Genomic DNA, 114,893 nt, shown 5'->3' with positions numbered 1-114,893 from the left:
ACGTTCCCGGTGAAAGCTGGCGATGAATGCCTGGTAATTTTCGCTGACCGCTGTATCGATTTCTGGTGGCAGAACGGCGGGGTGCAGGAGCCTGTCGACGACCGGGTGCATGATTTATCGGATGCGTTCTGTATCGTCGGGCCGCAGTCGCAGGCGCAGAAAATCAGCGGCATCAGCACCAGCGCGGTTGAGTTACGTAGCGACGATGGCGGAACCAAACTGAGCCTTAATCCTTCAAGTGGGGCGATAGCCGGTACCGCACCGGGAGGTTTCAACCTCAACGGCCTGAAAATTCTGCCTGACGGCCGCCTGCAGCTGGTGGATGGATCAATCGTTGATAAGCATACGCATGGCGGCGTTGAAAGCGGCGGCAGCAATACAAAACCTCTGGGAGGGTAATTATGCGATACCGACGTGAGGACAACGACGGCGATTACACTTTTGGCAGCGGCGATGATACCTGGTTGATTAACTCACCGGAGGCCGTCGCGCAGGCTGTGAAAACGCGATTCGAATTGTGGTATGGGCAGTGGTTTCTCGACACCACAGAGGGGACACCGTGGATTCAGTCCGTACTCGGTAAGCAGAAGCCGGAAACCTACAACCTGGCGATCCGTAAGCGCATCCTCGAAACGCGGGGCGTTAAATCCATTCTCTCTTTCAATACGACAGTGAACACGACGACGCGCCGCGTCCAGTTCTTCGCTGAGATCGACACTATCTACGGAACAACGACAGTAACCAGCGAGGCATAAATGGCCCTCAATTTGGACACACTCGGCTTATCGGCAACGGTAACCGCTGAGGGGATCAGTGCGCCTGATTACCAGACGATACTCGATACCCTGACAAGCTATTTCCAGCAGATTTATGGCAGTGACGCTTATCTGGAGCCGGACAGCAAAGACGGCCAGATGGTAGCGCTGGTGGCGCTGGCTATTCACGATGCCAATAACACGGCCATTACTGTTTACAACTGCTTCTCACCTGCTACGGGTTACGGCGCAGCGCTGACCAGTAACGTGAAAATTAACGGTATCGCGCGCAAAGGGGCGACGAACTCAACCGTGGATCTGCTGCTCACCGGCACCGCAGGGACAACTATCACGAACGGTACCGTTAAAGACACTAATAACGTGATCTGGCGTCTTCCTGCCTCGGTGGTGATTGGCGTTGACGGTACGGTGACGGCCACTGCCACCTGCTCAAACAGCGGCGCGGTCGCAGCGCTGGCGGGGACAATTACTACCATCAACACGCCGACCCGAGGCTGGACATCGGTAACCAACCCGGCGGCGGCCACCGTAGGCGCGCCGGCAGAAACCGACGCAGAGCTGCGCATCAGGCAGTGGCAGAGCGTCGCGCTACCCTCTATCACGCCGTTTGAGGGCGTTGACGGTGCGATTGCTAACGTTGCTGGCGTGACACGTCACAAGCTCTACGAGAATGATACTGGCGCGACCGATAGTAACGGGCTGCCGCCACACTCTATCTCAGCCATCGTGGACGGCGGGGACGTGACCGACATTGCCCAGACTATCCGGGGTAATAAAGGGCAGGGAACGGCGACCTACGGGACGACCTCTGTCACGGTACCGGACACTTACGGCAATCCACACGTGATCAGTTTTTCGCGTTCGACTGATGTTCCGATTTACGGGCATATCACACTGAAAGCCTTTATGGGCTACACGTCGCAAATTGGCGTACAGATTCAGCAGGCCGTAGCGGATTACATCAACGGGCTGACGATCGGTGATTCAGTTCTGCTGAGCCGCATTTACTCCCCGGCGAACCTCGGCGTGGTGAGTGGTGGCAGTGCACGCTATTACGACATTCAGGAGCTGCTGATTGGCAAATCTGCCGGAACGGTAGCGGCGGCGAATATCAATATCGCCTACAACGAATCAGCGTCCTGTAAGCCGGAAAATATTGTTCTAACGGTGACGTCATGAGCAAGTACACAGATTTAATCACCAACTACCACGCCACCAGACCGAAATACTTTGATCACATTGACCTGAGCACCCGGCCGCTGATTGACATCACATCAGCCACCCGGGGGCTGGTTAGCGCGTTTGACATTGATACGGCGGTAGGCGTCCAGCTTGATACCCTCGGGCTCTGGATCGGACGTAGCCGTATAGTCAGCCAGCCTATTACGGGAGTTTATTTCAGCTGGGACACCGACGGGCTCGGATATGACCAGGGCGTCTGGCAAGGGCCGTATGATCCGGACTCAGGCTATACGTCGCTGAGCGATGACACCTACCGCATCATTCTGAAAGCAAAAATCGCTATCAACAACTGGGACGGCCGCAACGACTCTCTGCCGCCCATCCTTGACGCTGCGACTGCAGGCTCTGGCCTGAAGATGCAGATCGTCGACAACCAGGACATGACGATTTCGGTCTGGGTTTTCCCCGAGACTGATATTTCTGATGTGTCACTCGAACTGATCGCCGCTATCAAACAGGGCTATCTCACCGTTAAAGCTGCTGGCGTATGGGCCGGTGATGTTGAAACGCCTTCGGTAGAAACACCATCCGAGGGTTCAAAATTCTTTGGATTTGATATGGATAACGAATACATCGGCGGGCTCGATGTAGGAGCATGGGGGACTTTACTCTAATGGCAACAAATAATTTTAAAGCGTTCGCGCTTGATCCTAACGCTAACGTCATGTCCCAGGCTGACTGGGAAGCGCTTCCGGCGTTGCTGTCCGGGTTTACTGCTGGTAAAGCATCCAGCGCACAGGTAAACAAAGCAATTCGCCAGTCAACTACGATTGCCGCGCTGGTGGGGCAGTTTATTGCGAACTCTGGTGTGGACGCTCTGGATAATGCCGACGTTAACGGGCTGGTGACAAAATTCACGAATGCGCTTATCACAAACCTCGGTTTAGGGGAAGGCTCTGTTTTGCCAGTTGGCGTTCCAATTCCGTGGCCGTCAGCAACACCACCAACAGGGTGGCTCAAATGCAATGGGGCTGCGTTTACCGCCTCCCAGTACCCTAAGCTGGCTCAGACCTATCCTGCGCTCAGATTGCCTGATTTAAGAGGCGAATTTATTCGTGGCTGGGATGATGGGCGCGGGGCGGATACGGGGCGAAGTTTGCTTTCAGGTCAGAATGCAATGTCTTTCGATCACAGACACTGGCTTCCAACAACAAATGGTACCGGTGGAGATGGCGCGATGACAGCGGTCTTTATTGATGGAAATTCTGCAATGGCTTATTACCCAGATGGAACCAACGAATATAACCCCAATCCCTCTACAGGAACATTAATGCAAACATATACGGCCAAAGCTGCGTATGGTTCAGGAATGTTTGGTAGTGAAACGAGGCCGCGAAACGTTGCATTTAACTATATTGTGAGGGCTGCATAATGGCGCAGGCAAAATTAAACAAAGAACTTATCGCCACAGAGGCAGGCGATATTACCGTATTTAACTACGATGACGAGACGCGAGAATACCTTTCATCATCTGTTGAATATCTGGCCGTAGGTGTAGGTATTCCAGCTAGCTCATGCACTGACGCACCCGGCGAGAGCAAAGAGGGCTTTGCTATTTGCCGGACAGCCGATTTTACCGCCTGGGAATACGTCGCCGATCACCGTGGTGAAACGGTGTACAGCACTGAAACAGCCGAGCCGGTGATCGTTTCTTTGCCTGGAGACTATCCAGAAGGCACTACCACGCTGGAACCTGCTACGCCTTACGATACGTGGAACGGTAGCGAGTGGGTGACGGATACGGAAGCGCAGCACGCGGCGGACGTGAAAGCGGCTGAACAACAGAAAGCTGCACTCCTGCTTGAGGCCCAGACAACGATCAGTCTCTGGCAGACAGAACTACAGTTAGGCATTATCAGCGATGAAGATAAAGCCAGCCTGATCGCCTGGATGAAATATATCAAAGCACTGCAAGCCGTCGATATATCAACGGCTCCGGGCATTACCTGGCCTACACCTCCGGCGGAGTAGGCCACTCGATATCTGGTGCGCTGGTGGTATCGACCGCTTCCAGTGCATCCAGATAATCAAGCCAGGCGTTATATTGTTCTTTCTCTGCATCCTTCAGGCGGCCCATTGCTGCTTTACCGGGCCACTGCTTACTGTTCATAAACTCGTTAGCCTGAACGATCCTCTCTATTTTTTCTGCATCCGCAGCCGCTACAAGTTCCTCATGAGAGGGCTCTGGCTTGTCTGCCCATACGGGATATCCATCATCACCGGCTACGCGAAGTTTACCTTCCGGTGGCTCACCAGCAAATTCATAAAAAACAGAATCATCAACATCAATTCCATCCTTCGGCCAGCTTTCAGTCAGAATATAACTTTCTTGCAAGGAGTAAGGGTAAAAAGCATTTTCCGAGGGGCTATAAATAAAATTAGTCATAATTAATATCCTATCGCCAGAAAGCGCGAGCCAGCATTACTTCGCGTTGAGCTATTTCTCAAATAAACACTTTTTTTCGCATCAGAGACATTTTGTGCGTCAATAGCAATTGAAATCGGAACCGTTGAATCAGAAGAGCTTGACGCAACACCAGTCGCATAACACATAGCTGTCGGGAAAGGTATCGGATAAACAACTTCGAGTGAAGTACCAGCAGGAATAGCACCTATAGAACCAATTTGAACAATCATGCCATTCGGAAATGTGAATACCCCTGTTACGTTCCCACCTGAAAAAGTTTTCGTGAAAAAAGACATGTCGGGGATCTGGTTAGTGCCGTTGCCAACGTTCCTTTTCGAGGCCGTTCCTAAACCGAGGTTTTAGAGAATGAAAAATCATCCCTTGTCTGGCATTGTTCTGGCTTTTGTCGGGAGAGAAACACGTGCTTATTGGCTACGTGAGGGTGTCAACAAATGACCAGAACACCGCATTGCAAAGAAATGCACTCGATAGCGCAGGATGTAAGCTAATTTTTGAAGATAAGATGAGCGGGAAGACTTCCGAGAGGCCGGGACTAAAGAAGGTACTCAGGACGCTATCCGAAGGTGATACGCTCGTAGTCTGGAAACTGGATCGACTTGGACGCAGCATGCGGCATCTCGTCGTTCTGGTGGAGGAACTGAGGGAGAGGGGGATAAATTTCCGCAGCCTGACCGACAGTATAGACACGTCTACCCCGATGGGGAGATTCTTCTTTCATGTCATGGGCGCGCTAGCCGAAATGGAAAGGGAGCTGATCATTGAGCGTACCCGAGCTGGATTGGCAGCTGCGCGAGCAGAAGGACGGATCGGTGGCCGGAGACCAAAATTAACCGATGAGCAGTGGGCGCAGGCAGGAAGGTTAATTGCAGCAGGGGAATCGCGCCAGCGTGTGGCAATAATTTACGATGTCGGAGTATCGACACTGTATCGCAAATTCCCGGTAGGCAGTGGTTAGACACGATGCAGGCCGCCGGTGATTGTTGAGACTGGCAGCCTGCAAAATTTTACAGCCCAACCTGACGGACTGTCGGAAACTCAGACACAAGCCACATATCGGCCTTTTCAAATATCGCTATTTTCCTGCCTCGTTGCACGAATTTTTTCAGCTATCCATTCTTCCACTTCCGTTGATACCCATCTTACTGACCTACCTATCTTAATGGGTTTTGGGAATTTGCCCGCGTTCATCCAACTGTAAATGGATCCCTTTTTGAACCCAACAGCTTTACAAACTTCTTTCAGATCCATCAAGTATATGTTCAAGTTATGCTCTCCTCAGTGAATGATAAATGGACGTCTTCTTGGAAAAGCTAACATTGACACGAAAGGAAGCTGCTGAACTACTTGGTATATCTACGGCTACCGTAACTCAGTGGGTGCTTGAAGGCAGGCTCAAAGCCTACCGGGTCAGCGATAGGCCCAAGTCACCGTATCTGTTTACGAAAGAAGATTGCAAGGCCGCCTTGTTAGCAGTGGAAGTCGAGCCAACCAAGCTAAGGAACAAAGAGCGAGAGGTTGAAGCTGAGGTGGCGTTTACTCGACGACAGAAAGAAGTGAATAAAAAATTGCGTCGGATGCTTAACATGCCTGAAAAAGAATGAAAAAACCGGCACTGTGGCCGGTTTACTTTTTCTTGGAGAAGTTGAACAGTTGTACTAAAAGCAAACTAATGTGCATCAATGAAGTAGCAGCGAAACCAATTGACAGAGTCGGGAGAAAATTAATCGGTTGTTTGCTGGTAGCCATGAGAAAAAGCCCCATAAAGAAAACAATCCCTAACTCAGCAAAGGTAAGAGCGTACATGATGATGACAGTTGTCATGTATCCATAAGACTTTACCTTATGCATGTTTCTGCCACCGATACCTATTACAAACGTTAACGCAGCGATAAGAATTGCGATCGTTGTGCCTGCGTATGAAGCTATCGCCGCTCCAAGCGCGTCTCTATGTTCAGAGAACGAAACGCCAGGAAACAAGTATCTAAATGCAAAATAAGCTGCAATAACAGGAAAATATGGCAATGCAAAAAGAATTACACCTGGCATGACTTTGTGGTTCTGTGACATTGCCTCCTCCTTGTAATCCAATGATAGTTAAAGCTCACTATCAAATGCATCGTTATAGCTTTTCATTATAACAGACTTCATTCTTATAAAGCATGTTTCCATCTCTTCAGCGATATCTTCGTTTGTCGATTTATACAGATTAGCTGCCAGATGTCCTTTATTAGACAAGTAATATTCCGTAAGTAGATCGGCTGCTTGCTCTTTGCCTTTGATGAGTATATCGCTATGGCTGTCATCGGCGTTTTTAATGAGTTCCTTCGCCATGTCTCGAATGTTTCTTGCTCTTTTCGGCTTTAGCGTGATCTCAATACCGTCTAAAAGTTCTTCTTCAATAGTTTCAATGCCTGTTGCTCTAAGCAAAGGGCTGAACAGCTTAGACCCGCTTTCCACCCTAAGTGTGGTTCGACCGATGAACTGCATTTCTAAAGCATCATCTTTACTAACATCACGCATCAGAGGTTCAATACAAAGTTTGAAGCCCATCGGAATGTCTAATTTATTGGAAAGATAAATCTGCAGATCTCTGGTTCTAGGGCCGTGTTGAGATGATGCATAACCAATGATGTTGTCTTTCACTAAAAGAAAGGAAGGGAAAGCAAGGGTTTCATCATTACCCAAAGCATTCTTCATTTCATCGATAGAAAATGTTTTCTTATTTACCCGTTTTACAAAGGCAGAATCATATGTCTTTGTTAACAAGAAGCTTTTATCAACAATGTGATGGGCGAAAACGAAATAATCGTCAACTTCAAGGGCGTTACCTTTCTTTTCGACTACCTGTGAAGAAAGGGATTCAAAAAGGTTACATGGTGAGTTATCTTTTCCATTGCTATAATAAATAGCATAAAAACTCATTTTCATATCATTTTCCGTTATATAGATGGATTAACCATCATATGAGCCCATTTCTAATGGCAAATATGGATAATGATAAACTCTAAAAGAAAACTGGATAACCTGGAGTTTTATCAGGGTTTTCAGGGCTAGTCTTCCACCAGCCACATATCGGACTCTTCAAACATTTCCTCCAGCATGCGGTTCAGCTTTTCCCGATCGCTTTTGCTGGCATCACTATTCAAGCCGTTCGCCTGCATCGGCTTGACCTTCACTTCGGCAGCGGGGAAAATCTGGTGCACTCTCTTCGTCAGTTCTGCCAGGATAATCTCTCTGGCCCCTTCGAGCCCCTCTACATTGCGTTTGTCATAAACCAGTTCAACGAACATAAAAGCCTCCGGAAACCACTGTGGTTGTATACAGTATTTTTACTGTAAAAATAAACAGTGTCAAGGCGAGCGGAGCGCGAAAGGGGGAGGTTTTTTGTTACCCTTAGTTACAAATAGAAAAACCCCAGATCGTGAGATCTGGGGTTCTTTTAAAGTGCACGTGCATTTCACGTGCATTTTTTTGTCTTTTCTCGGTCTGCGCACTGTCTGGTCAGTGTCCGTAAGTGGCTGTTTTTATTGCCGCTGTCCGGTTGCAGTCCTATCAAAAGTGGTGGAGCTGGCGGGAGTTGAACCCGCGTCCGAAATTTCTACATCCTCGGTACTACATGCTTAGTTTGTCTTTACATTCGCACGCCAGCTGCGGACAGACACGCCACTAACGAACTAGCCTGATTAGTTTTAACGCTTCAACCCCAGGCAGGGCTTCCACGCGATCTCTTTTGGGTTTGACCTCTCTTTGATCCCCGTCTTAAGAGCGGAAGCTAGGGAGAGAGGGCTCAGAGCAGGTTATTAAGCTGCTAAAGCGTAGTTTTCGTCGTTTGCGACTATTTTTTTGCGGCTTTTAACGAGGCAAACCGCCCCTCGGCATGCACCTTGGGTTTCGCAAATCCCGTCGAATCCAGAATCAGCCCCAATAGTGTTGAACTGAGTATACCAGATTTCACTTCCTGGATACCAGCCCGGAACGCTAACTTATTGAATAGTACAATAAGTGTGCAGAATCAACGTCCTGCGTTTTTCATGATGCGCGCTTTATCAAGCTGCCACTCGCGCTCTTTCAGGTCAGTACGTTTGTCGTGCTGCTTTTTACCCTTCGCGACGCCAACCTTCACCTTGCACCAGGCGTTTTTCCAGTACAGTGACAGGGCGACCACGGTGAAACCTTCGCGGTTGATGCGTCCGTAGAGAGATTCCAGCTCACGCTTGTTTAGCAGCAGCTTACGGGTGCGCGTTGGGTCACACACGTAATGTGACGAGGCGACGTTCAGCGGCGTAAAGTTCGCACCGAACAGGAAAGCTTCGCCATCTTTCAGGATCACGTAGCTGTCGCCGATATTGGCTTTCCCGGCGCGCAGCGATTTTACTTCCCAGCCCTGCAACGCAAGGCCAGCTTCGAATTCTTCTTCAATGAAATACTCGTGGCGCGCACGCTTGTTGAGCGCAATGGTCGCCGAGCCTGGTTTATGTGCTTTTTTCTTCGTCATAAGTGTCGTAAAGCCGTCGGTAATCTGATTTCAAAAAGTCACCTCATTGCGTCCTGTGAGGTCTAACGCGCTATCTTAGCACGAGATGAGGCTTAGCGTTTTTTTAACAGGTGATAAATGTTATTATTTGTCCGTTGTGTGACCATGGAAAATGCTATGCCTCAGATTAGCCGTACTGCGCTTGTGCCTTACAGCGCGGAACAGATGTATCAGTTAGTGAACGATGTTCAGTCTTATCCAGAATTTATTCCGGGGTGTACCGGAAGCCGCGTTCTGGAGTCTGGCCCGACGCAGATGACCGCGGCGGTGGATGTCTCCAAAGCGGGGATCAGCAAGACGTTCACCACCCGCAATACGCTGACCAGCAATCAGAGTATTTTGATGCATCTGGTCGATGGTCCGTTTAAAACGCTGATGGGGGGCTGGAAGTTTACCCCACTGAGCGCGGACGCCTGCCGTATTGAGTTCCATCTGGACTTTGAGTTTACCAATAAGCTGATTGAGCTGGCGTTTGGCCGCATCTTTAAAGAGCTGGCCTCGAATATGGTTCAGGCGTTCACGACCCGCGCCAAAGAGGTTTACAGTGTCGCATAAGATCGCTGTGGAAGTGGTGTACGCGCTGCCAGAGAAACAGTATTTGCAGCGCGTGATGCTGGACGAGGGCGCGACCGTAGAAGCGGCTATCCGCGCGTCCGGCATCCTCGAGCTTCGCAGTGATATCGACCTGGCGAAAAATAAGGTCGGTATTTACAGCCGTCCGGTGAAGCTGGGTGACGTGCTGAAAGAGGGCGATCGGGTGGAGATTTATCGTCCGCTGATTGCCGACCCGAAAGAGCTGCGTCGCCAGCGTGCCGAGAAGGCGAGTAAGTAGTGCTTACAACCCCTCACCCTAACCCTCTCCCCAGAGGGGCGAGGGGATCAACAGAAAACAAAAAAGGTGCTCATTGAGCACCTTTTTGCATTTCTGACGCCTGATTATTTGGTCAGGGCAGGTTTGTTGTCGATGTTTGTCAACACACCGGCGCTGCTGAAAGTCAGCGTCAGGGTCTGCTGGGTCACATCTTCGTGGCCTGGCTGCTGACGGAATACATAGAACCAGGTGTTAGTGCCGAACGGATCGGACATCATCGGGGTTCCCAGTGCATAAGCGACCTGCTGTTGTGTCATCCCCACACGGATTTTGGACACATCGTTAGGGGTAAGGTAGTTCCCCTGGTTGATGTCAGGACGGTAAACCACTTTCTCCAGAGTGGAACAGCCTGCGGTCAACATCAGAAGAACCGCTGCGGCAGCGGTCAGCATTTTACAACGCATAGTGATTTGATTCCTTTTCGGGCCCGAGCAGAACGCGGCTCATATGTAATATGCCGATGATAATAGACCTTGCCCCACTTTGAAACCGGTCTGGCGGCGTTTTTGTTGTTCTCTATGACCCTGAGATCCCGAAAAAGTTTATGCCGCCAGCAGTTCTTTCGCGTTCGCGAGCGTATTACGCGTGACTTCACTACCGCCGAGCAGGCGTGCCAGCTCCTGCAGACGTGCACGTTTATCGAGCGGCATCATGTGCGTTTCCGTCATTTCGCCATCGGTTTCTTTGCTGACAATAAAGTGATGATGACCACAGCCCGCAACCTGCGGCAGGTGAGTGACGCACATCACCTGCGTTGATTCGCCTAACTGACGCAGCAGTTTGCCGACAACCGCCGCCGTTGGACCGCTGATCCCGACATCCACCTCATCGAAAATCAGCGCCGGGGTTTCCATTTTACGCGCGGTAATAACCTGAATCGCCAGCGCAATACGCGACAGCTCGCCGCCGGAGGCGACTTTGGAGATAGCCTGTAGCGGTTGGCCCGGGTTGGTGGTGACACGGAACTCAATACGATCCGCACCTTCCGCCGTCAGGTGATGCTCTTCAAAGCGAACATCAATGGTGAATACACCGTGCGGCATTGCCAGCGTATGCATGCTGTCGGTGATGTGCTGGCTGAGTTCCTGAGCGTAATGCTGACGGATTTCATGCAGCTTTTGCGCTGTGGCCAGCGCCTGTTCATGATGCAGGTTCACCGCCAGAGAAAGGGTTTCCTGCGAGTCAGCCTGATCGTCAAGCTGCTGCTGCTCTTCCAGCAGAGCCTGATAGTAGCCCGGGAGCTCTTCCGGCGTAACATGGTGCTTACGCGCCAGGGCAATCTGACGTGAGATGCGCTGTTCCAGTTCAAACAGACGGTTCGGGTCGAGATCCAGACGCTCACAGTAGTGGCGCAGTTCGTCACTGGCTTCTGAGATTTGAATCGCGGCCTCTTCCAGCATATCCAGTACGCCAGAGAGTTTGCTGTCCATGCCTGCCAGCTCGGTGATCAGCTGACGAACGCTATAGAGCTGGCTCTGCAGGTTCGCGTCTTCGCCATCAGCGAGCATATTGAGCGCATTCTGGCTGGTTGAGAGCAGGTGGCCACTGTTGGCGAGGCGCTTGTACTCCTCGTCGATTTGCTCAAACTCACCCGCCTGCGGATTGAATTCGTTCAGCTCCTTAAGCTGGTACGCCAGCAGCTCCGCACGCGCGGCGCGCTCCTGGCTTTGCTGCTGATGCTGAGCCAGCTCCCGGCAGCTCTGATGCCACAGACGGTAGTGTTCTGCCATGAGCTGAGTAAGCGCGTACTCACCCGCATAGCCATCAAGCAATGCTTTCTGCTGTTCTGGTTTGACTAACTGCTGATGCGCGTGCTGACCGTGGATCTGAATAAGCAGCTGGCCGAGTTCGCGAAGCTGAGAGAGGGGGACCGCCGTGCCGTTGATAAAACCACGGGAACGGCCGTCGCTGCTGATCACGCGGCGAAGTAAACACTCATGCCCATCTTCAAGCTGGTTCTGTTCGAGCCAGCGCTGGGCGGCAGGCGTGTCTTTCAGGGAGAAGCGGGCGCACAGGTCGGCGCGGTTTGCGCCCCTGCGCACCATGTCTCCCTCGGCGCGGCCGCCAAGGCACAAGCCGAGGGCATCAATGGCAATGGATTTACCCGCACCGGTTTCCCCGGTGATCGCCGTCATGCCGCTGTGGAAATCGATCTCAAGCTCACGAACTATGGCAAAGTTGCTGATGGTCAGTTGTGCCAGCATAATTGTTTTCCTGTATGAAAAACCATGACTGTGTTTTCATACAGTATAAACTGGTTTTTTATACAGTAAAGTCCTGGATGTAAAATCAGAACAATTTTTTTGACCAGCCGAGCTTCGAGCTTAATGTGTTGAAATAGCTGTAATCTTTCGGGTGAATCAGGTTCAGGTGGTAATCGCATCGGCGAATGAGGACATCTTCACCTTCCTGGATCGGCAGCGCAATCTGGCTGTCGCAGCTGATCTCCAGGTCGTTACGGCGGTGCGAGAAGCGCAGACGTATCGTGCTGTCACCGTTGATGACCAACGGGCGGGCGGAGAGCGTGTGCGGGAACATCGGCACCAGGGTAATGGCATCCAGCGAGGGCGTAAGAATGGGGCCACCCGCAGAAAGTGAGTAGGCGGTTGAGCCGGTTGGAGTGGAGATAATCAGCCCGTCAGAGCGCTGCGAGAAGGCAAAGATTTCGTCGATATAGACTTCGAACTCAATCATATGCGCCACTTTACCGGGGTGAAGTACGACCTCGTTAATCGCGGTGCTGATGCGCTTCTGGCAGTCCTGCTGGCACACCTGCGCTTCCAGTAAGAAGCGCTTTTCGCTGATATAGTGACCTTCCAGCACGTCAGCCAGTTGCTGTTGCGCGTTGTCCGGATCGAGATCGGTTAAAAAGCCGAGATTGCCTCGGTTGATGCCGATAACCTTGATGTCATAGCGCGCCAGCGTGCGTGCGGCACCGAGCATGTTTCCGTCACCGCCCACAACCACGGCGAGATCGGCCTGTTGACCAATCTCTGCCAGCGTGCCGGTTTTGACGCTCTTGAGCTGCAGCTCCTGCGCAATCTGCTGCTCGACCATCACTTCATAGCCTTTGCTACACAACCAGCGATACAACATTTCATGTGTCGTCAATGCGGTAGGGTGACGCGGATGCCCGACGATCCCAATACACCTGAAATGATTATTCATTTTCTGGAGGTCCTTGTGCCTGATGAATGATGACAATCTCTCTTGTTCCCTTGAATCCAGGAAACTGATCCCCATAATAAGCGAAGTTAGCGAGATGAATGCAGAAAAACGCGGAGAAATTCATGAGTAGTAAAGAACAGAAAACGCCTGAGGGGCAAGCCCCTGAAGAAATTATCACGGAACAGCACGATGAAGTTGAGGCAGTAGAGCCAGACGCATCTGCTGAGCAGGTGGACCCGCGCGATGAAAAAATTGCGAATCTGGAAGCCCAACTGGTAGAAGCACAGAATCGCGAACGCGAAAGTGTTCTGCGCATTAAGGCGGAAATGGAAAACCTGCGTCGTCGTACCGAGCAGGACGTTGAGAAGGCGCATAAATTCGCGCTGGAGAAATTCGTCAACGAACTGCTGCCGGTGATTGATAGCCTCGATCGCGCCCTGGAAGTGGCTGATAAAGCGAACCCGGACAATGCGGCGATGATCGAAGGTATCGAACTGACGCTGAAATCCATGCTCGACGTGGTGCGTAAGTTTGGCGTAGAAGTGATTGCCGATACCAACGTTCCGCTGGATCCAAACGTCCACCAGGCGATTGCGATGGTCGAATCTGAAGAGATTGAAGCCGGTAAAGTGCTGGGCGTGATGCAGAAAGGGTATACCCTGAACGGCCGTACCATTCGCGCTGCGATGGTGACCGTGGCGAAAGCGAAAGCGTAATTTGCTACCTGTAGTGCCGGGTGGCGGCGTTCGCCTTACCCGGCCTACATTTTATTCGGCAATACTTTCCCGAAGCGGCGTGACGGGCAGAACCTTCACCTGCTTAATCATATTGTCCTGCACGTCCAGGATATCAATATCGTACTGCTCAATGCGCACCCGCGTGCCTGCCGCCGGGATCTCCTCCAGCGCTTCCAGAATCATCCCGTTAATCGTACGCGCTTCATCTTCCGGCAAATGCCAGTTAAAGGCTTTATTGAGTTCGCGAATGTTCGCGCTCCCGTCAATCAGCACTGAACCGTCGTTTTGCGGGGTGACCTCTTCCGCGAGAGAAGGCGACATTGACGTAGTAAAGTCGCCGACTATCTCTTCCAGAATATCTTCGACCGTCACCAGTCCCTGAATGTCGCCGTATTCATTGACGACCAGGCCGACTTTTTTCTTGTTGCGCTGGAATTTAACCAGCTGCGTGCTGAGCGGCGTTCCTTCCGGCACATAGTAAATTTCGTCGGCGGCGCGCAGCATAACCTCTTTGGTGAACTCTTTTTTCTCGGTCATCAGACGATACGCTTCACGCACGCGCAGCATGCTGATGGCGTCATCCAGCGAGTCGCGATAGAGCACGATGCGCCCGTGCGGGGAGTGCGTCAGCTGGCGGACGATGGCTTTCCAGTCATCGTTGATGTCGATACCGACGATTTCGTTCCGCGGCACCATGATGTCGTTCACGCTCACTTTTTCCAGATCCAGCACCGACAGGAGCATGTCCTGATTGCGCCGGGAAATCTGCGTGCGGGATTCGTGCACGATGGTGCGCAGTTCCTCTTTGCTGAGCGCGCTGCTGATGGTGACATCGGCTTTGATGCCCACCATCCGCATCAGTACGCGCGTCACCATATTCAGCAACCAGACCAGCGGCATCATCAGGATTTGCAGCGGCGCCAGCAGGAAGCTGCTCGGGTAGGCGACTTTCTCCGGGTAAAGCGCGGCGATGGTCTTAGGCAGCACTTCAGCAAACACCAGTACCACAAACGTCAGCACGCCGGTGGCGATAGCGACCCCGGCGTTGCCGTACAGGCGCATACCGACGATGGTGCCCAGAGCAGAGGCAAGAATATTGACGAGGTTGTTACCGATGAGCACCAGGCTTATCAGTTGATCCGGCTTGCGGAGCAGTTTTTCAACGCGACGTGCGGCACGGTTACCCTGCTTGGCACGATGACGTAACCGGTAGCGGTTTAAGGTCATCATGCCGGTTTCCGAGCCGGAGAAATAGGCGGAGATGACCACCATGACGATCAGGATAACGATCAGCGTGGTGGTAGAGATGTGTTCCAGGGGGAACTCCTTTGTTTCTTAGCCAGCAAATTGCTGTATGAAGCGGCTGCCAAAATAGGCAAGGGTGAGAATGCCCGCCCCCGCGACGTTGAACCAGACCACGCGGCGACCGCGCCAGCCTTCATGATAATGGCCCCATAACAGGACAATATAGACAAACCACGCGATGATGGAGAGCACCGCTTTATCGATATTCTCCACGCTGAACAGGTTCTTCATGTAGAACAGGCCTGTGCAGAGCGTGAGCGTCAGCAGCACCACCCCGACCTGGGTGATGTGGAACATCTTACGCTCAATGACCATCAGCGGCGGCATTTCATGGTTAAACGCCAGCTTTTTGTTTTTCAACTGGTAGTCAATCCAGGCGAGCTGCATGGCGTAAAGCGCCGCGATGATTAACGTCGCGTAGGCAAACAGCGACAGGCCGATATGCACCAGCATCCCCGGCGTCGCTTCCAGATGCGTAATGAATTCATTGGGCATAAAGGTGGCTAAGGCCAGATTGATCAGCGCGAAGGTATAGACAATCGGTAGCAGCAGCCAGCCGCGATTTTTAGACGCCACGATGGTCATTACCGTACAGATCATCAAACTGACCAGCGAGCCGACGTTGAGGACGCTCAGGTTTTGCACGCTGCCGTCGCCGGGGATGATACGTGATTCCAGCGCAAACGCGTGGCTTATCAGTGCGATCACCGCGGAAAGAATAGCCATGCGCCGCCAGCCGCTGTTTTTTTGCAGCAGTCCGGGAACGATCAGCGCGAGGCTGACAGAGTAGGCAACAAGGGCGATCAGTGCGAAAACAGGCATATAGGCATCGACAGTTGTCTTAATAAGAAAGAGAAGCAGTATAACGTTACGTGACGCCTGCTCCAACCGTTGCATAACAACAAAGACGCCTTCATGTTATACTCCGGCAAAATTCTGTGTATGTGTCGCTCAATGCGGCCCAACGTTTCTACTCAGGCGAGAGACAATGTTTGATAATTTAACCGATCGTTTGTCGCGCACGCTGCGCAACATCAGCGGCCGCGGACGCCTTACTGAAGAGAACATCAAGGAAACGCTGCGCGAAGTGCGCATGGCGCTGCTGGAAGCAGACGTCGCGTTGCCGGTTGTTCGTGATTTTATCAACCGCGTTAAAGAGAAGGCGGTTGGTCATGAAGTTAACAAGAGCCTGACCCCGGGTCAGGAGTTCGTCAAAATCGTTCGTAACGAACTGGTTTCGGCGATGGGCGAAGAGAACCAGGTGCTTAACCTGGCGGCTCAGCCACCGGCCGTGGTGCTGATGGCGGGCCTGCAGGGGGCGGGTAAAACGACCAGCGTCGGTAAGTTGGGTAAATTCCTGCGTGAGAAGCACAAGAAGAAAGTGCTGGTGGTCTCTGCGGACGTCTATCGCCCGGCGGCGATCAAACAGCTGGAAACCCTGGCCGAGCAGGTTGGTGTGGATTTCTTCCCGTCAGACGTGGCCCAGAAGCCTGTCGACATCGTTAACGCCGCGCTGAAAGAGGCGAAGCTGAAATTCTACGACGTGCTGCTGGTGGATACCGCCGGTCGTCTGCACGTTGACGAAGCGATGATGGATGAGATCAAGCAGGTGCATGCCTCTATCAACCCGGTAGAGACCCTGTTTGTTGTCGACGCCATGACCGGTCAGGATGCGGCGAATACCGCGAAAGCGTTTAACGAAGCGCTGCCGTTAACCGGCGTGGTGCTGACCAAAGTGGACGGCGACGCCCGCGGCGGTGCGGCGCTCTCGATTCGCCACATCACCGGTAAGCCGATTAAATTCCTTGGCGTGGGCGAGAAAACCGAAGCGCTGGAGCCGTTCCACCCGGATCGTATTGCCTCCCGTATCCTCGGCATGGGCGACGTGCTGTCGCTGATTGAAGATATCGAGAGCAAGGTTGACCGTGCGCAGGCGGAAAAACTCGCCAGCAAGCTGAAAAAAGGCGACGGTTTCGATCTGACCGACTTCCTTGAGCAGTTGCGCCAGATGAAAAACATGGGCGGCATGGCCAGCCTGATGGGCAAACTGCCGGGCATGGGGCAGATCCCAGACAACGTGAAAGCGCAGATGGATGACAAAGTGCTGGTGCGTATGGAGGCGATCATCAACTCGATGACGTTGAAAGAACGCGCTAACCCGGACATCATCAAAGGTTCCCGTAAACGCCGTATCGCAGCCGGTTGCGGCATGCAGGTGCAGGACGTTAACCGCCTTCTGAAACAGTTCGACGACATGCAGCGCATGATGAAGAAAATGAAGAAAGGCGGCATGGCGAAGATGATGCGCGGGATGAAAGGCATGATGCCACCCGGCTTTCCTGGGCGATAATCGCTTTTGAGATTGCTTTTTGCCCGAAAATGAGTAAAATTTTCGGGCTTTTAATATGACACCCGGGCTCCGTTCCTCGATGGGGCCCGGTTGTTTTATTCACACAAGAGGATGTTATGGTAACTATTCGTTTAGCTCGTCACGGCGCTAAAAAGCGTCCGTTCTACCAGGTTGTTGTCACTGACAGCCGTAATGCACGCAACGGTCGCTTCATCGAGCGCGTTGGTTTCTTCAACCCACTGGCCGCTGGCGCAGAAGAAGAAACTCGTCTGGATCTGGATCGTATCGCTCACTGGGTTGGCCAGGGCGCTACTGTTTCCGATCGCGTTGCTACGCTGATCAAAGCAGCAAACAAAGCAGCTTAATCTGTCACGGTGGTCATGATGAGCAATAAAGCACCTGTTGAACCGATCGTATTGGGAAAAATGGGTTCTTGCTACGGTATCCGTGGTTGGCTCAGAGTGTTTTCCTCCACTGAAGACGCTGATAGCATTTTTGATTACCAGCCCTGGTTTATCCAGAAAGCCGGTAAGTGGGAAGAGGTCGAGCTGGAAAGCTGGCGTCACCACAATCAGGACATCATCATCAAGCTGAAAGGCATTGACGATCGTGATGCCGCGAATGCGCTGACTAATTGTGAAATTGTCGTGGATTCGTCGCAGTTGCCGCAGCTGGAAGAGGGCGACTACTACTGGAAAGACCTTATGGGTTGCCAGGTAGTCACTACCGAAGGCTACAGCCTGGGAAAAGTCATCGATATGATGGAAACCGGGTCAAATGACGTTCTCGTCATTAAGGCAAACCTGAAAGATGCATTTGGCATCAAGGAGCGGTTGGTCCCGTTCCTCGATGGACAGGTTATCAAGAAAGTCGATCTCACTACTCAAACCATTGAAGTAGATTGGGATCCTGGTTTTTAAATTCTCCGGATAAACGGTAAAAGACGGCGCTATGTGGATTGGCATAATTAGCCTGTTTCCTGAAATGTTCCGCGCGATTACCGATTACGGGGTAACTGGCCGGGCAGTAAAGAATGGCCTGCTGAGCATCCAGAGCTGGAGTCCTCGTGACTTCACGCATGACCGGCACCGTACCGTGGACGATCGTCCTTACGGCGGCGGACCGGGGATGTTGATGATGGTACAACCCTTGCGGGATGCCATTCACACAGCAAAAGCCGCGGCAGGTGAAGGCGCAAAGGTGATTTATCTGTCACCTCAGGGACGCAAGCTTGATCAAGCGGGCGTGAGCGAACTGGCGACGAATCAAAAGCTGATTCTGGTCTGTGGTCGCTACGAAGGGATAGATGAGCGCGTAATTCAAACCGAGATTGACGAAGAATGGTCTATCGGCGATTACGTTCTCAGCGGTGGTGAGTTACCAGCGATGACGCTGATTGACTCCGTTGCCCGGTTCATTCCGGGTGTACTGGGCCATGAAGCTTCGGCAACGGAAGATTCCTTTGCCGATGGGTTGCTGGACTGCCCACACTATACTCGTCCTGAAGTGTTAGAAGGGATGGAAGTCCCGGCGGTGTTACTGTCTGGAAACCATGCCGAGATACGTCGCTGGCGTTTGAAGCAGTCGCTGGGCCGAACCTGGCTTAGAAGACCTGAACTTCTGGAAAACCTGGCTCTGACTGAAGAGCAAGCAAAGTTGCTGGCCGAGTTCAAAACTGAACACGCGAACCAGCAGCATGAACATGATGGGAAGGCGTAATACGCTCCCGAATATCAGTTTACCCAGGATAAGAGATTAAATTATGAGCAACATTATTAAGCAACTTGAACAAGAGCAGATGAAGCAGGACGTACCTTCCTTCCGTCCAGGTGACACCGTGGAAGTGAAAGTATGGGTTGTTGAAGGTTCCAAAAAACGTCTGCAGGCATTCGAGGGCGTGGTTATCGCTATTCGTAACCGCGGTCTGCACTCTGCATTCACTGTTCGTAAAATTTCCAACGGCGAAGGCGTTGAGCGTGTCTTCCAGACTCACTCTCCGGTAGTTGACAGCATTGCTGTTAAACGTCGTGGTGCTGTACGTAAAGCTAAACTGTACTACCTGCGTGAGCGTACTGGTAAGTCTGCTCGTATTAAAGAGCGTCTGAACTAAGATTCGCTTAAGCGACATCCTGTTAGAAAGGGCTGGCCGAAAGGCCGGCCCTTTTTTTATCTCATCGCACCTCTCGCATTAACCCTTTTGTCATAAATCATTTACAATGCTTGCCTCTTGAATGGAGGGAAAGTGGGCAACGTACTGCATCAGCACACCTGGAAACGCGCAGCGGCCTTGACCGCGCTGTTTGCGATCCTGCTGATCGTGGTAGCGCCGCTTATCTCCGTCTCCTTGCAGAAAGATCCCATGAGTGCCATGCCGGGCATGCATCATGACATGAGCATGATGTCGATGGACGCGCATCATGGCGATACGCCGCATACGATGCCTGTCGACCATGCGGAAGCGTGCGGTTACTGCGTGCTGTTAGCGCATGTACCTGGCATGATGCTGGCGCTGATCGTCCTGCTCTGCGTGGTGCTGCAACGGCTTCGCCTTAAGCCGCCGCGTCAGGCGGTCAGCCACAGGCACTTTTTCCCCTGGCTTTACCCCGATACCCGCGCGCCGCCGCGGCAGTCTGCTTTCTCCCTTTAAAAAAATATCGATAACTTTTTGCCTTAAAAAGGAAAAGTATGACTACCTGCACACCGCGCGCGGCATGGGGAAACCTGCTGCGTCGCCTCCATTTCTACATTGGGCTGTTTGTTGGCCCGTTTATCTTCTTCGCTGCGTTAACCGGTACGCTGTACGTGGCGACCCCACAGCTGGAAAATGTCCTCTATCGGCACGCGCTCCACTCCGATTCCGCGGGCGAGCCGCAGCCGCTGGCGAACCAAATTGCCGTGGCGGAAAAAATCGTGGGTTCAGATTTGCGTTTGCACGCCGTTCGTCCGGGGCTGGTTGAAGGCGAAACCACCCGCGTGATGTTTGCTGACCCGACGCTGGGGCCATCGGAAAACCGGGCTATCTTTGTCGATCCGGTAAATCTGGCGGTGCTGGGGGATATGACGGTGTACGGCACCAGCGGGATTTTACCGCTGCGCCAGACCATTGATTATTTGCATACCTCTTTGATGCTGGGTGATATCGGGCGTCTCTATAGCGAACTGGCCGCGTCGTGGATGTGGGTTGCCGCGTTGGGCGGTATTGCCCTGTGGTTTTATACCCGACCGAAACGGCGGATTAACAACCGCTTCCAGAACCGTCGTCGTGTGCATGTGGTATTAGGCTGGATCCTGCTGGGCGGAATGCTGTTGTTCTCCGCAACCGGCCTGACGTGGTCGCAGTGGGCGGGCGGAAACGTCGATAAACTCCGGGCACAAATGAACTGGCTTACGCCTCAGGTGAACACCACGCTTTCAGGTGCGCCTGCCATGATGGACGAACACGCGGAGCATCGCGGTCACCATGCCGGAATGATGATGCCTGAAATGGCGATGGATCTGACGCAATTTGATGGCGTATTAAGCGCGGCGCGTAAAGCGGGGATTGATGCCAGCAAGCTTGAGATCCGCCCGGTGAAAACGGCGGACCGTGCCTGGACCGTGACGGAAATCGATCGCAGCTGGCCAACTCAGGTGGATGCGGTTGCGGTTGATCCCGGTACGATGCAGGTTCTGGACAGAACCCGTTTTGAGGATTTCCCGCTAATGGCAAAACTGACCCGCTGGGGCGTAGATTTCCATATGGGGATTTTATTCGGGCTGGTGAATCAGCTGCTGCTCGTTGCCTTCGGGCTTGCCCTGTGCGTGCTTATCATCTGGGGGTACCGGATGTGGTGGATGCGTCGCCCGGCACAATCGGCAGTCAATCCGGTACAAACGCTTTGTCAGTGCTGGCTGGCGCTGTCAGGATGGGGAAGAGGTGTTACGCTCATCATCAGCGTGCTACTGGGGCTGGCTTTGCCTGTGATGGGGGTGAGTCTGGCGCTGTTTATTCTGATCGACTGGCTACGCTGGCGAGCGGCAACAGGCGTGTCGCTCGCCGAATCATCCGCTAAATAACCCTATGGCGTGCTGATAACCACTGATACCCGGCGGTTTTCAGCGCGCCCTTGCGCGGTACTGTTGCTCGCAATCGGGTATTTTTTGCCTAATCCCCGGGTGGTGAGATTCTCGCGCGGGATATTCGCTCCCTTCGCCCATGCGTCGGCAACGGCATTGGCACGTTTTAACGACAGCGCTTCGTTGTAACTTTCTTCGCCGTAATTATCCGTATGACCATCCATTCGAGCGTGATTCAGGCCGGTTTTCGCCAGACGAGCGGCCATGGATTGGATCTGTGTTTCACTTTCGGAACGGAGTCTGGCGTCATTTTTATCAAACAGAATGGTATCCGATAATCCCAGGGACCAGTCGCCGTTCAGTTCGTTAAAACCGTAGGACTTCATCGCTGCAATTTGTTCTGGCGTGAATTTACCTTCAGGCGGCGACTGACAGCCTGCCAGAACCAGTGAGGCCAGGACTAACGGCGCGAAGTATCGTTTTAACATAGTATATCCTTTCTAACTTATTGTTTTTGTACGCTGGTTTTTGACCTGGTACATATTGCGGTCGGCTTTTTCCAGTAATGCTTCAACGGACGCATTTTCCCACGCCAGAGCAAAGCCAATGCTGAGTGACATTGATGCTTTTTGTCCGTTATGCAGATCAAACGGACGGATAAACTGCTGCGATAACGCAGCACAAATGTGTTGAACTTCAAGCTCAGAATGAACGCCGTACAGCACCATGGCAAATTCGTCACCGCCAAGGCGATAGGACTGATGGCGCTTATCGCCAAATTCCACCATCCTGCTGGCGACTTCAATCAGCACGCAGTCTCCTGCCGCGTGTCCCCAGGTGTCATTGATAAACTTAAAATTATCACCATCAAGGAAGAGCAGGGCCGAATTTATTCTCGCCGAAGGGTCGTTCATCAGTGCCGCAATGCTGTTACGAAACGCTGCGCGGTTAGCAAGGCCGGTGAGCGGATCGTGCATGGCGGTACGCAATAGTTGGGCATTTTTCGCCTGAAGCTTAAGCTGCCACTCCTCCATCTCATCCAGGAGGCTGTTGAAGTCTTCACCAAACTGGTGAAATTCTTCGATACGCCCATCTTTCACCCGTCGGGAGAAATTACGGTTTGTGCGGACGTCATGCACCACATCGGTGATGTTTTGCAGGGCCGTGACCATGCCGTGATGCAGAGAGTGGGTAATGGCGATCGCGACGACGGTGGCAAAAAGAATACAGCCGGTAAGAACGGCAAACGACATCCAGATGAAGTGGCTAATCAGGCTGTCACGCGCGGTAAGGCGAATTTCGCCGATCATCGAACCGTTATGCATGATTGGCTGTGCAATCGGTACAGGGAAAAGCCAGCGGCTGACCAGCGTCCCCAGCGTGTCGTTATTATCCTTCGGATTCCAGGACCAGTATGCAAAACGCTTTTTGTGTACGTTAATAACTTCTGCTACGGCAAACTGCCCCTGCTTACCCAGGGCTGCGAGGGTTTCGTTGGCGGCCAACGAATCGTTGAAAACCAGAGAGGCTTCAAGACTGTGGCTCATGGTGGCGCCGGTTAATTCGAGATTCTTTTGCGCGTATTGTTTTAACGTCACGACGGAAGCAAAACAGAGTAACAGCCATATAAGCGTCATCGTGATGATGACGCTTATCATGCTGTTTCGCCTCAGCGTTCTTTTAAACGTTGGACGTGGCGCCGAGGTGAAATCTTTATCCATGCTGCTTATTCCGTGCAAGCATTAATACATCGGGATTGACCCTGACACCACTGCGCGACAATGCATCCAGATTGACGGAAAACCGCACCTGGCCACGTTCGATTATCAGGCAAAAAGCACTGCCAATAACACATTCCGGATTTTGCTCTGAGATTAATAGCAATGCTCTGCCCTGATATTGACTTATTAATTCAAGTTGTTTTGCCGGCGGTTCAGACCCGAAATAAACAGCATCGCACGTCGCATCCAGGGCTTCCCGATCGTTACGGACAATAACGGGAGTGTAGGGTAACTCGGTATGCCCTTCATTGCCGCTGAGTGCGTGCGTGTAGTGAGAGGTGGCATAAATGCAAAGCCTGGGCTGCCCGGAAAGTGACGGCCATCGCGTATAGCTCACAATCCCCGAGACAATCGAACGTACCGATTTATCCGTCTCCGTGAGCGCGCCTGCCGTCGCCGGGCCCACCATAAGAAACAGCATTAACACCAGAGTGAGTCGGAACAAAGAGATCAAGTATGAATTTCTCACCAGAATCCGCCGTACCGCTCCGGAAATAGATGTCCTTAAGAGATGCGGGCAGAATACCATTGTTTGTCTGAGCCGTCATTATGTCAGAAATAGCCTTCGGCTGACCTAAGCTAAATCCTACAGTGGTTTATTTTCCAGGGGATAAACACAGACTTAATTAAGTCTGCTGGAACGCATACTTTCGTCCATTCCTTTTTGCCATGACGCACGGAGTTTCACAGCATTTTCAACGCTATCACAACTGGCTGGATAAGATTTGCCCGCTAATCCCCAGGCATGAATAAAACCTTCTTCGCACACTTTCTTCTGACCGTCAGCGTAGCCGCGGAGATATTCGCTACGATCAACATGAGAGTCATTAAAACTATCGGCCAGGGTCTGGTTATCTTTAACCACCAGGCCATTCATGGCGTCTTCTTTTCCGGCACTGAACCAGTCCGGACTCGTCCAGTGGGGCTGAAAAGTGTAAGGATTAATCTGGCAGCCCGATAAAAACAGCAACACCAGCACCAGAGCAATTGAGCGCATAGCGATTCTCCTTTTTTCTTCAGCATAGCCTGGCGGAAGAAAAGCGGAGTGTAATTTAAAGTTTACGTATTTAACGGCTGTTTTTTGCTAATAATTAGCTTATGTAAAGTAATATTTACGGATTTTGGATTGAAATCTTTACTTGTTGTGGTATCGTTGCTTCACCTCATCGAGGATAACAACTATCGCAAACGAGCATTACAGGATCGCCATCATGCAAAAAGACGCGCTGAACAACGTACATATCACTGACGAACAGGTTTTAATTACCCCGGATCAACTGAAAGCAGCATTCCCGCTGAGTGCAGCGCAGGAGGCTCAAATTGAGCACTCTCGCCAGACCATTTCTGACATTATCGCTGGTCGCGATCCGCGCCTGCTGGTGGTCTGTGGTCCTTGCTCTATTCACGATCCTGAAACCGCCATTGAGTACGCTCATCGATTTAAAGCATTAGCGGAGGAGGTCAGCGATAGCCTCTATCTGGTGATGCGCGTCTATTTTGAGAAGCCACGCACGACTGTTGGCTGGAAAGGGTTGATTAACGATCCGCACATGGATGGCTCGTTTGATGTGGAAGCAGGGCTGAAGATTGCGCGTCGCCTGCTGGTGGAGCTGGTTAGCATGGGGCTGCCGCTGGCAACCGAAGCGCTTGATCCGAATAGCCCGCAATACCTGGGCGATCTGTTCAGCTGGTCTGCGATTGGCGCGCGGACGACGGAATCGCAAACCCACCGCGAGATGGCGTCTGGTCTGTCGATGCCGGTTGGTTTTAAAAACGGTACCGATGGCAGTCTGGCGACGGCGATCAACGCTATGCGCGCCGCCGCAATGCCGCACCGTTTTGTGGGTATCAACCAGGCGGGCCAGGTGTGCCTCCTGCAAACTCAGGGTAACCCGGACGGTCATGTGATCCTGCGAGGCGGTAAAGCGCCAAACTACAGCCCGGCAGATGTGGCGCAGTGTGAAAAAGAGATGGAGCAGGCGGGACTGCGCCCGGCACTGATGGTAGATTGCAGTCATGGTAATTCGAATAAAGATTATCGTCGCCAGCCCGCGGTTGCCGAATCCGTGGTCGCACAGATCAAAGACGGCAACCGTTCGATTATCGGTCTGATGATTGAGAGCAACATTCATGAAGGTAATCAGTCATCTGAACAACCGCGCAGTGCGATGAAGCACGGCGTCTCCGTGACGGATGCCTGCATCAGCTGGGAAACCACCGATGCGCTGCTGCGTGAGATCCATAAAGATTTAAATGGCCAGCTGGCGACGCGTCTGGCTTAAGAGGTTAGCTATGGTTGCTGAATTGACCGCATTACGCGATCAAATTGATGAAGTGGACAAGGCGCTGCTGGATCTGCTGGCGCGCCGTATGGCACTGGTTGCTGAAGTCGGTGAAGTAAAAAGTAAATACGGCCTGCCGATTTACGTTCCGGAGCGGGAAGCCTCAATGCTGGCTTCCCGTCGTAAAGAGGCCCAGTCGCTGGGTGTTTCGCCGGATTTGATTGAAGATGTGCTGCGTCGCGTAATGCGCGAATCCTATTCCAGCGAAAACGACAAAGGCTTCAAAACCCTCTGTCCGTCCCTGCGTCCGGTGGTGATTGTCGGCGGCGGCGGGCAGATGGGGCGTCTGTTTGAAAAAATGCTGACGCTTTCTGGCTACCAGGTGCGCATTCTGGAGAAAGAGGACTGGGCCCAGGCGCCAGAACTGATGAAAGACGCGGGAATGGTTATCGTCAGCGTGCCGATCCACGTGACGGAGCAGATCATCGGAAAACTTCCGCCTTTACCGCAGGATTGCATCCTGGTGGACCTTGCTTCTGTCAAAAATGGTCCGCTGCAGGCAATGCTGGCCGCGCATACGGGTCCGGTACTGGGTCTGCACCCGATGTTTGGCCCGGACAGCGGCAGCTTGGCGAAGCAAGTGGTGGTTTACTGCGACGGGCGTCAGCCGGAAGCCTATCAGTGGTTCCTCGAACAGATTCAGGTATGGGGCGCACGACTGCACCGTATCAGCGCGGTTGAGCACGATCAGAACATGGCGTTTATTCAGGCACTGCGCCACTTTGCGACCTTTGCCTACGGTCTGCATCTGGCGGAAGAGAACGTGCAGCTTGAACAGCTGCTGGCGCTCTCATCACCGATCTATCGTCTGGAACTGGCGATGGTTGGACGTCTGTTTGCGCAGGATCCCCAGCTTTACGCCGACATTATTATGTCGTCCGAAAATAATCTGGCACTGATCAAACGTTACTATCAGCGCTTTGGCGAAGCCATTACGCTGCTGGAGCATGGCGACAAGCAGGCGTTTATCGACAGTTTCCGTAAAGTGGAGCATTGGTTCGGTGATTACGCCACGCGTTTCCAGAGCGAGAGCCGCACGCTGTTGCGCCAGGCAAATGACAGTCGCCAGTAATCCGATGATGTATATACTGAAAGCCAGCATTGCTGGCTTTTTTCATTTTGGGGAACTGTCATGGCTGAACCGCAGCTGCTGTTGAATTACACCGGGCACCTGCCTGAGTGTCCGACATGGAGCGCTGAAGAGCATGCGCTCTACTGGGCCGATATCCTGGAAGGCGAAATCCACCGATATCATCTGCCAACGGCAGAACACACCGTGCTCTCTTTCCATGAGGAAGTGGGCTGTTTTGCGTTGCGTGAACGCGGCGGGTTTATCGTGGCCATGCGCAATGGCATCTGGCTTGCCGATAAGCATGGCCTCCTGCAGCGTAAGGTGTGCGATAACCCCTCTAACCCACAGCTGGCGCGTTTTAATGACGGGGGAACCGACAGTATGGGGCGTTTCTATGCGGGGACGTTCTGGGGGCCGGGGGATTACAACGGCGCGTTGCTGATGCGTATCGACAACGATCTGACACCGAAAGTAATCCAGTGTGATATTCACGGGCATAACGGCTTAGCGTTTAGTCCGGATAAGCGGTGGATGTATACCTCCGATACGCCCAATGGGGTGATCTATCGCACTCCGGTTGATCAGCAGGGTGAACCCGGCAGACGTGAGATCTTTCGTCAATTTAAAGAGGGCGAAGGGATACCGGACGGCGCGGCAGTCGATGTGGAAGGCTGCTACTGGAGCGCACTGTTTGACGGCTGGCATATCGCGCGTTTTTCACCGCAAGGGGAGCAGCTGGAAGAGTATCGCTTGCCTGTACGTTGCCCGACGATGGTCTGCTTTGGCGGCGATGATATGAAAATGCTGTTCATTACGACCACGCGGGAAAATATGGATGCAGAAGAGGTGGCTGAGTATCCGCTCTCCGGCGCCATCTTCACCCTGCCCGTAAATGTGGCAGGGATGAAGAAAAGTCGCTTTATCGAACGTTAGCTTGGATCGACAGGCACGACGTTTTCGCTCGGATAGCAGCCCAGCACTTTCATGGAACGGGTTATCTCACCCAGTTCACGCAGGGCCTTCTGCATGGAGGCAGACTCCAGGTTGGCCTGGATATCGAGATAAAACATCTCTTCCCACGGGTTACCGTGAATCGGACGCGATTCCAGTTTGGTCATGATCAGGTTGTGGTTGCGCAGCACCAGCAGGGCTTCAACCAGTGCACCCGCCTGTTGTCCGGTCGCCATCAGCAGCGTGGTTTTCGCTGGAACCTGGTCTGACACATTGATGGACTTACGCGCCAGCACCACGAAACGGGTAATATTTTGCGTCTGGTTTGCCAGGTTGCGCTCCAGCACCTGTAAGCCATACAACGCGCCACCCGCCTCGCTACCGAGTGCAGCGACGGCTGGCGAGTTAGCCTGCGCCACTTTTTCCATTGCCGCGGAGGTGCTTTCGGTGTACTCGATTTTCCAGTTCGGATAGCGGTTCAGGAACTGGCTGCACTGCTGGAACGGCTGGGGATGACTGTAGACGGTTTCTATCTTGCTCAGATCGGTTGAGCCGGAGACCAGCACGCAGTGATCGATAGGGATCGTCAGCTCGCCAACCAGCGACAGGCTGGTGTGCTGCAGCAAATCGTAAACGTCGTTGATGGCACCCGAGCTGGTGTTTTCAATGGGCACGACGGCGTAATCCGCCTGGCCGGTCTCGACCTGGTTAAAGATATCGGCAAATTTTGCGCAGCCGCTCTCAATAAATTCTTCGAAATGGCGAGCGGCATACTGACGTGCGGCCAGGTGAGAGTAAGAGCCTTTCGGGCCGAGGAAGGCGATACGCGCAGAATGCGGGTTAGTTTTGTTCAGATGCTGCTGGAGCAGCGCTTGCTGAGTGAGAACGGAGTCTTCAATGATGAGCTGGAACAACCGGGTGATGTAATGGGCATCGAGGTGGTGCGCTTTGCCGAGCTGGATCAGACGTTCCAGCAGATCGCGTTCGCGGTCAATATCACGTACCGGACGATGGGAGTCCAGTTTGGCTTTCCCTACTTCAACGGCGAGCATGCGACGTTCGGCCAGCAGTGCCAGTAATTTCTCATCCAGCGCGCTGATTTTTACGCGCAGGTCCAGTAACGGGTTTTCCGGTGTCATAGTGTCGCCTGTCTCATTTTATCGTTATCAATAAAAAAGGCCCCCCGGTGTGGGAGGCCTTGTTGTTCGTCTTCGCATTCTTTATCACACGACGAAACGCCTCCCGGTCAGGGGAAGGTAAAAAAGAATGCGAAGAAGAACGGCGTAAGTTTCATAACATCATCCTGTGATTGATATCGTTAAAGTACCTGTACTGTTTTCACCCTGTCAATAAAAAACGCGCCCGAAGGCGCGTTGGCGGTACACTCAATTTAAAGGATTACTCTTCTTCAACTTCTTCCGCGAAGCTGGCGTCTTTCACCGAGGATGCGGCGCGACGGGCTTCACCTTTGTGTTGCACTTTATTGAGCTGCCGTTCCAGCTTGTTGATCAAATCGTTAATAGCCGTGTACATATCTTCATGTTTAGCGCTGGCGACCAGATGGCCGTTTGGAGTATTGATAGTTGCGTCAGCGATGAAACCCTGTGGCTCCTTAGACAGAATGATATGCGGGTTAATCAGGTGAGTTTGCCATTTATCCAGTTTGGCGAGACGGTCTGCGACGTGCTGGCGAATTGCCGGAGTAATTTCCATTTGTTTACTGGTAATGTTCATTGTCATAAATTTTACCTCTTGTCTTTCCGTCTTGGTGATTCCAGCATACCCGACCTAATGTCAAAATGTGTGATTTAGATCACGTTATTTTGTCGGTTTTTGTCAGGGAATCTTTTTTGTGAGGCAGGGCAGGAAGAGGTGAGATTTACCTTGTGGAAGGCAAAAATTGCGGTCATAGTTGACGGGATGAGTTGAGATAAAGCGCTTCAGCGAATATCAGAAATGGATACAAAAACGGCAGCCTTCGGGCTGCCGTTTTGCATTGAAGCACTATCAGGTGTTGCTGCTATTAGCGGCGATAATTTTCGCCACTTTTTCAGCCTGAGTGGTCATCTGCATCTGACGGTAAGCATTTTCCATCAGCTTCAGGCCGTCACGCGTTGCCTGAGTATCCGGGTAATCACGCAGCATACCTTCTACGCGGTTAACCACGGCAACCCATGCGCCACGGCGGGTATAGTATTCCGCAACCGAGTATTCATACTTCGCCAGGCGATCTTTCAGGAACACCAGACGTTTGGTCGCGTCGGTCACGTACTGACTGTTTGGATAGCCGCGCACCAGTTTGGAGAAGTCATTGAAGGCATCACGCGCATGCTGGGGATCACGATCGGAACGATCCACGCCGAAGAAGCCCTGCAGAGCACTGTCATCCAGCGCCATGTTGGTCAGACCGCGCATGTACATGACGTAATCGATGTTAGGATGAGTCGGATTCAGACGCATGAAACGATCGATAGTTGCCTGAGCCAGCGGCAGGTCGGCATTTTTGTAGTAGGCGTAGATAAGATCTAATTGTACCTGCTGCGAATACGGACCAAATGGATAGCGATTATCCAACGCTTCCAGTTGCGTTATCGCCTGTTTCCAGTTACCGTCCTGCAACTTTTGTTGTGCAGTCGCATAGATTTCATTCGGCGGATTGTCAGGGACCTGTTCATTCGAACCGGAGCAGCCCACCAAAGCCAGGCTCAACGTGGCCGCTGCCACCAGATATTTCATGCGCGTCATGACGTTTTGACTTTCCTCAAATGTTTGTCCGGGAGAAACTCTGTTCCTGCTCCCGATTAAGACCAGCTACAATAGCACACTATATTAAACGGCAAAGCCGTAAAACCCAACGTTAAACAAAGAAGCAGTTTATGGCACAACGAGTAGAACTCACCGCAACAGTCTCCGAAAATCAGCTCGGTCAACGCTTAGATCAGGCTTTGGCCGAATTGTTCCCTGATTATTCGCGTTCACGCATAAAAGAATGGATCCTTGACCAGCGCGTGCTGGTAAACGGCAAGATCTGGGACAAACCAAAAGAGAAAGTGTTTGGTGGGGAAGCTGTTGCCATCAATGCTGAAATCGAAGAGGAAATCCGCTTCGAGCCGCAGGATATCCCACTGGACATCGTCTATGAAGATGATGACATTCTGGTAATCAACAAGCCGCGCGACCTGGTTGTTCATCCGGGGGCGGGGAACCCTGACGGTACGGTACTTAATGCACTTCTCCATTACTATCCGCCGATTGCTGACGTCCCGCGCGCGGGTATCGTTCACCGTCTGGATAAAGACACCACCGGTCTGATGGTCGTGGCAAAGACCGTTCCTGCTCAGACCCGTCTGGTGGAATCACTGCAGCTGCGTGAAATTACCCGTGAATACGAAGCGGTAGCCATTGGCCACATGACCGCTGGCGGCACGGTAGAAGAACCGATTAGCCGTCACCCGACCAAACGCACTCATATGTCGGTGCACCCGATGGGGAAACCAGCGGTGACGCACTATCGCATTATGGAGCACTTCCGTATTCATACGCGCCTGCGCCTGCGCCTGGAAACCGGTCGTACGCACCAGATCCGTGTTCATATGGCCCACATTACCCATCCGCTGGTGGGGGATCAGGTATACGGCGGTCGTCCGCGTCCGCCAAAAGGCGCATCGGATGAGTTCATCAGCGTACTGCGCAAGTTCGATCGTCAGGCGCTTCACGCGACCATGCTGCGTCTCTATCATCCCATCACCGGTATTCAGATGGAGTGGCATGCGCCTCTCCCACAGGATATGGTGGAACTGATTGACGCCATGCGTGCTGATTTCGAAGAACATAAGGACCATGTGGACTGGTTATGACCAAACTGATTGTCCCGGAGTGGCCACTACCTGAAGGCGTGGCCGCCTGCAGCTCAACCCGTACTGGCGGAGTCAGCCAGGGCGCGTGGGAGTCGTTGAATCTCGGCGCACACTGTGGCGATAACCTGGAGCACGTAGAAGAGAACCGCAGGCGTCTGTTTGCTGCGGGGAATCTGCCTTCGAAACCGGTCTGGCTGGAACAGGTTCATGGTAAAGCGGTGCTGAAGCTGACGGGAGAACCTTACGCGTCTAAACGCGCAGACGCCTCTTACAGCAATACTCCGGGCACGGTTTGTGCCGTTATGACCGCCGATTGTCTGCCGGTTTTGTTCTGTAACCGGGCTGGTACTGAAGTGGCTGCCGCGCATGCAGGCTGGCGTGGATTGTGTGAGGGCGTGCTGGAAGAGACCGTCGCCTGCTTTAACGATGATTCCGCCAATATCATGGCCTGGCTGGGTCCGGCGATTGGCCCTCGTGCTTTTGAAGTGGGGCCGGAAGTTCGCGAAGCATTCATGGAAAAAGATCCGCAAGCCGCTGAGGCTTTTCAGCCTTCCGGTGAAAAATATCTGGCAGATATTTACCAGCTTGCCCGTCAGCGCCTGAATAGCGTCGGTGTCACGCAGATCTTCGGCGGAGATCGCTGTACTTTCACCGAAAAGGGTGATTTTTTCTCTTATCGCCGCGACAAGACTACGGGTCGTATGGCAAGTTTTATTTGGCTGATATAACCTAAAGAATCAAGACGATCCGGAACGTGCCGTTTTCTTTTCACATAATTCAGATCATTAACCTTGAATAATTGAGGGATGACCTCATTTAATCTCCAGTAGCAAATTTGACCTGTTTATGGGAGGAGTTATGCGTCTGGATCGTCTTACTAATAAATTCCAGCTTGCTCTTGCCGATGCCCAGTCGCTCGCGCTGGGGCACGACAACCAATTCATCGAACCTCTTCATTTAATGAGCGCCTTGCTGAATCAGGAAGGGGGATCGGTACGTCCTTTATTAACGTCTGCTGGCATTAATGCTGGCCAGTTACGCACCGCTATCGATCAGGCACTGAGCCGTTTACCGCAGGTAGAAGGTACCGGCGGTGATGTTCAGCCGTCTCAGGATCTGGTGCGCGTGCTGAACCTTTGCGACAAGCTGGCGCAAAAACGTGGGGACAACTTTATTTCGTCAGAGCTGTTTGTTCTGGCGGCGCTTGAATCACGCGGTACCTTAACCGACCTGCTGAAATCTGCCGGTGCAACCACCGCCAATGTGACTCAGGCGATTGAGAAAATGCGCGGAGGTGAAAGCGTGAACGATCAGGGAGCCGAAGACCAACGTCAGGCTTTGAAGAAATTTACGGTCGATCTGACCGAACGTGCTGAGCAGGGCAAACTTGACCCGGTCATCGGCCGTGACGAAGAGATCCGCCGTACGATTCAGGTATTGCAGCGTCGTACCAAGAACAACCCGGTTCTGATTGGTGAGCCCGGTGTGGGTAAAACCGCCATTGTTGAAGGGCTGGCGCAGCGTATCGTAAACGGTGAAGTGCCGGAAGGGCTGAAAGGTCGCCGCGTGCTGGCACTGGATATGGGGGCGCTGGTGGCCGGGGCGAAATACCGCGGTGAGTTTGAAGAGCGTCTGAAAGGTGTGCTTAACGACCTGGCTAAACAGGAAGGCAACGTCATTCTGTTTATTGACGAACTGCACACCATGGTGGGGGCCGGTAAGGCCGACGGCGCGATGGATGCCGGGAACATGCTGAAACCAGCCCTGGCACGTGGTGAACTGCATTGCGTTGGCGCCACGACGCTGGATGAGTACCGCCAGTACATTGAGAAAGATGCTGCTCTGGAACGTCGTTTCCAGAAAGTGTTTGTTGCCGAGCCAAGCGTTGAAGATACCATCGCGATTTTGCGTGGTCTGAAAGAACGTTATGAGCTGCATCACCATGTGCAAATCACCGACCCGGCGATTGTGGCGGCGGCGACGCTTTCGCACCGTTATATTGCTGACCGTCAGTTGCCGGATAAAGCGATCGACCTGATTGATGAAGCGGCGTCGAGCATTCGTATGCAGATTGACTCGAAACCGGAAGAGCTGGACAGGCTCGACCGTCGTATCATTCAGCTCAAGCTGGAACAGCAGGCGCTGAAGAAAGAGTCTGATGAAGCCAGTAAGAAACGCCTCGATATGCTCAACGAAGAACTGGACGACAAAGAGCGTCAGTATTCTGAGCTGGAAGAAGAGTGGAAAGCCGAGAAAGCTTCACTGTCTGGCACGCAGACCATTAAAGCGGAACTTGAGCAGGCGAAAATCGCCATCGAACAGGCTCGCCGTGTGGGCGATCTGGCGCGAATGTCCGAGTTGCAGTACGGCAAAATCCCTGAGCTGGAAAAACAGCTTGAGATCGCCACGCAGTCGGAAGGCAAAACCATGCGTCTGTTACGTAATAAAGTGACGGATGCAGAAATTGCGGAAGTGCTGGCTCGCTGGACCGGTATTCCGGTGGCGCGCATGATGGAAAGCGAACGCGATAAACTGCTGCGTATGGAGCAGGATCTGCATCAGCGCGTGATCGGTCAGGACGAGGCGGTTGAGGCCGTCTCCAATGCCATCCGCCGTAGCCGTGCGGGGCTGTCCGATCCTAATCGCCCGATTGGTTCGTTCCTGTTCCTGGGGCCGACCGGTGTCGGTAAGACCGAGCTGTGCAAAGCACTGGCTAACTTTATGTTCGATAGCGACGATGCGATGGTGCGCATCGACATGTCCGAGTTTATGGAAAAACACTCCGTCTCGCGTCTGGTCGGGGCACCTCCAGGATATGTCGGTTATGAAGAAGGTGGCTATCTGACAGAAGCGGTGCGTCGCCGTCCTTATTCCGTCATTCTGCTGGATGAGGTGGAAAAAGCGCACCCGGATGTGTTCAACATTCTGCTTCAGGTGCTGGATGATGGCCGTCTGACTGACGGGCAGGGGAGAACGGTCGACTTCCGTAATACGGTCGTCATTATGACATCGAACCTGGGTTCTGATTTGATTCAGGAACGTTTCGGTGAGCTGGACTACGGCCATATGAAGGATCTGGTGATGGGGGTTGTCAGCCATAGCTTCCGTCCAGAGTTCATCAACCGTATTGATGAAGTGGTGGTGTTCCATCCTCTGGGTGAGAAACACATTGCGTCGATTGCGCAGATCCAGCTGCAGCGTCTGTACAAACGTCTGGAAGAGCGTGGATATGAAATTCACATCTCTGACGATGCGCTGAAACTGCTGAGCGAGAACGGTTATGATCCAGTGTATGGTGCGCGTCCGTTGAAACGTGCTATCCAGCAGCAGATCGAAAACCCGCTGGCGCAGCAGATCCTGTCCGGGGAGCTGATTCCGGGCAAAGTTATCCGTCTGGAAGCCAACGACGATCGCATTGTGGCAGTGCAGTAAGTCACAAAACGCAAAAACGAGCCGCTTGCGGCTCGTTTTTGTTTAAAAACCAGGCGAGAATTGAGGTCTGGGAAGTGTTTTGCCTGGAAAGTGAGCAGTCAGTAAATAATTTTCACTTTATCCTTGCAGGTTCGGAATTACTCCCTATAATGCGCCTCCACTGACACGGAACAACGGCACACAAGCCGCCGGGCCAGCAGAGAAAAGCAAAATAAACGCTTGACTCTGAAAGAGGAAAGCGTAATATACGCCACCTCGCAACGGTGAGCGAAAGCCGCGTTGCACTGCTCTTTAACAATTTATCAGACAATCTGTGTGGGCACTCAAAGTGACATGGATTCTTAACGTCGCAAGACGAAAAATGAATACCAAGTCTCTGAGTGAACATACGTAATTCATTACGAAGTTTAATTCACGAGCATCAAACTTAAATTGAAGAGTTTGATCATGGCTCAGATTGAACGCTGGCGGCAGGCCTAACACATGCAAGTCGAACGGTAGCACAGAGAGCTTGCTCTCGGGTGACGAGTGGCGGACGGGTGAGTAATGTCTGGGAAACTGCCTGATGGAGGGGGATAACTACTGGAAACGGTAGCTAATACCGCATAACGTCGCAAGACCAAAGAGGGGGACCTTCGGGCCTCTTGCCATCAGATGTGCCCAGATGGGATTAGCTAGTAGGTGGGGTAACGGCTCACCTAGGCGACGATCCCTAGCTGGTCTGAGAGGATGACCAGCCACACTGGAACTGAGACACGGTCCAGACTCCTACGGGAGGCAGCAGTGGGGAATATTGCACAATGGGCGCAAGCCTGATGCAGCCATGCCGCGTGTATGAAGAAGGCCTTCGGGTTGTAAAGTACTTTCAGCGGGGAGGAAGGTGTTGTGGTTAATAACCGCAGCAATTGACGTTACCCGCAGAAGAAGCACCGGCTAACTCCGTGCCAGCAGCCGCGGTAATACGGAGGGTGCAAGCGTTAATCGGAATTACTGGGCGTAAAGCGCACGCAGGCGGTCTGTCAAGTCGGATGTGAAATCCCCGGGCTCAACCTGGGAACTGCATTCGAAACTGGCAGGCTAGAGTCTTGTAGAGGGGGGTAGAATTCCAGGTGTAGCGGTGAAATGCGTAGAGATCTGGAGGAATACCGGTGGCGAAGGCGGCCCCCTGGACAAAGACTGACGCTCAGGTGCGAAAGCGTGGGGAGCAAACAGGATTAGATACCCTGGTAGTCCACGCCGTAAACGATGTCGACTTGGAGGTTGTGCCCTTGAGGCGTGGCTTCCGGAGCTAACGCGTTAAGTCGACCGCCTGGGGAGTACGGCCGCAAGGTTAAAACTCAAATGAATTGACGGGGGCCCGCACAAGCGGTGGAGCATGTGGTTTAATTCGATGCAACGCGAAGAACCTTACCTACTCTTGACATCCAGAGAACTTTCCAGAGATGGATTGGTGCCTTCGGGAACTCTGAGACAGGTGCTGCATGGCTGTCGTCAGCTCGTGTTGTGAAATGTTGGGTTAAGTCCCGCAACGAGCGCAACCCTTATCCTTTGTTGCCAGCGGTCCGGCCGGGAACTCAAAGGAGACTGCCAGTGATAAACTGGAGGAAGGTGGGGATGACGTCAAGTCATCATGGCCCTTACGAGTAGGGCTACACACGTGCTACAATGGCGCATACAAAGAGAAGCGACCTCGCGAGAGCAAGCGGACCTCATAAAGTGCGTCGTAGTCCGGATTGGAGTCTGCAACTCGACTCCATGAAGTCGGAATCGCTAGTAATCGTAGATCAGAATGCTACGGTGAATACGTTCCCGGGCCTTGTACACACCGCCCGTCACACCATGGGAGTGGGTTGCAAAAGAAGTAGGTAGCTTAACCTTCGGGAGGGCGCTTACCACTTTGTGATTCATGACTGGGGTGAAGTCGTAACAAGGTAACCGTAGGGGAACCTGCGGTTGGATCACCTCCTTACCTTAAAGAACCTGCCTTTGTAGTGCTCACACAGATTGTCTGATGAAAAGTAAATAGCAAGGCGTCTTGCGATTGAGACTTCAGTGTCCCCTTCGTCTAGAGGCCCAGGACACCGCCCTTTCACGGCGGTAACAGGGGTTCGAATCCCCTAGGGGACGCCACTTGCTGGTTCGTGAGTGAAAGTCACCTGCCGTCATATCTCAAAACTGACTTGCGAGTCATGTTTGAGATATTTGCTCTTTAAAAATCTGGATCAAGCTGAAAATTGAAACGACACACATGTTATGTGTGTTCGAGTCTCTCAAATTTTCGCAAACCGATGATGAATCGAAAGAAACATCTTCGGGTTGTGAGGTTAAGCGACTAAGCGTACACGGTGGATGCCCTGGCAGTCAGAGGCGATGAAGGACGTGCTAATCTGCGAAAAGCGCCGGCGAGGTGATATGAACCTTTGACCCGGCGATGTCCGAATGGGGAAACCCAGTGTGTTCCGACACACTATCGTTAACTGAATACATAGGTTAACGAGGCGAACCGGGGGAACTGAAACATCTAAGTACCCCGAGGAAAAGAAATCAACCGAGATTCCCCCAGTAGCGGCGAGCGAACGGGGAGCAGCCCGGAGTCTGAATCAGCTTGTGTGTTAGTGGAACGGTCTGGAAAGTCCGACGGTACAGGGTGATAGTCCCGTACACGAAAATGCACAGGTTGTGAACTCGAAGAGTAGGGCGGGACACGTGGTATCCTGTCTGAATATGGGGGGACCATCCTCCAAGGCTAAATACTCCTGACTGACCGATAGTGAACCAGTACCGTGAGGGAAAGGCGAAAAGAACCCCGGCGAGGGGAGTGAAAAAGAACCTGAAACCGTGTACGTACAAGCAGTGGGAGCCTCTTTATGGGGTGACTGCGTACCTTTTGTATAATGGGTCAGCGACTTATATTCTGTAGCAAGGTTAACCGTATAGGGGAGCCGAAGGGAAACCGAGTCTTAACTGGGCGTTAAGTTGCAGGGTATAGACCCGAAACCCGGTGATCTAGCCATGGGCAGGTTGAAGGTTGGGTAACACTAACTGGAGGACCGAACCGACTAATGTTGAAAAATTAGCGGATGACCTGTGGCTGGGGGTGAAAGGCCAATCAAACCGGGAGATAGCTGGTTCTCCCCGAAAGCTATTTAGGTAGCGCCTCGTGAACTCATCTTCGGGGGTAGAGCACTGTTTCGGCTAGGGGGCCATCCCGGCTTACCAACCCGATGCAAACTACGAATACCGAAGAATGTTATCACGGGAGACACACGGCGGGTGCTAACGTCCGTCGTGAAGAGGGAAACAACCCAGACCGCCAGCTAAGGTCCCAAAGTCATGGTTAAGTGGGAAACGATGTGGGAAGGCACAGACAGCCAGGATGTTGGCTTAGAAGCAGCCATCATTTAAAGAAAGCGTAATAGCTCACTGGTCGAGTCGGCCTGCGCGGAAGATGTAACGGGGCTAAACCATGCACCGAAGCTGCGGCAGCGACACTATGTGTTGTTGGGTAGGGGAGCGTTCTGTAAGCCGTTGAAGGTGGCCTGTGAGGGTTGCTGGAGGTATCAGAAGTGCGAATGCTGACATAAGTAACGATAAAGCGGGTGAAAAGCCCGCTCGCCGGAAGACCAAGGGTTCCTGTCCAACGTTAATCGGGGCAGGGTGAGTCGACCCCTAAGGCGAGGCCGAAAGGCGTAGTCGATGGGAAACAGGTTAATATTCCTGTACTTGGTGTTACTGCGAAGGGGGGACGGAGAAGGCTATGTTAGCCGGGCGACGGTTGTCCCGGTTTAAGCATGTAGGCGGAGGTTCCAGGTAAATCCGGTACCTTTTAACGCTGAGGTGTGATGACGAGGCACTACGGTGCTGAAGTAACAAATGCCCTGCTTCCAGGAAAAGCCTCTAAGCATCAGGTAACATCAAATCGTACCCCAAACCGACACAGGTGGTCAGGTAGAGAATACCAAGGCGCTTGAGAGAACTCGGGTGAAGGAACTAGGCAAAATGGTGCCGTAACTTCGGGAGAAGGCACGCTGATATGTAGGTGAAGCCCCTGCGGGTGGAGCTGAAATCAGTCGAAGATACCAGCTGGCTGCAACTGTTTATTAAAAACACAGCACTGTGCAAACACGAAAGTGGACGTATACGGTGTGACGCCTGCCCGGTGCCGGAAGGTTAATTGATGGGGTTAGCGGTAACGCGAAGCTCTTGATCGAAGCCCCGGTAAACGGCGGCCGTAACTATAACGGTCCTAAGGTAGCGAAATTCCTTGTCGGGTAAGTTCCGACCTGCACGAATGGCGTAATGATGGCCAGGCTGTCTCCACCCGAGACTCAGTGAAATTGAACTCGCTGTGAAGATGCAGTGTACCCGCGGCAAGACGGAAAGACCCCGTGAACCTTTACTATAGCTTGACACTGAACACTGGTCCTTGATGTGTAGGATAGGTGGGAGGCTTTGAAGCGTGGACGCCAGTCTGCGTGGAGCCAACCTTGAAATACCACCCTTTAATGGCTGGTGTTCTAACGTAGACCCGTGATCCGGGTTGCGGACAGTGTCTGGTGGGTAGTTTGACTGGGGCGGTCTCCTCCCAAAGAGTAACGGAGGAGCACGAAGGTTAGCTAATCCTGGTCGGACATCAGGAGGTTAGTGCAATGGCATAAGCTAGCTTGACTGCGAGAGTGACGGCTCGAGCAGGTGCGAAAGCAGGTCATAGTGATCCGGTGGTTCTGAATGGAAGGGCCATCGCTCAACGGATAAAAGGTACTCCGGGGATAACAGGCTGATACCGCCCAAGAGTTCATATCGACGGCGGTGTTTGGCACCTCGATGTCGGCTCATCACATCCTGGGGCTGAAGTAGGTCCCAAGGGTATGGCTGTTCGCCATTTAAAGTGGTACGCGAGCTGGGTTTAGAACGTCGTGAGACAGTTCGGTCCCTATCTGCCGTGGGCGCTGGAGAATTGAGGGGGGCTGCTCCTAGTACGAGAGGACCGGAGTGGACGCATCACTGGTGTTCGGGTTGTCATGCCAATGGCACTGCCCGGTAGCTAAATGCGGAAGAGATAAGTGCTGAAAGCATCTAAGCACGAAACTTGCCCCGAGATGAGTTCTCCCTGAGACTATAAGTCTCCTGAAGGAACGTTGAAGACGACGACGTTGATAGGTCGGGTGTGTAAGCGCAGCGATGCGTTGAGCTAACCGATACTAATGAACCGTGAGGCTTAACCTTACAACGCCGAAGCTGTTTTGGCGTGAGAGAGACGATTTTCAGCCTGATACAGATAACAGAATTTGCCTGGCGGCTTTAGCGCGGTGGTCCCACCTGACCCCATGCCGAACTCAGAAGTGAAACGCCGTAGCGCCGATGGTAGTGTGGGGTCTCCCCATGTGAGAGTAGGGAACTGCCAGGCATCAAACAAGAAGAACCCCGTACCGTAAGGTGCGGGGTTTTTTGCTTTTGGTTTTTCTCCCCTGGCCTTTCTCTTAATCTCTTACCCTGCTAATGGAATGTGTGATCCCTGTCTCAATGTTATTTATAACAAAATTATAACATTTTATTTACGAGGTAATTGAGTCTCCTGGCTCAATACACCGCTGTTTATGGCAGGAGCATAATCACAATGACAGAAAGTATTACATCAAACGGGACGCTGGCTAACAGTGATACCCGAAGAAGGGTATGGGCAATCGTCAGCGCCTCTTCCGGGAATCTGGTTGAATGGTTTGACTTCTACGTCTACTCATTCTGTTCACTCTACTTCGCACATATCTTCTTCCCGTCCGGCAACACCACAACACAGCTACTACAAACGGCAGGGGTATTTGCCGCCGGATTCTTAATGCGACCCATTGGGGGCTGGCTGTTTGGGCGTATTGCGGATCGTCGCGGGCGCAAGGCCTCCATGCTGATCTCGGTTTGTATGATGTGCTTTGGATCTCTGGTGATCGCCTGCTTACCAGGGTATGAATCGATCGGGACATGGGCGCCTGCGCTGCTTTTGCTGGCTCGCTTATTCCAGGGACTATCGGTGGGCGGTGAATACGGTACCAGTGCGACCTACATGAGTGAAGTTGCCCTGGAAGGCCGCAAAGGTTTTTACGCCTCATTCCAGTACGTTACGCTCATTGGTGGTCAATTGCTGGCGATTCTTGTGGTGGTGATCCTGCAGCAGATCCTGACAGACGAACAACTTCACACATGGGGATGGCGAATTCCTTTCGCACTGGGCGCAGCACTGGCGATTGTCGCACTTTGGTTACGCCGTCAGTTAGATGAAACCTCGCAGAAAGAGGTCAGGACGCTAAAGGAGGCGGGAACATTCAAAGGATTATGGCGAAACCGCAAAGCTTTCCTGATGGTGCTGGGCTTCACTGCGGGCGGCTCTCTCAGTTTTTACACTTTCACCACCTATATGCAAAAGTATCTGGTGAACACCACCGGAATGCACGCAAACGTCGCCAGCGTTGTTATGACAGTGGCACTTTTTGTCTTTATGCTCATACAACCGATTATCGGTGCGCTTTCCGATAAGATTGGTCGCCGTACGTCAATGCTGATCTTTGGTGGGCTGTCGGCGCTGTGTACTGTCCCTATTTTGACAGCCCTTCAGCATGTCTCCTCGCCATATGCCGCATTTGCACTGGTGATGCTGGCGATGGTGATTGTCAGTTTCTACACCTCGATCAGCGGAATACTGAAAGCCGAAATGTTCCCGGCACAGGTACGAGCGCTAGGGGTAGGGCTCTCATATGCGGTAGCCAATGCGCTGTTTGGCGGTTCGGCGGAGTACGTTGCGTTGTCGCTTAAATCATGGGGAAGTGAAACGACATTCTTCTGGTACGTGACGGTAATGGGGGCGCTAGCCTTTATTGTCTCCCTGATGCTGCATCGCAAAGGGAAGGGCATTCGTCTTTAATAATGCGCCATCTGCCAGACGGCATAACCGGTGGTTGCACCGGCGACGTCCCAGGCGAAATCTTTCCAGCTCCAGCCGCTCCCCGCGGGGCGGCTATCCCACAGTTCTTTTGATGCTCCAAGGCTTACTGAGAACATCAATCCTATCGCTGCGCTCCGGTCCCGGCTGTATCCCTGATGCTGTGCATATTCGTTACTGGCTGCAGACAGCATTGCGGAGGCGAGGAAGTGCTGAGCCTTATCCTGTCCGGACCAGCTATCGTTGGCCATATGGCTGCAGCCACTCAGAAAGAGGACGCTCAGTAGCAGAGAAGTACGCATCAACGGGCTCCATAAAAAAGCCCTGCGGGTGACAGGGCTCTGACATTACAGAATACGGCTGATAAGTCGGTCGATACGGATACGACGTAAACGGCGGATCAACTTACGGACTTTCACCGGATAATCGGCAATGCTCTGTAGTTCGCGGTAATGGTTAACCACCGTAGTATGCGTGCGAATCAACTCCAGCTCACGTTCACGCTGGGCGGCTAACTCATGCTGCGGGTCATGGATGAGAATGGCGTTTTCCAGATCCAGTCTCCAGGCGCGTGGGTTAAGGTTGTTACCGGTCAGCAGCATCCACTCATCGTCGACCCACATTCCTTTCAGGTGGTAACTGTTGTCTTCATCTTTCCACAGACGCACAACCAGCTGGTCAGTGTTGACGTAATACTGTAAACGGCTCAGGAAACGACGCAGGTTAATCTCATAAAGATAAGGCAGCGCACCGATGATTTTGAACGGCTGGTCTTCAGGGATGAAAAAGTCGTTTGCTGTTTTATCGCCGACGATAATTTCCACTTTTTTACCGTCGCGCAGTAGCTGAATGATATTTCGCACCAGCACGGCAGGAAGGTTGAAGTATGGCGTACAGATGGTGAGTTTCTGCTCTGCACATGGCATCAAATGGAAGATCGTTTTGTTCAGCAGGCTTGATTTGCCGAGCCCTACCAGCGGGGTAACAGATAACTCTTCGTTGTTCGCATCGCCCTGGAAATGGTAGACCGCATCGCGCAACTCCTGGCGGAAAGCGCGAACATCATTTTTGATCTCCGGGCTTTTAGGACGCTCAGGATCGTCAAGGCGATTAACACCACGACCGTGTACCAGGTTTTTATCAACCCAGTTGAACATGATATCGGCCATCTGTGGATTACGAATCAGGTGGTAGCGGTCGTAGCGATATTTATCGAGCTGATGAAGGTAGACATCATTCAGGCTTGCGCCGCTGTACAGGACGCTGTCATCAATGATGAACCCTTTAAAATGAAGGACACCGAGTGCTTCACGGGTATTAACGGGGACGCCATAAACAGGGACATCGACGCCAGGATTTTCCTGCGCCGTGCGGCAATACCAGTCTGCATTAGTATTGGAAGCGGCTGCGCCGATACGGCCACGCTGAGCGCGATGCCAGTCAACCAGTACGCGAATATCCAGTTCCGGACGCTGACGTTTAGCTTCATAGAGTGCGTTGAGGATCGCACGACCGCCTTCATCTTGTTCAAGATACAGGGCCACAATGCAAATGCGTCGCGTGGCGCTGGCAATCTTTTCCAGAAGCGTTTCCCGAAAATGAGCGGGAGCATAAAAGAACTCTACATCATCAACTGACTGAGAAATCTTCGGTAGTTGAGCAAGGTGTTGTTGATGTTTATTACGCTTAAATTTTGACAACATCACAGTGCGTTTCTTCTCTGTTCATTGAAGGGTTGTCTGTACCATGCAAACAACATAAGCGGACAATGATACCACCAGTCCCGTCCAAAGTGGGTAACATTTCCAGTAGGTTACTCGTGTTTGTCTGCTGATGTCAGGATGAGGGACAAGGCAACAATACCTTCCTCCAGCTGAATATCAACGTCAAATCCGAGTTTTCGCGCCAGGGTCACCATACCGCGATTGTTTGGCATAGTAATGCCATTCAGGCGCAACAATCCGTGATCTCGCGTATAACTGATGAGTTTTTCCAGCAGTCGTCTACCCAGCCCCAGGCCTTTAAGATCGGAGCGCACCAGCACGGCAAACTCCGCATCGACATTATCCGGGTCAGAAATGGCTCGCGTGACGCCGAGGATCTCATCATCATGACCTGCACGACGCACTGCAACAAACGCCATTTCTCGATCGTAGTCGATCTGGGTCATATTGGCTAAATCATCGTGGGTAAATTCGTTGATTTCGCTAAAATAGCGGTAGTAGAGATCTTCTTTCGTAACCTGAGAGATAAAGGCCCGCAGCTGGGGTTCATCTTCCGGCAGAATTGGGCGGAACAGGACGCGTTCCCCGTTTTTCATCTCTACCCACTCCTCCAGATGCAGAGGATATGGACGGATTGCCAGGCGGCTCTCTCTGTCCCCTTCGAAGGACGCGATATCCAGCGTCACGTCCAGCGCCGTAAACTCATTGCCGGAAGCGAGTAGCGGATGGATATCCAGCCGCTGGATCTCGGCACAATCCACGATCAGATTAGACACCTGCACCAGGAATTGACTTAACCCGGCAATATCGAGCGGACGCAAGGCACTGCGGCCACGGATCTTTTTGCTTTTAATCGCCTGAATGATCAGATAGCGCGCGAGGTTCATGTTCAGCGGCGGTAAAGCAACGACAGCCTGTTCCTCCGGGTGCCACTCCACGCCACCTTCTCCCAGCATAATAAGCGGGCCGAAGACGGGATCGTGCTCTACCACGACTCGTAGTTCCTGAGCGCCTGCGCGGTTAGCCATGCTTTGTACCAGCAGTCCGTGGATCCGGGCCTGCGGCCAGGCCATCTTAACGCGATCAAAAATGGCATCGGCTGCCTGCTGTACCTCCGTTGCCGTACGCAGATACAGCATGACACCCTGAACATCTGATTTATGCGGTATATCGGGAGAGCGCAGCTTAAGAGCGACAGGATAGCCAATCTGCTCCGCAATATGTACTGCCTCGGCGCTGTCGCTGGCGATCCAGGTTGGCAGGGTTTGCATCCCGTAGCTGCCCAGAATGGGCTGCACTTCATGCGTATCAAGCGATGTCGCGCCCTCTTCAATAGCCTGCTGCAAGAGTCGATGAACGTCGACGGTATTCGCCGTCAGGTTACCAGGTAGCGCCGGGGTTTCGCGTAGCTGCTTCTGATTGCGGCGATATTCCACCATATGCATAAATGCGGTGATAGTCCCTTCCGGCGTACGGTAGGTTGGCAGACCGGCTTCGCTGAACAGACGTCGTGCCTCCTGAGATGAAAACTCACCGCACCAGTTTGTCAGCAGAGTGACATATTTGCCGCGCGGATGGTTGCGTACAGCTTCAATTAACGCGCGCGCACTTTCACTGCCCGGCGCGACTGCGCTGGGGGAGTGGATAATCATCAATGCATCGAAGTCCTGACTATCCAGCAAAATTGAGATAGCCCGAATATAGCGATCGCTGCTGGCGTCATCGCGCAAATCAAGCGGATTGCCGGGCATCACGCTTGTCGGAAGCGCCTCTCTGAGGCGTTGAAGCGTCTCTTCACCCAGCGTTGCCAGCTTTCCGTTGCGCAGCCACAGTTCATCCAGCGCAAGCGCAGCAGGGGCCGCACCATTGCTGACAATCATTAACTTCTCGCCACGCAGTGGGCGCATGTGGCTGAGTGTCTCAACGGCGGAAAAAAGCTCGTGCGTATCCTGCACCCGCAGTAACCCCGCGCGCTGGATGGCGGCATCCCAGGCGGGATCCATGCCGGAATGAGACTGCAGGAGACGCTGGGCAGCAGGACTGCGACCACTTTTGATAACCAGGATCGGCTTATTGCGCGAAGCACTTCGTGAAGCCGATACAAAACGACGGGCGTCGCTCAGATGCTCAAGATAAAGGAGTATCGCGCTGGTTTTGCTGTCACGAGCCAGGAAATCCAGAAGCTCATCAACGTCGATATCCAGGCTGTCGCCCAGGGCAATGAAGTAGGAGAAACCCATTTCGCGCTGTTGCGCCCAGTCGAGGATTGTGTTCGATACTGCAGCCGACTGCGAGATAAACGCCAGTTTGCCTTTGCGGATCGGTACCGGGGAGAAACTGGCATTCAACCCCTGCCAGGGGGCGAGCAGGCCCAGGCTATTCGGGCCAAGGATACGCATCTGGTAGCGGCTGGCGTAGGCGAGCAGTTCGGGTTGCTGTTCAGGTGGAGACGAGAGAATAATGCAGGTTTTACACCCTTTCTTGCCAAGTGCTTCCAGCAGTTCCAGATTGCGTTTCGCATTCGTACACAGCACGGCGAGGTCCGGCACAAAAGGCAGGCTCTGCACATCTGGCCATGCCAGCACCCCCTGAACGGCCTTATAAGCCGGCGTGACGGGCATGACGGGGCCATTAAATCCTCCCGCGAGCAGGTTGCGCATCATCAGATAGCCTGCCCGATCCGGTTTCATGGATGCGCCGATAACGGCAATGGATTTAGGACGTAATAGCGCTTCTAACCCTCGCTGGCTCATGCAAGTCTCCCGTGATTGCAAGCGACCTGATGATTTTAAACGCTTTCTGACGCTGTTGCTGTGATGCTGCCCTTATGAATGGTTTTTCCCGCCAGATAGCGTTCCCGGAAACAAGAGAAATGGTTGCCCAGGGCGCCGGCTGCTGCGGTATCCCCGGCTAAATCCAGCAGCGCGATGGCCACCTCGGCGGTGCAATATTGTCCGTCAGCATGCGCTTCACGCAGGCGATAAGCCGAGACGCGGGAAAGATCGACAGAAATGACCGGCAGCGCGTCAAGGTAAGGGCTTTTGCGAAACATTTTCCGCGCTTCGGTCCATGTGCCGTCCAGCATAATAAACAGCGGTGGCTTACCGGATGGTGGCGCCGAAAGCACCTGACGATTGTCGCCTGCGTAAGAGGCCGGGAAAACGACCATCGGCTGATAGTCCGGGTTTGTCACCAGATCGAGCAGGGCCTGTGGCGGCTCGGTGCGGGACCATTGAAACGCGGCAGTATCCGGCAGAATATCGGCAATCAGCCGCCCTGTATTACTGGGTTTCATCGGCTCGGTATCAAACATGACCAGACAAAAACGGCTTTTAGCCGTACTGGGTGCCAGCGTTTCGCACAGGCAAACTTTAAGCGGAAGCAGGCAGCGCTGGCAGCGACGAATGCGATTGCCACGGGCAAGAAAAGGACGAGTGGCGCGCGCAAGGCGTTCGGCGCGTAACTGGAGGACAGCGTTATCGGTCATGGGCGAAGTGAAGGAAAAACGCCATTTTCGCAGAGGCGGGAGCGGGGCACAAGATGTGCCCCGTGAAAGTTACAGTGATTCGTTTAACCAGCTGTCAAACGGCGCTTTCGGTACTGCGCCATTGAGCATGTCGACGACTTCACCGTTTTTAAAGATCATAATGGTCGGGATGCTGCGAATGCGGAAACGTGCGCTAAGCTCGCGTTCCGCCTCGGTATTCACCTTAACAAAACGCATCTTACCGCTGCGCTCTTCGGCCACGTCTTCAAAGATTGGCGCGAAGCTTCGGCATGGACCGCACCACGGTGCCCAGAAATCGACCACCACCGGGAGATCGTCCTTGAGGAGTTTGTCCAGCGTAGCACCCGTCGCGTTAATGACATCGCCATCAAACAGTTCGTGGCCACAACGTCCGCATTTCGCACCATCGTCAATCCGATCGTCCGGAATGCGATTAAGAGCCTGACAGTTGGCACATACGGTATTCATAACTAACCTCTGATAGAGCCGTGGGACAGCGGCAGAACGCCGATAATGTTTCTAATATGTTACATATTATCAATGAGCCTGTTTGAAACAACAATGCGTTTTATTCAATGAGAACAATAGTCACAGGCTTTTGTACGAAATTATGGCTATGCGCTGGCACATCGGGTAATCTGCGCGCTTCGCGCAGCGCTGGTGGAGAAAAGCATGAACGACGAAATGAAAAACAAAAGCGGCAAGGTCAAAGTGATGTATGTCCGCAGTGATGATGACTCTGATAAACGCACCCAAAATCCGCGTACCGGAAAAGGTGGCGGGCGTCCGGCGTCTTCTCGTGCAGACGGTGGCCGTCGCCCCGCCCGCGATGACAGAAACACCCGCGGTGATGACCGCAAACGTGACGATCGCAAACGCGATGACCGTCCGCGTTCCGACCGCCCACGCAGTGACCGTCCACGCGACGATCGTCCGCGTGATGACTTCTCGCGTGACAACGCCTCCCCGTGGCGCACCGTTTCTCGCGCCCCGGGCGATGAGACGCCAGAGAAAGCCGATCACGGCGGTATCAGCGGTAAAAGCTTTATCGACCCGGAAGTGCTGCGCCGTCAGCGCGCGGAAGAGACCCGCGTGTATGGCGAGAACGCCTGCCAGGCGCTGTTCCAGAGCCGTCCTGAGTGTATCGTCCGCGCCTGGTTTATCCAGAGCGTGACCCCGCGCTTTAAAGAAGCACTGCGCTGGATGGCCGCGAACCGTAAAGCCTACCACGTGGTGGATGATGCCGAGCTGACCAAAGCGTCCGGTACCGAGCACCACGGCGGCGTCTGCTTCCTGATCAAAAAACGTAACGGCACCACCGTGCAGCAGTGGGTCAGCCAGGCGGATGCCGATGACTGCGTGCTGGCCCTGGAAGATGTAGGCAACCCGCACAACCTGGGCGCGATGATGCGCAGCTGCGCACACTTTGGCGTGAAGGGTGTGCTGTTACATGATGCCGCACTGCTGGAATCCGGTGCCGCGATCCGCACTGCAGAAGGCGGAGCGGAGCATGTGCAGCCGATCACCGGCGACAGCGTGCTGGACGCCCTTGAGCAGTTCCGTAAAGCGGGTTATTCCATCGTGACCACGTCGAGCCATGCTGGTACGCCGCTGTTTAAAGCGACGCTGCCGCGTAAAATGGTGCTGGTATTAGGTCAGGAACGTGACGGTCTGTCTGACGCGGCGCTTTCCAGTGCTGATCTGAGCGTCTCTATCGACGGGACAGGTAATGTAGAAAGTCTGAACGTATCCGTTGCGACCGGCGTACTGCTGGCGGAATGGTGGCGTCAGAATAAGGCATAAGCCTCTCAATGTGCCGGGTCTGGCCCGGCACATTCAAACCCTACTCGCTCTCTGCCGGTAACACTGGCATCCAGTCAATTGGCGTTTCGCCACGTTTTTCCAGCCATTCATTCGCCAGAACAAAGTGATTACTGCCGAAGAAACCGCGATGTGCCGACAGCGGAGACGGGTGCGGCGCTTTTAAAACGTGATGGCGCTGACGGTCGATAATCGCCCCTTTCTTCTGCGCGTGAGAACCCCACAGTAAAAACACCACGCCTTCACGATGTTCGTTGATCAGGCTAATAACCTTATCGGTAAAGGTTTCCCAGCCCAGGCTGGCGTGAGAATGTGCCTGACCCGCCCGTACAGTGAGTACCGTATTTAACAGCAGCACACCCTGATGCGCCCAGCTTTCCAGGTAACCGTGGGTGGGGCGGGTAAAGCCAGGAACGGTTCCCTCAAGCTCTTTATACATATTGAGCAGAGAAGGGGGAATAGCCACGCCCGGACGGACGGAGAACGCCAGCCCGTGTGCCTGACCCGGGCCGTGATACGGATCCTGGCCAAGAATGACCACCTTCACATCGCTCAGCTCAGTGTAACGAAAGGCGTTGAACACATCTTTCTGCGGCGGATAAATCGTCTGCCCGGACTGACGTTCAGCTGCAACGGTGCTGAGTGTATTGATAAAATAGGGTTGTTGTTTTTCTTCTGCCAGCACATCGTGCCATGTCAACGGTGTGGTCATCTCGCTCTCCTGCGAATCTCATTCTGTGTCTAGCTTACCTGTTAAACGCCAGTGAGCAAAATGACGCGCTGAAACGTGCGCTAAGTAACTAAATTTATTTTGAAAAGATACACAGCCAGTTGAATTGGTAAGGTGCTGAAATTGATCTAAAACAATAAATTCAAACCACACTCTTTATGTGGTTGGTGTTTTTGTTGATTTAAATCAATAAATCGCCGGGGTGCGAGTGATATATATACACACAAGAAACAATGGTTTTACCAATTGGCCGTGTGAGGCCGACATCAGTTAATGTAGCCTAAGGGAGGCAACACATGATTACAGGTATCCAGATTACTAAAGCTGCAAATGACGATCTGCTCAATTCTTTCTGGCTGCTGGACAGCGAGAAAAACGAAGCACGCTGCGTGGTGGCAAAAGCCGGTTTTACTGAAGATGAGATCGTGCCAGTGAGCAAACTGGGCGAAATCGAATATCGTGAAATCCCAATGGAAGTGAAGCCGGAAGTGCGCGTGGAAGGCGGTCAGCACCTGAACGTTAACGTTCTGCGTCGCGAAACGCTGATGGATGCCGTTGAGCACCCTGAAAAGTACCCACAGCTGACTATTCGCGTGTCTGGCTATGCGGTTCGTTTTAACTCACTGACCCCAGAGCAGCAGCGCGACGTTATCGCGCGTACCTTTACTGAAAGCCTGTAAGGTTCCAGTTTCGGGGGTGAATAAAAAAGCCGGGGAAATCCCCGGCTTTTTCTTACTCTTCAGTTTTCGTATCCTGCGCGGCTGCGCTTGGCTTACGACGCTTACCAATGTTTTTGGTATCGCGGTGGCGTTGCTTAACGCGCGGCTTCTCTTTTTCTTTCTCTTTTCTCTCAGCGCGTTTTGCGAGTGCTTTCTTGGACGGTTTGCCCGTCATTTTTTCACTCGGCGCGCGGGTAGTTGGGCGCAGGCCGTCAATGACGCGAGATTTCAGCGGCTCATCAACATAGCGACCAATTTTTTGCAGCAGCAGGTGATCGTGCGCTTCAACCAGTGAAATCGCAGTACCTTTACGTCCGGCGCGACCGGTACGGCCAATGCGGTGCAGATAGGTATCACCACTGCGCGGCATATCGAAGTTGATCACGTGGCTCACGTCCGGAATGTCGATCCCACGCGCGGCAACGTCTGTCGCCACCAGCACGTTCACGCGGCCATCGGTCAGGCGTTTGATGCCTTCGGTACGCTTAACCTGCGCCATCTCACCTTCGAGGTAGCAGTTATTAATGCCCGCATTACGCAGCATTTCTGCCAGCTCGTGCACGCGCTCGCGTTTACGCACAAAGACGATGGTACGCAGAGCATCTTCCTGCTTCAGCAGGTGCTTCAGTAATTCGACCTTGTGCTCAAGGTTGTCCGCACGGTAATACCACTGATGGATCTTCTTGCGCTCACGCGTAGAGGGCGTCGCAGAGACTTCAACCGGATCTTCCAGCAGACGCTCGGCGAAATCTTTAATCGCGTCCCCTTCAAGGGTGGCAGAGAACAGCATCGTCTGGTTACGCCAGCGCGTCTCGCCCGCAATGTGTTCGATATCCTGTGCGAAGCCCATGTCCAGCATGCGGTCGGCTTCATCCAGAATCAGCGTTTCTACCGCGCGGCAGTCGAAGTTCTCTTCTTTAATGTACTGCAGCAAACGGCCCGTCGTCGCAACAACGATATCCTGGTTTTCGCTGAACACTTCGGCGTGGTTCATATACGCCACGCCGCCGGTAATAGTGGCGATATCCAGATGGGTGTTAGCCGCCAGCTCACGCGCGTGATCGGCAACCTGCATGGCCAGCTCGCGCGTAGGCGTCAGGATCAAAATACGCGGTGGGCCTGATTTTTTTCGTGGAAAGTCGAGCAGGTGCTGCAACACAGGCAGCAAATAGGCTGCTGTCTTCCCCGTGCCGGTTGGCGCAGAACCGAGCACATCGCGGCCCTCAAGCGCAGGCGGAATGGCCGCTGCCTGAATGGCGGTCGGGCGTGTAAAGCCTTTGCTCTCAAGTGCATTGAGCAGGCTTTCATCGAGTTCAAGTTCGGAAAAAGTCGTTACAGTCATGTTCTACCTCTGTGTGGGGCGCTGATTATAGACGTTACGGCTGTAATCTTCATCTGTTTGTATGGATATCGCTTTGCGGTGCCTTCGCTTTCCCCTATGCTACTCCAGTTTCACTTAGAAGGTTGCCCTGACATGTCTCAACTCAAAGCGCAGTTGCGCCGCGATGGTTTTACGTTTAAACAATTTTTTGTCGCCCACGATCGCTGTGCCATGAAAGTCGGCACCGACGGTATTTTACTGGGAGCATGGGCCCCTGTCGTAGGTGTTAAACGTATTCTTGATATCGGTACCGGCAGCGGGCTGGTGGCGTTGATGCTGGCCCAGCGTACGGAAGAGCATGTCACGATTGATGCCGTTGAGCTCGATGCGCAGGCTGCAGAGCAGGCGAGTGAAAATGCGGCCGAATCCCCCTGGGCAGACCGGATTCGCGTTCAATGTGCGGATGTGCTGGTCTGGGCGCCTGAACAAACTGCGCGTTACGATCTTATCGTCAGCAACCCTCCTTACTACGCGCCCGGTGTCGAGTGTGGTACCCCTGAACGTGAACAGGCGCGTTATACCAGTTCACTCGATCATAAAGCACTGCTTACCAGCGCGGCTGAACTCATCTCTGAAGAGGGCTTTTTTTGCGTAGTGTTGCCAGAAAGCACGGGTAATACATTTATTGGTCTGGCGCAGGAGATTGGCTGGACATTACGTTTGCGAACTGACATTTCTGATACGGAAGGACGACTGCCGCACCGTGTGCTGCTGGCGCTCTCGCCAAAAGAAGGTGAATGCTTTAATGACCGTATGGTGATTCGAGGGCCAGACCAGCGTTATTCCGAAGATTACACTGCTCTGACCCAGGCATTTTATCTGTTTATGTGAACCTGCGGAGCCAGTATCGACGGGCCGGATTCAGCAAGCTGCTCCGGGTAGTCCAGGGTGTAGTGCAAGCCGCGGCTCTCTTTACGCATCATGGCACAGCGAACAATCAGCTCGGCAACCTGCACCAGATTGCGCAGCTCCAGCAGATTATTTGATACGCGGAAATTGGCATAATATTCATCAATTTCCTGCTGCAGCATAGTAATGCGGCGCAACGCACGTTCCAGACGTTTTGTGGTGCGCACAATCCCCACGTAGTCCCACATAAACAGCCGTAGCTCATGCCAGTTGTGCTGGATCACGACCAGCTCGTCCGGGTTATCCACGCGGCTTTCATCCCAGGCAGGTAAGTGCTCGGTCTCGCGGGCGTAAGGCATGCGTTTCGTGATGTCTTCCGCCGCTGACCAGCCGTACACCAGACACTCAAGCAGCGAGTTCGACGCCATACGGTTCGCGCCGTGAAGGCCGGTATAACTCACCTCGCCGATAGCATACAGACCTTCTACGTCGGTGCGCCCGTGATCGTCAACCATCACGCCCCCGCAGGTATAGTGGGCCGCAGGCACAATGGGCACCGGATCGCGGGTCAAATCAATCCCCAGGTTCAGCAGCTTTTCGTAAATCATCGGGAAATGCTGGCGAATGAATGCGGCTGGCTTATGGCTGATATCGAGATACATGCAGTCCACGCCCAGACGTTTCATTTCATGGTCGATGGCGCGGGCAACGATATCGCGAGGGGCCAGCTCGCCACGCGCGTCAAAGTCCGGCATAAAGCGGGTACCGTCAGGGCGTTTCAGATAAGCGCCTTCACCGCGCAGAGCTTCCGTCAGCAGGAAGTTGCGCGCCTGAGGGTGGAACAGGGCTGTTGGGTGAAACTGATTAAATTCGAGATTCGCCACGCGGCAGCCTGCGCGCCAGGCCATGGCGATACCGTCTCCGGAAGCGATGTCCGGGTTAGTGGTGTACTGATACACCTTTGAGGCGCCGCCCGTCGCCAGTACAACGGCCTTCGCCTGACAGGTTTCAACCTTCTCTTTATTACGGTTCCAGACCCATGCACCCACCACGCGACGCGGACCAGGCAGGCCAATCTTGTCTGAAATAATCAGGTCAACGGCATTACTGCGCTCAAGAACCCGAATATTAGGATGGTTAAGCGCTTTACCCACCAGCGTGGTCTCCACCTCTTTACCGGTGGCATCCGCTGCGTGCAGGATGCGGCGGTGGCTATGGCCGCCTTCGCGCGTCAGGTGGTAGCTCTCTTCACCGTTAGGCTGAATCTGGGTATCAAATAATACGCCCTGATCGATGAGCCACTGAACGCAATGGCGGGCATTGCTGGCAACGAACTCTGCGGCGTGCGCATCCACGATCCCGGCGCCGGCAATCAACGTATCTTCTACGTGCGACGCTATGCTGTCGGTCTCGTCAAACACGGCGGCAATGCCGCCCTGGGCATAAAATGTGGAACCTTCACTTATCGGTCCTTTACTCAGAACGATAACGTTTTGATGCTCGGCCAGGCGTAGCGCCAGAGAGAGACCGGCAGCGCCGCTACCGATGATCAGGACATCACAATGGAGTTCAGATGTTGTGTTCATGATTGTTGTTTAATTTACTAAACAGTGTTGGGTCAGAATAGCACCTGAGTGCGATTTATCGCACGTTTTTTTTAGAGGTTGTTGCAATGGCTAAACGCGTAAGACGGAGTAAATAGCGGGTAAAGGAATGAAATTATTTTGCGAAGCAGATCGTTAGCGTCAGATTTTGTGGTGAAATAAAGACTGGGTTGCGTTACTCTTCTCGCGGGAAAAAGATGTTTCTTGTCAGAAAGTGGTGCGTATCGTGAACAGACTTATAATGAGAGAAAATGAACAGTCTGCGGCGCGATGAACAAAAACAAAGGCGTTACGGAACTTATTGACGATCGGACACTCTAACTCGGTGCTTGCTCAAAGTGCGGTGTTTTTAGAGTGGCGTTTCGATAACGCGTGGAATTTAGGTTTGGGGAGACATTACCTCGGATGAGCGAGCAGTTAACGGACCAGGTCCTGGTTGAACGGGTCCAGAAGGGAGATCAGAAAGCCTTTAACTTACTGGTGGTGCGCTACCAGCATAAGGTGGCGAGTCTGGTTTCCCGCTATGTACCGTCAGGTGATGTGCCTGATGTGGTGCAAGAGTCTTTTATTAAGGCCTATCGCGCGCTGGATTCTTTCCGGGGAGATAGTGCTTTTTATACCTGGCTGTACCGTATTGCTGTCAATACGGCAAAGAATTATCTGGTTGCTCAGGGTCGTCGTCCGCCGTCCAGTGATGTAGACGCTATCGACGCCGAAAACTTCGAAAGTGGCGGTGCGCTGAAAGAAATTTCGAACCCTGAGAACTTAATGTTGTCAGAAGAACTGAGACAAATTGTTTTTCGCACGATCGAGTCGCTCCCGGAAGATTTACGCATGGCAATTACGTTACGGGAGCTTGATGGTCTGAGCTATGAAGAGATAGCCGCTATCATGGATTGTCCGGTCGGCACGGTGCGTTCACGAATCTTCCGTGCGCGAGAAGCTATTGATAATAAAGTTCAACCGCTTATCAGGCGTTGACGATAGCGGGATACTGGAAAAGGTATTAGGCATGCAGAAAGAAAAACTTTCCGCTTTAATGGATGGTGAGACGCTGGATAGTGAGCTGCTCAACGAGCTGTCTCATTCTCCCGAAATGCAAGAGACCTGGGAGAGTTACCATCTCATCCGTGACACGCTGCGCGGCGATACCGGCGAGGTTCTCCATTTCGATATCTCTGCCCGCGTGATGGCGGCCATTGAGAATGAGCCTGTTCATCAGACCACTCCGCTGATTCCTGAAGCTCAACCTGCACCTCACCAGTGGCAGAAAATGCCGTTCTGGCAAAAGGTGCGTCCGTGGGCCAGCCAGCTCACCCAAATGGGGGTTGCTGCATGCGTATCGCTTGCAGTTATCGTTGGCGTCCAGCACTATAATACTCAGTCTGAAACTAATCAGCAGCCAGAAGCGCCAGTGTTTAACACACTGCCGATGATGGGCAAAGCGAGCCCGGTTAGCCTGGGCGTACCGGCTGATGCTTCCGCCAGCGGCGGTCAGCAACAGCAGGTGCAGGAGCAGCGCCGTCGCATTAATGCGATGTTGCAGGATTACGAGTTGCAGCGTCGTTTGCACTCTGAACAGCTTCAGTTTGAGCAGGCCCAAACCCAGCAAGCTGCTGTGCAGGTGCCCGGAAACCAAACTTTAGGAACGCAATCGCAGTAATGAAGCAACTTTGGTTCGCCATGTCTCTGATGGCGGGTAGCCTGTTCTTCTCTGCCAACGCCTCGGCTGATGTTTCATCCGGGGCGTTGTTGCAGCAAATGAATCTGGCCAGCCAGTCACTCAATTACGAGTTGGCATTTATCAGCATTAATAAGCAGGGCGTCGAGTCGTTACGCTATCGTCATGCCCGTCTTGATAATCAGCCACTCGCCCAGCTTTTACAGATGGATGGTCCGCGTCGGGAGGTTGTCCAGCGAGGCAACGAAATCAGCTATTTCGAGCCCGGCCTGGAGCCTTTCACGCTCAATGGCGACTATATCGTTGATTCTCTGCCGTCACTCATCTATACCGACTTCAAGCGGCTGGTCCCTTACTACGATTTTATTTCGGTAGGGCGTACGCGCATCGCAGACAGACTGTGTGAAGTGATCCGCGTGGTTGCTCGCGATGGCACGCGCTACAGCTATATCGTCTGGATTGATGCGGAAACCAAGCTGCCGATGCGTGTGGACCTGCTTGACCGCGATGGTGAAACGCTTGAACAGTTCCGCGTGATCTCCTTCAGCGTGAACAATCAGGTTGGCAACAGCATGCAGAATCTGGCCAAAGCCAGCCTGCCGCCGCTGCTTTCTGTTCCGGCAGGGGATTCCGTTAACTTCAACTGGGTTCCTTCCTGGATCCCGCAAGGCTTTAGCGAAGTGTCCAGCAGCCGTCGTCAGTTGCCAACTATTGACACGCCTGTTGAGTCGCGCCTCTATTCCGACGGTTTGTTCAGTTTCTCGGTGAACATCAACCGCGCAACGGCAAACAGCTCTGAGCAAATGCTACGTACCGGACGTCGCACGGTGAGCACCACGGTACGTGATAACGCAGAGATCACGATTGTGGGTGAATTACCTCCGCAGACGGCGAAGCGCATTTCAGACAGCATTAAATTCAGGGCCGCGCAATGATTAAAGAGTGGGCAACCGTCGTCTCGTGGCAAAATGGCGTTGCGCGAGTCAGTTGCGATGTCAAAGCCTCATGCAATAGCTGCGCATCCCGTGCCGGGTGCGGCAGCCGCGTGCTGAATAAGCTCGGGCCGCAAACGTCGCATACTATCTCTGTGCCAAGTGAACAGCCGCTGGTGACGGGGCAGAAGGTTGAACTGGGGATTGCGGAAGGCAGTCTGCTCGGTTCCGCTATGCTGGTCTATCTCTCTCCGTTGGTCGGGTTATTTATCATGGGCGGCCTTTTCCAGACCCTGTTTGGTACCGATGTGGCCGCCATGTGCGGTGCCGCGTTGGGGGGTATCGGGGGATTCTGGCTTGCTAAAGGTCTCTCACCGAAGCTTGCCGCGCGCGAAGAGTGGCAGCCTGTCATTCTCAGCGTTGGGTTGGCACCAGACCAGCTTCATGTCGAGACGCTCTCTTCTGAGGCCCGATGATCCATCGGGCTTTATCAATTTTTACGCCCTAATACAGAAAACGCCCTTTCTTCACGCTATACCTGTCTCTAAGTGCATTTCCAGGTAGCGAGGATGTAGTGTAGAATGCTGCGTTTTCGCACTGAAAAACGTCAGGCTAAGAACAGCGGCCTCCAGGAATTCGTAAGGCATAATTATTTAACTATATGAAGAACATACGTAACTTTTCGATCATTGCTCACATTGACCACGGTAAGTCGACGCTGTCTGACCGTATTATCCAGATTTGCGGTGGCCTGTCTGATCGTGAAATGGAAGCCCAGGTTCTGGACTCCATGGACCTGGAACGCGAACGCGGTATCACCATTAAGGCGCAAAGCGTTACGCTGGATTACAAAGCGGCTGATGGTGAAACCTATCAACTGAACTTTATCGACACCCCAGGCCACGTTGACTTCTCCTATGAAGTATCACGCTCGCTGGCGGCCTGTGAAGGTGCGCTGCTGGTCGTCGATGCCGGGCAGGGTGTTGAAGCCCAGACCCTGGCAAACTGCTATACCGCGATGGAAATGGATCTCGAGGTTGTGCCGGTTCTGAATAAAATCGACCTGCCAGCTGCCGATCCTGAACGCGTCGCGGAAGAGATTGAAGATATTGTCGGCATTGACGCGACGGATGCCGTGCGCTGCTCCGCGAAAACCGGTGTGGGCGTGACCGATGTGCTGGAACGCCTGGTGCGTGACATCCCGGCCCCGGAAGGTGACCCGGATGGCCCACTGCAGGCGCTGATCATCGACTCCTGGTTCGATAACTACCTTGGTGTTGTCTCTCTGGTGCGTATTAAAAACGGCACCATGCGTAAAGGCGACAAAATCAAGGTGATGAGTACCGGACAGGTCTACAACGCCGACCGTCTGGGTATCTTTACGCCAAAACAGGTTGACCGTACCGAGCTGAAATGCGGCGAGGTAGGCTGGCTGGTTTGTGCCATTAAAGACATCCTCGGCGCGCCAGTGGGCGATACCCTGACCGGTGCGCGTAACCCGGCAGATAAAGCGCTGCCAGGCTTTAAAAAGGTGAAACCGCAGGTTTACGCGGGTCTGTTCCCGGTCAGCTCAGATGACTATGAAAACTTCCGTGATGCGCTCGGTAAATTGAGCCTGAACGATGCTTCCCTGTTCTACGAGCCAGAAAGCTCAACGGCGCTGGGCTTCGGTTTCCGCTGTGGCTTCCTCGGCCTGCTGCACATGGAGATCATTCAGGAGCGTCTGGAACGTGAATACGATCTGGATCTGATCACCACCGCACCGACCGTTGTGTATGAGGTAGAAACCACCTCGAAAGAAGTGATTTACGTCGATAGCCCGTCCAAGCTGCCGCCGCTGAACAATATCCACGAACTGCGTGAGCCGATTGCAGAGTGTCACATGCTGCTGCCACAGGAGTTCCTGGGCAACGTCATTACACTGTGTATTGAGAAGCGTGGCGTGCAGACCAACATGGTCTACCACGGTAACCAGGTGGCGCTGACCTATGAAATCCCGATGGCGGAAGTGGTACTCGACTTCTTCGACCGCCTGAAGTCTACCTCCCGTGGCTATGCGTCCCTGGATTACAACTTCAAGCGTTTCCAGGCCTCCAACATGGTGCGTGTGGACGTGCTGATCAACGGTGAGCGTGTGGATGCGCTGGCCCTGATCACCCACAACGACAATGCGCCGTACCGTGGTCGCGAGCTGGTTGAGAAAATGAAAGATCTGATCCCGCGTCAGCAGTTCGACATCGCGATTCAGGCGGCCATTGGTAACCACATTATCGCGCGTTCTACGGTGAAACAGCTGCGTAAAAACGTTCTGGCGAAGTGCTACGGCGGTGACGTCAGTCGTAAGAAAAAGCTGCTGCAGAAGCAGAAAGAAGGTAAGAAGCGTATGAAGCAGGTCGGTAACGTTGAGCTGCCACAGGAAGCATTCCTTGCCATTCTTCATGTTGGTAAAGACGGCAAATAACCTTTAAGGAGTTGGCATGGCGAACATGTTTGCCCTGATCCTGGTCATTGCTACCCTGGTGACAGGTCTGCTGTGGTGTCTGGATAAGTTTATCTTCGCCCCAAAACGCCGTGAGCGTCAGGCTGCCGCACAGGCAGCCACTGGCGATCAGCTGGATGCGAAAACCCTGAAAAAAGTCGGCCCGAAACCGGGCTGGCTGGAAACGGGCGCCTCGGTATTCCCGGTGCTGGCCATTGTGCTGGTGGTGCGATCGTTTATTTACGAGCCGTTCCAGATCCCATCCGGTTCAATGATGCCAACGCTGCTGATTGGTGATTTTATTCTGGTAGAGAAGTTTGCCTACGGCATTAAAGATCCTATCTACCAGAAAACGCTGATCGAAACCGGTCATCCGAAGCGTGGCGACATCGTGGTGTTCAAATACCCGGAAGATCCGCGTCTGGACTACATCAAGCGTGCGGTTGGCCTGCCGGGTGATAAAGTGACCTACGATCCGGTCGCCAAGGAAGTTACCGTTCAGCCTGGCTGCAGTTCTGGCACCGCGTGTGAAAACGCACTGCCCATCACCTACTCAAACGTTGAGCCGAGTGATTTTGTGCAGACCTTTGCCCGTCGTAACGGCGGTGAAGCGACCAGCGGGTTCTTCCAGGTGCCAAAAGGCGAAACCAAAGAGAACGGTATTCGTCTGGTCGAGCGCAAAGAGACGCTGGGTGATGTGACTCACCGTATCCTCACGGTGCCAATCGCGCAGGATCAGGTGGGTATGTATTATCAGCAGCCGGGTCAGCAGCTGGCGAGCTGGATTGTACCGCCGGGACATTACTTCATGATGGGGGATAACCGCGATAATTCTGCGGACAGCCGTTACTGGGGATTTGTGCCTGAGGCGAATCTGGTCGGTAAAGCCACCGCAATCTGGATGAGTTTTGAGAAACAGGAAGGCGAATGGCCGACCGGTGTACGCCTGAATCGCATTGGCGGAATCCATTAATTCTCAATAAATGAACGCGTAGCCGCTTTAATTAGCGGCTACGTGAATTATTTCCTCGATAAATCTCTTTGAACTAACGACATCCCCTGTCGTTGTGTATAGAATATTCCCCCGAAGTTTAAGGTTGGCCCTGCAAGGGTGCCACGGCACACGAAACCGCGTTGGTTTTCTCAGGTCGGTTTCGTGTGCTGCATTTTTGACGCATTCATTTATTGGTATCGCATGAACCCCATCGTAATTAATCGGCTTCAACGGAAGCTGGGCTACACTTTTCATCATCAGGAGTTGTTGCAACAGGCATTAACCCACCGCAGTGCCAGCAGCAAGCATAATGAGCGTCTTGAGTTTTTAGGCGACTCAATTTTAAGTTTCGTGATTGCGAATGCGCTTTATCATCGTTTCCCGCGTGTTGACGAGGGGGATATGAGCCGCATGCGTGCCACGCTGGTTCGGGGGAATACCCTTGCGGAAATCGCGCGCGAATTTGAACTGGGCGAATGTCTGCGTCTTGGGCCGGGTGAACTGAAAAGCGGCGGCTTCCGTCGTGAATCTATTCTTGCCGATACGGTCGAAGCATTAATTGGTGGTGTGTTCCTGGACAGCGATATCCAGACCGTAGAAAAGCTGATCCTCAACTGGTATCAGAGCCGTCTGGACGAAATCAGCCCGGGCGATAAACAAAAAGATCCGAAAACGCGTCTGCAGGAATATTTGCAGGGCCGTCATCTGCCGCTGCCATCTTATCTGGTGGTGCAGGTACGTGGTGAAGCGCACGATCAGGAATTTACCATCCATTGCCAGGTCAGTGGCCTGAGTGAACCGGTGGTGGGCACAGGTTCAAGCCGTCGTAAGGCTGAACAGGCTGCCGCCGAACAGGCGTTAAAAATGCTGGAGCTGGAATGAGCGAAGAAAAAACGTATTGCGGATTTATTGCCATCGTCGGACGTCCGAACGTCGGCAAATCCACCCTGCTGAATAATCTGCTTGGGCAGAAGATTTCTATTACCTCGCGTAAGGCGCAGACCACGCGTCACCGCATTGTCGGCATCCATACTGAAGGCGCGTATCAGGCGATCTACGTCGATACTCCGGGCCTGCACATGGAAGAGAAGCGTGCCATTAACCGTCTGATGAACAAAGCGGCGAGCAGCTCGATTGGTGATGTAGAACTGGTCATTTTCGTTGTGGAAGGCACCCGCTGGACACCGGACGACGAAATGGTGCTGAACAAGCTACGTGACGGCAAAACGCCGGTCATCCTCGCGGTCAATAAAGTTGACAACGTGCAGGAAAAGGCTGACCTGCTGCCGCATCTTCAGTGGCTGGGCAGCCAGATGAACTTCCTCGATATCGTTCCGCTGTCTGCAGAGACTGGCCTGAACGTCGATACCATCGCGGGCATCGTGCGTAAGCATCTTCCGGAAGCGATTCATCACTTCCCGGAAGACTACATCACCGATCGTTCTCAGCGCTTTATGGCGTCTGAAATCATCCGTGAAAAGCTGATGCGTTTCCTGGGCGCGGAACTGCCGTACTCTGTGACGGTGGAGATCGAGCGTTTCCAGACCAACGAGCGCGGCGGCTACGACATTAACGGCCTGATCCTCGTTGAGCGTGAGGGGCAGAAGAAGATGGTGATCGGCAACAAAGGTGCCAAGATCAAAACCATCGGTATTGAAGCCCGTAAAGACATGATGGAGATGTTTGAAGCGCCGGTTCACCTGGAGCTGTGGGTGAAAGTGAAATCTGGCTGGGCCGATGATGAGCGTGCTCTGCGCAGCCTCGGTTACGGCGAAGACCAGTAACCTAAGACGACGAGTATGATGGAAGGATGGCAGCGCGCCTTCGTCCTGCATAGTCGTCCCTGGAGCGAAACCAGCCTGATGCTGGACGTCTTCACGGAAGAGTCCGGTCGCGTGCGCCTTGTTGCGAAAGGCGCACGTTCCAAACGTTCTAATCTGAAAGGTGCACTACAGCCTTTCACGCCGCTGCTGGTCCGCTTTGGTGGGCGAGGGGAAGTGAAAACCCTGCGCAGCGCTGAAGCCGTCTCCCTGGCGCTTCCTCTTTCTGGTATCACCCTGTACAGCGGTCTGTATGTCAATGAACTCATCTCGCGGGTTCTTGAACATGAGACTCGCTTCTCTGAACTTTTCTTTGATTATCTGCACTGTATCCAGGCCCTCGCAGGGGCAACCGGCACGCCTGAACCTGCCTTGCGACGTTTTGAACTGGCGCTGCTGGGGCATCTGGGATACGGCGTCGATTTTCTGCATTGTGCGGGAAGCGGAGACGAAGTCGAAGACGCGATGACCTACCGCTATCGGGAAGAAAAAGGGTTTATCGCCAGTATCGTGATTGATAACAGTACCTTTACCGGGCGCCAGCTTCGGGCGCTTTATGCGCGCGAGTTTCCCGATCAGGACACCCTGCGCGCAGCAAAACGCTTTACCCGGATCGCCCTCAAGCCGTATCTTGGCGGCAAGCCCTTAAAGAGCCGCGAATTATTCAGGCAGTTTATGCCGAAACGTTAACGTTGCCCTCTCCCGGAGAAGGAAGGGAAATGAACCAAAATACCGAGGATTGTCATGGCTGAATTACTGTTAGGCGTCAATATTGATCACATTGCCACGCTGCGTAACGCACGCGGCACGGCTTATCCCGATCCGGTTCAGGCGGCATTTATCGCCGAACAGGCTGGCGCCGACGGCATTACCGTTCACCTGCGTGAAGACCGCCGCCACATCACCGACCGCGACGTGCGTATTCTGCGTCAGACGCTGGATACGCGCATGAATCTGGAGATGGCGGTCACGGAAGAGATGCTGGCCATTGCCTGCGAGACTCAACCCCATTTCTGCTGCCTGGTGCCGGAAAAGCGTCAGGAAGTGACCACCGAAGGCGGTCTGGATGTGGCTGGGCAGATCGATAAAATGCGCGATGCCTGCAAACGTCTGGCGGATGCCGGTATCCTGGTTTCCCTGTTTATCGATGCCGACTTCGCGCAGATCAAAGCCGCAGCGGACGTTGGCGCGCCGTATATCGAAATTCACACTGGCTGCTATGCCGATGCCAAAAACGATGCTGAGCAAGCCAAAGAGCTGGAGCGTATTGCCAAAGCGGCCACCTACGCGGCGAGCCTGGGGCTGAAGGTTAACGCCGGACACGGCCTGACCTACCATAACGTTAAGGCTATCGCTGCCCTGCCGGAGATGCATGAGCTGAATATCGGTCATGCGATTATTGGTCGTGCGGTGATGAGCGGCCTGAAAGAGGCGGTCTCAGAAATGAAACGCCTGATGCTGGAAGCGCGTCAGTAATGGCCATTCTGGGCTTAGGCACTGATATCGTTGAGATAGCCCGCATAGAAGCGGTGATCGCCCGTAGCGGCGAGCGCCTGGCAAGACGCGTGCTCAGCGATAACGAATGGGCCATCTGGGAAGCGCATCAGCAGCCGGTGCGCTTTCTGGCAAAACGTTTTGCGGTAAAAGAGGCGGCAGCCAAAGCGTTCGGTACGGGCATTCGTAACGGCCTGGCGTTTAATCAGTTTGAAGTATTTAACGACGAACTGGGAAAGCCGCGCCTGCGGTTATGGGGCGAGGCGCAAAAGCTTGCGGAGAAACTGGGCGTGAATCACATGCATGTGACGCTCGCGGACGAACGTCACTACGCCTGCGCAACGGTGATTATTGAAAGCTAGAGTTTGTCCGCGTGGTGCAGCAGGACAAACCTATCCCACAGCTGCTCTTCACTCTCAACGTGTGCCGGATCCTTCAGGATGGTATTCAGGATCGGGCACACTTTCTGACAGGTCGGCGTTTCATAGTGGCCGACGCATTCGGTGCAGCGGTCGCTGTTAATCTCATAAATGCTGTCGCCCATCGAAATCGCCTGGTTCGGGCATTCCGGTTCGCACATATCGCAATTGATGCATTTTTTGGTAATTAACAGCGCCATCAGGAAATTCTCAGAAACATCACAAACAGGGCGGGCATTATACGCTCATTCCTTACTCAGACCAGTTTTTTTACCAGCTCTTCACTATGGCGAATGCGCTCTGGCGCCCGCTCTAAATCCTGCTGCACCAGCGCCATAAACAGCAGGTCCGTCAGCATCATTTGCGCACTGGTTGACGAGATCGCCGCGCTGCGCGTGGCCTGCTCTTCGGCAATGGTATACAGACAGCGCGTGGCCCGCTGTTGCAGGGCATTCGGGGTGAACCCGGTGATGGCGAGGATTTTGCCGCCGACGCGCAGCACTTCGTCCGTTGCCATGTTAATCTCGCGGCGCTCACCGGAATAGGAGATGGCCAGCAGCAGATCTTCAGGATCCATCGCCTGCACGGTCGCCAGCAGGGCGTGCATATCCTGCTCGACAATCGCGTTAAAACCGATTTTGGTCAGCTTCCAGCCAAAATTACGCGCCACCAGGCCGGATGCGCCAATACCGGTTAAAATAATACGCCGCGCCGCTCGCAGCATCGCCACGCTTTCCAGTAACTTCTCTTCGGTATTTACGTCGAGAGTGGCATGCATGGCCGCGACGTTCTCTTTAATCAGCTTTTCCCCGACCACACGCATTGGATCATCCCCGCGGATCTGGTTATGCACCGGCATAGATTGCGGGTTGGGATTACTCACCAGCGCTTCGCTAATTGCCAGCTTAAGGGCAGGGAAGCCTTTAAAACCGATCTTCTGGGCAAATTTCACCACGCTTGACTGACTTACCCCGGCTTCGCTTGCCAGCTGTTGCGAGCTGAGATGACGGGCGCGGTCAGGCTGAGAAAGCAGAAAGTCCGCCAGTTTTTTGTCGCTTTGAGCAAAGCCGGCGTAGCGCTGGCGAATGCGAATTAAACAGTTCATAAGTACTCCCGGCGGAAATGTGATTGTCTACGCAAATACGAATTTTGCTCGCCTGAATGAATTTTATATTCCATTATAGTGTTATTATTATGAATTAAAAATTCTTGAGGTACAAAAAATGAATCTTGGCTCACTTGTTTCTGAAACGCGTAACCCGCAAACCATGGATCTGGATGCGCTCTCTACTCTGGAGCTGGTTAACCGCTTTAATCAACAGGATACGCTGGTCGCGCAGGCAGTGAAAGAGACATTACCTGAGGTAGCGAAAGCGGTCGATGCGGCGGCGGAAGCCCTCAAAGCAGGTGGCCGCATTATCTACATGGGTGCCGGTACCAGCGGCCGTCTCGGCGTGCTGGACGCCTCCGAATGTCCGCCAACGTTTGGCGTGCCGCATGGGCTGGTGGTCGGGCTGATTGCGGGGGGGCCTGGTGCGCTGCTGAAAGCCGTTGAAGGGGCGGAAGATAACAAACAGCTGGGTGAGGATGACCTGAAGGCACTTACTCTGACGGCGAACGATCTGGTCGTCGGGCTGGCGGCATCCGGGCGCACGCCGTACGTCATTGGCGGTCTGGAATACGCCAACCAGACCGGCTGCACGACGGTCGCCATCTCCTGTAACCCCGGCTCTCCAATCGCTCAGGTGGCCGCCATCGCCATCTCCCCGGTTGTCGGGCCAGAAGCGCTCACCGGCTCCACGCGCCTGAAATCCGGTACCGCGCAAAAGCTGGTGCTCAATATGATCTCCACCGGTGCGATGGTGAAGTTCGGCAAGGTGTATCAGAACCTGATGGTGGATATGCAGGCCACTAACGTCAAGCTGGTGGACAGAGCCTGCCGTATGGTGATGGAGGCGACAGGCGCAAGCCGTGAAGAGGCAGAAGCGGTCCTCCAACAGACCGATCACGATGTTAAACCCGCCATATTGATGATCTTAAGTGGGCTGGATGCGGCGGCCGCGCGAGCCAGACTCGATGCGCATAATGGCTTCTTACGGGCGGCATTAGAAAACTAACAGAGGCGTGTATGGACAAAACAGCAGCGCTCGCCAGCGATATCCTGCGAGGGATCGGCGGAGAAGAGAATATTCAGCGTCTGGAAAACTGCATGACGCGCGTGCGCGTCGAAGTGCATAACGACGACCAGCTGGATGTGCCGGGCCTGAAGAAGCTTTCCGGTGTCAGCGGTTACGTGAAGCAGGGGCAGCAACACCAGCTGATCGTCGGGCCGGGGAAAGCGGCGCAGGTGGTTGATGCCATGCGCGCGCTGATGGGCGGCGGCGCGAGTGTGACGCTCGACGATGCTGCGCGCACCAAAGCGCAGGCGAAGGCGAAATACAAAGCCCCCATGAGCGACGCGCTACGACAGCTGGCAAATGTCTTTATCCCGCTGATCCCGGCGTTTATTGCTTCCGGCTTGATCACCGGGATTATCAATATTCTCAAGCGTCCGGATATCGTCGGGGACTTTGCCACCCAGTATCCGAACCTGTTGGGTATTCTGGGGATCTTCGGCAGCGCGGTGTTTGCCATTATGAACATTCTGGTCGGGGTGAATACCGCCAAAGTGTTTGGCGGTTCGCTGGCGATGGGGGGCGTGATGGCGGGCATTCTCTCCAGCCCGCAGCTGGCGCAAATTACGCTGTTTGGCGAGGCGCTCCAGCCTGGTCGCGGCGGGGTGATTGCCGTGCTGCTGGTGGTTATCCTGATGTGCTGGATTGAGAAAAGACTTCGCGCGGTATTGCCCGGCTCGATTGAACTCATCCTCAACCCCCTGCTGACCACGTTAATTACCGGTAGTGTGGCGATTGTGGTTCTTCAGCCATTAGGGGGATGGATCTCTGATGCCATCGCTCATGGCGCGTCTCTGGCCATTGACCGCGGCGGTTTGTTAGTGGGGGCAGTGCTGTCAGGCACCTTCCTGCCGCTGGTGCTGACCGGTCTGCATCAGGGACTGGTGCCGATCCACGTCGAACTGGTGCAGGCGCACGGTTACAACGCGCTGTTGCCTATACTCTCAATGGCGGGGGTGGGGCAGGTCGGTGCGGCGATTGCCGTACTGCTGAAAACCCGCAACGCACGCCTGAAAAAAGTGATTAAAGGCGCGCTTCCGGTTGGATTGCTCGGCATTGGCGAACCGCTGATTTTTGGCGTCACGTTGCCGCTGGGTAAACCGTTCCTGGCTGCCTGTCTGGGCGGCGCGGTCGGCGGGGCGCTCATCAGCTACTGGAAAGTTGCTACCGTCATTACGTTTGGTCTCTCCGGTTTGCCGCTGGCGTTAACTATCGTGACCGGAAAAGTGATGCTCTATCTGTTAGGCTATTCTGTAGCGGTGATCGCCGGGTTCCTGTTTACCTGGCTGTTAGGATTCAACGACCCAGAGGAGTAAGGTTTGGCAAATCACGAGCGTCGCGTTGTCTTTTTCGATCTGGATGGAACGCTGCATCAGCAGGATATGTTTGGTACGTTTATGCGCTACCTGCTGCGGCGCCAGCCTCTGAATGCGCTGCTCGTCTTACCGCTGTTACCGGCGATCGGCATCGCGCTGCTGGTGAAAGGCCGGGCGGCGCGCTGGCCGATGAGCCTGCTGCTCTGGGGATGTACGTTTGGCCACAGCGAAGCGCGGCTAAAACAGCTAGAAAAGGAGTTTGCGCACTGGTTTCGCGGTCATGTCGCCGCGTTCCCGGTTGTACAGGCGCGCCTCACCAGTTACCTCGACGCCAACGATGCCGACATCTGGTTGATCACGGGCTCCCCGCAGACGCTGGTTGAACAGGTTTATTTTGATACGCCCTGGCTGCCGCGTGTGAATCTTATCGCCACACAAATTGCCCGTGGTTACGGCGGCTGGGTACTGAGTATGCGCTGCCTGGGGCATGAAAAAGTGGTGCAGCTGGAGAAACGCATCGGCACGCCGCTGCGTCTCTACAGCGGCTACAGCGACAGCAAACAGGACAACCCGCTGCTCTATTTTTGCCAGCATCGCTGGCGCGTCACGCCCGCAGGCGAACTTCAGCAACTCGAATAGTCTTATCTATAGCGGGTGTGTATAATGCCGCCCGCTTTTAGACTGGAGTATCAACCGTTGTGCAACCCTGAACGCGATCATGAATACTGGATGCGCCATGCGCTTACGCTTGCCCAGCGCGCCTGGGACGAGGGAGAAGTGCCCGTGGGTGCCGTGCTTGTCCACAATAACCAGGTGATAGGGGAAGGGTGGAACCGCCCGATTGGCCGTCACGATCCGACTGCGCACGCTGAAATCATGGCCCTTCGTCAGGGCGGAATGGTGCTGCAAAACTATCGTCTGCTTGATACCACGCTGTATGTCACGCTTGAGCCGTGCGTGATGTGTTCTGGGGCGATGGTGCACAGCCGGATTGGTACGCTGGTCTTTGGTGCGCGGGATGAAAAAACCGGTGCGGCCGGTTCTCTGCTGGACGTGCTGGGTCATCCAGGGATGAATCACCAGGTGAAAACTATCGGTGGGGTACTTGCACCAGCGTGTTCGGCGCTATTAAGCGATTTCTTTCGAATGCGCCGTCAGCAGAAAAAGCAACAAAAGGCAGAATTGAAGTTGTCGGACGATTAAGCTCGTCCGGCGCCACAACCGGATAACTCTCAGCCAGCTGTCTTGCCTCTGTCGCCTCTTTTTCTTTCTCGAGCAGATAGCCGACCAGGCTAATCTGATACTTACGGATATTTTCCACGTAGGCGTAGGCTTCATGTCCGCGCGCGTAGCCGTAAGTCAGCTTGTTATACCACGGCTTCTGGCTTAGCAGCGGCAGACGTTGCTTTACGTCTGACCAGCTGTCCGGGTTACCTTTCGTTTTCGCGGTCAGCGCCCGCGCGTCAAGCATATGCGCGTAGCCCATATTGTAGGCTGCCAGCGCAAACCAAATCCGTTCCTCTTCCGGCACCGTTTCCGGCACTTTGGCCATCATATCCTGCAGATAGCGAGCCCCGCCGCTGATGCTCTGTTCCGCATCGGTACGGTCATTCACGCCCAGGCTCAGCGCGGTATTTTTGGTTAACATCATTAAGCCACGCACGCCGGTCGGTGAGGTGGCCTGGGTGTCCCAGTGGGACTCCTGATACGAAATAGCCGCCAGCAGTTTCCAGTCAATCTCCTGGGCGTATTTTTCGAATAATGGCTGCAGGTCTGGCAGGACGCTATCTACCGCGCGCAGGAAGCTGCGGGTGTCAACATAGTCAAAGTCATCACCGTGGCCGAGATATTTTTCCTCCAGGCGCGCCAGCGTGCCGTCTTCATTGATGGTGTTATAGAAATCGAGCATGGCCGCAGAAAGAGTCTGATCGTCATCGAGCTGGCTAAACCAGGTCACCGGCTGCTCGTCGGTAACGTCGAGCGCTACGGCAATTTCAGGATGCACGCGCTGGAACAGACTGATCGCAACCGAATCGGCAATGGTGTAGGGCAGTTTCTGATCTTTTACCTGCTCCAGCAGCTCCGTTGTGCCCAGTTTCGGATCAACCTTCCAGCTCAGGTCGGGGTATTTCTTCTCTTTCAGCTCACGCAGATCCTCGATCACCACATGGCCGGGCGCAATGGTCAGCTGTTGATCGTTAATGGAGGCCAGCGTGCGTGGCCGCAGACTCCCGACGCGATAGACCAGCTGTTGCGAAACGGAGTAATAGGTCGGGCCCGGTTGATAGTTTTTGCTACGCTCACTGTTATAGACCAGACCGGCTGCCAGTATGTCGGCATCGTTGTTATCAAGGTCGTCGAACAGCTGGTTGATATTCTGGCGAACGGTAATTTTAAGCTTCACGCCAAGATAATCGGCGAACTGCTGCGCCAGTTCATAATCAAGGCCAATAATTTTGCCGTTAATGTCGCTGTAAATCAGCGGAGAGTTGAGCGTACTGACGCGCAGCTCCCCCCGCTCCTGAATGGCGGCGATACGGTTTTCGGCTTTACCGAACCAGGGGATGGAAGGCCAAAGGGCCACTGCCAGCAGCAACGTAACAATGCCGATGAGCAGATAATTAATCTTTAATTTTTTCAATTAGTTAATTCTCTGCGACGCCGGTTGCCTCAGTATGCTGTAGCCATGTTTGATAATCAGGTTTGCCATTGAATGAGCGGCATTTTGCGTAAACTTGCGCCACTTGGCAACCAATTAGAGAGACAGGTCACATCTATTGCTAAATGTCTCCGCCAATTTTATTTCCACGCAAACGGTTTCGTCGGCGCTCAGGATTCTCTATAATGACGCCCGTTTTCCCCCTTGCGCACACTGAAAGCGCCCCGGCGCTTCGAAGACGAGAGACTTATGATGGAAATTCTGCGTGGTTCGCCTGCACTGTCTGCCTTCCGTATTAACAAACTGCTGGCACGTTTTCAGGCGGCCGACCTTCCGGTAAGCAATATTTACGCTGAGTATGTCCATTTTGCTGACCTGAATGCCCCCCTGAATGCAGAGGAGCGCGTACAGCTGGAACGCCTGCTCAAGTATGGCCCAAATCTGAGTAGCCATACGCCAACCGGCAAACTGATCCTTGCGACGCCGCGTCCGGGCACCATCTCCCCCTGGTCTTCTAAAGCCACCGACATTGCCCACAACTGCGGCCTGAGCCAGATTAACCGTCTGGAGCGCGGCGTGGCCTACTACGTTGACGCCTCGACCCTGAGCGACGCGCAGTGGCAGGCGGTTGCCGCCGAGCTGCATGACCGCATGATGGAAAGCGTGTTTGCTTCTCTTGATGACGCACAGAAGCTCTTCTCCCACCATCAGCCTGCGCCGGTACAAAGCGTAGACCTGCTGGGGCAGGGCCGTCAGGCGCTGATTGACGCTAACCTGCGTCTCGGCCTGGCGCTGGCAGAAGACGAAATCGACTACCTGCAGGATGCGTTTGTTAAGCTGAACCGCAACCCGAACGACATCGAGCTCTACATGTTCGCGCAGGCCAACTCCGAGCACTGCCGCCATAAAATTTTCAACGCCGACTGGATTATTGACGGCGAACAGCAGCCTAAATCGCTGTTCAAAATGATCAAAAACACCATGGAGCAAACCCCCGACCACGTGCTGTCTGCCTATAAAGACAATGCCGCGGTGATGGAAGGCTCCGAGGTTGGGCGCTATTTTGCCGACCACGCTACCGGTCGTTACGACTTCCATCAGGAGCCTGCGCATATCCTGATGAAAGTGGAAACCCACAACCACCCGACGGCAATTTCCCCGTGGCCGGGTGCGGCCACCGGTTCAGGCGGTGAAATCCGTGATGAAGGTGCAACGGGACGTGGTGCGAAACCAAAAGCGGGTCTGGTTGGTTTCTCCGTCTCCAACCTGCGCATCCCTGGCTTTGAGCAGCCATGGGAAGAGGATTTCGGCAAGCCAGAGCGCATTGTGACCGCGCTGGATATCATGACCGACGGTCCACTGGGCGGCGCGGCATTCAACAACGAATTTGGCCGTCCGGCACTGAACGGCTACTTCCGTACCTATGAAGAGAAAGTGGACAGTCACAACGGCGAAGAGCTGCGTGGCTATCACAAACCGATCATGCTGGCGGGTGGGATCGGCAATATCCGTGCCGATCACGTCCAGAAAGGCGAGATCGTGGTTGGCGCGAAGCTGATCGTGCTGGGCGGCCCGGCGATGAACATCGGCCTGGGCGGCGGCGCGGCATCCTCCATGACCTCCGGTCAGTCAGATGCGGATCTCGACTTTGCTTCCGTTCAGCGCGACAACCCCGAAATGGAGCGTCGCTGCCAGGAAGTCATCGACCGCTGCTGGCAGCTGGGCGACGCGAACCCGATTCTCTTTATCCATGACGTGGGCGCGGGCGGTCTGTCTAACGCCATGCCGGAGCTGGTGAGCGATGGCGGTCGCGGTGGCCGCTTCAACCTGCGCGATATCCTGAGCGATGAGCCAGGCATGAGCCCGCTGGAAATCTGGTGTAACGAATCCCAGGAACGTTATGTTCTGGCGGTTGCAGCGGATCAACTGCCGCTGTTTGACGAGCTGTGCCGCCGCGAGCGCGCGCCGTATGCCGTCATCGGCGAAGCGACCAAAGAGAAGCACCTGACCCTGAGCGACACCCATTTCGACAACCAGCCGATCGATCTGCCGCTGGACGTTCTGCTCGGTAAAACGCCGAAGATGACCCGCGACGTGCAAACGCGTAAAGCAGCGGGCAAAGCGCTGGATCGCCAGGGCATCACCGTTGCAGAAGCGGTCAACCGCGTGCTGCACCTGCCGGCGGTGGCAGAGAAAACCTTCCTGGTCACCATTGGCGACCGTACCGTAACCGGTATGGTCTCGCGCGATCAGATGGTCGGCCCGTGGCAGATCCCGGTCGCGAACTGTGCCGTAACCACCGCGAGTCTCGACAGCTACTACGGTGAAGCGATGGCCCTGGGCGAACGCACGCCTGTGGCGCTGCTGGACTTCGCCGCGTCCGCCCGCCTGGCTGTGGGTGAAGCGCTGACCAACATTGCCGCGACGCAGATTGGCGATATCAAACGTATCAAGCTCTCCGCTAACTGGATGGCCGCTGCCGGTCACCCTGGCGAGGATGCGGGCCTGTATGAAGCCGTGAAAGCGGTGGGCGAAGAGCTGTGTCCTGCGCTTGGGCTGACCATTCCGGTGGGCAAAGACTCCATGTCGATGAAAACCCGCTGGCAGGAAGGCAACGAGCAGCGCGAGATCACTTCTCCGCTGTCGCTGATCATCTCCGCCTTTGCGCGCGTGGAAGACGTACGTCACACCGTGACGCCGCAGCTTGCGACCGAAGACAACGCCCTGTTGCTGATTGACCTGGGTAAAGGTCACAACGCGCTGGGTGCCACGGCGCTGGCGCAGGTTTATCGTCAGCTGGGTGATACACCGGCCGATGTGCGTGACGTGGCCCAGTTAAAAGGCTTCTACGATGCAATTCAGGCGCTGGTCGCGCAGCGTAAGCTGCTGGCCTACCACGACCGCTCCGACGGCGGACTGCTGGTCACGCTGGCAGAGATGGCCTTCACCGGCCACTGTGGTGTGGAGGCGAATATTGCCTCTCTGGGTGAAGACCGCCTGGCAGCGCTGTTCAATGAAGAGCTGGGCGCGGTGATTCAGGTGCGTGCGGCAGACCGCGATGCGGTTGAAGCCATTCTTGCGCAGCACGGTCTGGCAGACTGCGTACATTATCTGGGTAAAGCCGTACAGGGCGACCGCTTTGTCATTGAAGCTGACGGTCATGCCGTCTTCAGCGAAAGCCGCACCACGCTGCGTATGTGGTGGGCGGAAACGACCTGGCAGATGCAGCGCCTGCGTGATAACCCGGAATGTGCCGATCAGGAGCATAACGCGAAGGCTAACGACAGCGATCCAGGCCTGAACGTGAAGCTCTCCTTCGACATCAACGAAGACATCGCCGCGCCGTACATTGCGACGGGTGCACGTCCGAAGGTGGCCGTGCTGCGCGAGCAGGGCGTTAACTCCCACGTTGAAATGGCGGCTGCCTTCCACCGTGCGGGCTTTGACGCCATCGACGTTCACATGAGCGATCTGCTGGCCGGGCGTACCGGTCTGGAAGATTTCCAGGCGCTGGTGGCCTGCGGTGGTTTCTCATACGGTGACGTACTGGGCGCCGGTGAAGGCTGGGCGAAGTCCATTCTGTTTAACAGCCGCGTGCGCGACGAGTTCGAAACCTTCTTCCACCGTCCGCAAACGCTGGCGCTGGGCGTGTGTAACGGTTGCCAGATGATGTCCAACCTGCGCGAGCTTATCCCGGGCAGCGAAGCCTGGCCGCGCTTTGAGCGTAACCAGTCTGACCGCTTTGAAGCGCGCTTCAGCCTGGTGGAAGTGACACAAAGCCCATCTCTGCTGCTGCAGGGCATGGTCGGATCACAGATGCCAATCGCCGTGTCCCACGGTGAAGGTCAGGTAGAAGTGCGTGATGCAGCACATCTGGCTCAGCTTGAAAGCAAAGGTCTGGTGGCGCTGCGCTTTGTCGATAACTTCGGCAAGGTCACCGAAACCTATCCGGCTAACCCGAACGGCTCGGTCAACGGTATTACGGCAGTCACCAGCGAAAGTGGTCGTGCAACCATTATGATGCCGCACCCGGAGCGCGTGTTCCGTACCGTGAGCAACTCCTGGCACCCGGAAAACTGGGGCGAGGACAGCCCGTGGATGCGTATCTTCCGCAATGCGCGTAAACAGTTGGGTTAAGATGTAAAGCAGGTACCTTCCAGGCCCGGTAAGCGTAGCGCACCGGGCTTTTTTATGTGTGTCGCAAAATTGCGACAAAGACGGTTTGCGACTGTCTCCAAAAGGAGACATTTAACTCATTGATTTATATATGGCAGAACAGGTTCCTGTTAAGGTGTTGCTTAATAGCGACACTTAGCCTGGAAATCATTCAAACGATAATGAACAGGTGAAGTTGGTAAAATGTTTATATATCAATGTGTTAATGTTTTGTTTTGCATTCTGGCACGGGTGTTGCATAATATTAACCAGTGGCTCATTCACCTTCTTATGTCAGCCCCTTCGGGACGTGCTACATAAACTTCGAATGACGCACAAAAAGGTGCCTGCCGTCCAACTACTGATCATAGCGATGCTTTATCAGGCCAGGGCGAAACGTCGAGTTAGGCACCGCCTTATTCCATAACAAAGCCGGGTTTTTACCCGGCTTTGTTGTATCTGAAGGGCAGACTCAGTTACGCTCTGCGTAAACCCCCATGAAGAGAGTAATGCGTTGAAACGCTGGCCCGTTTTTCCCCGCTCCCTGCGACAGCTCGTGATGATGGCCTTCCTGCTAATCCTGCTGCCATTGCTGATCCTCGCCTGGCAGGCGTGGCAAAGCCTTAACGCGCTGAGCGCTCAGGCCGCACTGACTAACCGCACCACGCTTATCGACGCCAGACGCAGTGAAGCGATGACCAACGCCGCGCTGGAGATGGAGCGTAGCTATCGCCAGTACTGCGTGCTTGACGATCGGACGCTGGAAAAGGTTTACCAGAGTCAACGCAAGCGCTACAGCGAGATGCTGGACGCGCATGCGGGCGTGTTGCCCGACGACAAGCTGTATCAGGCATTGCGTCAGGATCTGAACGATCTTGCGCAGCTGCAATGCCACAATAGCGGGCCGGATGCCGCCGCCGCCGCGCGTCTTGAAGCGTTTGCTGCCGCCAACACCGAGATGGTGCAGTCAACCCGCACGGTCATTTTCTCTCGCGGTCAGCAGCTGCAGCAGGAGATAGCCGAACGCGGGCAGTTCTTCGGCTGGCAGGCACTGGTGCTCTTCCTGGTGAGTCTCGGGCTGGTTCTGCTCTTTACCCGTATGATCATCGGCCCGGTGAAGGGCATTCAGCGTATGATCAACCGTCTTGGAGAGGGGAAATCGCTCGGGGATTCGGTTTCCTTTAAAGGCCCGCGCGAGCTGCGCTCCGTTGGTCAGCGTATTATCTGGCTGTCTGAGCGTCTGGCGTGGCTGGAATCCCAGCGTCATCAGTTCCTGCGCCATATTTCCCATGAACTGAAAACGCCGCTCGCCAGCATGCGTGAAGGAACGGAGCTGCTGGCAGACGAGGTGGCAGGGCCGCTAACGCCAGAACAGAAAGAAATTGTTGAGATTCTGGATGCCAGCAGCCGCAACCTGCAAAAGCTGATTGAACAGCTGCTGGATTACAACCGCAAGCTGGCTGACGGGGCGGTCGTTCTTGAAGAGGTCGAGATTGCGCCGCTGGTGGATATGGTGATCTCCGCCCATAGCTTGCCAGCAAGAGCTAAAATGATGCATACCGGGGTGGAGTTGAGTGCGCCTGCCTGTCTCGCTGAACCGATGCTTTTAATGAGCGTTCTGGATAATCTTTACTCCAATGCGGTGCACTATGGTACTGAATCCGGTAACATTTATATCCGAAGTTATACGATGGGTTCCCGGGTGTTTATTGACGTCGCTAACACCGGCACCCCGATCCCTGATGACGAAAAAACCATGATCTTCGAACCCTTTTTCCAGGGGAGTCATCAGCGGAAGGGTGCGGTAAAAGGAAGTGGTCTGGGCTTAAGCATCGCCCGGGACTGCATACGACGCATGCAGGGTGAGCTAAACATTGCCACGGACGAACGTGCGGATGTTTGCTTCCGTATTGAACTGCCCCTGAGCCGGAAAAACCAATAAAATGAATCTAAGTCTGGTGAGTATGTCACACGTCTTTTTCCGCGCCGTACGTGCGGTGTTTTCCAGCAACACATTTCGCCTGGGTTTACCTTGTTTATTTCTGGCAGGGTGCGTTTCCCATGCGCCACAAAGTGCGATAAGCGGTAAACAAGAAGATAAATGGCCGGATAACCAGCTGGCGGATTTCCTCTCTACCCGCTGTGACGACATCTGGAATTTGTCAGGGCATGATGTCGAAAATAATCCGCTGTTCTGGCTGCGCGGAATAGATTGTGCCCAGCGTCTTGCGCCGGTGGACGCCCGTTCGAAAGCGGCGATGCTGGATGACGACACCTGGCAGGACGCTTTCAAGCGGGGAATTCTACTGGCCGATGCGAAAATCACCCCCGTCGAACGCCGGGCTAATGTGACCCGGCTGGATACCTTTACGATCGCGCTCCCGGTACAGGTACGACCGGTATACCAGCTCTGGCGGGATGGTCAGACCTTACAGCTTCAGCTGTCTGAAGAGCGTTCTCGCTACAGCAAGCTCCAGCAGTCCACCGACAGCGAACTTGATACGCTGCGTCAACAGCAACAGCATTTACGCACTCAGCTGGATACCACGACGCGCAAGCTGGAAAACCTGACCGATATCGAAAGACAGCTCTCGTCGCGCAAATATCAGCCTGGTAGCGCATCCGCAGCACCGGACAGCGACACGCAGAAACAAGAGGATGTGAAGCATGACGAGCCGTAAACCTGCCCATCTCTTACTGGTGGATGACGATCCCGGGCTGTTAAAGCTGCTGGGGATGCGTCTGGTGAGTGAAGGCTACAGCGTAGTGACTGCGGAAAGCGGACAGGAAGGGCTGAAAGTCCTTAGCCGCGAGAAAATTGATCTGGTCATCAGCGATCTGCGGATGGACGAAATGGACGGCCTGCAGCTGTTCGCGGAGATCCAGAAGCAGCAGCCGGGCATGCCGGTGATTATCCTGACGGCACACGGGTCAATTCCGGATGCCGTCGCCGCAACCCAGCAGGGCGTATTCAGCTTCCTCACCAAGCCGGTAGATAAAGACGCACTCTACAAAGCCATCGACAGCGCGCTGGAGCACGCGGCACCCTCTGGCGACGACGCGTGGCGTGAATCCATTGTAACCCGCAGCCCGATCATGCTACGTCTGCTTGAGCAGGCGCGGATGGTCGCCCAGTCCGACGTCAGCGTGCTGATTAACGGCCAGAGCGGAACCGGGAAAGAGATCCTGGCGCAGGCGATCCACAACGCCAGCCCGCGCAGCAAAAATGCCTTTATTGCCATTAACTGCGGCGCGCTTCCGGAACAATTGCTTGAGTCCGAACTGTTTGGTCATGCCCGTGGCGCCTTCACCGGCGCGGTAAGCAGCCGGGAAGGGCTGTTCCAGGCCGCGGAAGGTGGCACGCTGTTCCTCGACGAGATTGGTGACATGCCTGCGCCGCTACAGGTCAAACTGCTGCGCGTGCTTCAGGAGCGTAAAGTGCGCCCGCTGGGCAGCAACCGCGATATTGATATTAACGTACGAATTATTTCCGCCACCCACCGCGACTTACCAAAAGTGATGGCGCGCAACGAGTTTCGTGAAGACCTCTACTACCGTCTGAACGTGGTGAATCTCAAAATCCCGGCACTGGCGGAGCGTGCTGAAGATATTCCGCTGCTGGCGAATCACCTGTTGCGTCAGGCGGCCGATCGCCATAAACCGTTTGTCCGCGCGTTTTCCACCGATGCGATGAAACGGCTGATGGCGGCCAGCTGGCCGGGTAACGTTCGCCAGCTGGTAAACGTGATTGAGCAGTGTGTGGCGTTGACGTCATCGCCCGTTATCAGCGATGCGCTGGTGGAGCAGGCGCTGGAAGGGGAAAACACGGCCTTGCCGACGTTCGCCGAAGCGCGTAACCAGTTCGAGCTGAACTATCTGCGCAAGCTGCTGCAGATCACCAAAGGCAACGTGACCCACGCAGCGCGAATGGCCGGACGCAACCGCACCGAGTTTTACAAGCTGCTCTCACGCCACGAGCTGGAAGCAAACGATTTTAAAGAGTAATGCCGTATGGTACTGTGAGCAATCGATTACGAGGCAGCTTACAGGCAAGCGTTTAAGGACCCACCATGAAAAAGATTGATGCGATTATTAAACCTTTCAAACTGGATGATGTGCGTGAAGCGCTGGCGGAAGTCGGCATCACCGGGATGACCGTGACGGAAGTGAAAGGTTTTGGTCGTCAGAAAGGCCACACCGAGCTTTATCGTGGCGCAGAGTACATGGTCGATTTTCTGCCGAAAGTGAAAATTGAAATCGTGGTCAGCGATGACATCGTCGATACCTGCGTGGATACCATCATCCGCACGGCGCAGACGGGCAAAATTGGCGACGGTAAAATCTTCGTCTTTGACGTGGCGCGCGTGATCCGTATCCGTACCGGCGAAGAAGACGACGCCGCGATTTAACGATGCCAACGGTTTTGTAGGCCGGGTAAGGCGTAGCCGCCACCCGGCGAAAAAAAAGCCCCTCGTTCGAGGGGCTTTTTGCATTACAGCACTTTATGCGGGCCGAAACATTCGTAATGAATGTTGTCTTTATTCACACCCAGCGCCACCAGCTGCTTCGCGGCATATTGCATAAACGCCACCGGTCCGCAGACGTAGAACTGCATATCCGGCGCGCTGAACGCCCCTTCATGCTGGCTTAAATTCATCAACCCTTCGCTGTCAAAACGTGCGGCTGCGCGGTCTGCTTCCGTTGGCAGGCGATACCAGGTATGCGCAGTGAAGCGGGGCAGCGTCGCGCCCAGCGTTTTCACTTCGTCCGCAAAGGCATGCACATCGCCGTTCTCTGCGGCATGGAACCAGTTGACCTGTGCGCTGTGGTTTGCTTTCGCCAGCGTATCCAGCATCGCCAGCATTGGCGTTTGGCCGACACCAGCCGAGATCAGCGTTACCGGGGTAGTAGCGTCTACCGCCATGAAGAAGTCACCCGCCGGTGCGGCCAGGTGAACGACGTCACCCACGCTGGCTTCGTTATGCAGCCAGCTGGAAACCTGGCCGCCGTCCTCGCGTTTCACCGCAATACGATAGCCTTTGCCGTCGGGTTTGCGGGTCAGGGAATACTGGCGGATCTCCTGATGCGGAAAACCTTCAGGCTTCAGCCACACGCCGAGATATTGGCCTGGCTGATAATCCGCTACCGGCTGACCATCCACCGGTTCAAATTCAAAACTGGTGATCAATGCGCTGCGCGGTGTTTTCTCAACGATGCGGAAGGCGCGCGTGCCTTCCCAGCCGCCGTTCTTGCTGGCGTTTTCACTGTAGATCTGCGCTTCACGGTTGATGAAGACGTTTGCCAGCACGCCGTAGGCTTTACCCCAGGCGTCAAGTACCTCCTGGCCCGGGCTGAACATTTCGTCCAGCGTTGCCAGCAGGTGGCCGCCGACAATATTGTACTGCTCGGGTTTGATCTGGAAGCTGGTGTGCTTCTGCGCGATTTTTTCCACCGCAGGCAGTAATGCCGCCAGGTTTTCAATGTTGCTGGCGTAGGCCGCGATGGCGTTGAACAGGGCTTCACGCTGATCGCCATTACGCTGGTTACTCATGTTGAAAATCTCTTTCAACTCTGGGTTATGCGTGAACATGCGATCGTAAAAATGAGCGGTGAGTTTAGGACCGGTTTCCACCAGCAGGGGGATGGTGGCTTTAACGGTAGCGATGGTTTGAGCGTCGAGCATGAGCGCGTCCTTTTGATGTAACTTTAATGATGTATTTTAAATGCATCTTATAAAAAATACCCCTGCGTTGTAAATGGTTCTTTGCAAGATGAAAAATATGCATCACAAACCTGAAAAGAAATCCGTTGAAACAGGGGAGCGCTTTATTCCTCAAACCCTTGCGTGGCGTGAAGGAAAACGTTTGCGTAAAATGGTTTGTCAAGACCTGTTATCACAGAACTATTCAGTTATACTGTTGCCCGTCGTCCAACAGGACTGCCTTTTCAGGCCAAAATTTACTTGTTAGCTGAGTCAGGAGATGCGGATGTTAAAGCGTGAAATGAACATTGCCGATTATGATGCCGAACTGTGGCAGGCTATGGAGCAGGAAAAAGTACGTCAGGAAGAGCACATCGAACTGATCGCCTCCGAAAACTACACCAGCCCGCGCGTCATGCAGGCACAGGGTTCTCAGCTGACCAACAAATACGCTGAAGGTTATCCAGGCAAGCGCTACTACGGCGGTTGCGAGTACGTTGATATCGTTGAGCAGCTGGCAATCGACCGTGCGAAAGAACTCTTTGGCGCTGACTACGCGAACGTGCAGCCGCACTCCGGCTCTCAGGCTAACTTCGCCGTTTACACCGCGCTGCTGCAGCCGGGCGATACGGTGCTGGGTATGAACCTGGCGCAGGGCGGCCACCTGACTCACGGCTCCCCGGTGAACTTCTCCGGCAAACTGTACAACATCATCCCTTACGGTATCGATGAGTCCGGTAAAATTGACTACGAAGACATGGCGAAGCAGGCTAAAGAGCATAAACCGAAGATGATCATCGGTGGCTTCTCTGCTTACTCCGGTATCGTTGACTGGGCAAAAATGCGTGAAATCGCAGACAGCATCGGTGCTTACCTGTTCGTCGACATGGCGCACGTAGCGGGTCTGATTGCCGCTGGCGTTTACCCGAACCCGGTTCCGCACGCTCACGTTGTGACCACCACTACCCATAAAACCCTGGCGGGTCCACGCGGTGGCCTGATCCTGGCGAAAGGCGGTGACGAAGAGCTGTACAAAAAACTGAACTCTGCCGTGTTCCCAAGCGCGCAGGGCGGCCCGCTGATGCACGTTATCGCGGCAAAAGCGGTAGCGCTGAAAGAAGCGATGGAGCCAGAGTTCAAGGTTTATCAGCAGCAGGTTGCTAAGAACGCCAAAGCGATGGTGGAAGTGTTCCTGAACCGTGGCTACAAAGTGGTTTCTGGCGGTACTGAAAACCACCTGTTCCTGCTGGATCTGGTTGATAAGAACCTGACCGGTAAAGAAGCTGACGCTGCCCTGGGCCGCGCTAACATCACCGTGAACAAAAACAGCGTGCCAAACGATCCGAAGAGCCCGTTCGTGACTTCCGGTATCCGTATCGGTTCTCCGGCTGTAACGCGTCGCGGCTTTAAAGAAGCGGAAGTGAAAGAGCTGGCTGGCTGGATGTGTGACGTTCTGGACAACATCAATGACGAAGCGGTTATCGAGCGCGTCAAAGGTAAAGTTCTGGATATCTGCGCACGCTTCCCGGTATACGCATAATTCCTCTGCTCAGCAGAACGTTAAAAGGCCGCGCGTGCGGCCTTTTTTTATGGCTTAACGGCGGTCAAGGGATATTGCGCCTGGACCAACAATCGCCAGCAATATAAATGCGCCCGCAATACTGACATTCTTGTAGAAATTAATCATATTCGGTACGACCGCGTCACCGGTCATATTCCAGTAATGGTGACCAATCACCGCCGTGCCCAGCGTGTAGAACACAAACAGCACGGCAAGAGGGCGGGTGAAAAAGCCCAGTACGATCAGGATGGCGGCTGGCACCTCCATCACCACCGCAATAATGGCCGCCAGCATGGGCATCGGTGTCCCCAGCGAGGTCATATATTGTACGGTGCCGCTAAACCCCGTCAGTTTCGGATAACCAAAGATAATAAACAGGACGACAAGCGCGATACGGGCAATCAACAACAACAGATGGCGTGACTGACCAAAATCGAGATAACGTAGTGAGTTCATGGCAGAAAACCTCTGCAAGTGGAGTAATTTAAACGTAATACACATTTTCATTCCCTGCCATAAGCCTGACGACTGCACGATATGTTAATTTTTCGTTAATTTATAGCAGGCTATCTACTTGCTTAATTTTTCTATTCTCGCCAGACTATGGCCTCCATTTCGGGAGGGATTCATGGTCTTGCATTCCACGCGCTGGCTGGCGCTCAGCTATTTCACCTATTTCTTTAGCTACGGTATTTTTCTGCCATTCTGGAGCGTCTGGCTCAAGGGAATCGGCCTGACTCCAGAGACCATCGGCGTTCTGCTGGGGGCCGGACTGGTGGCGCGTTTTCTTGGCAGCCTGCTGATTGCCCCGCGCGTCAGCGATCCCTCTCTGCTGATCAAGGCTGTACGCATTCTCGCGCTGCTCACCCTGGTCTTTGTCGCCTGCTTCTGGGTAAGCCATCAGTTTGCCTGGCTGATGGTGGTGATGGTCGGCTTTAACCTGTTCTTCTCTCCGCTGGTTCCTCTGACGGATGCGCTGGCGAACACCTGGCAAAAGCAGATCACCATGGACTATGGCCGCGTGCGCCTGTGGGGCTCTATTGCTTTTGTTATCGGTTCCGCGCTGGTGGGGAAACTGGTCAGCCTTTACGACTACCGTGCGATTCTGGCTCTGCTGAGCATCGGGATAGCGTCGATGCTGCTGGGAATGCTGTTACGTCCATCCGTGATGCCGCAGGGAGAAAATCGCCAACAGGAGAGCGCGGGCTGGCCAGCCTGGCGGAGCCTGGTCGCACAGAGCTGGCGCTTTCTGGCGTGTGTCTGTCTGCTTCAGGGGGCGCATGCGGCGTACTATGGCTTCAGCGCTATCTACTGGCAGGGGGCGGGCTACTCTGCCTCTGCGGTTGGTTATCTCTGGTCGCTGGGCGTGGTGGCCGAAGTCATTATTTTCGCCCTGAGCAAAAAGCTGTTCCGCCGTTTTGGCGCGCGCGATCTGCTGCTGCTTTCGGCGATTTGCGGCGTGGCACGCTGGGGTATTATGGGCTGGACGACGGATCTGCCATGGCTGATCTTGGCGCAAATTCTGCACTGCGGCACCTTCACCGTATGTCACCTGGCGGCGATGCGCTATATCGCTGCGCGTGAGGGCGGGGATGTGATTCGTCTGCAGTCGGTCTATTCCGCGGTAGCAATGGGCGGCAGTATTGCGGTGATGACGGTCTTTGCCGGTTTCCTGTATCAACACCTCGGGCACGGCGTCTTCTGGGTAATGGCGCTGGTGGCGCTACCGGCGATGTTTGTTCGACCAAAAGTGGCCGCACGCGCGTAACTACGACTCCAGCATCGCGCGAATATGCTCTTGCTGCTGCGCATTCAGTGATTCAACCGCGTGGATCAACGGCGGCGAGAACAGCGGCAGGGCAACAGGATAGGGGGTGACCACCAGCGCGGCTTCGCGCGGCGCGCCCTCTTTCTGAAAAGCCTGCAACGTCAGATAGCGAATATTGAGCGGCAGCAGCGTCAACTCGCGCAGCTGCTGTTCAATCAGCTCCTCACAGGATTTATCTTCCCCGGTCAACAGCACCACCTGCTTTTCATGGAGATCGGACTCCTGCATCAGCCAGGCGCCGAAAATCACCGCGACCAGGCTCATCTCTTCATCGGAAAAACGCAGGCCAAACTCCGCTTCCAGCTCAAACAACGCCTCTTTCGTGGTGCGTAACAGCCGGGGATAGAGACGATGGATCTCCTCTGGCAGGCTGTTGTCGATGCCAATTTCAAACAGGGAACGGTCCAGCGCCTGAGACAGATGGATATACAGCTGATCGGTCAGTCCTTGCTCGTCGCTGAAGTTCATCCCGGTCTGCGAGCGAAAACGGGCCACCATGCGCACGATGGCGCGACGCAAACGCTCATCCTGCTGGTGCTTATCCAGCACCGGATCGGGCGTGCGGAGCATCATAAACAGCAGCGCCAGAAACAACTGCTCATCCACATGCGCGCCCTGAGGAACGCGCCGCTTCCAGTGACGGACGATCTCCTGCGCCGTAAAATACTCTCCCCGCGACTGCGTCCAGCTGCGCTGGGCATGGGAAAATTGTGGCGTATTCCCCAGGTGGTGCTGGATAAGGCAATACTGTAAGTAGAGCTGTAAGAACTGGATGTCGCGACACTCAAACTGCCGCTGCAGCTTGCGCGAGCAGAAGTTGATTAACGCCCGCAGGTTAGCATCGTCGTAAAGTGGCCGCGCGATGCCGTGTTGTTTAAGCGCGGTTTTTAACGCTGGCGTAAACTGGTGCGAGACAAACTGCGGGCAAAGGCGGAGCGCCCTGCGCAGCCAGTGCAGCAGGCATAAACGCTGGTTCAGGGCAGTGCCTTCAATCCGGTAGCTGCCGTCGTGGTGCGTGACGATATCCAGCCGGTGATAGCGCTGGATTTCATCGCGCGTCTCGGCTATATCTTGCCGTGCCAGGACGTCGTCCACGCCGTTGGCTGCGATTATGCTCTGTGCGGTGACGGCAGCATCGGGCAGGTAAAGCATTAAAAGCACCTGGCAACGGCGCTGCGAACTGGAAAGCACAGATGGAATTTCAAGCGTCGTCATCATCTGTCGGGTATCCAGTGTGAATGTTTGATAAGAATAGCTAAAGGATGGGGGCTGAAAAGCGCACCGGCAGGCCTTTCACTCAGGATTGCTGGAGAACATCACAGAATTTTTGACGTGAGGAATTGATGCAGACAGTTAAACACAGTGCGATGGCGTTATTTTTGGCGGTTATCTCCTTCACCACCAGCGCGCACCCTCACAGTTTTATCAGCCTGAAAACCGAACTGGTCACCGACGGCACGCAGTTAAGTGGCCTGAAGATGCGCTGGACGATGGATGAAATCACCTCGGCTGACCTGCTTTATGATGCGGGAAATGCGAAGCCCGGCGATGAAATCTGGAAAAAGCTGGCGGCGGAAGTGATGGCTAACGTGCTGGGTCAGCACTACTTCACCGAGTTCTGGCATAACGGCCAGAAGGTGAAGTTTCTTAACCGACCCACGGAGTATGGTATGTCACGCGACGGGCATCAGGCGGTGCTGACGTTCGTCCTTCCGCTGGCGCACCCGCAGCCGCTGGCAGGGCAAAAATATACTTTTTCCACTTTTGACCCAACCTACTACGTCGACATGCACTACGCCGACGAGAGCGATGTACAGCTTCCGGCCTCGTTGCAGAAAACCTGCAAAATGGCGGTTCACACCCCGAATCCCAGCGAAGAGACGCTGAACTTTGCCGTCTCTCTTGATAAAGAAGATGCGCCACCGGAGGACATGGAGTTGGGTAAACAGTTCGCGCAGGAGGTGACGTTACAATGTCAGTGATCGCTTCTCCGTCCCGCAAATCTCGCCGCTGGCTTCATCTTTGGCCGCTGGCGCTTTTTATACTGTTAGCTATTGGCGGTTCGCTCTGGCTGTGGCAGGCCTGGCCGCAGGTGATGATGAAAAGCATCATCTGGCAGCGCGAGGTGAACCAGCAGATGAGTGGTTTACTGAAAGCGGTGGCGGAGAACCCAAAGAAAGCGGGCGGTTCCCTGCTGGCGTTCAGCTTTATCTACGGGGTGCTGCATGCGCTGGGGCCTGGGCATGGCAAAATCGTTATCACCACCTGGCTTGCGACCCATCCGTCAAAGCTGAAATCGAGCATGGGTCTTACGCTGGCCTCCTCGCTGCTTCAGGGGGGCGTGGCGATTGGGCTGGTTGTCGTAGTGCTTTCACTTCTTCAGCTTCCAGCCCGGCAGCTGCACATGAGTAGCTTCTGGCTGGAAAAGGGGAGCTATGCGCTGGTGGGCGTGCTGGGGCTGATCCTCTGCTGGCGAGCGCTGAAAAAACTGCGCGCGCTGCTGCAAAAACCGCAATTCAGGACTTTTACGCCGCATCACGTTCACGATGAAAACTGTGGCTGCGGACATCAGCATCTGCCGACGCAGGAACAGCTACAGAACGGTGATGACTGGCGTGCGCGGCTGATGATTGTGCTCTCGATGGGGATGCGCCCGTGCTCGGGGGCAATCATGGTGTTGTTGTTCAGCAAGGTGATTGGCGTGTTTGGCTGGGGAATGCTTTCTGCGCTGGCGATGGCGGCTGGAACGTCACTGACGATTTCTTCGCTGGCGTTGCTGGTGCACAGCTTCCGCCAGCTGGCGGTTAAACTCAGCGGCAATAAAACGCCGGTGCTGTGGCGACAGGTCGGATGGACAACGCTCGCGCTGGCGGGCGGGGTGATTCTGCTGGTGGCGGCGGTGACGATGTGGATGAGCGCGGTGCCGGTGGGAAGGGGATTGCGGCCTTTCTGACGTACCTGAGGGATTTTGTAGGCCCGGTAAGCGTAGCGCCACCGGGCATAATACGCTCGATTAACGCTTCAGCGCGTCGCTCAGTTCATCACGCATGTTTGCCAGCATGGCTTTAACGACACGTGGGTTACCGGCAACGATGTTGCCGGTAGACATATAGTTATGGCCGCCGGTGAAATCACACACTATGGCACCTGCTTCACGTGCGATCAGCTCGCCCGCGGCAAAATCCCATGGCTTCAGAGACAGCTCGAAGTATCCGTCAACGCGGCCGGTCGCCACGTAAGCCAGATCCAGCGCAGCAGAACCGGTGCGACGGAAGTCCGCGCATTCGGTGAACAGTTTGCCCAGGATATTCATGTAGGTGGTTGCGTGCTGTTTCGCCTTGAACGGGAAACCGGTCGCCAGGATGGTGCCGTCCAGATCGCGAGCGTTGCTGCAGCGCAGACGGTAGCCATTCAGCTGTGCGCCCTGACCGCGGGTAGCGGTGAACAGTTCGTTACGCATTGGATCGTAGACAACAGCGACTTCAGTACGGCCTTTGATGCGTACGGCGATAGACACAGAGAAGTGTGGCAGGCGTTTGACGAAGTTGGTGGTGCCATCCAGTGGATCGATAACCCATTGAACATCCTGATCGGTACCTTCATGTTCACCGCTTTCTTCGGTGATGATGGTGTGCTGCGGGTAAGATTTGCGGATCGTTTCGATAATAATCGCTTCTGCGGCTTTATCGACATTCGTCACGAAATCATTGCTGCCTTTCTGGCTGGTTTCTACGGAGTCTGGCGTTTCGTAGTGTTTGGCAATTACATTACCCGCCTTGCGCGCTGCGCGCACGGCGATGGTCAGCATCGGATGCATCGGTCTCTCTCACTGGATGTTAAAGAACAGGAAAATCGGCGCAGAGTATAGCAGCGGGATCGGATTATGTCTCTCGTTTATGATAATATGCCCGAATATTCTTCAGACGCTGAATTCAGACACTAAAAATTATGCTGCAAAACATTCGAATCGTGCTGGTCGAAACATCGCACACCGGCAACATGGGCTCCGTTGCCCGCGCTATGAAAACCATGGGCTTAACGAACCTGTGGCTGGTTAACCCGCTGGTGAAACCAGACTCACAGGCCATCGCCCTGGCCGCCGGAGCCAGCGACGTGATTGGCAACGCGCAGATCGTCGATACCCTCGACGAAGCGCTGGCAGGCTGCAGCCTGGTAGTCGGCACCAGCGCTCGCTCCCGCACATTGCCGTGGCCGATGCTGGACCCGCGCGAATGCGGTCTGAAGAGTGTCTCTGAGGCAGAACAGGCGCCGGTTGCGCTGGTGTTTGGCCGTGAGCGTGTTGGCCTGACCAACGACGAACTGCAGAAATGCCACTACCATGTGGCGATTGCCGCCAACCCGGAATACAGCTCGCTGAACCTGGCGATGGCAGTGCAGGTGATCGCCTACGAAGTGCGTATGGCGTGGCTGGCGACGCAGGAGAAAGAGGTAGAGCCTAAAGAAGAGACGGCCTACCCGCTGGTGGATGACCTGGAGCGTTTCTATGGTCACCTGGAGCAGACGCTGCTTTCGACCGGCTTTATTCGTGAAGGCCATCCAGGCCAGGTGATGAACAAGCTGCGCCGTCTGTTCACCCGCGCCCGCCCGGAAAGCCAGGAGCTAAACATCCTGCGCGGCATTCTGGCGTCGATTGAGCAGAAGAATAAAGAGTAGTGTCGTCTGTTCGCCGGGTGGCGCTTCGCTTACCCGACCTACAAAACCCGTAGCCCGTGCAAGCGCAGCGCCGCCGGGCAAAAGGATACGGCACAGAAGGTTAAATACCTGACTAAAACAGTCAAGTAAATAGTTGACCATTTTAGTCAGGAATGTCAGACTTGGCCCTGCTATGCAATACCCCCATTTTACAATAAAAAACCCCGGGCAGGGGCGAGTTTGAGGTTAAGTAAGACATGAGACTGACATCTAAAGGGCGTTATGCCGTGACCGCGATGCTGGACGTTGCGCTCAACTCCGAAGCGGGCCCGGTTCCGTTGGCTGATATTTCTGAACGACAAGGGATCTCCCTCTCCTATCTGGAACAGCTGTTCTCCAGACTGCGTAAAAATGGACTGGTTTCCAGCGTTCGTGGCCCGGGCGGCGGTTATCTGCTGGGTAAAGACGCGGGCAGTATTGCAGTGGGTGAAGTGATTAGCGCAGTTGACGAATCCGTCGACGCGACCCGTTGCCAGGGTAAAGGCGGCTGCCAGGGCGGCGATAAGTGCCTGACCCACGCGCTGTGGCGCGATCTGAGCGACCGTCTGACCGGCTTCCTGAACAACATCACCCTCGGTGAGCTGGTGAATAACCAGGAAGTTCTGGATGTATCAGGCCGTCAGCACAGCCATGATTCCCAACGCAGCACCCGCGCGCAGGACGCCATCGACGTCAAACTGCGCGCGTAATAAAACGATAAGTATTTCAGAATCAGGCCGGGGCACCGCGCCCCGCGTACTCGGTCGTACATCCAGCCGGTTGCCTGATTCCTTGCATTGAAGCGATGTACGGAGTTTATAGAGCAATGAAATTACCGATTTATCTCGATTACTCCGCAACCACGCCGGTGGACCCGCGTGTTGCCGAGAAAATGATGCAGTGTCTGACCCTGGACGGAAACTTTGGTAACCCAGCTTCCCGTTCACACCGTTTTGGCTGGCATGCTGAAGAGGCGGTTGATATCGCCCGTAATCAGATTGCTGACCTGGTGGGTGCCGACCCGCGTGAGATTGTTTTCACCTCCGGTGCGACCGAATCCGACAACCTGGCGATCAAAGGTGCAGCCAACTTTTATCAGAAAAAAGGCAAGCACATTATCACCAGCAAAACCGAACACAAAGCCGTGCTGGACACCTGCCGTCAGCTGGAGCGTGAAGGGTACGAAGTGACTTACCTGGCGCCGCAGAGCAACGGTATCATCGACCTGAAAGAGCTCGAAGCAGCGATGCGTGATGACACCATTCTGGTCTCCATCATGCACGTCAACAACGAAATCGGCGTCGTTCAGGACATCGCCACCATCGGCGAAATGTGCCGTGCGCGCGGTATTATCTACCACGTAGATGCGACCCAGAGCGTGGGTAAACTGCCTATCGACCTGAGCCAGCTGAAAGTGGACCTGATGTCCTTCTCCGGCCACAAAATCTATGGCCCGAAAGGGATCGGCGCGCTGTACGTTCGTCGTAAGCCACGTATCCGCATCGAAGCACAGATGCACGGCGGCGGTCACGAACGCGGCATGCGTTCCGGTACGCTGCCTGTTCACCAGATCGTGGGCATGGGCGAAGCATACCGCATTGCGAAAGAAGAGATGGAAACCGAGATGGCACGCCTGCGCACGCTGCGTAACCGTCTGTGGGACGGCGTGAAGGATATGGAAGAAGTGTATCTGAACGGCGATCTCGAGCAGGGCGCGCCAAACATCCTCAACGTCAGCTTCAACTATGTTGAAGGCGAGTCGCTGATCATGGCCCTCAAAGACCTGGCCGTTTCTTCCGGTTCTGCCTGTACGTCTGCAAGCCTGGAGCCATCCTACGTGCTGCGCGCGCTGGGTATGACTGACGAGCTGGCACACAGCTCTATCCGTTTCTCTTTAGGTCGTTTCACTACCGAAGAAGAGATTGACTACACCATCAAGCTGGTTCGTAACTCCATCGGCCGTCTGCGTGACCTTTCTCCACTGTGGGAAATGTTTAAGCAGGGCGTGGATCTGAACAGCATTGAATGGTCACATCACTAATCGGTACATAAGGAGAATTCAATCATGGCATACAGCGAAAAAGTCATCGATCATTACGAAAACCCGCGCAACGTTGGCTCTTTTGACAACAGCGACGAATCTGTTGGTAGCGGCATGGTGGGTGCACCGGCGTGTGGCGACGTGATGAAGTTGCAGATTAAAGTCAACAATGAAGGTATCATTGAAGACGCGCGTTTCAAGACCTACGGCTGCGGTTCTGCCATTGCGTCCAGCTCCCTGGTCACCGAATGGGTGAAGGGCAAGTCTCTGGACGAAGCACAGGCAATCAAGAACACGGATATTGCTGAAGAACTCGAACTGCCACCGGTGAAAATTCACTGTTCTATTCTGGCAGAAGACGCGATCAAAGCCGCCATTGCGGATTACAAAAGCAAACGTGAAGCAAAATAATTGAGGTTTGAGTATGTCGATTACCCTTAGCGACAGCGCTGCCGCGCGAGTAAGCTCTTTTCTGGCGAACCGTGGTAAAGGCTTTGGCCTGCGACTGGGCGTACGTACCTCCGGCTGTTCTGGTATGGCTTACGTACTGGAGTTTGTTGACGAGCCGGCGTCTGATGACACCGTGTTTGAAGACAAGGGCGTGAAGGTGGTGGTCGATGGCAAAAGCCTGCAATTCCTCAACGGCACTCAGCTGGACTTCGTCAAAGAAGGCCTGAACGAAGGGTTCAAATTCACGAACCCGAACGTCAAAGACGAGTGTGGTTGCGGCGAAAGCTTCCACGTTTAACCGCGCGTCATCCGAAACCCCACCGTGGCTTTGCTGCGCGTGGGGTTTGTTCTAACAGGCTACCCCTGAGATTGTTATGGATTACTTCACTCTCTTCGGACTACCCGCTCAATACCCGATCGATCTTCAGGCGCTGACGGTCCGTTTTCAGGATTTGCAGCGTCAGTACCATCCGGATAAATTCGCCAGCGGGACGCAGGCCGAGCAGTTGGCTGCAGTTTCGCACTCTGCCACCATTAATCAGGCCTGGCAGACGCTGCGTCATCCGCTGGCGCGTGCTGAATATCTGCTCTCGCTCCACGGTTTTGATCTGGCGAGCGAACAGCATACCGTTCGCGATACGGCGTTTCTGATGGAACAGCTGGAGCTGCGCGAAGAGCTGGATGAGATTGAACAGGCCAAAGACGAAGCGCGGCTGGAAAGCTTTATCACGCGCGTGAAGGGTATGTTTGATACCCGCCATCAGCAGATGGTGGAGCAACTGAACAACGAGACCTGGGACGTGGCGGCAGACACTGTGCGCAAACTCCGTTTTCTCGATAAACTGCGAAGCAGTGCTGAACAACTCGAAGAAAAGCTGCTCGATTTTTAATTTCGGAAGCAATTATGGCCTTATTACAAATTAGTGAGCCTGGCTTAAGTGCCGCACCGCACCAGCGTCGTCTGGCGGTGGGTATTGACCTGGGCACCACCAATTCTCTCGTGGCGACCGTGCGTAGCGGCCAGGCGGAAACGCTGGCTGACGAGCAGGGCCGCCATCTGCTGCCTTCCGTGGTCCACTACCAGCAGCAGGGTCACGCGGTAGGCTACGACGCGCGCGCCAACGCCGCGCGCGATCCGGCCAACACCATCAGCTCGGTTAAGCGCATGATGGGCCGTTCGCTGGCCGATATTCAGACCCGTTACCCGCATCTGCCGTATCAGCTTCAGGCCAGTGAAAACGGCCTGCCGATGATCGCGACCGAGGCTGGTCTGCTGAACCCGATCCGTGTTTCTTCGGACATCCTGAAGGCGCTGGCAGCGCGCGCTACGGCGACGCTCGGCGGCGATCTCGACGGCGTGGTGATTACCGTTCCGGCCTATTTTGACGATGCACAGCGTCAGGGCACCAAGGACGCCGCCCGTCTGGCGGGCCTGCACGTATTACGCCTGCTGAACGAACCGACGGCGGCGGCCATTGCCTACGGCCTCGACTCCGGTCAGGAAGGGGTGATTGCCGTTTACGACCTCGGCGGCGGTACCTTTGATATCTCCATCCTGCGCTTAAGCCGTGGCGTATTTGAAGTGCTGGCGACCGGCGGGGATTCCGCGCTGGGCGGCGATGACTTCGACCATCTGCTGGCGGATTACATTCGTGAGCAGGCGGGGATTGCCGATCGCAGCGATGCGCGCGTCCAGCGTGAACTGCTGGATGCCGCCATTGACGCCAAAATTGCCCTCAGCGATGCGCAGACGGTTACCGTGAACGTGGCGGGCTGGCAGGGGGAAATCTCCCGTGACCAGTTTAACGATCTGATCGCACCTTTGGTGAAACGCACGCTGCTGGCCTGCCGTCGCGCATTGAAAGATGCGGGCGTTGAGGCTGACGAGGTGCTGGAAGTGGTCATGGTCGGCGGTTCTACCCGTGTGCCGCTGGTGCGCGAACGTGTAGGTGAGTTCTTTGGCCGCACGCCGCTGACCGCCATCGATCCGGACAAAGTGGTTGCCGTGGGCGCGGCCATTCAGGCCGATATTCTGGTCGGCAACAAGCCGGACAGTGAAATGCTGCTGCTGGACGTTATCCCGCTGTCCCTTGGTTTAGAAACCATGGGTGGCCTGGTGGAGAAAGTCATCCCGCGTAACACCACCATTCCGGTGGCGCGCGCGCAGGAGTTCACCACCTTTAAAGACGGCCAGACTGCGATGTCCATCCACGTCATGCAGGGCGAACGCGAACTGGTGCAGGACTGCCGCTCTCTGGCGCGCTTTGCACTGCGCGGTATCCCGGCGTTGCCAGCGGGCGGGGCGCATATTCGCGTTACCTTCCAGGTTGATGCGGACGGCCTGCTGAGCGTCACGGCGATGGAAAAATCCACCGGCGTGGAATCGTCCATCCAGGTGAAGCCGTCCTACGGCCTGACCGATGGCGAGATCGCCTCCATGATTCAGGACTCAATGAGCTACGCCGAGCAGGATGTGAAGGCGCGTATGCTGGCGGAACAGAAAGTGGAAGCCGCACGCGTGCTGGAAAGCCTGACCGGGGCACTCAATGCCGATGCCGCGCTGTTAAGCGCCGCTGAGCGTCAGGTGATTGACGAGGCTGCCGCGCACTTAAGCGTCGTCGCCATGGGCAATGATGCTGACGCAATAGAAGAAGCCATTAAAAACGTTGATAAACAAACCCAGGACTTCGCCGCTCGCCGCATGGACAAATCCGTCCGCGTCGCGCTGAAAGGCCAGTCCGTGGACGAGGTTTAATATGCCAAAGATTGTTATTTTGCCTCATGCGGACCTTTGTCCGGATGGCGCTGTTCTGGAAGCGAAGACCGGCGAAACCATTCTCGATGTTGCCCTGCGCGCAGGTATCGAAGTGGAACACGCCTGTGAAAAATCCTGTGCCTGCACTACCTGTCACTGCATCGTGCGTGAAGGTTTTGACTCGCTCGCCGAAAGCACCGAAGACGAAGACGACATGCTGGATAAAGCATGGGGTCTGGAGCCAGACAGCCGCTTAAGCTGCCAGGCCGCGGTGACCGACGAAGATCTGGTCGTGGAATTCCCACGCTACACCATCAACCACGCACGCGAGCATTAATATGGGACTGAAGTGGACAGACAGCCGTGAGATCGGCGAAGCGCTCTACGACGCGAACCCGGATCTCGATCCGAAAACCGTACGATTCACCGACATGCACCAGTGGATCTGCGATTTAGACGATTTCGACGACGATCCAAACGCATCCAATGAAAAAATTCTGGAGGCGATTCTGTTAGTCTGGTTAGATGAAGCAGAGTAAATCACTTAACGGGCTGCCTTCAGGCGGCCCGTTTGCTAATAAGGATAAATAAAATGACCGAAGCGATGAAGATTACGCTCTCTACGCAGCCTGCCGACGCGCGCTGGGGCGAGAAAGCCAGCTACAGCATCAATAACGACGGTATTACCCTGCACCTGACGGGCAACGATGATTTGGGCCTGATCCAGCGCGCCGCGCGCAAAATCGACGGTCTGGGGATCAAACATGTCTCGCTGGAAGGCGAAGGCTGGGACACCGACCGCAGCTGGGCATTCTGGGCGGGGTACAAAGGTCCGAAAGGCACCCGCAAAATTGAGTGGGCAAACCTCGACGAAGCAGGTCAGAAAGAGCTGGAAAGCCGCCTGCAGATCATCGACTGGGTGCGCGACACCATCAACGCCCCGGCGGAAGAGTTAGGTCCTGAGCAGCTGGCGCAGCGCGCCGTTGACCTGCTGTGCGGCGTGGCGGGCGACAAAATGTCCTACCGTATTACCAAAGGTGAAGACCTGCGCGAGCAGAACTATATGGGTATCCACACCGTAGGCCGTGGCTCTGAGCGACCTCCGGTCCTGCTGGCGCTGGATTACAACCCAACCGGCGATAAAGAAGCGCCTGTCTTTGCCTGCCTGGTCGGCAAAGGCATTACTTTTGACACCGGCGGCTACAGCCTGAAGCAGAGCGCGTTCATGGACTCCATGAAGTCCGACATGGGCGGCGCGGCAACCATTACTGGTGCGCTGGCGTTCGCGATTACCCGCGGCCTGAACAAGCGCGTGAAGCTTTACCTGTGCTGTGCCGACAACATGGTCAGCGGCAATGCCTTCAAGCTGGGCGACATCATTCGCTACCGCAACGGCAAAAATGTTGAAGTGATGAACACCGATGCCGAAGGCCGCCTGGTGCTGGCTGATGGCCTGATTGACGCCTCTGCGCAGAAACCTGAACTGATTATCGACATGGCGACCCTGACCGGTGCGGCGAAAACCGCCCTGGGGAACGACTACCATGCGCTGTTCAGCTTCGATGACAAGCTGGCCGCACGCCTGCTGGCAAGCGCTGCTGCGGAAAACGAGCCATTCTGGCGTCTGCCGCTGGCCGAGTTCCACCGCAGCCAGCTGCCGTCCAACTTTGCCGAGCTGAATAACACCGCAAGCGCGGCGTATCCGGCAGGGGCAAGTACCGCAGCAGGCTTCCTGTCTCACTTCGTTGAGAACTATCACGAAGGCTGGCTGCACATCGACTGCTCCGCAACCTACCGTAAAGCAGCGGTAGAACAGTGGTCCGCGGGTGCGACCGGTCTGGGCGTGCGTACCGTGGCGAACCTGCTGACGGCTGAGTAACCTTTTTTGCCGGGTGGCGCTACGCTTACCCGGCCTACAAAACCCGTAGGCCCGTGCAAGCGTAGCGCCGCCGGGCAATTGTGAAGTAGCCAAACTATGTCCGAAACCAAAAACGAATTAGAAACTCTGCTGGAACAGGCGGCCACCGAGCCCGCTCACCGTCCGGCATTTTTCCGCACGTTGCTGGAATCTACCGTCTGGGTGCCAGGCACCGCGGCGGAAGGTGAGCAGGTTGTGGAAGACAGCGCGCTGGATCTGCTGCACTGGGAGAAAGACGACGGCTCTTCAGTGATCCCGTTCTTTACCTCACTGGAAGCGCTGCAGGAAGCCGTGGAAGATGAACAGGCATTCGTGGTGATGCCGGTGCGTACGCTGTTTGAAATGACGTTGGGCCAGACCCTGTTCCTCAACGCCAAACTGCCAACCGGGAAAGAGTTCACCCCGCGTGAAATCAGTCACCTGATGGGTGAAGAGGGCAATCCGCTCAGCACTCAGGAAGTGCTGGAAGGGGGGGAAACGCTGCTGCTCTCCGAAGTGGCCGAGCCGCCCGCGCAGATGATTGATTCCCTGACCACGCTCTTCAAAACGCTCAAGCCCGTCAGGCGCGCATTCCTCTGCTCCATTAAAGAGAATGCCGACGAGCAACCGGTGCTGCTGATCGGTATTGAAGCAGATGGCGATATCGACGACATCATTCAGGCGGCGGGAAGCGTGGCGACCGACACGCTGCCGGGCGACGAGCCGATTGATATCTGCCAGGTGACGAAAGGTGAGAAGGGCATCAGCCATTTTATTACCGAGCACATCACGCCGTTTTATGAGCGTCGCTGGGGCGGGTTCCTGCGCGATCTCAAAACCAACCGCATTATCTGATGACGCGGGGTGAACTTCACCCCGTTGCTTCCAGCAGCAGTAAATCCATCAGCAGCACCAGATTCGACTCAAATGACGTCACGCCTGCTGCTTCAGCAGCGAAATGTACCGCTTCGTCATAGAGGGCAAAGTGTACGTCCGCCATCCCCGCCAGCGTATTGGCCGAGGCGCGGGTAAACGCGACGACGGTCATCCCGACGTTTTTGGCAATTCGCGCTTTATCCAGCACCTGCTCCGTTTCGCCGCTGCGTGAAACGGCAATGAACACCTGATAGCGGGCGGCGTTGCTGAGAAAAATGTTCCGGCTGTCCCCCGGCCCGGAGATAAATGCCGTTTTGCCCAACACCTGCAATTTCTTGGTCAGGTACTCGGCAAACAGATAGGAAAACCCGGCACCGTAGAGAAAAAAGCTCTCTTTCTGGCGCAGCAGGTTGGCAAACTGCTGGCGTTTGTCCTGGGTGACCCACTGAAAAGTTTGCTGATAGTTGGCGATGAATTGGTTAAAAAGGGCAGGCAGCTCAGGGAGCGATTGCCCCTGCACGGCGATATGCGGCGTGTCAGAAAGCAGCTGCTTGCAGTGCCAGATAAACTCGCTAAAACCGCTGAACCCCAGCTTCTGACACAGCCGCATAATGGTGGCGGTAGAAACAAATGTCGCCTGCGCCAGCTCGCGCACCGTGATATTGCCCACCAGCAGCGGATGCTCCGTGAGGTGGGCGAGGACGCGATACTCCGCGCGGGTCAGTGACGCCCCGCGCGTTAACAGCGTGGCCAGGCGGTTATCCATTATTTTGCCGGTTCAACCGGCAGATCGTCTCGCGCACCCCATTCGCTCCAGGCGCCGTCGTAAAGAGTGACGTCGTTAACCCCGAGGGTGGCAAGTGCCAGAATCACCACGCAGGCCGTTACGCCGGAACCGCAGCTGGCAATGATCGGACGATGTAAATCCACACCCGCACGGTCAAAAATGGCGCGCAGTTCATCGGTGGTTTTCAGCTCCCCTTCAAAAACCAGATCGCCCCACGGCACGTTCAGCGCGCCCGGAATATGTCCACGCTTCAGACCCGGACGCGGTTCATCCGCTTCGGCATTAAAGCGAGGAGCAGGACGGGCATCGACAATTTGCGCCGTCTTCTCGTGGCTAACGACCAGTACGTCAGTCAGACGTTTGACGACGTGTGCGTCAAACGTGGCATCGAAATCGCCTTCCGGCAGCGTGACATCACCCTGCTGAAGCGGCAGGTCATCACGCTTCCAGCCCGCCAGACCGCCTGCCAGAATTGACACTTTCTCTACGCCAAACTGTTTTAACATCCACCACGCACGCGGTGCGGAAAAGAGGTTGCCCTCATCGTAAACAACCAGATGCTTGTCGCGGCTCACGCCCAGCTCGCGCATCGCCACGGAAAAGGCTTCCGGGCGCGGCAGCATGTGCGGCAGGGGAGAGTTGTGATCGGAGAGGGCTTCAATATCAAAAAACACCGCATCAGGCAGATGGCCGGCACGGTATTCAGCGAGCATATCACGAAGATGTTCCTGCCCGGCTGGGGCCATCCGCGCGTCAATAATCTGGACTTCCGGGTCGTCGCCGTGCTCAATCAGCCAGTCGGCGGCGACAAAATATGAGGTGGACATGGGATGCCTCCATTCTTTTCCGTAAAAAAGGATTGTCGGTGTTTTTTATGACACCGACAAGCAAACCACGTTCAACTCGCGAGCAAGCCCCTATTTTTTCACCGTTTCGCCATTCTGCCAGGCCTTTTGCAGTGCGGGCCAGTAGTCGCGGTTGGCTTCGATCATCTCATCCAGAATAGCTTTCGCGTGCGCCATGGTCGGCACGGTGCGGTTCAGGGTGAAGGCCTGCAGGGCTTTCTCATAACTGCCTTCGATGGTCGCCTCCACCAGCAGCTGTTCGGATGCCAGCTGCTGTTGCAGCAGGGTCTGATGGAACAGCGGCACCCGACCGATGCGCATAGGCTCTGGTCCTTCGGAGGTGATATAGGCGGGCACTTCCACCATCGCATCGTATGGCAGGTTGGTAATCGCCCCGCGGTTTTCCACCATCACCAGATGGCGGCTGCGCAGGTTAAAGGCCAGCGAGCAGGCCACGTCGACGATAAACTCGCCGTGGACGCCCACGTGGAAGGCATCCGGCAGGATCCCGGTGCGCTTGTACTCTTGCGCAGCAGCAAAGAGTTTTTTCTCACGCCCGTCCATCACTTCGTTAGCGCGGGTATAGTCCGGGTTCTGATGCTCCACAATCTGGTTTGGCATCAGGTAATACTGCAGATACGGGTTCGGCAGGTACTCCGGGAAGTTATCCATGACGGGCTTGATGTTGCGCCAGGTCTTCACCCAGGAGGGATCGGAATGTTGCGGATCGGTTTTGGCGGCGTCTTCCGTCAACAGGCCAAACTTCGCGATATGTTTGCGCAGTTCGGGCAGCTTGTCTTCGCCGTCCACCAGCACGCGGGTAAACCAGCCGAAGTGGTTCAGGCCGAAATAGTCCACCTCCAGCTTGTGGCGATCCACGCCCAGAATGGCACCCATATTGCGCATTGCAGCGACGGGCATATCGCAGATGTTCAGCACCCGCGCGTTCGGGCGCAGGCGGCGCACGCCTTCCGCCACGATCGCTGCCGGGTTGGAGTAGTTCACGATCCAGGCTTTTTCATGCGCGTAGCGATCCACCCGATCGATAAGCTCGACCATCGGCAGGATCGTGCGCAGTCCGTACGCCAGCCCGCCGGGACCGCAAGTCTCCTGGCCGACCACGCCGTGCCGCAGCGGGATCTTCTCATCCTGCTCGCGCATTTTATACTGACCGACCCGCATCTGGGCGAAGACGAAATGTGCGCCGCTGAACGCCACTTCCGGGTCAGTGGTGACGGTGAATTTGATGCTTTCACTGTGGTCACGAATCACTTTCTCAACCACCGGCGCGATGGTGTTCTGACGCGCCTCGTCGATGTCATAGAGGCGGATTTCGGCCAGCGGGAAGTCATGCAGACGTACCATCAGGCTTTTCACAATACCCGGCGTGTAGGTGCTGCCGCCACCGGCAATCGACAGAATAAAGGGGGGTGTAAACATCTTTAGCTCCTTTCAGAGAAACGTCTCAACGGCTTCTCGCATTTTTTTGACATGCAGCCCGTAGACCACCTGAACGTTGTTACCTTGTTTGATGACCCCTTTCGCGCCGGTCGCTTTCAGGCGCGGCTCGTCGATGATGTCGACGTCCTTCACCGTGACGCGTAAGCGGGTATAGCAGTTATCCACAACCTCAATATTCTCCCTGCCGCCGAGGCCCACTACGATGGACTCACCCAGCCCGTCGTTATTGCCCCTCGCCTGGTACTCCTGCTTGCTGTAGAGACGTGTCTCCTGATCCTCATCCTCACGGCCTGGGGTCTTCATGTTGAAGCGCAGAATAAGGAAGCGGAACACCGTGAAGTAGAGGGAAAACATGATCAGCCCTACCAGGATGTACATTGGCCAGTTGGATTTCTCCGTGCCGAGCGGCAGGTTGTAGAGAATGAAATCAATGATCCCGTTGGCACCGATGGCGTGAACACCAAATAGCGAGAACAGCATCATGCCGATGCCGGTCAGCACCGCGTGAACCACGAACAGCAGCGGCGCGACGAACAGGAAGGAGAACTCAATCGGCTCGGTGACGCCGACCAGCAGCGAGGTCAGCGCCGCCGGGATCAAAATGGCTTTCGCAACAGCTTTGCGTTCCGGTTTTGCGGTCATATACATCGCCAGCGCGGCGGCGGGCAGGCCGAACATTTTGCTGATGCCGCGCGCGTCCCACACCACGGTGCTGCTGAGCTGCTTCACCTCCGGACAGGCCATTTCGGCGAAGTAGATATTGCGCGCGCCCTGATAGGTTGCGCCGCATACCTCCTGCGTCCCCCCGAGTTCGGTATAGAGGAACGGGGTATAAACCAGATGATGCAGGCCAGTCGGTACCAGAATGCGCTCAAGGAAACCGTAAATGGCTACGCCGAACGGGCCTGAGCCTTTAATGGCCAGCGCCAGCGCGCTAATCCCGTGCTGAGCGTACGGCCAGATTTCGCTCATTACCACGCCGAGCAGCATGGAGACGGGCAGCATCACAATCGCGACAAAGCAGTGGCCGGAGTAAATCGCCATCGCACCGTTAAACTGTACGCCGGAATATTTGTTGTAAAGGTAGCCGGAGAGCGCCCCGGTCAGGATCCCGGCGAAAACACCCATCTCCAGCACCTGAACGCCCAGCACCATGCTTTGACCCGCGGCTTTCATCTGCCCGGCAGGCGCCAGCTCACCCTGAAGCTGTAACGTTACGTTCATGGCGTTGATAAACACCACGAAGGTCACCAGACCAATCAGCGCCGCGTAGCCTTTATCGCGCGTTGCCAGCCCAATCGGGATCCCGACGGCAAACACCAGCGCCAGGTTGACCAGCACTGACACGGCGGATTTGGCGATCAGCTGGCCGATACTCTGAATGAGCGGATGGCCAAGAAACGGCAGGTACTCGGCCAGGTTGCCGTTACCCAATACGTTACCAAAGGCGATAAACAGACCGACGATCGGTAAGATAAGTACGGGGCCGTACAATGATTTTCCGAAATTTTGTAGGGCGTTCACGGCTCGTTTCATGGCTTTCTCTCTTATTGAACCGCGCACTCGGGGTGCGTCATGGTCATAAAACTAGCAGGCTCCTGATGCTTTTATCCAGCTATCTTATTGTTTTAAAAACAAATGACGTGAAAGGTAACATGTGACGTTATGCTCTGTGATCGCGGTTCCACCTCCACGCCGCCGGACATGGCGATTCTGCGAGGCGCTTTCCAGATTCTAAAATTGGACTTTTTGTATTAACGAAACTTGCGGATAATACTTATCCGGACGACGACCAACAGGCCCCCTCAGGCCAGGGACAAAGGATGAAACCGTTTCGCTTAGCCGCGATCTCTCTCGCGCTGCTTACCACATTTACGCTTGTCGGCTGTGACAACAGCGACGATAAATCTCAGACTGCGGCTCCCGCAGCATCTACCACATCAACCCCGAAAGCGGCTGAAAAGCCTGATGCAGAAAAATTGGCAAAACTGGCGGCACAGAGCCAGGGCAAAGCATTAACCCTACTGGATGCCTCTGAAGTACAGCTGGACGGCGCCGCCACGCTGGTGTTGACCTTCTCTGTTCCGTTGAATCCCGACCAGGATTTCGCGAAAACAGTGCATGTCGTGGATAAGAAAAGTGGCAAGGTTGACGGAGCGTGGGAACTTGCGCCTAACCTGAAAGAGCTTCGCCTGCGTCATCTGGAGCCCAACCGTAATCTGGTTGTCACCGTCGAACGTGGTTTACAGGCGCTGAACAAAGCAACGTTCGACATTGATTATGAAAAAGCGATCACCACCCGGGATGTCGAACCGACGGTCGGTTTTGCCAGCCGCGGATCGCTGCTGCCGGGCAAAGTGGTGGAAGGGCTGCCGGTGATGGCGCTCAACGTCAACAATGTGGACGTCAATTTCTACCGCGTGAAGCCGGAATCGCTGGCTTCCTTTGTCAGTCAGTGGGAGTACCGTAACTCCCTGACCAACTGGGAATCCGACAACCTGCTGAAGATGGCGGAACTGGTTTATACCGGTCGCTTTGATCTCAATCCGGCGCGCAATACCCGTGAAAAACTGCTCCTGCCGCTCAAGGATATCAAGCCGCTCCAGCAGTCTGGCGTCTATATCGCGGTCATGAACCAGGCCGGACACTACAACTACAGCAATGCCGCAACCCTCTTTACCCTGAGCGATGTCGGGTTATCCGCTCACCGTTACCACAACCGCCTGGACATCTTTACCCAGAGTCTGGAAAACGGTGCGGCGCAGTCCGGTGTCACCGTCACGCTGCTGAATGACAAAGGGCAGACCCTTGCCGAGGCGAAAAGCGATGCGGACGGTCATGCGACGCTTGAAACCGACAAAGAGGCCGCGCTGATTCTGGCGAGCAAAGATGGCCAGACCACGCTGCTTGATCTCAAACTTCCGGCGCTCGATCTGGCGGAGTTTGATATCGCCGGTAATCCGGGCTACAGCAAGCAGTTCTTTATGTTTGGTCCGCGCGATCTCTATCGCCCGGGTGAAACCGTGATCCTCAACGGCTTACTGCGCGACAGCGACGGAAAGCCGCTCCCCGACCAGCCTGTGAAGCTTGACGTGTTGCGTCCGGATGGACAGGTGGCGCGCACGATGGTCGTTAAGCCAGAAAACGGGCTCTATCGTTTTAACTATCCGCTGGATAGCGGTGCGCAGACCGGCATGTGGCATATCCGCGCGAACACAGGTGATAACCAGCAGCGTCTGTGGGATTTCCACGTGGAAGATTTCATGCCTGAGCGTATGGCGCTGAATCTGACAGGTCAAAAAGCACCGGTTTCCCCGCAGGATGACGTGGACTTTAACGTAGTAGGCTATTACCTGTACGGTGCGCCGGCTAATGGGAATTCACTGCAGGGCCAGCTTTTCCTCCGCCCACTGCGTGAGGCCGTGCCTGCACTGCCAGGCTTCCAGTTTGGGGACATCGCTGAGGAAAACCTGAGCCGCAGTCTGGATGAAGTGCAGCTTACGCTGGACGAACAGGGGCGCGGGCAGGTTACGACTGAAAGCCAGTGGAAAGAAGTGCATTCGCCGCTACAGCTGATCCTGCAGGCCAGCCTGCTGGAGTCGGGCGGTCGCCCGGTGACGCGTCGCGCTGAGCAGGCCATCTGGCCGGCGGCTGAACTGCCGGGTATCCGTCCTCAGTTCGCCAGCAAGGCCGTATACGACTACCGCACGGATACCACCGTCAACCAACCCATTGTTGACGAAAACGGTAATGCCAGCTTTGACATCGTTTATGCCGATGCCAGCGGGGCGAAAAAAGCGGTATCCGGCTTACAGGTGCGCCTGATCCGCGAGCGCCGCGACTACTTCTGGAACTGGTCTGAGAGCGAAGGCTGGCAGTCTCAGTTCGATCAAAAAGATCTGGTTGAAGGTGAACAGGAGCTTAGCCTCAAGGCCGATGAAACCGGCAAGGTCACTTTCCCGGTGGAGTGGGGCTCATACCGTCTGGAGGTGAAAGCGCCTGATGAGATGGTCAGTAGCGTGCGTTTCTGGGCAGGATACAGCTGGCAGGATAACAGCGATGGCACGGGGGCAGCACGCCCTGACCGCGTGACGCTGAAGCTGGATAAACCCGCTTATCAGCCAGGCGATACCATCCAGCTGCATATCGCTGCACCCGCCGCAGGCAAGGGTTATGCCATGATCGAATCCAGCGAAGGGCCGCTGTGGTGGAAAGAGATCGACGTACCGGCAAACGGGCTCGATCTCTCGATTCCGGTAGATAAAGCCTGGAAACGTCACGATCTCTATCTCAGCACACTGGTGGTGCGCCCTGGGGATAAATCGAAATCCGCCACGCCGAAACGCGCGGTTGGTCTGCTGCATCTGCCGATGGGAGACGAAAATCGTCGCCTGAACATTGCGCTCGATAACCCGCAGAAAATGCGGCCAAATCAGACGCTCTCGGTGAAGGTGAAAGCCAGCGTGAAAGAGGGTGCGGTTCCACAGAAAGTGAACGTGCTGGTTTCGGCAGTGGACAGCGGCGTGCTGAACATTACCGATTACGTTACGCCAGATCCGTGGCAGGCGTTCTTCGGCCAGAAGCGCTACGGCGCGGATATCTACGATATCTACGGCCAGGTCATTGAAGGACAGGGCCGCATGGCGGCGCTGCGCTTCGGCGGTGATGGCGATGAACTGAAGCGCGGCGGCAAACCGCCGGTGAACCACGTCACCATTGTTGCCCAGCAGGCTCAGCCGGTTACGCTGGATGCTAACGGGGAAGGTACCGTTACGCTGCCGATTGGAGACTTCAACGGCGAGCTGCGCCTGATGGCACAGGCCTGGACGGAAGATGATTTTGGCAGCAGTGAAAGCAAGGTTGTGGTGGCCGCACCGGTCATTACCGAGCTGAACACCCCGCGTTTCCTGGCGAGTGGAGATACCTCGCGCCTGACGCTGGATCTGACCAACCTGACCGACCAGCCGCAAACGCTGAACGTTGCCCTGACTGCGACAGGCAAACTGTCCCTGGAGGGCGCGCCGCCGCAGCCGGTTCAGCTGCCGCCGGGCGCGCGTAGCACCCTGTTTATTCCAGTACGTGCGCTGGAAGGCTATGGCGACGGTGAGGTGACGGCACAGGTTACCGGCCTGCAGCTTCCGGGAGAAACCTTCGCAGCGCAGCAGAAAAGCTGGAAAATCGGCGTACGTCCGGCATTCCCGGCACAGACCGTCAATACCGGAGCGATGCTGAACCCGGGTGAATCCTGGACCGCACCGGCGCAGCATAGTAGCGGTTTCTCTCCAGCCACTCTGCAGGGGCAACTCCTGCTGAGCGGTAAACCACCGCTCAACCTGGCGCGCTATATTCGTGAACTGCAGGCGTATCCGTATGGCTGTCTGGAACAAACCACGAGTGGCCTGTTCCCGTCGCTCTACACCAACGCGGCGCAGCTCACCGCGCTTGGTATTAAGGGCGACACGGATGACAAGCGCCGTGCTGCCATTGATATTGGGATCTCGCGTCTGCTGCAGATGCAGCGCGAGGAGGGCGGTTTTGCGTTGTGGGATAAAAACGGCCCGGAAGAGTACTGGTTAACCGCCTATGTCACTGACTTCCTGGTGCGTGCAGGCGAGCAAGGCTACAGCGTGCCTGCCGAAGCCGTGAATAACGCCAATAGCCGCCTGCTGCGCTACCTGCAGGATCCGGGCATGATGTCCATTCGCTACAGCGACGACACCCAGGCCAGCAAATTTGCCGTACAGGCTTATGCCGCTCTGGTGCTGGCGCGCCAGCAAAAAGCACCGCTGGGTGCGCTGCGCGAAATCTGGGATCGTCACGCTCAGGCTGCTTCCGGGCTGCCGCTGATGCAGCTGGGTATGGCGCTCAAACTGATGGGCGATGCCCCACGCAGCCAGCAGGCACTGGACCTGGCGCTCAAAACGCCGCGTAACGACAGCAAAAACTGGATGGCCGATTACGGTAGTCAGTTGCGCGATAACGCGTTGATGCTCTCCCTGCTGGAAGAGTACAAGCTGCTGCCGGATGCGCAAAATACGTTGCTGAATGCGCTGTCTGAACAGGCTTTCAGCCAGCGCTGGCTGTCTACTCAGGAGAGTAATGCCCTCTTCCTGGCCGGACGTTCGCTGCAAACTCTGTCAGGTGCATGGCAGGCGAAAACCTCGCTGTCTGATACCGCCTCAGGCGGTGATACATCGCTGGTACAAAACGTCAACGGCGACCAGTTTGGTGCGCTGCAGGTGACCAATACCGGCACTTCGCCACTGTGGGTTCGCCTGGACAGCACGGGTTATCCGGAATATGCGCCTCAGCCGAGCTCGAACGTGCTGCAGGTTGAACGTCATATCCTGGCAACCGACGGCAGCAGTAAATCGCTCTCATCTCTGAAGAGTGGTGAACTGGTACTGGTGTGGCTTGAGGTGAAAGCCAGCCAGAACGTGCCGGATGCGCTGGTGGTGGATCTTCTCCCGGCGGGTCTGGAGCTGGAAAACCAGAACCTGGCGAGCAGCAGCGCCAGCCTGCAGGACAGCGGCAGCGAGGTGCAAAACCTGCTGAGCCAGATGCAGCAGGCGGATATTCAGCATATGGAGTTCCGCGACGACCGCTTTGTGGCCGCTGTGCCGGTCAACGAAGGTCAGCCGGTCACGCTGGTTTACCTGGCGCGCGCCGTCACACCGGGAACTTACCAGGTGCCGGTCCCGATGGTGGAGTCTATGTACGTTCCGCAGTGGCGGGCAACGGGTGCGGCCAGCGGCCCGCTGATTGTTGTTCCGTAATATGCTGAAAGCACGTCTGATACGCTCCCGCTGGCTCTGGCTGGCGGGAGCGCTTCTCATTTTATGGGGGCTGGTTTTCGCCGCCGACCGCCTGTGGCCGTTACCTCTGAAAGAGGTTAACCCCGCCCGGGTGGTGGTGGATGAGAACGGCACGCCGCTGTGGCGTTTTGCTGACGCGGAGGGCATCTGGCGCTATCCGGTGACCATTGAAGAGGTCTCTCCCCGTTATCTTGAGGCGCTAATCCAGTATGAAGATCGCTGGTTCTGGGATCATCCCGGCGTAAACCCACTCTCTGTCATGCGCGCCGCCTGGCAGGATCTCACCTCCGGGAGAGTGGTCTCGGGGGGAAGCACGCTTACCATGCAGGTGGCGCGCCTGCTGGATCCGCATCCGCGCACCTTCGGTGGAAAGATCCGTCAGCTCTGGCGGGCGATGCAGCTGGAGTGGCATCTCTCCAAACGCGATATTCTTACGCTGTATCTCAACCGTGCCCCGTTTGGCGGCACGCTGCAGGGTGTAGGGGCAGCAAGCTGGACCTATCTGGGGAAACCACCTTCGCAGCTTAGCTACTCCGATGCAGCGCTGCTGGCCGTACTACCGCAGGCTCCGAGTCGTCTGCGCCCGGACCGGTGGCCGGAGCGGGCCGAAGCGGCACGCAATAAGGTGCTCGACCGCATGATGACCCAGGGCGTCTGGTCAGAAAAACAGGTAAAAGAGTCCCGTGAAGAGCCGGTATGGCTGGCTCCCCGTCAGATGCCGCAGCTGGCGCCGCTTTTTGCTCGCATGATGCTCGGCAAAAGCCGCGACACAAAAATTGTCACCACGCTGGATGCCGGACTACAACGACAGCTGGAAGAGCTGGCGATGAACTGGAAATCCCGCCTGCCGGCACGCAGCTCGCTGGCGATGATCGTCGTGGATCATACGGATATGAAAGTGCGCGGCTGGGTCGGTTCGGTGGATATTAACGACGACAGTCGATTTAGCCATGTTGATATGGTCAATGCGATCCGATCGCCGGGATCGGTGCTGAAACCCTTTATTTACGGTATGGCGCTGGATGATGGCCTGATCCATCCCGCCTCATTGCTTCAGGACGTTCCTCGAAAAACCGGTGATTATCGCCCCGGAAATTTCGACAGCGGCTTCCACGGGCCGGTCAGCATGAGTGAAGCGCTGGTACGCTCCCTCAACCTGCCGGCGGTGCAGGTGCTGGAAGCCTACGGGCCAAAGCGTTTTGCCGGAATGCTGAGCAATGCCGGGCTGCCGCTGATCCTGCCTGCGGGGGCACAACCGAATTTGTCGCTGATTTTGGGAGGTGCAGGCGCGCGGCTGGCCGATATCGCCGCTGCCTATAGCGCCTTTGCCCGACACGGCAAGGCGGGAAGGCTGCGCTTCCAGCCTGGCGACGCGCTTGTTGAGCGCCCGCTGTTATCGGCAGGTTCAGCGTGGATTATTCGCCGTATTCTCGCCAACGAGGCGCAGCCGCTGCCGGACAGTGCGCTACCGCAAATTGCGCCGCTGGCGTGGAAAACCGGCACCAGCTACGGCTACCGTGATGCCTGGGCAATAGGTCTGAACGCCCGTTACGTCATTGGCATCTGGACCGGGCGACCGGACGGTACGCCCGTGGCCGGGCAGTTTGGTTTTGCCAGCGCGGTGCCGCTCCTGAATCAGGTAAATAACCTGCTTCAGTCTCGCTCGACGGTAGACGAAGCCCGCCTGCCGCGCGATCCGCGTCCGGAGAGCGTCGGGCAGGGTGTGATCTGCTGGCCTGGCGGTCAGTCGCTGCCGGAAGGCAGTGAAAACTGTCGGCGTCGCCTTTCCACATGGTTGCTGGAAGGAAGTGAGCCGCCTACGCTGCTTTTACCGGAACAGGAAGGTATTCGCGGCATTCGTTTCCCGGTCTGGCTTGATAAAACGGGTAAGCGCGTTTCAGCAGATTGCCCGGATGCCACGGAGAAAATCCTCGATGTCTGGCCGCTGCCGCTGGAGTCGTGGCTGCCAGCAGCAGAAAAAAGGGCGGCGCGTCTTCCTGCGAAATCAACAGTCTGTCCGCCTCTGGATAATAACAATGCGGCACCGCTTATGATTTCGGGAATCAGAGAGGGAGCTGTGATTAAGCGACTCCCGGGTGAAGGAAATGTGACGCTTTCTGTCAGTACGACAGGTGGAGAAGGTGAGCGCTGGTGGTTTTTAAACGGAGAACCGTTAAAAGGACGGAATTATAATTATTCATTACAATTATATTTGCCGGGTAATTATCAGTTATTTGTGATGGATGAGGCAGGACAAACGGCGACGGTAAATTTCGAGCTGGGCCGTTAAGTTTTACCCCTAAAGCGTTAGCTTGATAATTATCAACATTCGTTCCTGAAAAAAAACGAGAATGCGTTTTTATTTGAAGGAACGAGCAATGAAAAAAATAAAAATCAGGGAGAGGGTTTTATTCCCGAGATATCCCGACGTCATTTTATTCAGGCAGGATCGGCGCTCGCCGCCCTTCCGCTTGTTGTGACAACCCGCAACGTACAGGCGCAGGACGCCGCGGCAACACGTGCGGCGCCGGAAGAAAAAGTGGTGCAAACCTGCAGCACGTTTGACTGCGGGGGGAAGTGTGATATTCGAGCTCATATCAGCGAAGGCGTTGTCACCCGAATTTCCACGCGCCCGGATAATGCATTGGATCCGCAGATGCCGGTTATGCGTGCCTGTGTTCGTGGCAGAGCGTATCGGAAATTTGTTTATCATCCCGATCGGCTTAAATATCCAATGAAGCGTACAGGTAAACGTGGCGAAGGAAAATTCGAACGTATTACCTGGGATGAAGCCACGACGCTTATTGCGAATCAATTAAAAACGATTACGCAAAAATACGGTGCGGCTTCACGCTATGTTCACGTGGGTACCGCAGTTTCTGGCGGAACGTTTTCCGGCGATAAAATGGTTCGTCGTCTGCTCAACTTAACCGGCGGCTACCTCGAAAGCTATCACTCGGTCAGTATGGGCAACACGGCGGCAGCCACGCCGTATACCTATGGCACCGCTGCCAGCGGCAGTTCTCTGGACACGCTGCTTGATACGAAACTGGTCATCCTCTGGGGGCATAACCCGACGGAGACGATTTTTGGTCACAGCAACTACTTCTTCCAGAAGATGAAGCAAAACGGCACCCGCTTTATCGTTGTCGATCCGCGCTATTCAGACCCGGTTTCCTCCCTTGCCGATCGGTGGATCCCGCTGCTTCCTGCCACTGATAATGCCCTGATGGATGCCATGATGTACGTGATCGTCACAGAGAACTTGCACGATCGCGACTTCATTCAGCGCTATACCCTGGGCTTTGACGAAGCATCAATGCCGGAAGGCGTTCCGGCCAATGAATCCCTGATGGCTTACCTGAGCGGGGCAAAAGACGGCGTGGCGAAAACCCCTGAGTGGGCCGAGAAAATTACCCATGTGCCTGCGCAGACTATCCGTCAGCTGGCTCGCGACTACGCAAATACTAAACCTGCTGCACTGATCCAGGGTTGGGGGCCGCAGCGTCACAACTGCGGCGAGCGCACCGCGCGCGGCTCAACGTTACTGGCGACGCTAACGGGTAACGTCGGCGTAAAAGGCGGCTGGGCGGCAGGCTATGGCGGCTGCGCTAACCGCAAATTTGCCGTTGGGCCCGAAATGCCGGATAACCCGGTAAAAGCCAAAATATCGGTGATGAACTGGGTGCAGGCCGCCGACGATGCTTCTCAGGTGACGGCGGATGTTGGTTTGAAAGAAGCTGACAAGCTGGACAGCAATATCCGCATCCTGTTCTCGCTGGCCGGCAATTACCTGGCTAACCAGAACCCAGATCTCCATCAGGCAACCCGCGTGCTGGAAGACGAGTCGAAAATCGAATTTATTGTTGCAAGCGATCTGTTTATGACGCCGAGCGCCAGATACGCCGATCTTCTTCTGCCGGAAACCAGCTTTATGGAGCGCTGGAATATTGGCGAAACCTGGGGGACCGCGAGCTATCTGATCCTGTCGGAAAAGCTGATTGAGCCTGAGTTTGAGCGCCGTTCAGATTACGACTGGCTGCGTGAGGTTGCCGCTAAGCTCGGCATTGAACCCGCGTTCAGCGAGGGCCGTGACGAAAAAGCGTGGATTGAGCACATCTGGGAGCAGACGCGGCTGGCGATGCCGGAGGAAAATCTGCCGGACTTCACGACGCTACAGAAAACGCGTCAGCATCTTTTCAAAAGCGCGCCGTACGTTGCCTTTGAAGACAACATTCGCGATCCGCAAAATCATCCGTTCCCGACGCCGTCCGGGAAGATTGAGATCTTCTCGAAGCGTCTGTACGACATGCATCACCCGGAAATTCCGGCGCTATCGCACTACGTTCCCGCTCATGAAGGCCCGGAAGATGAACTGGCGAAAACTTTCCCGCTTCAGCTGATTACCTGGAAAGGGAAAAACCGTGCCAACTCAACCCAATATGCTAACCCGTGGTTAATTGAAGCCCAGCAGCAAAAGCTGTGGATTAACCCGCAGGATGCGCAAAAGCGCGGCATTGCACAGGGCGATACCGTGCGCATCCATAACGCGCGCGGCATTTGTGAAATCCCGGCCGAGGTGACGCCGCGCATCATTCCAGGCGTCGTTGCCATGCAGGCTGGTGCCTGGTGGCAGCCGGACGAGCAGGGTATTGATAAAGGTGGTTGCGCGAACGTCCTCAGTTCAGCCCGTATTACCGCGCTTGCGAAAGGGAATTCTCATCAAACCATGCTGGTGGAGGTAGCGAAAGCATGAGTCAGTTTAAACACTACGCGCCGGTGAGCGATAAACAGCTGGGTTTTTATATCGACTCCTCCCGCTGTTCGGGCTGCAAGGCCTGTCAGGTGGCGTGCAAAGATAAAAATAACCTTGAGGTTGGACGTCGTTTCCGCCGCGTTTATGAAGTCAACGGCGGAAATTTCATTCCAACCGGGCAGGGGGGCGTCAGCAATAACGTTTTTGCTTACACGCTCTCTATTTCTTGTAACCACTGTGCGGACCCGGTCTGCACCAAAAACTGCCCGACTACCGCGATGCACAAGCGTCCGGGCGACGGCATCGTGCGCGTCGATACGGACAAGTGCGTTGGCTGCGGCTACTGCGCATGGTCATGTCCTTACGGCGCGCCGCAGCTCAATGAGCAGACCGGACAGATGTCGAAATGCGATTTTTGCGTGGATCTCCAGGCAAAGGGGGAGCAGCCAGTCTGTGTGGCAACCTGTCCACTCGAAGCGATCAAATTCGGACCCATTGATGAACTTCGGGAGAAATACGGCGCGGTCTGCGATGTGAAAGGTTTGCCTGATTCTTCCATCACACAACCGAACCTGGTAGTCAAAGCGCATCAGGGTGCAGAGAAAGAGGGGAAGCGTCATGCATGAGTTACCATTGCTGATATTTACGCTGTTCCTGCAGGGATCGGTAGGCGTGACCCTCTGGCTGGCGTTTGGCGAGGCGCGTGCATCGCAATCTCGTCTGCTGCTGCCCGCTGCCGGGGCGTTTGTCCTGGCCAGTCTGGGGCTTCTCTCCTCGGCGCTGCACATGGGCTATCCGCTCAACGCCCTTAACGCGCTGCGCCACGTTTCCAGCTCCTGGCTGAGCCGTGAGATCGTCTTTGCCAGCCTTTACCTTGCGGCACTGGGCCTTGCGACGCTGCTGATGTTTGCCAAAAAACCAGGCTGGAAGCTGCTGTTGGTTGTGGCCGGTGTTGTCGGGCTGGTGGATGTGTTCTGCATGGCGCAGATCTACATGCATACGTCGGTGGTGACCTGGCAGCACATTAACACTCTGGTGCTGTTCATCGGCTCGGTGGGGATCATAGGTTCTGCCTGCATGGCCGTTGGGCTGCGCTGCCAAACTTCCGTGCGTGCGGCGGTTGTCATTGTCGCGCTGCTGGTGCTTGTGCGTCTGGTCATGCAGCCCGTCTGGCTGGCAGACATTGCGACCATGGATAACACCGTGGTGACGTTCCCTCACGCACCGTTGCAGATGCTGGAGCAACTGCGCACGGTACATCTGCTGAGCTGGTGCGTTTCGGTTGCAGGTATGCTGTGCTTTGCCGCGGGCGGTCTGAAAGCGGCGCGAGGCCCAATGCTGCTGGGCAGTGCGCTGTTGATCGTGGGTGAGCTTATGCTGCGCTTCGTTTTCTTCAGTATTGGCTGATGGGCGAATTGTCATTATCCCCGGCGATAGAGGTGACGCATGCGTGCGTGCGTCGCCGTTTTCGCCATGCTGCCTGCAGTGCCTGCGCGGACGTTTGTCCCGCGCAGGTTTTTTCTTTTACTGAAATGGGCATCTCGGTTGATGAACAGCGCTGTATAGGCTGCGGTGATTGCCTGTTCGTCTGTCCCACCGAGGCCATTACCGACATCACGCCGCGAAAACGCTTTCTGCGTGGCGATACCCTCGTTGGGCCTTTTACTGAACATGCCCCAGGGGTGAATGAGCTGCTGCTATGGCACGCGCAACACGGTGTGCGTTTTATCAGTATTGAAGCGGAACACTACCCGGCCTGGTTACTGGCGCTTGCCCGGCTTAATCTTGTGCTTCGTCGACGGGGTGAAGCGGTATGGGCTTTTAAGCCTGACCCGATCAACGAGGTGAATATTGCCCGCCGTGCGCTTATGTATGTTCCGCGGGAGGATGTGCGCCGCTGTAACGTCGTGCCGGGCCAGCGTCAGCTGCGCAGGGCATTCGCAGAATTTAGCGAGTCAGATATCGTTCTCGACATCGGAAAATGTAGGTTGTGTGGGGCATGCTGGCGAAGCTGCACTGAAAACGCAATTCGTTTTGAGAATGCCACGCTGGTGGTGGAAACCGGACGCTGTACCGGGTGTGGGGGGTGCGAAGCGGTGTGTCAGCATGGCGCGATAAGCATAACGCAGACAGAACAGAGCGCGAAAAGCAGCGTGACGCCTGCCTGTGAGGCTGTTTGCCTGACGTGTCATCGTCATTTCTGGTCATTCAGGATGGATGAAAAGCACTGCCCCCTCTGTTCACGCCATCACTTCGCTATGCGCGATTCGGCCTGTTGCTAATCTTCGTCTCATTTTAAAAAAATGTTATGCAGAACCATAGGCAATGGCGCTATTGCTCATTATAATCCGCGCCACACCATACTCAGGTATGCAAAACAACAGAACATTGACAGAGGTTATCATGGCTATTGAACGTACTTTTTCCATCATCAAACCAAACGCGGTGGCAAAAAACGTTATTGGCAGCATCTTCGCTCGCTTTGAATCAGCAGGGTTCAAAATTGTTGGCACCAAAATGCTGCACCTGACCGTTGAGCAGGCTCGCGGTTTCTACGCTGAGCACGAAGGCCGTCCATTCTTTGACGGTCTGGTTGAGTTCATGACCTCCGGTCCTATCGTGGTATCCGTGCTGGAAGGCGAGAACGCAGTACAGCGCCATCGCGATCTGCTGGGTGCAACCAACCCGGACAACGCGCTGGCCGGTACCCTGCGCGCTGACTACGCGGACAGCTTCACCGAGAACGGCACCCACGGTTCTGACTCCGTTGAATCTGCTGCACGCGAAATCGCCTTCTTCTTCGCAGAAGGCGAAGTGTGTCCACGCACCCGTTAATTTAACGGTTTCGTTTACACATTAATTTCGTAAATGCCACGTGCAAACGTGGCATCCCTGCGCCAGACTTTGTACAATGCAACGCCCCGGATGAGCAGACCGCTGTCCGGGGCGTTTCTATTCAACCCTCCAGGGGCCACAACGTGTAACAACGAGGCCGGAAAATATTATGTCTGAATTAGTGAATACCTCCGAAGTCGCCATTCCTGCGGTTCCCAATAAAAATGGAAAAATTAACCTGCTGGACCTGAACCGTCAGCAGATGCGCGAGTTCTTTAAAGATATGGGTGAGAAACCGTTTCGTGCCGATCAGGTGATGAAATGGATGTACCACTACTGCAGCGACAACTTTGATGAAATGACTGACATCAACAAAGTGCTGCGTAACAAGCTCAAAGAAGTGGCTGAAATCCGCGCCCCGGAAGTGGTGGAAGAGCAGCGCTCTGCCGATGGCACCATCAAATGGGCGATTGCCGTAGGCGATCAGCGCGTTGAAACCGTCTACATCCCGGAAGAAGACCGCGCCACGCTGTGTGTCTCCTCCCAGGTGGGCTGCGCGCTGGAGTGCAAATTCTGCTCTACCGCACAGCAAGGGTTCAACCGTAACCTGCGTGTCTCTGAAATTATCGGCCAGGTCTGGCGTGCGGCGAAAATCGTCGGTGCGGCAAAAGTGACCGGTACGCGTCCTATCACCAACGTGGTGATGATGGGGATGGGTGAGCCGCTGTTGAACCTGACTAACGTGGTACCGGCAATGGAAATCATGCTGGATGACTTCGGTTTCGGCCTGTCCAAGCGTCGTGTGACGCTGTCGACGTCAGGCGTTGTCCCTGCGCTGGATAAGCTTGGCGACATGATTGACGTTGCGCTGGCTATCTCTCTGCACGCACCAAACGATGAAATTCGTGACGAAATTGTACCGATCAACAAAAAGTACAATATCGAAACCTTCCTCGCTGCCGTGCGCCGCTACCTGGAGAAATCCAACGCCAACCAGGGCCGCGTCACCATCGAGTACGTGATGCTTGACCACGTTAACGACGGTACCGAGCACGCGCATCAACTGGCTGAGCTGCTGAAAGATACGCCATGCAAAATCAACCTGATCCCATGGAACCCGTTCCCGGGGGCGCCGTATGGCCGTAGTTCAAACAGCCGTATCGACCGTTTCTCCAAGGTACTGATGGAGTATGGTTTCACCACTATCGTGCGTAAAACCCGTGGTGATGATATTGATGCAGCGTGTGGACAACTGGCTGGCGATGTCATTGACCGAACCAAACGTACCCTGCGTAAACGCA

The 114,893-nt window shown here is 54.8% G+C and carries 111 protein-coding genes, 1 tRNA gene, 3 rRNA genes, 1 other RNA gene and 1 other annotated feature (2 of these 117 running past the window's edge); of the genes, 76 read left to right on the top strand and 40 right to left on the bottom strand.

What is annotated here, in order from left to right:
• The 6 genes in view from L3068_RS17300 to L3068_RS17275 are tightly spaced (at most 2 nt apart) and all read left to right on the top strand, a layout consistent with a single transcriptional unit that may run on beyond the window.
• Positions 1-399 carry the 3' portion of a Gp138 family membrane-puncturing spike protein gene (locus tag L3068_RS17300; protein WP_236904733.1) on the top strand. The gene continues 255 nt to the left of window position 1, outside the view, so the window shows 399 of its 654 coding nt (coding positions 256-654); its start codon lies off the left edge, out of view; the stop codon is at positions 397-399.
• Positions 400-401: 2 nt separating this feature from the next.
• Entirely contained in the window at positions 402-755 is a 354-nt protein-coding gene (locus L3068_RS17295) for a contractile injection system sheath initiator (protein WP_105884480.1), read from the top strand.
• On the top strand, positions 756-1,955 hold the full coding sequence (locus L3068_RS17290; protein WP_236904732.1) for a baseplate J/gp47 family protein: 1,200 nt from the start codon (positions 756-758) through the stop codon (positions 1,953-1,955).
• Entirely contained in the window at positions 1,952-2,632 is a 681-nt protein-coding gene (locus L3068_RS17285; protein WP_236904731.1) for a baseplate wedge 1 family protein, read from the top strand. Before L3068_RS17290 ends, L3068_RS17285 begins: the two co-directional genes overlap by 4 nt.
• On the top strand, positions 2,632-3,390 hold the full coding sequence (locus L3068_RS17280) for a tail fiber protein (protein WP_236904730.1): 759 nt from the start codon (positions 2,632-2,634) through the stop codon (positions 3,388-3,390). Before L3068_RS17285 ends, L3068_RS17280 begins: the two co-directional genes overlap by 1 nt.
• The gene (locus L3068_RS17275) at positions 3,390-3,989 is read left to right on the top strand and encodes a tail fiber assembly protein (RefSeq protein ID WP_236904729.1); all 600 of its coding nucleotides are present in this window, start codon (positions 3,390-3,392) and stop codon (positions 3,987-3,989) included. Before L3068_RS17280 ends, L3068_RS17275 begins: the two co-directional genes overlap by 1 nt.
• On the opposite strand, the gene L3068_RS17270 is transcribed toward L3068_RS17275, so the two are convergent.
• Together L3068_RS17270 and L3068_RS17265 are read right to left on the bottom strand one after the other, a co-directional pair.
• Positions 3,970-4,404, bottom strand: a complete 435-nt coding sequence (locus tag L3068_RS17270; protein ID WP_236904728.1) for a tail fiber assembly protein — start codon at positions 4,402-4,404, stop codon at positions 3,970-3,972. The genes L3068_RS17275 and L3068_RS17270 overlap by 20 nt on opposite strands.
• Positions 4,405-4,406: 2 nt before the next feature.
• The gene (locus tag L3068_RS17265; RefSeq protein WP_218335284.1) at positions 4,407-4,721 is read right to left on the bottom strand and encodes a gp53-like domain-containing protein; all 315 of its coding nucleotides are present in this window, start codon (positions 4,719-4,721) and stop codon (positions 4,407-4,409) included.
• Between the two features lie 125 nt (positions 4,722-4,846).
• Here L3068_RS17265 and L3068_RS17260 point away from each other — a divergent pair, with 125 nt between their 5' ends.
• Positions 4,847-5,401, top strand: coding sequence for a recombinase family protein (locus L3068_RS17260; protein ID WP_105884843.1), 555 nt, complete (start codon positions 4,847-4,849; stop codon positions 5,399-5,401).
• 107 nt (positions 5,402-5,508) lie between these two features.
• Here L3068_RS17260 and L3068_RS17255 read toward each other — a convergent pair whose 3' ends face one another.
• Entirely contained in the window at positions 5,509-5,694 is a 186-nt protein-coding gene (locus L3068_RS17255) for a helix-turn-helix transcriptional regulator (RefSeq protein ID WP_072170923.1), read from the bottom strand.
• Positions 5,695-5,747: 53 nt separating this feature from the next.
• Here L3068_RS17255 and L3068_RS17250 point away from each other — a divergent pair, with 53 nt between their 5' ends.
• Positions 5,748-6,047, top strand: coding sequence for an excisionase family DNA-binding protein (locus L3068_RS17250; protein ID WP_236904727.1), 300 nt, complete (start codon positions 5,748-5,750; stop codon positions 6,045-6,047).
• Between the two features lie 22 nt (positions 6,048-6,069).
• Here the strand turns inward: L3068_RS17250 and L3068_RS17245 are convergent, their stop codons facing one another.
• From L3068_RS17245 to smpB, 5 genes are all read right to left on the bottom strand, one after another.
• Positions 6,070-6,513 carry a biopolymer transporter ExbB gene (locus L3068_RS17245; protein WP_236904726.1) on the bottom strand — a complete coding sequence of 148 codons (444 nt, stop codon included), beginning with the start codon at positions 6,511-6,513 and terminating at the stop codon, positions 6,070-6,072.
• A 27-nt stretch (positions 6,514-6,540) separates the two neighbouring features.
• Complete coding sequence (locus L3068_RS17240; protein WP_127348542.1) at positions 6,541-7,374, bottom strand: RexA family antiphage protein; 834 nt, start codon at positions 7,372-7,374, stop codon at positions 6,541-6,543.
• 122 nt (positions 7,375-7,496) lie between these two features.
• Positions 7,497-7,736 (bottom strand): DinI family protein, encoded by a 240-nt coding sequence (locus tag L3068_RS17235; RefSeq protein ID WP_236904725.1) that lies wholly within the window; start codon positions 7,734-7,736, stop codon positions 7,497-7,499.
• Between the two features lie 269 nt (positions 7,737-8,005).
• Positions 8,006-8,369, bottom strand: a transfer-messenger RNA (tmRNA) gene (ssrA, locus tag L3068_RS17230).
• An 89-nt stretch (positions 8,370-8,458) separates the two neighbouring features.
• Positions 8,459-8,941: an SsrA-binding protein SmpB gene (gene smpB / locus L3068_RS17225; RefSeq protein ID WP_117582356.1), complete on the bottom strand. Its 483-nt coding sequence runs from the start codon at positions 8,939-8,941 to the stop codon at positions 8,459-8,461.
• Positions 8,942-9,097: 156 nt separating this feature from the next.
• Here smpB and L3068_RS17220 point away from each other — a divergent pair, with 156 nt between their 5' ends.
• Positions 9,098-9,535, top strand: coding sequence for a type II toxin-antitoxin system RatA family toxin (locus L3068_RS17220; protein ID WP_014832955.1), 438 nt, complete (start codon positions 9,098-9,100; stop codon positions 9,533-9,535).
• Positions 9,525-9,812: an RnfH family protein gene (locus L3068_RS17215; RefSeq protein WP_023331115.1), complete on the top strand. Its 288-nt coding sequence runs from the start codon at positions 9,525-9,527 to the stop codon at positions 9,810-9,812. Before L3068_RS17220 ends, L3068_RS17215 begins: the two co-directional genes overlap by 11 nt.
• A 104-nt stretch (positions 9,813-9,916) precedes the next feature.
• Here the strand turns inward: L3068_RS17215 and bamE are convergent, their stop codons facing one another.
• The 3 genes from bamE to nadK all read right to left on the bottom strand — a co-directional run bounded on the left by bamE (position 9,917) and on the right by nadK (position 13,019).
• A complete protein-coding gene (bamE, locus tag L3068_RS17210) occupies positions 9,917-10,255 on the bottom strand; it encodes an outer membrane protein assembly factor BamE (RefSeq protein ID WP_014884883.1) in 339 nt (112 codons plus the stop codon).
• A gap of 138 nt (positions 10,256-10,393) precedes the next feature.
• Positions 10,394-12,055, bottom strand: a complete 1,662-nt coding sequence (gene recN / locus L3068_RS17205; RefSeq protein WP_236904724.1) for a DNA repair protein RecN — start codon at positions 12,053-12,055, stop codon at positions 10,394-10,396.
• A gap of 85 nt (positions 12,056-12,140) precedes the next feature.
• Entirely contained in the window at positions 12,141-13,019 is an 879-nt protein-coding gene (gene nadK, locus L3068_RS17200) for an NAD(+) kinase (RefSeq protein WP_008502500.1), read from the bottom strand.
• 122 nt (positions 13,020-13,141) lie between these two features.
• On the opposite strand from nadK, the gene grpE reads away from it, so the two are divergent.
• Positions 13,142-13,735, top strand: a complete 594-nt coding sequence (grpE, locus tag L3068_RS17195) for a nucleotide exchange factor GrpE (protein WP_014884881.1) — start codon at positions 13,142-13,144, stop codon at positions 13,733-13,735.
• Between the two features lie 51 nt (positions 13,736-13,786).
• On the opposite strand, the gene L3068_RS17190 is transcribed toward grpE, so the two are convergent.
• A complete protein-coding gene (locus L3068_RS17190; RefSeq protein ID WP_032629440.1) occupies positions 13,787-15,073 on the bottom strand; it encodes an HlyC/CorC family transporter in 1,287 nt (428 codons plus the stop codon).
• An 18-nt stretch (positions 15,074-15,091) separates the two neighbouring features.
• Positions 15,092-15,883: a cytochrome C assembly family protein gene (locus L3068_RS17185; RefSeq protein WP_014884879.1), complete on the bottom strand. Its 792-nt coding sequence runs from the start codon at positions 15,881-15,883 to the stop codon at positions 15,092-15,094.
• Positions 15,884-16,049: 166 nt separating this feature from the next.
• Between L3068_RS17185 and ffh the strand changes: the two genes are divergently transcribed.
• The 7 genes from ffh to L3068_RS17150 all read left to right on the top strand — a co-directional run bounded on the left by ffh (position 16,050) and on the right by L3068_RS17150 (position 21,467).
• Positions 16,050-17,411: a signal recognition particle protein gene (gene ffh, locus L3068_RS17180; protein ID WP_014884878.1), complete on the top strand. Its 1,362-nt coding sequence runs from the start codon at positions 16,050-16,052 to the stop codon at positions 17,409-17,411.
• A 116-nt stretch (positions 17,412-17,527) separates the two neighbouring features.
• Positions 17,528-17,776 carry a 30S ribosomal protein S16 gene (rpsP, locus tag L3068_RS17175; RefSeq protein WP_003863133.1) on the top strand — a complete coding sequence of 83 codons (249 nt, stop codon included), beginning with the start codon at positions 17,528-17,530 and terminating at the stop codon, positions 17,774-17,776.
• A gap of 15 nt (positions 17,777-17,791) precedes the next feature.
• On the top strand, positions 17,792-18,331 hold the full coding sequence (gene rimM, locus L3068_RS17170; protein WP_003863136.1) for a ribosome maturation factor RimM: 540 nt from the start codon (positions 17,792-17,794) through the stop codon (positions 18,329-18,331).
• 31 nt (positions 18,332-18,362) lie between these two features.
• Positions 18,363-19,130, top strand: coding sequence for a tRNA (guanosine(37)-N1)-methyltransferase TrmD (gene trmD / locus L3068_RS17165; protein WP_014884877.1), 768 nt, complete (start codon positions 18,363-18,365; stop codon positions 19,128-19,130).
• Between the two features lie 43 nt (positions 19,131-19,173).
• A complete protein-coding gene (gene rplS / locus L3068_RS17160; protein WP_002914145.1) occupies positions 19,174-19,521 on the top strand; it encodes a 50S ribosomal protein L19 in 348 nt (115 codons plus the stop codon).
• A 132-nt stretch (positions 19,522-19,653) separates the two neighbouring features.
• The gene (locus tag L3068_RS17155) at positions 19,654-20,058 is read left to right on the top strand and encodes a DUF2946 domain-containing protein (protein ID WP_117582355.1); all 405 of its coding nucleotides are present in this window, start codon (positions 19,654-19,656) and stop codon (positions 20,056-20,058) included.
• 38 nt (positions 20,059-20,096) lie between these two features.
• A complete protein-coding gene (locus tag L3068_RS17150; protein ID WP_117582353.1) occupies positions 20,097-21,467 on the top strand; it encodes a PepSY-associated TM helix domain-containing protein in 1,371 nt (456 codons plus the stop codon).
• Between the two features lie 2 nt (positions 21,468-21,469).
• Here the strand turns inward: L3068_RS17150 and L3068_RS17145 are convergent, their stop codons facing one another.
• The 4 genes from L3068_RS17145 to L3068_RS17130 form a co-directional block, all read right to left on the bottom strand.
• Positions 21,470-21,955 (bottom strand): OmpA family protein, encoded by a 486-nt coding sequence (locus L3068_RS17145; protein WP_014884874.1) that lies wholly within the window; start codon positions 21,953-21,955, stop codon positions 21,470-21,472.
• A 12-nt stretch (positions 21,956-21,967) separates the two neighbouring features.
• Positions 21,968-23,188 (bottom strand): diguanylate cyclase DgcN/YfiN, encoded by a 1,221-nt coding sequence (gene dgcN, locus L3068_RS17140; RefSeq protein WP_117582351.1) that lies wholly within the window; start codon positions 23,186-23,188, stop codon positions 21,968-21,970.
• Positions 23,181-23,669: a regulatory sequestration protein YfiR gene (yfiR, locus tag L3068_RS17135; protein ID WP_072093817.1), complete on the bottom strand. Its 489-nt coding sequence runs from the start codon at positions 23,667-23,669 to the stop codon at positions 23,181-23,183. The genes dgcN and yfiR overlap by 8 nt, the downstream gene beginning before the upstream one ends.
• Positions 23,670-23,870: 201 nt before the next feature.
• The gene (locus tag L3068_RS17130; RefSeq protein WP_117582349.1) at positions 23,871-24,245 is read right to left on the bottom strand and encodes a DUF2799 domain-containing protein; all 375 of its coding nucleotides are present in this window, start codon (positions 24,243-24,245) and stop codon (positions 23,871-23,873) included.
• Between the two features lie 214 nt (positions 24,246-24,459).
• Between L3068_RS17130 and aroF the strand changes: the two genes are divergently transcribed.
• The 3 genes from aroF to L3068_RS17115 are packed head-to-tail and all read left to right on the top strand — an operon-like array spanning position 24,460 to position 27,595.
• A complete protein-coding gene (gene aroF, locus L3068_RS17125) occupies positions 24,460-25,530 on the top strand; it encodes a 3-deoxy-7-phosphoheptulonate synthase AroF (protein WP_014884870.1) in 1,071 nt (356 codons plus the stop codon).
• 10 nt (positions 25,531-25,540) lie between these two features.
• On the top strand, positions 25,541-26,662 hold the full coding sequence (tyrA, locus tag L3068_RS17120) for a bifunctional chorismate mutase/prephenate dehydrogenase (protein WP_023337646.1): 1,122 nt from the start codon (positions 25,541-25,543) through the stop codon (positions 26,660-26,662).
• A 60-nt stretch (positions 26,663-26,722) separates the two neighbouring features.
• Positions 26,723-27,595, top strand: a complete 873-nt coding sequence (locus L3068_RS17115; RefSeq protein ID WP_117582346.1) for an SMP-30/gluconolactonase/LRE family protein — start codon at positions 26,723-26,725, stop codon at positions 27,593-27,595.
• Here the strand turns inward: L3068_RS17115 and pheA are convergent.
• The 4 genes from pheA to bamD form a co-directional block, all read right to left on the bottom strand.
• Positions 27,592-28,752, bottom strand: a complete 1,161-nt coding sequence (gene pheA / locus L3068_RS17110) for a bifunctional chorismate mutase/prephenate dehydratase (protein WP_023331106.1) — start codon at positions 28,750-28,752, stop codon at positions 27,592-27,594. The genes L3068_RS17115 and pheA overlap by 4 nt on opposite strands.
• A 30-nt stretch (positions 28,753-28,782) precedes the next feature.
• Positions 28,783-28,908, bottom strand: a sequence feature (Phe leader region).
• Positions 28,860-28,907, bottom strand: a complete 48-nt coding sequence (pheL, locus tag L3068_RS17105; RefSeq protein ID WP_100249759.1) for a pheA operon leader peptide PheL — start codon at positions 28,905-28,907, stop codon at positions 28,860-28,862. Its footprint overlaps the feature before it by 48 nt.
• 103 nt (positions 28,909-29,011) lie before the next feature.
• On the bottom strand, positions 29,012-29,353 hold the full coding sequence (gene raiA, locus L3068_RS17100; protein WP_014884866.1) for a ribosome-associated translation inhibitor RaiA: 342 nt from the start codon (positions 29,351-29,353) through the stop codon (positions 29,012-29,014).
• Positions 29,354-29,620: 267 nt separating this feature from the next.
• The gene (gene bamD / locus L3068_RS17095; protein WP_014884865.1) at positions 29,621-30,358 is read right to left on the bottom strand and encodes an outer membrane protein assembly factor BamD; all 738 of its coding nucleotides are present in this window, start codon (positions 30,356-30,358) and stop codon (positions 29,621-29,623) included.
• Between the two features lie 131 nt (positions 30,359-30,489).
• Here bamD and rluD point away from each other — a divergent pair, with 131 nt between their 5' ends.
• From rluD to L3068_RS17055, 8 genes are all read left to right on the top strand, one after another.
• A complete protein-coding gene (gene rluD, locus L3068_RS17090; RefSeq protein ID WP_014884864.1) occupies positions 30,490-31,470 on the top strand; it encodes a 23S rRNA pseudouridine(1911/1915/1917) synthase RluD in 981 nt (326 codons plus the stop codon).
• Positions 31,467-32,198 (top strand): purine nucleoside phosphorylase YfiH, encoded by a 732-nt coding sequence (gene yfiH / locus L3068_RS17085; RefSeq protein WP_045269715.1) that lies wholly within the window; start codon positions 31,467-31,469, stop codon positions 32,196-32,198. Before rluD ends, yfiH begins: the two co-directional genes overlap by 4 nt.
• Positions 32,199-32,328: 130 nt before the next feature.
• The gene (gene clpB, locus L3068_RS17080; protein WP_014884862.1) at positions 32,329-34,902 is read left to right on the top strand and encodes an ATP-dependent chaperone ClpB; all 2,574 of its coding nucleotides are present in this window, start codon (positions 32,329-32,331) and stop codon (positions 34,900-34,902) included.
• Positions 34,903-35,331: 429 nt separating this feature from the next.
• Positions 35,332-36,871 (top strand): 16S ribosomal RNA (locus L3068_RS17075).
• A gap of 85 nt (positions 36,872-36,956) precedes the next feature.
• Positions 36,957-37,032 (top strand) — tRNA-Glu (locus L3068_RS17070).
• Between the two features lie 192 nt (positions 37,033-37,224).
• Positions 37,225-40,128 (top strand): 23S ribosomal RNA (locus L3068_RS17065).
• Between the two features lie 65 nt (positions 40,129-40,193).
• Positions 40,194-40,309: ribosomal RNA gene (gene rrf / locus L3068_RS17060) — 5S ribosomal RNA — on the top strand.
• The 16S, 23S and 5S rRNA genes sit together here with 1 tRNA gene alongside, the layout of an rRNA operon.
• Positions 40,310-40,519: 210 nt before the next feature.
• Positions 40,520-41,815: an MFS transporter gene (locus L3068_RS17055; RefSeq protein ID WP_023331104.1), complete on the top strand. Its 1,296-nt coding sequence runs from the start codon at positions 40,520-40,522 to the stop codon at positions 41,813-41,815.
• Here the strand turns inward: L3068_RS17055 and L3068_RS17050 are convergent.
• The 5 genes from L3068_RS17050 to trxC all read right to left on the bottom strand — a co-directional run bounded on the left by L3068_RS17050 (position 41,812) and on the right by trxC (position 47,533).
• Positions 41,812-42,135, bottom strand: coding sequence for a YfiM family lipoprotein (locus tag L3068_RS17050; protein ID WP_117580709.1), 324 nt, complete (start codon positions 42,133-42,135; stop codon positions 41,812-41,814). The two genes, L3068_RS17055 and L3068_RS17050, sit on opposite strands and share 4 nt — an antisense overlap.
• Before the next feature lie 45 nt (positions 42,136-42,180).
• Positions 42,181-43,536 (bottom strand): CDP-diacylglycerol--serine O-phosphatidyltransferase, encoded by a 1,356-nt coding sequence (gene pssA / locus L3068_RS17045; protein ID WP_117580711.1) that lies wholly within the window; start codon positions 43,534-43,536, stop codon positions 42,181-42,183.
• Between the two features lie 110 nt (positions 43,537-43,646).
• Positions 43,647-46,310: a bifunctional acetate--CoA ligase family protein/GNAT family N-acetyltransferase gene (locus L3068_RS17035; RefSeq protein WP_117580713.1), complete on the bottom strand. Its 2,664-nt coding sequence runs from the start codon at positions 46,308-46,310 to the stop codon at positions 43,647-43,649.
• A gap of 35 nt (positions 46,311-46,345) precedes the next feature.
• Positions 46,346-47,044, bottom strand: a complete 699-nt coding sequence (gene tapT, locus L3068_RS17030) for a tRNA-uridine aminocarboxypropyltransferase (RefSeq protein WP_045281166.1) — start codon at positions 47,042-47,044, stop codon at positions 46,346-46,348.
• A gap of 69 nt (positions 47,045-47,113) precedes the next feature.
• Positions 47,114-47,533, bottom strand: coding sequence for a thioredoxin TrxC (trxC, locus tag L3068_RS17025; RefSeq protein ID WP_014884856.1), 420 nt, complete (start codon positions 47,531-47,533; stop codon positions 47,114-47,116).
• Positions 47,534-47,737: 204 nt separating this feature from the next.
• Between trxC and L3068_RS17020 the strand changes: the two genes are divergently transcribed.
• Positions 47,738-48,868, top strand: coding sequence for a tRNA/rRNA methyltransferase (locus tag L3068_RS17020; RefSeq protein WP_117580715.1), 1,131 nt, complete (start codon positions 47,738-47,740; stop codon positions 48,866-48,868).
• Between the two features lie 40 nt (positions 48,869-48,908).
• On the opposite strand, the gene ung is transcribed toward L3068_RS17020, so the two are convergent.
• A complete protein-coding gene (ung, locus tag L3068_RS17015) occupies positions 48,909-49,598 on the bottom strand; it encodes a uracil-DNA glycosylase (RefSeq protein WP_014884854.1) in 690 nt (229 codons plus the stop codon).
• Positions 49,599-49,912: 314 nt separating this feature from the next.
• On the opposite strand from ung, the gene grcA reads away from it, so the two are divergent.
• Complete coding sequence (grcA, locus tag L3068_RS17010; protein ID WP_014884853.1) at positions 49,913-50,296, top strand: autonomous glycyl radical cofactor GrcA; 384 nt, start codon at positions 49,913-49,915, stop codon at positions 50,294-50,296.
• A 52-nt stretch (positions 50,297-50,348) separates the two neighbouring features.
• On the opposite strand, the gene srmB is transcribed toward grcA, so the two are convergent.
• Positions 50,349-51,677 (bottom strand): ATP-dependent RNA helicase SrmB, encoded by a 1,329-nt coding sequence (gene srmB, locus L3068_RS17005; RefSeq protein ID WP_014884852.1) that lies wholly within the window; start codon positions 51,675-51,677, stop codon positions 50,349-50,351.
• Between the two features lie 132 nt (positions 51,678-51,809).
• On the opposite strand from srmB, the gene trmN reads away from it, so the two are divergent.
• On the top strand, positions 51,810-52,547 hold the full coding sequence (trmN, locus tag L3068_RS17000) for a tRNA(1)(Val) (adenine(37)-N(6))-methyltransferase TrmN (protein ID WP_117580717.1): 738 nt from the start codon (positions 51,810-51,812) through the stop codon (positions 52,545-52,547).
• Here trmN and nadB read toward each other — a convergent pair.
• Positions 52,532-54,151 (bottom strand): L-aspartate oxidase, encoded by a 1,620-nt coding sequence (gene nadB, locus L3068_RS16995; RefSeq protein ID WP_048997323.1) that lies wholly within the window; start codon positions 54,149-54,151, stop codon positions 52,532-52,534. The genes trmN and nadB overlap by 16 nt on opposite strands.
• A 343-nt stretch (positions 54,152-54,494) precedes the next feature.
• On the opposite strand from nadB, the gene rseD reads away from it, so the two are divergent.
• The 12 genes from rseD to acpS all read left to right on the top strand — a co-directional run bounded on the left by rseD (position 54,495) and on the right by acpS (position 63,931).
• Entirely contained in the window at positions 54,495-54,578 is an 84-nt protein-coding gene (rseD, locus tag L3068_RS16990) for a rpoE leader peptide RseD (RefSeq protein WP_223605340.1), read from the top strand.
• A complete protein-coding gene (gene rpoE, locus L3068_RS16985) occupies positions 54,575-55,150 on the top strand; it encodes an RNA polymerase sigma factor RpoE (protein WP_006176728.1) in 576 nt (191 codons plus the stop codon). The genes rseD and rpoE overlap by 4 nt, the downstream gene beginning before the upstream one ends.
• A gap of 31 nt (positions 55,151-55,181) precedes the next feature.
• On the top strand, positions 55,182-55,832 hold the full coding sequence (gene rseA, locus L3068_RS16980) for an anti-sigma-E factor RseA (protein ID WP_014832926.1): 651 nt from the start codon (positions 55,182-55,184) through the stop codon (positions 55,830-55,832).
• Positions 55,832-56,785, top strand: a complete 954-nt coding sequence (gene rseB, locus L3068_RS16975; protein ID WP_117580719.1) for a sigma-E factor regulatory protein RseB — start codon at positions 55,832-55,834, stop codon at positions 56,783-56,785. Before rseA ends, rseB begins: the two co-directional genes overlap by 1 nt.
• Positions 56,782-57,258 (top strand): SoxR-reducing system protein RseC, encoded by a 477-nt coding sequence (gene rseC, locus L3068_RS16970; RefSeq protein ID WP_117580720.1) that lies wholly within the window; start codon positions 56,782-56,784, stop codon positions 57,256-57,258. Before rseB ends, rseC begins: the two co-directional genes overlap by 4 nt.
• A gap of 185 nt (positions 57,259-57,443) precedes the next feature.
• Positions 57,444-59,243, top strand: coding sequence for a translation elongation factor 4 (gene lepA / locus L3068_RS16965; RefSeq protein WP_014884847.1), 1,800 nt, complete (start codon positions 57,444-57,446; stop codon positions 59,241-59,243).
• A 16-nt stretch (positions 59,244-59,259) separates the two neighbouring features.
• Positions 59,260-60,234, top strand: a complete 975-nt coding sequence (gene lepB, locus L3068_RS16960) for a signal peptidase I (RefSeq protein WP_014884846.1) — start codon at positions 59,260-59,262, stop codon at positions 60,232-60,234.
• 222 nt (positions 60,235-60,456) lie between these two features.
• Positions 60,457-61,137, top strand: coding sequence for a ribonuclease III (rnc, locus tag L3068_RS16955; RefSeq protein WP_010434072.1), 681 nt, complete (start codon positions 60,457-60,459; stop codon positions 61,135-61,137).
• Positions 61,134-62,039, top strand: coding sequence for a GTPase Era (gene era / locus L3068_RS16950; RefSeq protein WP_006176722.1), 906 nt, complete (start codon positions 61,134-61,136; stop codon positions 62,037-62,039). Before rnc ends, era begins: the two co-directional genes overlap by 4 nt.
• 18 nt (positions 62,040-62,057) lie before the next feature.
• A complete protein-coding gene (recO, locus tag L3068_RS16945) occupies positions 62,058-62,765 on the top strand; it encodes a DNA repair protein RecO (RefSeq protein WP_023331096.1) in 708 nt (235 codons plus the stop codon).
• Between the two features lie 54 nt (positions 62,766-62,819).
• Complete coding sequence (gene pdxJ, locus L3068_RS16940; protein WP_023331095.1) at positions 62,820-63,551, top strand: pyridoxine 5'-phosphate synthase; 732 nt, start codon at positions 62,820-62,822, stop codon at positions 63,549-63,551.
• A complete protein-coding gene (acpS, locus tag L3068_RS16935; protein WP_014884843.1) occupies positions 63,551-63,931 on the top strand; it encodes a holo-ACP synthase in 381 nt (126 codons plus the stop codon). Before pdxJ ends, acpS begins: the two co-directional genes overlap by 1 nt.
• Here acpS and L3068_RS16930 read toward each other — a convergent pair.
• Positions 63,928-64,188, bottom strand: coding sequence for a YfhL family 4Fe-4S dicluster ferredoxin (locus tag L3068_RS16930; protein ID WP_059373377.1), 261 nt, complete (start codon positions 64,186-64,188; stop codon positions 63,928-63,930). The genes acpS and L3068_RS16930 overlap by 4 nt on opposite strands.
• Positions 64,189-64,244: 56 nt before the next feature.
• Complete coding sequence (locus L3068_RS16925) at positions 64,245-65,093, bottom strand: MurR/RpiR family transcriptional regulator (RefSeq protein WP_014884841.1); 849 nt, start codon at positions 65,091-65,093, stop codon at positions 64,245-64,247.
• Positions 65,094-65,211: 118 nt separating this feature from the next.
• Here L3068_RS16925 and murQ point away from each other — a divergent pair, with 118 nt between their 5' ends.
• The 4 genes from murQ to tadA are packed head-to-tail and all read left to right on the top strand — an operon-like array spanning position 65,212 to position 68,681.
• Positions 65,212-66,105 carry an N-acetylmuramic acid 6-phosphate etherase gene (gene murQ, locus L3068_RS16920; RefSeq protein ID WP_059373376.1) on the top strand — a complete coding sequence of 298 codons (894 nt, stop codon included), beginning with the start codon at positions 65,212-65,214 and terminating at the stop codon, positions 66,103-66,105.
• Positions 66,106-66,116: 11 nt separating this feature from the next.
• A complete protein-coding gene (locus tag L3068_RS16915) occupies positions 66,117-67,478 on the top strand; it encodes a PTS transporter subunit EIIC (RefSeq protein WP_014884839.1) in 1,362 nt (453 codons plus the stop codon).
• Between the two features lie 3 nt (positions 67,479-67,481).
• Positions 67,482-68,117, top strand: a complete 636-nt coding sequence (gene yfhb / locus L3068_RS16910) for a phosphatidylglycerophosphatase C (protein WP_023331092.1) — start codon at positions 67,482-67,484, stop codon at positions 68,115-68,117.
• A gap of 24 nt (positions 68,118-68,141) precedes the next feature.
• Positions 68,142-68,681 carry a tRNA adenosine(34) deaminase TadA gene (gene tadA / locus L3068_RS16905; RefSeq protein ID WP_014884837.1) on the top strand — a complete coding sequence of 180 codons (540 nt, stop codon included), beginning with the start codon at positions 68,142-68,144 and terminating at the stop codon, positions 68,679-68,681.
• Here tadA and mltF read toward each other — a convergent pair.
• Positions 68,569-70,119, bottom strand: a complete 1,551-nt coding sequence (gene mltF, locus L3068_RS16900) for a membrane-bound lytic murein transglycosylase MltF (protein WP_014884836.1) — start codon at positions 70,117-70,119, stop codon at positions 68,569-68,571. The genes tadA and mltF overlap by 113 nt on opposite strands.
• Positions 70,120-70,386: 267 nt before the next feature.
• Here mltF and purL point away from each other — a divergent pair, with 267 nt between their 5' ends.
• From purL to glnB, 5 genes are all read left to right on the top strand, one after another.
• Complete coding sequence (gene purL / locus L3068_RS16895; protein ID WP_117580723.1) at positions 70,387-74,274, top strand: phosphoribosylformylglycinamidine synthase; 3,888 nt, start codon at positions 70,387-70,389, stop codon at positions 74,272-74,274.
• A gap of 532 nt (positions 74,275-74,806) precedes the next feature.
• On the top strand, positions 74,807-76,234 hold the full coding sequence (gene qseE / locus L3068_RS16890; RefSeq protein ID WP_014884834.1) for a two component system sensor histidine kinase QseE/GlrK: 1,428 nt from the start codon (positions 74,807-74,809) through the stop codon (positions 76,232-76,234).
• A 1-nt stretch (position 76,235) separates the two neighbouring features.
• Positions 76,236-76,973, top strand: a complete 738-nt coding sequence (gene qseG / locus L3068_RS16885) for a two-component system QseEF-associated lipoprotein QseG (protein WP_023337635.1) — start codon at positions 76,236-76,238, stop codon at positions 76,971-76,973.
• On the top strand, positions 76,960-78,297 hold the full coding sequence (gene glrR, locus L3068_RS16880) for a two-component system response regulator GlrR (RefSeq protein WP_014884832.1): 1,338 nt from the start codon (positions 76,960-76,962) through the stop codon (positions 78,295-78,297). Before qseG ends, glrR begins: the two co-directional genes overlap by 14 nt.
• 65 nt (positions 78,298-78,362) lie before the next feature.
• Positions 78,363-78,701, top strand: a complete 339-nt coding sequence (glnB, locus tag L3068_RS16875; RefSeq protein WP_003860685.1) for a nitrogen regulatory protein P-II — start codon at positions 78,363-78,365, stop codon at positions 78,699-78,701.
• 83 nt (positions 78,702-78,784) lie between these two features.
• Here glnB and hmpA read toward each other — a convergent pair whose 3' ends face one another.
• Positions 78,785-79,975 carry an NO-inducible flavohemoprotein gene (hmpA, locus tag L3068_RS16870; RefSeq protein WP_063667015.1) on the bottom strand — a complete coding sequence of 397 codons (1,191 nt, stop codon included), beginning with the start codon at positions 79,973-79,975 and terminating at the stop codon, positions 78,785-78,787.
• Positions 79,976-80,279: 304 nt separating this feature from the next.
• Between hmpA and glyA the strand changes: the two genes are divergently transcribed.
• Positions 80,280-81,533 carry a serine hydroxymethyltransferase gene (gene glyA, locus L3068_RS16865; RefSeq protein WP_008502165.1) on the top strand — a complete coding sequence of 418 codons (1,254 nt, stop codon included), beginning with the start codon at positions 80,280-80,282 and terminating at the stop codon, positions 81,531-81,533.
• A 54-nt stretch (positions 81,534-81,587) separates the two neighbouring features.
• Here the strand turns inward: glyA and L3068_RS16860 are convergent, their stop codons facing one another.
• Complete coding sequence (locus tag L3068_RS16860) at positions 81,588-82,010, bottom strand: DoxX family protein (RefSeq protein ID WP_014884830.1); 423 nt, start codon at positions 82,008-82,010, stop codon at positions 81,588-81,590.
• A gap of 172 nt (positions 82,011-82,182) precedes the next feature.
• On the opposite strand from L3068_RS16860, the gene L3068_RS16855 reads away from it, so the two are divergent.
• Positions 82,183-83,322, top strand: a complete 1,140-nt coding sequence (locus L3068_RS16855; RefSeq protein ID WP_032635839.1) for a 3-phenylpropionate MFS transporter — start codon at positions 82,183-82,185, stop codon at positions 83,320-83,322.
• Here L3068_RS16855 and csiE read toward each other — a convergent pair whose 3' ends face one another.
• Positions 83,323-84,600, bottom strand: a complete 1,278-nt coding sequence (csiE, locus tag L3068_RS16850; RefSeq protein ID WP_023337632.1) for a stationary phase inducible protein CsiE — start codon at positions 84,598-84,600, stop codon at positions 83,323-83,325.
• A 125-nt stretch (positions 84,601-84,725) separates the two neighbouring features.
• Between csiE and L3068_RS16845 the strand changes: the two genes are divergently transcribed.
• Positions 84,726-85,364, top strand: coding sequence for a DUF1007 family protein (locus L3068_RS16845; RefSeq protein WP_058691201.1), 639 nt, complete (start codon positions 84,726-84,728; stop codon positions 85,362-85,364).
• A complete protein-coding gene (locus L3068_RS16840) occupies positions 85,355-86,335 on the top strand; it encodes a nickel/cobalt transporter (RefSeq protein ID WP_063862026.1) in 981 nt (326 codons plus the stop codon). The genes L3068_RS16845 and L3068_RS16840 overlap by 10 nt, the downstream gene beginning before the upstream one ends.
• 60 nt (positions 86,336-86,395) lie before the next feature.
• On the opposite strand, the gene suhB is transcribed toward L3068_RS16840, so the two are convergent.
• On the bottom strand, positions 86,396-87,199 hold the full coding sequence (gene suhB / locus L3068_RS16835; protein ID WP_003860668.1) for an inositol-1-monophosphatase: 804 nt from the start codon (positions 87,197-87,199) through the stop codon (positions 86,396-86,398).
• Positions 87,200-87,330: 131 nt separating this feature from the next.
• Here suhB and trmJ point away from each other — a divergent pair, with 131 nt between their 5' ends.
• The 11 genes from trmJ (at position 87,331) to sseB (ending at position 96,072) form a co-directional block, all read left to right on the top strand.
• Positions 87,331-88,056 (top strand): tRNA (cytosine(32)/uridine(32)-2'-O)-methyltransferase TrmJ, encoded by a 726-nt coding sequence (gene trmJ / locus L3068_RS16830; RefSeq protein ID WP_008502159.1) that lies wholly within the window; start codon positions 87,331-87,333, stop codon positions 88,054-88,056.
• A 236-nt stretch (positions 88,057-88,292) separates the two neighbouring features.
• Positions 88,293-88,784, top strand: a complete 492-nt coding sequence (gene iscR, locus L3068_RS16825) for a Fe-S cluster assembly transcriptional regulator IscR (protein ID WP_008502158.1) — start codon at positions 88,293-88,295, stop codon at positions 88,782-88,784.
• A 116-nt stretch (positions 88,785-88,900) separates the two neighbouring features.
• On the top strand, positions 88,901-90,115 hold the full coding sequence (iscS, locus tag L3068_RS16820; RefSeq protein ID WP_008502157.1) for a cysteine desulfurase: 1,215 nt from the start codon (positions 88,901-88,903) through the stop codon (positions 90,113-90,115).
• Positions 90,116-90,139: 24 nt separating this feature from the next.
• The gene (gene iscU / locus L3068_RS16815) at positions 90,140-90,526 is read left to right on the top strand and encodes a Fe-S cluster assembly scaffold IscU (RefSeq protein ID WP_003860661.1); all 387 of its coding nucleotides are present in this window, start codon (positions 90,140-90,142) and stop codon (positions 90,524-90,526) included.
• A 13-nt stretch (positions 90,527-90,539) separates the two neighbouring features.
• Complete coding sequence (gene iscA / locus L3068_RS16810) at positions 90,540-90,863, top strand: iron-sulfur cluster assembly protein IscA (protein ID WP_003860659.1); 324 nt, start codon at positions 90,540-90,542, stop codon at positions 90,861-90,863.
• Between the two features lie 76 nt (positions 90,864-90,939).
• Complete coding sequence (gene hscB, locus L3068_RS16805; RefSeq protein WP_003860657.1) at positions 90,940-91,455, top strand: co-chaperone HscB; 516 nt, start codon at positions 90,940-90,942, stop codon at positions 91,453-91,455.
• Between the two features lie 14 nt (positions 91,456-91,469).
• Positions 91,470-93,320, top strand: a complete 1,851-nt coding sequence (gene hscA, locus L3068_RS16800) for a Fe-S protein assembly chaperone HscA (RefSeq protein WP_014884825.1) — start codon at positions 91,470-91,472, stop codon at positions 93,318-93,320.
• A gap of 1 nt (position 93,321) precedes the next feature.
• Entirely contained in the window at positions 93,322-93,657 is a 336-nt protein-coding gene (fdx, locus tag L3068_RS16795; protein WP_003860652.1) for an ISC system 2Fe-2S type ferredoxin, read from the top strand.
• Position 93,658: 1 nt separating this feature from the next.
• Entirely contained in the window at positions 93,659-93,859 is a 201-nt protein-coding gene (gene iscX / locus L3068_RS16790; RefSeq protein ID WP_014171178.1) for a Fe-S cluster assembly protein IscX, read from the top strand.
• 53 nt (positions 93,860-93,912) lie between these two features.
• Complete coding sequence (gene pepB / locus L3068_RS16785; protein ID WP_023331086.1) at positions 93,913-95,199, top strand: aminopeptidase PepB; 1,287 nt, start codon at positions 93,913-93,915, stop codon at positions 95,197-95,199.
• A gap of 96 nt (positions 95,200-95,295) precedes the next feature.
• Positions 95,296-96,072 (top strand): enhanced serine sensitivity protein SseB, encoded by a 777-nt coding sequence (sseB, locus tag L3068_RS16780; protein WP_014884823.1) that lies wholly within the window; start codon positions 95,296-95,298, stop codon positions 96,070-96,072.
• Positions 96,073-96,088: 16 nt separating this feature from the next.
• On the opposite strand, the gene L3068_RS16775 is transcribed toward sseB, so the two are convergent.
• From L3068_RS16775 to L3068_RS16760, 4 genes are all read right to left on the bottom strand, one after another.
• A complete protein-coding gene (locus L3068_RS16775; protein ID WP_014884822.1) occupies positions 96,089-96,859 on the bottom strand; it encodes a MurR/RpiR family transcriptional regulator in 771 nt (256 codons plus the stop codon).
• Positions 96,859-97,707 carry a 3-mercaptopyruvate sulfurtransferase gene (gene sseA, locus L3068_RS16770; RefSeq protein WP_014884821.1) on the bottom strand — a complete coding sequence of 283 codons (849 nt, stop codon included), beginning with the start codon at positions 97,705-97,707 and terminating at the stop codon, positions 96,859-96,861. Before sseA ends, L3068_RS16775 begins: the two co-directional genes overlap by 1 nt.
• 90 nt (positions 97,708-97,797) lie before the next feature.
• On the bottom strand, positions 97,798-99,165 hold the full coding sequence (locus L3068_RS16765) for a 6-phospho-alpha-glucosidase (RefSeq protein WP_014884820.1): 1,368 nt from the start codon (positions 99,163-99,165) through the stop codon (positions 97,798-97,800).
• Positions 99,166-99,177: 12 nt separating this feature from the next.
• Positions 99,178-100,722, bottom strand: a complete 1,545-nt coding sequence (locus L3068_RS16760) for a PTS transporter subunit EIIC (protein ID WP_014884819.1) — start codon at positions 100,720-100,722, stop codon at positions 99,178-99,180.
• Positions 100,723-101,009: 287 nt separating this feature from the next.
• Here L3068_RS16760 and L3068_RS16755 point away from each other — a divergent pair, with 287 nt between their 5' ends.
• The 8 genes from L3068_RS16755 to rlmN all read left to right on the top strand — a co-directional run.
• Positions 101,010-105,962, top strand: coding sequence for an alpha-2-macroglobulin family protein (locus L3068_RS16755; RefSeq protein WP_014884818.1), 4,953 nt, complete (start codon positions 101,010-101,012; stop codon positions 105,960-105,962).
• 1 nt (position 105,963) lies between these two features.
• Positions 105,964-108,291: a peptidoglycan glycosyltransferase PbpC gene (gene pbpC / locus L3068_RS16750; RefSeq protein ID WP_014884817.1), complete on the top strand. Its 2,328-nt coding sequence runs from the start codon at positions 105,964-105,966 to the stop codon at positions 108,289-108,291.
• Between the two features lie 120 nt (positions 108,292-108,411).
• A complete protein-coding gene (locus L3068_RS16745) occupies positions 108,412-110,757 on the top strand; it encodes a DMSO/selenate family reductase complex A subunit (protein ID WP_333129168.1) in 2,346 nt (781 codons plus the stop codon).
• The gene (locus L3068_RS16740) at positions 110,754-111,383 is read left to right on the top strand and encodes a DMSO/selenate family reductase complex B subunit (protein ID WP_014884815.1); all 630 of its coding nucleotides are present in this window, start codon (positions 110,754-110,756) and stop codon (positions 111,381-111,383) included. Before L3068_RS16745 ends, L3068_RS16740 begins: the two co-directional genes overlap by 4 nt.
• Positions 111,376-112,164, top strand: coding sequence for a dimethyl sulfoxide reductase anchor subunit family protein (locus L3068_RS16735; protein ID WP_014884814.1), 789 nt, complete (start codon positions 111,376-111,378; stop codon positions 112,162-112,164). The genes L3068_RS16740 and L3068_RS16735 overlap by 8 nt, the downstream gene beginning before the upstream one ends.
• A complete protein-coding gene (locus L3068_RS16730; RefSeq protein WP_014884813.1) occupies positions 112,164-113,039 on the top strand; it encodes a 4Fe-4S binding protein in 876 nt (291 codons plus the stop codon). The genes L3068_RS16735 and L3068_RS16730 overlap by 1 nt, the downstream gene beginning before the upstream one ends.
• 121 nt (positions 113,040-113,160) lie before the next feature.
• Complete coding sequence (gene ndk / locus L3068_RS16725) at positions 113,161-113,592, top strand: nucleoside-diphosphate kinase (protein WP_003860625.1); 432 nt, start codon at positions 113,161-113,163, stop codon at positions 113,590-113,592.
• 169 nt (positions 113,593-113,761) lie between these two features.
• Positions 113,762-114,893, top strand: the 5' portion of a protein-coding gene (rlmN, locus tag L3068_RS16720) for a dual-specificity RNA methyltransferase RlmN (protein ID WP_014884812.1). The gene runs 35 nt beyond the window's last position; 1,132 of the gene's 1,167 nt are visible here — the first part of the coding sequence; the start codon lies at positions 113,762-113,764; the stop codon falls past the right edge of the window.

Source organism: Enterobacter cloacae complex sp. ECL414, assembly GCF_021869685.1.
GTDB lineage: Bacteria > Pseudomonadota > Gammaproteobacteria > Enterobacterales > Enterobacteriaceae > Enterobacter > Enterobacter kobei.
Note: the sequence above shows the minus strand (reverse complement) of the source record. Positions and strands in the feature narration are given on the sequence as shown.

Coding starts and splice junctions, on each gene's coding strand:
- L3068_RS17295 (WP_105884480.1), top strand. CDS start 402: ATGCGATACCGACGTGAGGACAACGACGGCGATTACACTTTTGGCAGC.
- L3068_RS17290 (WP_236904732.1), top strand. CDS start 756: ATGGCCCTCAATTTGGACACACTCGGCTTATCGGCAACGGTAACCGCT.
- L3068_RS17285 (WP_236904731.1), top strand. CDS start 1,952: ATGAGCAAGTACACAGATTTAATCACCAACTACCACGCCACCAGACCG.
- L3068_RS17280 (WP_236904730.1), top strand. CDS start 2,632: ATGGCAACAAATAATTTTAAAGCGTTCGCGCTTGATCCTAACGCTAAC.
- L3068_RS17275 (WP_236904729.1), top strand. CDS start 3,390: ATGGCGCAGGCAAAATTAAACAAAGAACTTATCGCCACAGAGGCAGGC.
- L3068_RS17270 (WP_236904728.1), bottom strand. CDS start 4,404: ATGACTAATTTTATTTATAGCCCCTCGGAAAATGCTTTTTACCCTTAC.
- L3068_RS17265 (WP_218335284.1), bottom strand. CDS start 4,721: ATGTCTTTTTTCACGAAAACTTTTTCAGGTGGGAACGTAACAGGGGTA.
- L3068_RS17255 (WP_072170923.1), bottom strand. CDS start 5,694: ATGGATCTGAAAGAAGTTTGTAAAGCTGTTGGGTTCAAAAAGGGATCC.
- L3068_RS17245 (WP_236904726.1), bottom strand. CDS start 6,513: ATGTCACAGAACCACAAAGTCATGCCAGGTGTAATTCTTTTTGCATTG.
- L3068_RS17240 (WP_127348542.1), bottom strand. CDS start 7,374: ATGAAAATGAGTTTTTATGCTATTTATTATAGCAATGGAAAAGATAAC.
- L3068_RS17235 (WP_236904725.1), bottom strand. CDS start 7,736: ATGTTCGTTGAACTGGTTTATGACAAACGCAATGTAGAGGGGCTCGAA.
- smpB (WP_117582356.1), bottom strand. CDS start 8,941: ATGACGAAGAAAAAAGCACATAAACCAGGCTCGGCGACCATTGCGCTC.
- L3068_RS17220 (WP_014832955.1), top strand. CDS start 9,098: ATGCCTCAGATTAGCCGTACTGCGCTTGTGCCTTACAGCGCGGAACAG.
- bamE (WP_014884883.1), bottom strand. CDS start 10,255: ATGCGTTGTAAAATGCTGACCGCTGCCGCAGCGGTTCTTCTGATGTTG.
- recN (WP_236904724.1), bottom strand. CDS start 12,055: ATGCTGGCACAACTGACCATCAGCAACTTTGCCATAGTTCGTGAGCTT.
- nadK (WP_008502500.1), bottom strand. CDS start 13,019: ATGAATAATCATTTCAGGTGTATTGGGATCGTCGGGCATCCGCGTCAC.
- grpE (WP_014884881.1), top strand. CDS start 13,142: ATGAGTAGTAAAGAACAGAAAACGCCTGAGGGGCAAGCCCCTGAAGAA.
- L3068_RS17185 (WP_014884879.1), bottom strand. CDS start 15,883: ATGCCTGTTTTCGCACTGATCGCCCTTGTTGCCTACTCTGTCAGCCTC.
- ffh (WP_014884878.1), top strand. CDS start 16,050: ATGTTTGATAATTTAACCGATCGTTTGTCGCGCACGCTGCGCAACATC.
- rpsP (WP_003863133.1), top strand. CDS start 17,528: ATGGTAACTATTCGTTTAGCTCGTCACGGCGCTAAAAAGCGTCCGTTC.
- rimM (WP_003863136.1), top strand. CDS start 17,792: ATGATGAGCAATAAAGCACCTGTTGAACCGATCGTATTGGGAAAAATG.
- trmD (WP_014884877.1), top strand. CDS start 18,363: ATGTGGATTGGCATAATTAGCCTGTTTCCTGAAATGTTCCGCGCGATT.
- rplS (WP_002914145.1), top strand. CDS start 19,174: ATGAGCAACATTATTAAGCAACTTGAACAAGAGCAGATGAAGCAGGAC.
- L3068_RS17150 (WP_117582353.1), top strand. CDS start 20,097: ATGACTACCTGCACACCGCGCGCGGCATGGGGAAACCTGCTGCGTCGC.
- L3068_RS17145 (WP_014884874.1), bottom strand. CDS start 21,955: ATGTTAAAACGATACTTCGCGCCGTTAGTCCTGGCCTCACTGGTTCTG.
- dgcN (WP_117582351.1), bottom strand. CDS start 23,188: ATGGATAAAGATTTCACCTCGGCGCCACGTCCAACGTTTAAAAGAACG.
- yfiR (WP_072093817.1), bottom strand. CDS start 23,669: ATGCTGTTTCTTATGGTGGGCCCGGCGACGGCAGGCGCGCTCACGGAG.
- L3068_RS17130 (WP_117582349.1), bottom strand. CDS start 24,245: ATGCGCTCAATTGCTCTGGTGCTGGTGTTGCTGTTTTTATCGGGCTGC.
- aroF (WP_014884870.1), top strand. CDS start 24,460: ATGCAAAAAGACGCGCTGAACAACGTACATATCACTGACGAACAGGTT.
- tyrA (WP_023337646.1), top strand. CDS start 25,541: ATGGTTGCTGAATTGACCGCATTACGCGATCAAATTGATGAAGTGGAC.
- L3068_RS17115 (WP_117582346.1), top strand. CDS start 26,723: ATGGCTGAACCGCAGCTGCTGTTGAATTACACCGGGCACCTGCCTGAG.
- pheA (WP_023331106.1), bottom strand. CDS start 28,752: ATGACACCGGAAAACCCGTTACTGGACCTGCGCGTAAAAATCAGCGCG.
- raiA (WP_014884866.1), bottom strand. CDS start 29,353: ATGACAATGAACATTACCAGTAAACAAATGGAAATTACTCCGGCAATT.
- bamD (WP_014884865.1), bottom strand. CDS start 30,358: ATGACGCGCATGAAATATCTGGTGGCAGCGGCCACGTTGAGCCTGGCT.
- rluD (WP_014884864.1), top strand. CDS start 30,490: ATGGCACAACGAGTAGAACTCACCGCAACAGTCTCCGAAAATCAGCTC.
- yfiH (WP_045269715.1), top strand. CDS start 31,467: ATGACCAAACTGATTGTCCCGGAGTGGCCACTACCTGAAGGCGTGGCC.
- clpB (WP_014884862.1), top strand. CDS start 32,329: ATGCGTCTGGATCGTCTTACTAATAAATTCCAGCTTGCTCTTGCCGAT.
- L3068_RS17055 (WP_023331104.1), top strand. CDS start 40,520: ATGACAGAAAGTATTACATCAAACGGGACGCTGGCTAACAGTGATACC.
- L3068_RS17050 (WP_117580709.1), bottom strand. CDS start 42,135: ATGCGTACTTCTCTGCTACTGAGCGTCCTCTTTCTGAGTGGCTGCAGC.
- pssA (WP_117580711.1), bottom strand. CDS start 43,536: ATGTTGTCAAAATTTAAGCGTAATAAACATCAACAACACCTTGCTCAA.
- L3068_RS17035 (WP_117580713.1), bottom strand. CDS start 46,310: ATGAGCCAGCGAGGGTTAGAAGCGCTATTACGTCCTAAATCCATTGCC.
- tapT (WP_045281166.1), bottom strand. CDS start 47,044: ATGACCGATAACGCTGTCCTCCAGTTACGCGCCGAACGCCTTGCGCGC.
- trxC (WP_014884856.1), bottom strand. CDS start 47,533: ATGAATACCGTATGTGCCAACTGTCAGGCTCTTAATCGCATTCCGGAC.
- L3068_RS17020 (WP_117580715.1), top strand. CDS start 47,738: ATGAACGACGAAATGAAAAACAAAAGCGGCAAGGTCAAAGTGATGTAT.
- ung (WP_014884854.1), bottom strand. CDS start 49,598: ATGACCACACCGTTGACATGGCACGATGTGCTGGCAGAAGAAAAACAA.
- grcA (WP_014884853.1), top strand. CDS start 49,913: ATGATTACAGGTATCCAGATTACTAAAGCTGCAAATGACGATCTGCTC.
- srmB (WP_014884852.1), bottom strand. CDS start 51,677: ATGACTGTAACGACTTTTTCCGAACTTGAACTCGATGAAAGCCTGCTC.
- trmN (WP_117580717.1), top strand. CDS start 51,810: ATGTCTCAACTCAAAGCGCAGTTGCGCCGCGATGGTTTTACGTTTAAA.
- nadB (WP_048997323.1), bottom strand. CDS start 54,151: ATGAACACAACATCTGAACTCCATTGTGATGTCCTGATCATCGGTAGC.
- rpoE (WP_006176728.1), top strand. CDS start 54,575: ATGAGCGAGCAGTTAACGGACCAGGTCCTGGTTGAACGGGTCCAGAAG.
- rseA (WP_014832926.1), top strand. CDS start 55,182: ATGCAGAAAGAAAAACTTTCCGCTTTAATGGATGGTGAGACGCTGGAT.
- rseB (WP_117580719.1), top strand. CDS start 55,832: ATGAAGCAACTTTGGTTCGCCATGTCTCTGATGGCGGGTAGCCTGTTC.
- rseC (WP_117580720.1), top strand. CDS start 56,782: ATGATTAAAGAGTGGGCAACCGTCGTCTCGTGGCAAAATGGCGTTGCG.
- lepA (WP_014884847.1), top strand. CDS start 57,444: ATGAAGAACATACGTAACTTTTCGATCATTGCTCACATTGACCACGGT.
- lepB (WP_014884846.1), top strand. CDS start 59,260: ATGGCGAACATGTTTGCCCTGATCCTGGTCATTGCTACCCTGGTGACA.
- rnc (WP_010434072.1), top strand. CDS start 60,457: ATGAACCCCATCGTAATTAATCGGCTTCAACGGAAGCTGGGCTACACT.
- era (WP_006176722.1), top strand. CDS start 61,134: ATGAGCGAAGAAAAAACGTATTGCGGATTTATTGCCATCGTCGGACGT.
- recO (WP_023331096.1), top strand. CDS start 62,058: ATGGAAGGATGGCAGCGCGCCTTCGTCCTGCATAGTCGTCCCTGGAGC.
- pdxJ (WP_023331095.1), top strand. CDS start 62,820: ATGGCTGAATTACTGTTAGGCGTCAATATTGATCACATTGCCACGCTG.
- acpS (WP_014884843.1), top strand. CDS start 63,551: ATGGCCATTCTGGGCTTAGGCACTGATATCGTTGAGATAGCCCGCATA.
- L3068_RS16930 (WP_059373377.1), bottom strand. CDS start 64,188: ATGGCGCTGTTAATTACCAAAAAATGCATCAATTGCGATATGTGCGAA.
- L3068_RS16925 (WP_014884841.1), bottom strand. CDS start 65,093: ATGAACTGTTTAATTCGCATTCGCCAGCGCTACGCCGGCTTTGCTCAA.
- murQ (WP_059373376.1), top strand. CDS start 65,212: ATGAATCTTGGCTCACTTGTTTCTGAAACGCGTAACCCGCAAACCATG.
- L3068_RS16915 (WP_014884839.1), top strand. CDS start 66,117: ATGGACAAAACAGCAGCGCTCGCCAGCGATATCCTGCGAGGGATCGGC.
- tadA (WP_014884837.1), top strand. CDS start 68,142: ATGCCGCCCGCTTTTAGACTGGAGTATCAACCGTTGTGCAACCCTGAA.
- purL (WP_117580723.1), top strand. CDS start 70,387: ATGATGGAAATTCTGCGTGGTTCGCCTGCACTGTCTGCCTTCCGTATT.
- qseG (WP_023337635.1), top strand. CDS start 76,236: ATGAATCTAAGTCTGGTGAGTATGTCACACGTCTTTTTCCGCGCCGTA.
- glrR (WP_014884832.1), top strand. CDS start 76,960: ATGACGAGCCGTAAACCTGCCCATCTCTTACTGGTGGATGACGATCCC.
- glnB (WP_003860685.1), top strand. CDS start 78,363: ATGAAAAAGATTGATGCGATTATTAAACCTTTCAAACTGGATGATGTG.
- hmpA (WP_063667015.1), bottom strand. CDS start 79,975: ATGCTCGACGCTCAAACCATCGCTACCGTTAAAGCCACCATCCCCCTG.
- glyA (WP_008502165.1), top strand. CDS start 80,280: ATGTTAAAGCGTGAAATGAACATTGCCGATTATGATGCCGAACTGTGG.
- L3068_RS16860 (WP_014884830.1), bottom strand. CDS start 82,010: ATGAACTCACTACGTTATCTCGATTTTGGTCAGTCACGCCATCTGTTG.
- L3068_RS16855 (WP_032635839.1), top strand. CDS start 82,183: ATGGTCTTGCATTCCACGCGCTGGCTGGCGCTCAGCTATTTCACCTAT.
- csiE (WP_023337632.1), bottom strand. CDS start 84,600: ATGATGACGACGCTTGAAATTCCATCTGTGCTTTCCAGTTCGCAGCGC.
- L3068_RS16845 (WP_058691201.1), top strand. CDS start 84,726: ATGCAGACAGTTAAACACAGTGCGATGGCGTTATTTTTGGCGGTTATC.
- L3068_RS16840 (WP_063862026.1), top strand. CDS start 85,355: ATGTCAGTGATCGCTTCTCCGTCCCGCAAATCTCGCCGCTGGCTTCAT.
- suhB (WP_003860668.1), bottom strand. CDS start 87,199: ATGCATCCGATGCTGACCATCGCCGTGCGCGCAGCGCGCAAGGCGGGT.
- trmJ (WP_008502159.1), top strand. CDS start 87,331: ATGCTGCAAAACATTCGAATCGTGCTGGTCGAAACATCGCACACCGGC.
- iscR (WP_008502158.1), top strand. CDS start 88,293: ATGAGACTGACATCTAAAGGGCGTTATGCCGTGACCGCGATGCTGGAC.
- iscS (WP_008502157.1), top strand. CDS start 88,901: ATGAAATTACCGATTTATCTCGATTACTCCGCAACCACGCCGGTGGAC.
- iscU (WP_003860661.1), top strand. CDS start 90,140: ATGGCATACAGCGAAAAAGTCATCGATCATTACGAAAACCCGCGCAAC.
- iscA (WP_003860659.1), top strand. CDS start 90,540: ATGTCGATTACCCTTAGCGACAGCGCTGCCGCGCGAGTAAGCTCTTTT.
- hscB (WP_003860657.1), top strand. CDS start 90,940: ATGGATTACTTCACTCTCTTCGGACTACCCGCTCAATACCCGATCGAT.
- hscA (WP_014884825.1), top strand. CDS start 91,470: ATGGCCTTATTACAAATTAGTGAGCCTGGCTTAAGTGCCGCACCGCAC.
- fdx (WP_003860652.1), top strand. CDS start 93,322: ATGCCAAAGATTGTTATTTTGCCTCATGCGGACCTTTGTCCGGATGGC.
- iscX (WP_014171178.1), top strand. CDS start 93,659: ATGGGACTGAAGTGGACAGACAGCCGTGAGATCGGCGAAGCGCTCTAC.
- pepB (WP_023331086.1), top strand. CDS start 93,913: ATGACCGAAGCGATGAAGATTACGCTCTCTACGCAGCCTGCCGACGCG.
- sseB (WP_014884823.1), top strand. CDS start 95,296: ATGTCCGAAACCAAAAACGAATTAGAAACTCTGCTGGAACAGGCGGCC.
- L3068_RS16775 (WP_014884822.1), bottom strand. CDS start 96,859: ATGGATAACCGCCTGGCCACGCTGTTAACGCGCGGGGCGTCACTGACC.
- sseA (WP_014884821.1), bottom strand. CDS start 97,707: ATGTCCACCTCATATTTTGTCGCCGCCGACTGGCTGATTGAGCACGGC.
- L3068_RS16765 (WP_014884820.1), bottom strand. CDS start 99,165: ATGTTTACACCCCCCTTTATTCTGTCGATTGCCGGTGGCGGCAGCACC.
- L3068_RS16760 (WP_014884819.1), bottom strand. CDS start 100,722: ATGAAACGAGCCGTGAACGCCCTACAAAATTTCGGAAAATCATTGTAC.
- L3068_RS16755 (WP_014884818.1), top strand. CDS start 101,010: ATGAAACCGTTTCGCTTAGCCGCGATCTCTCTCGCGCTGCTTACCACA.
- pbpC (WP_014884817.1), top strand. CDS start 105,964: ATGCTGAAAGCACGTCTGATACGCTCCCGCTGGCTCTGGCTGGCGGGA.
- L3068_RS16740 (WP_014884815.1), top strand. CDS start 110,754: ATGAGTCAGTTTAAACACTACGCGCCGGTGAGCGATAAACAGCTGGGT.
- L3068_RS16735 (WP_014884814.1), top strand. CDS start 111,376: ATGCATGAGTTACCATTGCTGATATTTACGCTGTTCCTGCAGGGATCG.
- L3068_RS16730 (WP_014884813.1), top strand. CDS start 112,164: ATGGGCGAATTGTCATTATCCCCGGCGATAGAGGTGACGCATGCGTGC.
- ndk (WP_003860625.1), top strand. CDS start 113,161: ATGGCTATTGAACGTACTTTTTCCATCATCAAACCAAACGCGGTGGCA.